Annotated in this window: 97 protein-coding genes, 4 tRNA genes, 6 rRNA genes and 1 other annotated feature (2 of these 108 running past the window's edge); of the genes, 41 read left to right on the forward strand and 66 right to left on the reverse strand. The window is 46.5% G+C overall.

All coding sequences use genetic code 11. The features are described 5' to 3' along the window. The 4 genes from pqqB to QJR74_RS11050 form a co-directional block, all read right to left on the reverse strand. Positions 1-325, reverse strand: partial view of a pyrroloquinoline quinone biosynthesis protein PqqB gene (gene pqqB / locus QJR74_RS11035; protein WP_304371911.1) — the 5' portion only. The gene continues 593 nt to the left of window position 1, outside the view; the window shows 325 of its 918 coding nt (coding positions 1-325); it begins with the start codon at positions 323-325; the stop codon falls past the left edge of the window. 61 nt (positions 326-386) lie between these two features. Beyond that, the gene (gene pqqA, locus QJR74_RS11040; RefSeq protein ID WP_099823985.1) at positions 387-458 is read right to left on the reverse strand and encodes a pyrroloquinoline quinone precursor peptide PqqA; all 72 of its coding nucleotides are present in this window, start codon (positions 456-458) and stop codon (positions 387-389) included. Between the two features lie 107 nt (positions 459-565). Further along, the gene (locus QJR74_RS11045; protein ID WP_304371912.1) at positions 566-1579 is read right to left on the reverse strand and encodes a dipeptidase; all 1014 of its coding nucleotides are present in this window, start codon (positions 1577-1579) and stop codon (positions 566-568) included. A gap of 2 nt (positions 1580-1581) precedes the next feature. Then, positions 1582-2379, reverse strand: coding sequence for an endonuclease/exonuclease/phosphatase family protein (locus QJR74_RS11050; protein WP_250333036.1), 798 nt, complete (start codon positions 2377-2379; stop codon positions 1582-1584). Positions 2380-2722: 343 nt separating this feature from the next. On the opposite strand from QJR74_RS11050, the gene QJR74_RS11055 reads away from it, so the two are divergent. The 3 genes from QJR74_RS11055 to QJR74_RS11065 are packed head-to-tail and all read left to right on the forward strand — an operon-like array spanning position 2723 to position 6522. After that, complete coding sequence (locus QJR74_RS11055) at positions 2723-3442, forward strand: gluconate 2-dehydrogenase subunit 3 family protein (RefSeq protein ID WP_304371913.1); 720 nt, start codon at positions 2723-2725, stop codon at positions 3440-3442. Position 3443: 1 nt separating this feature from the next. After that, a complete protein-coding gene (locus tag QJR74_RS11060) occupies positions 3444-5219 on the forward strand; it encodes a GMC family oxidoreductase (RefSeq protein WP_304371914.1) in 1776 nt (591 codons plus the stop codon). A gap of 16 nt (positions 5220-5235) precedes the next feature. Then, positions 5236-6522 (forward strand): c-type cytochrome, encoded by a 1287-nt coding sequence (locus QJR74_RS11065; protein WP_304371915.1) that lies wholly within the window; start codon positions 5236-5238, stop codon positions 6520-6522. Positions 6523-6631: 109 nt separating this feature from the next. Here the strand turns inward: QJR74_RS11065 and QJR74_RS11070 are convergent. From QJR74_RS11070 to rluD, 8 genes are all read right to left on the reverse strand, one after another. Then, positions 6632-6708 (reverse strand) — tRNA-Asp (locus tag QJR74_RS11070). A gap of 92 nt (positions 6709-6800) precedes the next feature. Beyond that, positions 6801-6916, reverse strand: a 5S ribosomal RNA gene (gene rrf, locus QJR74_RS11075). Positions 6917-7123: 207 nt separating this feature from the next. Beyond that, positions 7124-10031: ribosomal RNA gene (locus tag QJR74_RS11080) — 23S ribosomal RNA — on the reverse strand. 190 nt (positions 10032-10221) lie between these two features. Next, a tRNA-Glu gene (locus QJR74_RS11085) sits at positions 10222-10297 on the reverse strand. 86 nt (positions 10298-10383) lie between these two features. Beyond that, positions 10384-11926: ribosomal RNA gene (locus QJR74_RS11090) — 16S ribosomal RNA — on the reverse strand. The 16S, 23S and 5S rRNA genes sit together here with 2 tRNA genes alongside, the layout of an rRNA operon. A gap of 439 nt (positions 11927-12365) precedes the next feature. Beyond that, the gene (clpB, locus tag QJR74_RS11095) at positions 12366-14939 is read right to left on the reverse strand and encodes an ATP-dependent chaperone ClpB (protein WP_304371916.1); all 2574 of its coding nucleotides are present in this window, start codon (positions 14937-14939) and stop codon (positions 12366-12368) included. Between the two features lie 120 nt (positions 14940-15059). Then, positions 15060-15797: a purine nucleoside phosphorylase YfiH gene (gene yfiH, locus QJR74_RS11100; RefSeq protein WP_304371917.1), complete on the reverse strand. Its 738-nt coding sequence runs from the start codon at positions 15795-15797 to the stop codon at positions 15060-15062. Next, a complete protein-coding gene (rluD, locus tag QJR74_RS11105; protein WP_304371919.1) occupies positions 15794-16774 on the reverse strand; it encodes a 23S rRNA pseudouridine(1911/1915/1917) synthase RluD in 981 nt (326 codons plus the stop codon). The genes yfiH and rluD overlap by 4 nt, the downstream gene beginning before the upstream one ends. Before the next feature lie 128 nt (positions 16775-16902). Between rluD and bamD the strand changes: the two genes are divergently transcribed. Beyond that, the gene (gene bamD / locus QJR74_RS11110; RefSeq protein WP_304371920.1) at positions 16903-17637 is read left to right on the forward strand and encodes an outer membrane protein assembly factor BamD; all 735 of its coding nucleotides are present in this window, start codon (positions 16903-16905) and stop codon (positions 17635-17637) included. 154 nt (positions 17638-17791) lie between these two features. Beyond that, complete coding sequence (locus tag QJR74_RS11115; protein ID WP_304371921.1) at positions 17792-18556, forward strand: AraC family transcriptional regulator; 765 nt, start codon at positions 17792-17794, stop codon at positions 18554-18556. Here QJR74_RS11115 and leuA read toward each other — a convergent pair. Beyond that, positions 18531-20213, reverse strand: a complete 1683-nt coding sequence (gene leuA, locus QJR74_RS11120; protein WP_304371922.1) for a 2-isopropylmalate synthase — start codon at positions 20211-20213, stop codon at positions 18531-18533. The two genes, QJR74_RS11115 and leuA, sit on opposite strands and share 26 nt — an antisense overlap. 287 nt (positions 20214-20500) lie before the next feature. Between leuA and raiA the strand changes: the two genes are divergently transcribed. After that, positions 20501-20830 (forward strand): ribosome-associated translation inhibitor RaiA, encoded by a 330-nt coding sequence (gene raiA, locus QJR74_RS11125; RefSeq protein ID WP_099825452.1) that lies wholly within the window; start codon positions 20501-20503, stop codon positions 20828-20830. 91 nt (positions 20831-20921) lie between these two features. Continuing rightward, positions 20922-21042, forward strand: a sequence feature (Phe leader region). A gap of 28 nt (positions 21043-21070) precedes the next feature. Beyond that, positions 21071-22228 carry a bifunctional chorismate mutase/prephenate dehydratase gene (gene pheA, locus QJR74_RS11130; RefSeq protein WP_304371924.1) on the forward strand — a complete coding sequence of 386 codons (1158 nt, stop codon included), beginning with the start codon at positions 21071-21073 and terminating at the stop codon, positions 22226-22228. 50 nt (positions 22229-22278) lie between these two features. Here pheA and tyrA read toward each other — a convergent pair whose 3' ends face one another. The 7 genes from tyrA to gpt all read right to left on the reverse strand — a co-directional run bounded on the left by tyrA (position 22279) and on the right by gpt (position 28689). Next, positions 22279-23400, reverse strand: a complete 1122-nt coding sequence (gene tyrA, locus QJR74_RS11135; protein WP_304371925.1) for a bifunctional chorismate mutase/prephenate dehydrogenase — start codon at positions 23398-23400, stop codon at positions 22279-22281. A gap of 8 nt (positions 23401-23408) precedes the next feature. Beyond that, complete coding sequence (locus QJR74_RS11140) at positions 23409-24485, reverse strand: 3-deoxy-7-phosphoheptulonate synthase (protein ID WP_304371926.1); 1077 nt, start codon at positions 24483-24485, stop codon at positions 23409-23411. 214 nt (positions 24486-24699) lie between these two features. Beyond that, the gene (locus QJR74_RS11145; protein ID WP_304371927.1) at positions 24700-25104 is read right to left on the reverse strand and encodes an RcnB family protein; all 405 of its coding nucleotides are present in this window, start codon (positions 25102-25104) and stop codon (positions 24700-24702) included. A gap of 138 nt (positions 25105-25242) precedes the next feature. Continuing rightward, a complete protein-coding gene (gene proA, locus QJR74_RS11150) occupies positions 25243-26499 on the reverse strand; it encodes a glutamate-5-semialdehyde dehydrogenase (protein ID WP_304371928.1) in 1257 nt (418 codons plus the stop codon). 6 nt (positions 26500-26505) lie between these two features. Continuing rightward, positions 26506-27609 (reverse strand): glutamate 5-kinase, encoded by a 1104-nt coding sequence (gene proB / locus QJR74_RS11155; protein WP_304371929.1) that lies wholly within the window; start codon positions 27607-27609, stop codon positions 26506-26508. Between the two features lie 117 nt (positions 27610-27726). Further along, positions 27727-28119, reverse strand: a complete 393-nt coding sequence (gene crl, locus QJR74_RS11160) for a sigma factor-binding protein Crl (protein ID WP_304371930.1) — start codon at positions 28117-28119, stop codon at positions 27727-27729. A 111-nt stretch (positions 28120-28230) separates the two neighbouring features. Further along, positions 28231-28689, reverse strand: coding sequence for a xanthine phosphoribosyltransferase (gpt, locus tag QJR74_RS11165; protein ID WP_304371931.1), 459 nt, complete (start codon positions 28687-28689; stop codon positions 28231-28233). Positions 28690-28922: 233 nt separating this feature from the next. Between gpt and pepD the strand changes: the two genes are divergently transcribed. Both pepD and QJR74_RS11175 read left to right on the forward strand, forming a co-directional pair. After that, the gene (gene pepD / locus QJR74_RS11170; RefSeq protein WP_304371932.1) at positions 28923-30380 is read left to right on the forward strand and encodes a beta-Ala-His dipeptidase; all 1458 of its coding nucleotides are present in this window, start codon (positions 28923-28925) and stop codon (positions 30378-30380) included. Positions 30381-30436: 56 nt separating this feature from the next. Next, on the forward strand, positions 30437-31297 hold the full coding sequence (locus QJR74_RS11175; protein WP_304371933.1) for an alpha/beta hydrolase: 861 nt from the start codon (positions 30437-30439) through the stop codon (positions 31295-31297). On the opposite strand, the gene dinB is transcribed toward QJR74_RS11175, so the two are convergent. After that, positions 31288-32343, reverse strand: a complete 1056-nt coding sequence (dinB, locus tag QJR74_RS11180) for a DNA polymerase IV (protein WP_304371934.1) — start codon at positions 32341-32343, stop codon at positions 31288-31290. The two genes, QJR74_RS11175 and dinB, sit on opposite strands and share 10 nt — an antisense overlap. 299 nt (positions 32344-32642) lie before the next feature. Here dinB and dpaA point away from each other — a divergent pair, with 299 nt between their 5' ends. Then, positions 32643-33416, forward strand: a complete 774-nt coding sequence (gene dpaA, locus QJR74_RS11185) for a peptidoglycan meso-diaminopimelic acid protein amidase (protein WP_304371935.1) — start codon at positions 32643-32645, stop codon at positions 33414-33416. Here dpaA and QJR74_RS11190 read toward each other — a convergent pair. Both QJR74_RS11190 and lpcA read right to left on the reverse strand, forming a co-directional pair. After that, positions 33381-34154 carry a class II glutamine amidotransferase gene (locus QJR74_RS11190; protein WP_304371936.1) on the reverse strand — a complete coding sequence of 258 codons (774 nt, stop codon included), beginning with the start codon at positions 34152-34154 and terminating at the stop codon, positions 33381-33383. The two genes, dpaA and QJR74_RS11190, sit on opposite strands and share 36 nt — an antisense overlap. Positions 34155-34275: 121 nt before the next feature. Continuing rightward, positions 34276-34863, reverse strand: a complete 588-nt coding sequence (lpcA, locus tag QJR74_RS11195) for a D-sedoheptulose 7-phosphate isomerase (protein ID WP_304371937.1) — start codon at positions 34861-34863, stop codon at positions 34276-34278. A gap of 230 nt (positions 34864-35093) precedes the next feature. Here lpcA and QJR74_RS11200 point away from each other — a divergent pair, with 230 nt between their 5' ends. Together QJR74_RS11200 and QJR74_RS11205 are read left to right on the forward strand one after the other, a co-directional pair. Then, positions 35094-36254, forward strand: a complete 1161-nt coding sequence (locus QJR74_RS11200) for a pyridoxal phosphate-dependent aminotransferase (RefSeq protein WP_304371938.1) — start codon at positions 35094-35096, stop codon at positions 36252-36254. Next, positions 36242-37027, forward strand: a complete 786-nt coding sequence (locus tag QJR74_RS11205) for an amidohydrolase (protein ID WP_304371939.1) — start codon at positions 36242-36244, stop codon at positions 37025-37027. The genes QJR74_RS11200 and QJR74_RS11205 overlap by 13 nt, the downstream gene beginning before the upstream one ends. On the opposite strand, the gene uraH is transcribed toward QJR74_RS11205, so the two are convergent. The 5 genes from uraH to QJR74_RS11230 all read right to left on the reverse strand — a co-directional run bounded on the left by uraH (position 37007) and on the right by QJR74_RS11230 (position 41350). After that, a complete protein-coding gene (uraH, locus tag QJR74_RS11210; protein WP_304371940.1) occupies positions 37007-37342 on the reverse strand; it encodes a hydroxyisourate hydrolase in 336 nt (111 codons plus the stop codon). The genes QJR74_RS11205 and uraH overlap by 21 nt on opposite strands. Continuing rightward, the gene (uraD, locus tag QJR74_RS11215) at positions 37339-37836 is read right to left on the reverse strand and encodes a 2-oxo-4-hydroxy-4-carboxy-5-ureidoimidazoline decarboxylase (protein WP_304374031.1); all 498 of its coding nucleotides are present in this window, start codon (positions 37834-37836) and stop codon (positions 37339-37341) included. Before uraD ends, uraH begins: the two co-directional genes overlap by 4 nt. Then, positions 37814-39109 carry an allantoate amidohydrolase gene (gene hpxK / locus QJR74_RS11220; protein ID WP_304371941.1) on the reverse strand — a complete coding sequence of 432 codons (1296 nt, stop codon included), beginning with the start codon at positions 39107-39109 and terminating at the stop codon, positions 37814-37816. The genes uraD and hpxK overlap by 23 nt, the downstream gene beginning before the upstream one ends. After that, positions 39102-40346, reverse strand: a complete 1245-nt coding sequence (locus tag QJR74_RS11225) for a pyridoxal-phosphate-dependent aminotransferase family protein (protein ID WP_304371942.1) — start codon at positions 40344-40346, stop codon at positions 39102-39104. The genes hpxK and QJR74_RS11225 overlap by 8 nt, the downstream gene beginning before the upstream one ends. Before the next feature lie 164 nt (positions 40347-40510). Next, positions 40511-41350, reverse strand: a complete 840-nt coding sequence (locus QJR74_RS11230; protein WP_304371943.1) for a MurR/RpiR family transcriptional regulator — start codon at positions 41348-41350, stop codon at positions 40511-40513. A gap of 122 nt (positions 41351-41472) precedes the next feature. Between QJR74_RS11230 and QJR74_RS11235 the strand changes: the two genes are divergently transcribed. Genes QJR74_RS11235 through hpxZ form a run of 4 tightly spaced genes read left to right on the forward strand, consistent with a single transcriptional unit; the run spans position 41473 to position 45029 of the window. After that, a complete protein-coding gene (locus QJR74_RS11235; RefSeq protein WP_304371944.1) occupies positions 41473-43059 on the forward strand; it encodes a gamma-glutamyltransferase family protein in 1587 nt (528 codons plus the stop codon). A gap of 9 nt (positions 43060-43068) precedes the next feature. Further along, on the forward strand, positions 43069-43254 hold the full coding sequence (gene hpxX, locus QJR74_RS11240; protein ID WP_304371945.1) for an oxalurate catabolism protein HpxX: 186 nt from the start codon (positions 43069-43071) through the stop codon (positions 43252-43254). Beyond that, complete coding sequence (locus QJR74_RS11245) at positions 43251-44636, forward strand: AtzE family amidohydrolase (protein ID WP_304371946.1); 1386 nt, start codon at positions 43251-43253, stop codon at positions 44634-44636. The genes hpxX and QJR74_RS11245 overlap by 4 nt, the downstream gene beginning before the upstream one ends. A 9-nt stretch (positions 44637-44645) precedes the next feature. Further along, a complete protein-coding gene (gene hpxZ, locus QJR74_RS11250; protein ID WP_304371947.1) occupies positions 44646-45029 on the forward strand; it encodes an oxalurate catabolism protein HpxZ in 384 nt (127 codons plus the stop codon). Positions 45030-45057: 28 nt separating this feature from the next. On the opposite strand, the gene puuE is transcribed toward hpxZ, so the two are convergent. Beyond that, complete coding sequence (gene puuE, locus QJR74_RS11255; protein WP_304371948.1) at positions 45058-46008, reverse strand: allantoinase PuuE; 951 nt, start codon at positions 46006-46008, stop codon at positions 45058-45060. A 124-nt stretch (positions 46009-46132) separates the two neighbouring features. Here puuE and speG point away from each other — a divergent pair, with 124 nt between their 5' ends. Next, a complete protein-coding gene (gene speG, locus QJR74_RS11260) occupies positions 46133-46687 on the forward strand; it encodes a spermidine N1-acetyltransferase (protein WP_062812332.1) in 555 nt (184 codons plus the stop codon). Between the two features lie 37 nt (positions 46688-46724). Here the strand turns inward: speG and QJR74_RS11265 are convergent, their stop codons facing one another. Beyond that, positions 46725-47060 carry a DUF2002 family protein gene (locus QJR74_RS11265; protein ID WP_048914136.1) on the reverse strand — a complete coding sequence of 112 codons (336 nt, stop codon included), beginning with the start codon at positions 47058-47060 and terminating at the stop codon, positions 46725-46727. A gap of 146 nt (positions 47061-47206) precedes the next feature. On the opposite strand from QJR74_RS11265, the gene QJR74_RS11270 reads away from it, so the two are divergent. The 7 genes from QJR74_RS11270 to emrB all read left to right on the forward strand — a co-directional run bounded on the left by QJR74_RS11270 (position 47207) and on the right by emrB (position 54699). Next, complete coding sequence (locus QJR74_RS11270) at positions 47207-47521, forward strand: DUF883 family protein (protein ID WP_241575287.1); 315 nt, start codon at positions 47207-47209, stop codon at positions 47519-47521. Between the two features lie 334 nt (positions 47522-47855). Next, complete coding sequence (gene proV / locus QJR74_RS11275; RefSeq protein WP_304371949.1) at positions 47856-49049, forward strand: glycine betaine/L-proline ABC transporter ATP-binding protein ProV; 1194 nt, start codon at positions 47856-47858, stop codon at positions 49047-49049. After that, the gene (gene proW, locus QJR74_RS11280; protein ID WP_304371950.1) at positions 49049-50125 is read left to right on the forward strand and encodes a glycine betaine/L-proline ABC transporter permease ProW; all 1077 of its coding nucleotides are present in this window, start codon (positions 49049-49051) and stop codon (positions 50123-50125) included. Before proV ends, proW begins: the two co-directional genes overlap by 1 nt. A gap of 9 nt (positions 50126-50134) precedes the next feature. Further along, positions 50135-51112 carry a glycine betaine/L-proline ABC transporter substrate-binding protein ProX gene (gene proX / locus QJR74_RS11285; protein ID WP_304371951.1) on the forward strand — a complete coding sequence of 326 codons (978 nt, stop codon included), beginning with the start codon at positions 50135-50137 and terminating at the stop codon, positions 51110-51112. 254 nt (positions 51113-51366) lie between these two features. Then, positions 51367-51891 carry a transcriptional repressor MprA gene (gene mprA / locus QJR74_RS11290; protein ID WP_304371952.1) on the forward strand — a complete coding sequence of 175 codons (525 nt, stop codon included), beginning with the start codon at positions 51367-51369 and terminating at the stop codon, positions 51889-51891. An 88-nt stretch (positions 51892-51979) separates the two neighbouring features. Next, the gene (gene emrA / locus QJR74_RS11295) at positions 51980-53149 is read left to right on the forward strand and encodes a multidrug efflux MFS transporter periplasmic adaptor subunit EmrA (RefSeq protein WP_304371953.1); all 1170 of its coding nucleotides are present in this window, start codon (positions 51980-51982) and stop codon (positions 53147-53149) included. Positions 53150-53154: 5 nt separating this feature from the next. Continuing rightward, on the forward strand, positions 53155-54699 hold the full coding sequence (gene emrB / locus QJR74_RS11300; RefSeq protein WP_304371954.1) for a multidrug efflux MFS transporter permease subunit EmrB: 1545 nt from the start codon (positions 53155-53157) through the stop codon (positions 54697-54699). A gap of 26 nt (positions 54700-54725) precedes the next feature. Here the strand turns inward: emrB and QJR74_RS11305 are convergent, their stop codons facing one another. Beyond that, positions 54726-55790 carry a tRNA/rRNA methyltransferase gene (locus tag QJR74_RS11305; protein WP_304371955.1) on the reverse strand — a complete coding sequence of 355 codons (1065 nt, stop codon included), beginning with the start codon at positions 55788-55790 and terminating at the stop codon, positions 54726-54728. A gap of 162 nt (positions 55791-55952) precedes the next feature. Between QJR74_RS11305 and QJR74_RS11310 the strand changes: the two genes are divergently transcribed. The 3 genes from QJR74_RS11310 to pssA all read left to right on the forward strand — a co-directional run bounded on the left by QJR74_RS11310 (position 55953) and on the right by pssA (position 60565). Next, positions 55953-56642, forward strand: coding sequence for a tRNA-uridine aminocarboxypropyltransferase (locus QJR74_RS11310; RefSeq protein ID WP_304371956.1), 690 nt, complete (start codon positions 55953-55955; stop codon positions 56640-56642). 32 nt (positions 56643-56674) lie between these two features. After that, positions 56675-59128 carry a bifunctional acetate--CoA ligase family protein/GNAT family N-acetyltransferase gene (locus QJR74_RS11315; RefSeq protein ID WP_304371957.1) on the forward strand — a complete coding sequence of 818 codons (2454 nt, stop codon included), beginning with the start codon at positions 56675-56677 and terminating at the stop codon, positions 59126-59128. 81 nt (positions 59129-59209) lie between these two features. Continuing rightward, entirely contained in the window at positions 59210-60565 is a 1356-nt protein-coding gene (gene pssA, locus QJR74_RS11320; protein WP_304371958.1) for a CDP-diacylglycerol--serine O-phosphatidyltransferase, read from the forward strand. Between the two features lie 40 nt (positions 60566-60605). On the opposite strand, the gene QJR74_RS11325 is transcribed toward pssA, so the two are convergent. From QJR74_RS11325 to gmhB, 7 genes are all read right to left on the reverse strand, one after another. Further along, positions 60606-61883, reverse strand: a complete 1278-nt coding sequence (locus QJR74_RS11325; protein ID WP_304371959.1) for an MFS family transporter — start codon at positions 61881-61883, stop codon at positions 60606-60608. A gap of 194 nt (positions 61884-62077) precedes the next feature. After that, positions 62078-62193: ribosomal RNA gene (gene rrf, locus QJR74_RS11330) — 5S ribosomal RNA — on the reverse strand. A 246-nt stretch (positions 62194-62439) separates the two neighbouring features. Then, positions 62440-65347: ribosomal RNA gene (locus QJR74_RS11335) — 23S ribosomal RNA — on the reverse strand. A gap of 182 nt (positions 65348-65529) precedes the next feature. After that, positions 65530-65605 (reverse strand) — tRNA-Ala (locus tag QJR74_RS11340). Between the two features lie 114 nt (positions 65606-65719). Continuing rightward, a tRNA-Ile gene (locus QJR74_RS11345) sits at positions 65720-65796 on the reverse strand. 74 nt (positions 65797-65870) lie between these two features. Then, positions 65871-67413: ribosomal RNA gene (locus QJR74_RS11350) — 16S ribosomal RNA — on the reverse strand. Between the two features lie 406 nt (positions 67414-67819). Further along, on the reverse strand, positions 67820-68371 hold the full coding sequence (gene gmhB / locus QJR74_RS11355; protein ID WP_304371960.1) for a D-glycero-beta-D-manno-heptose 1,7-bisphosphate 7-phosphatase: 552 nt from the start codon (positions 68369-68371) through the stop codon (positions 67820-67822). A gap of 321 nt (positions 68372-68692) precedes the next feature. Here gmhB and metN point away from each other — a divergent pair, with 321 nt between their 5' ends. The 6 genes from metN (at position 68693) to proS (ending at position 74239) form a co-directional block, all read left to right on the forward strand. Continuing rightward, positions 68693-69724 carry a methionine ABC transporter ATP-binding protein MetN gene (gene metN / locus QJR74_RS11360; RefSeq protein ID WP_304371961.1) on the forward strand — a complete coding sequence of 344 codons (1032 nt, stop codon included), beginning with the start codon at positions 68693-68695 and terminating at the stop codon, positions 69722-69724. Next, positions 69717-70370 (forward strand): methionine ABC transporter permease MetI, encoded by a 654-nt coding sequence (locus QJR74_RS11365; protein WP_304371962.1) that lies wholly within the window; start codon positions 69717-69719, stop codon positions 70368-70370. Before metN ends, QJR74_RS11365 begins: the two co-directional genes overlap by 8 nt. 32 nt (positions 70371-70402) lie before the next feature. Further along, positions 70403-71221 (forward strand): MetQ/NlpA family lipoprotein, encoded by an 819-nt coding sequence (locus tag QJR74_RS11370; protein WP_304371963.1) that lies wholly within the window; start codon positions 70403-70405, stop codon positions 71219-71221. Between the two features lie 109 nt (positions 71222-71330). Continuing rightward, positions 71331-71735 (forward strand): Rcs stress response system protein RcsF, encoded by a 405-nt coding sequence (rcsF, locus tag QJR74_RS11375; protein ID WP_304371964.1) that lies wholly within the window; start codon positions 71331-71333, stop codon positions 71733-71735. Further along, positions 71732-72442, forward strand: a complete 711-nt coding sequence (gene tsaA, locus QJR74_RS11380; protein WP_304371965.1) for a tRNA (N6-threonylcarbamoyladenosine(37)-N6)-methyltransferase TrmO — start codon at positions 71732-71734, stop codon at positions 72440-72442. Before rcsF ends, tsaA begins: the two co-directional genes overlap by 4 nt. Before the next feature lie 78 nt (positions 72443-72520). Next, positions 72521-74239 carry a proline--tRNA ligase gene (gene proS, locus QJR74_RS11385; RefSeq protein WP_304371966.1) on the forward strand — a complete coding sequence of 573 codons (1719 nt, stop codon included), beginning with the start codon at positions 72521-72523 and terminating at the stop codon, positions 74237-74239. 39 nt (positions 74240-74278) lie between these two features. Here proS and arfB read toward each other — a convergent pair whose 3' ends face one another. After that, positions 74279-74710, reverse strand: coding sequence for an alternative ribosome rescue aminoacyl-tRNA hydrolase ArfB (arfB, locus tag QJR74_RS11390; RefSeq protein ID WP_304371967.1), 432 nt, complete (start codon positions 74708-74710; stop codon positions 74279-74281). After that, positions 74692-75237, reverse strand: coding sequence for a YaeQ family protein (locus QJR74_RS11395; RefSeq protein WP_304371968.1), 546 nt, complete (start codon positions 75235-75237; stop codon positions 74692-74694). The genes arfB and QJR74_RS11395 overlap by 19 nt, the downstream gene beginning before the upstream one ends. Positions 75238-75482: 245 nt before the next feature. Between QJR74_RS11395 and rof the strand changes: the two genes are divergently transcribed. Then, on the forward strand, positions 75483-75743 hold the full coding sequence (gene rof, locus QJR74_RS11400) for a Rho-binding antiterminator (protein WP_048911577.1): 261 nt from the start codon (positions 75483-75485) through the stop codon (positions 75741-75743). On the opposite strand, the gene tilS is transcribed toward rof, so the two are convergent. From tilS to rpsB, 19 genes are all read right to left on the reverse strand, one after another. Next, a complete protein-coding gene (gene tilS, locus QJR74_RS11405) occupies positions 75730-77082 on the reverse strand; it encodes a tRNA lysidine(34) synthetase TilS (protein WP_304371969.1) in 1353 nt (450 codons plus the stop codon). The genes rof and tilS overlap by 14 nt on opposite strands. Then, on the reverse strand, positions 77072-77467 hold the full coding sequence (locus QJR74_RS11410; RefSeq protein WP_304371970.1) for a VOC family protein: 396 nt from the start codon (positions 77465-77467) through the stop codon (positions 77072-77074). Before QJR74_RS11410 ends, tilS begins: the two co-directional genes overlap by 11 nt. Positions 77468-77535: 68 nt before the next feature. Then, the gene (gene accA, locus QJR74_RS11415) at positions 77536-78495 is read right to left on the reverse strand and encodes an acetyl-CoA carboxylase carboxyl transferase subunit alpha (protein ID WP_304371971.1); all 960 of its coding nucleotides are present in this window, start codon (positions 78493-78495) and stop codon (positions 77536-77538) included. 12 nt (positions 78496-78507) lie between these two features. Beyond that, complete coding sequence (gene dnaE, locus QJR74_RS11420; protein ID WP_304371972.1) at positions 78508-81990, reverse strand: DNA polymerase III subunit alpha; 3483 nt, start codon at positions 81988-81990, stop codon at positions 78508-78510. A gap of 32 nt (positions 81991-82022) precedes the next feature. Further along, positions 82023-82622: a ribonuclease HII gene (gene rnhB / locus QJR74_RS11425; RefSeq protein ID WP_304371973.1), complete on the reverse strand. Its 600-nt coding sequence runs from the start codon at positions 82620-82622 to the stop codon at positions 82023-82025. Beyond that, entirely contained in the window at positions 82615-83757 is a 1143-nt protein-coding gene (lpxB, locus tag QJR74_RS11430; protein ID WP_304371974.1) for a lipid-A-disaccharide synthase, read from the reverse strand. Before lpxB ends, rnhB begins: the two co-directional genes overlap by 8 nt. Positions 83758-83766: 9 nt before the next feature. After that, positions 83767-84555: an acyl-ACP--UDP-N-acetylglucosamine O-acyltransferase gene (lpxA, locus tag QJR74_RS11435; protein ID WP_304371975.1), complete on the reverse strand. Its 789-nt coding sequence runs from the start codon at positions 84553-84555 to the stop codon at positions 83767-83769. 2 nt (positions 84556-84557) lie between these two features. After that, positions 84558-85013: a 3-hydroxyacyl-ACP dehydratase FabZ gene (fabZ, locus tag QJR74_RS11440; RefSeq protein ID WP_214212055.1), complete on the reverse strand. Its 456-nt coding sequence runs from the start codon at positions 85011-85013 to the stop codon at positions 84558-84560. 138 nt (positions 85014-85151) lie between these two features. After that, on the reverse strand, positions 85152-86183 hold the full coding sequence (lpxD, locus tag QJR74_RS11445) for a UDP-3-O-(3-hydroxymyristoyl)glucosamine N-acyltransferase (protein ID WP_304371976.1): 1032 nt from the start codon (positions 86181-86183) through the stop codon (positions 85152-85154). Between the two features lie 3 nt (positions 86184-86186). Continuing rightward, complete coding sequence (gene skp / locus QJR74_RS11450; protein WP_214219036.1) at positions 86187-86681, reverse strand: molecular chaperone Skp; 495 nt, start codon at positions 86679-86681, stop codon at positions 86187-86189. Between the two features lie 99 nt (positions 86682-86780). Next, positions 86781-89195, reverse strand: a complete 2415-nt coding sequence (gene bamA, locus QJR74_RS11455; RefSeq protein WP_304371977.1) for an outer membrane protein assembly factor BamA — start codon at positions 89193-89195, stop codon at positions 86781-86783. Positions 89196-89241: 46 nt separating this feature from the next. Then, positions 89242-90591 carry a sigma E protease regulator RseP gene (rseP, locus tag QJR74_RS11460; protein ID WP_304371978.1) on the reverse strand — a complete coding sequence of 450 codons (1350 nt, stop codon included), beginning with the start codon at positions 90589-90591 and terminating at the stop codon, positions 89242-89244. 11 nt (positions 90592-90602) lie between these two features. Continuing rightward, complete coding sequence (gene cdsA, locus QJR74_RS11465; protein ID WP_304371979.1) at positions 90603-91460, reverse strand: phosphatidate cytidylyltransferase; 858 nt, start codon at positions 91458-91460, stop codon at positions 90603-90605. A 15-nt stretch (positions 91461-91475) separates the two neighbouring features. Beyond that, on the reverse strand, positions 91476-92228 hold the full coding sequence (ispU, locus tag QJR74_RS11470) for a (2E,6E)-farnesyl-diphosphate-specific ditrans,polycis-undecaprenyl-diphosphate synthase (RefSeq protein WP_304371980.1): 753 nt from the start codon (positions 92226-92228) through the stop codon (positions 91476-91478). Positions 92229-92390: 162 nt separating this feature from the next. Continuing rightward, positions 92391-93584, reverse strand: a complete 1194-nt coding sequence (gene ispC, locus QJR74_RS11475; RefSeq protein WP_304371981.1) for a 1-deoxy-D-xylulose-5-phosphate reductoisomerase — start codon at positions 93582-93584, stop codon at positions 92391-92393. Between the two features lie 118 nt (positions 93585-93702). Beyond that, positions 93703-94260, reverse strand: a complete 558-nt coding sequence (frr, locus tag QJR74_RS11480; RefSeq protein WP_062811997.1) for a ribosome recycling factor — start codon at positions 94258-94260, stop codon at positions 93703-93705. Between the two features lie 130 nt (positions 94261-94390). Then, on the reverse strand, positions 94391-95116 hold the full coding sequence (gene pyrH / locus QJR74_RS11485) for a UMP kinase (protein ID WP_092672316.1): 726 nt from the start codon (positions 95114-95116) through the stop codon (positions 94391-94393). 151 nt (positions 95117-95267) lie between these two features. Then, positions 95268-96119, reverse strand: coding sequence for a translation elongation factor Ts (gene tsf, locus QJR74_RS11490; RefSeq protein ID WP_214216564.1), 852 nt, complete (start codon positions 96117-96119; stop codon positions 95268-95270). Positions 96120-96304: 185 nt separating this feature from the next. Continuing rightward, positions 96305-97030 (reverse strand): 30S ribosomal protein S2, encoded by a 726-nt coding sequence (gene rpsB / locus QJR74_RS11495; protein WP_062811995.1) that lies wholly within the window; start codon positions 97028-97030, stop codon positions 96305-96307. A gap of 369 nt (positions 97031-97399) precedes the next feature. Between rpsB and map the strand changes: the two genes are divergently transcribed. The 4 genes from map to QJR74_RS11515 all read left to right on the forward strand — a co-directional run bounded on the left by map (position 97400) and on the right by QJR74_RS11515 (position 102288). Next, entirely contained in the window at positions 97400-98188 is a 789-nt protein-coding gene (map, locus tag QJR74_RS11500) for a type I methionyl aminopeptidase (protein WP_304371982.1), read from the forward strand. A gap of 68 nt (positions 98189-98256) precedes the next feature. Continuing rightward, entirely contained in the window at positions 98257-100908 is a 2652-nt protein-coding gene (gene glnD, locus QJR74_RS11505) for a bifunctional uridylyltransferase/uridylyl-removing protein GlnD (protein ID WP_304371983.1), read from the forward strand. 104 nt (positions 100909-101012) lie between these two features. Further along, positions 101013-101840: a 2,3,4,5-tetrahydropyridine-2,6-dicarboxylate N-succinyltransferase gene (gene dapD, locus QJR74_RS11510; protein WP_304374032.1), complete on the forward strand. Its 828-nt coding sequence runs from the start codon at positions 101013-101015 to the stop codon at positions 101838-101840. A 70-nt stretch (positions 101841-101910) separates the two neighbouring features. Continuing rightward, positions 101911-102288 carry a DUF3461 family protein gene (locus QJR74_RS11515; RefSeq protein WP_304371984.1) on the forward strand — a complete coding sequence of 126 codons (378 nt, stop codon included), beginning with the start codon at positions 101911-101913 and terminating at the stop codon, positions 102286-102288. 106 nt (positions 102289-102394) lie between these two features. Here the strand turns inward: QJR74_RS11515 and cspE are convergent, their stop codons facing one another. The 3 genes from cspE to dgt all read right to left on the reverse strand — a co-directional run bounded on the left by cspE (position 102395) and on the right by dgt (position 105921). Continuing rightward, entirely contained in the window at positions 102395-102607 is a 213-nt protein-coding gene (gene cspE / locus QJR74_RS11520; protein ID WP_304371985.1) for a transcription antiterminator/RNA stability regulator CspE, read from the reverse strand. 288 nt (positions 102608-102895) lie between these two features. Further along, positions 102896-104317 (reverse strand): serine endoprotease DegP, encoded by a 1422-nt coding sequence (gene degP / locus QJR74_RS11525; RefSeq protein WP_304371986.1) that lies wholly within the window; start codon positions 104315-104317, stop codon positions 102896-102898. Between the two features lie 131 nt (positions 104318-104448). After that, positions 104449-105921: a dGTPase gene (gene dgt, locus QJR74_RS11530; RefSeq protein WP_304371987.1), complete on the reverse strand. Its 1473-nt coding sequence runs from the start codon at positions 105919-105921 to the stop codon at positions 104449-104451. A gap of 95 nt (positions 105922-106016) precedes the next feature. Here dgt and mtnN point away from each other — a divergent pair, with 95 nt between their 5' ends. Beyond that, entirely contained in the window at positions 106017-106709 is a 693-nt protein-coding gene (gene mtnN / locus QJR74_RS11535; protein WP_304371988.1) for a 5'-methylthioadenosine/S-adenosylhomocysteine nucleosidase, read from the forward strand. Between the two features lie 84 nt (positions 106710-106793). Here the strand turns inward: mtnN and QJR74_RS11540 are convergent, their stop codons facing one another. Beyond that, complete coding sequence (locus tag QJR74_RS11540; RefSeq protein WP_304371989.1) at positions 106794-107885, reverse strand: SDR family oxidoreductase; 1092 nt, start codon at positions 107883-107885, stop codon at positions 106794-106796. A 98-nt stretch (positions 107886-107983) separates the two neighbouring features. Between QJR74_RS11540 and QJR74_RS11545 the strand changes: the two genes are divergently transcribed. Then, complete coding sequence (locus tag QJR74_RS11545) at positions 107984-108889, forward strand: LysR family transcriptional regulator (protein ID WP_304371990.1); 906 nt, start codon at positions 107984-107986, stop codon at positions 108887-108889. 12 nt (positions 108890-108901) lie between these two features. Here QJR74_RS11545 and erpA read toward each other — a convergent pair whose 3' ends face one another. Continuing rightward, positions 108902-109249 carry an iron-sulfur cluster insertion protein ErpA gene (erpA, locus tag QJR74_RS11550; RefSeq protein WP_048911552.1) on the reverse strand — a complete coding sequence of 116 codons (348 nt, stop codon included), beginning with the start codon at positions 109247-109249 and terminating at the stop codon, positions 108902-108904. A 193-nt stretch (positions 109250-109442) separates the two neighbouring features. Here erpA and hemL point away from each other — a divergent pair, with 193 nt between their 5' ends. Continuing rightward, complete coding sequence (hemL, locus tag QJR74_RS11555) at positions 109443-110726, forward strand: glutamate-1-semialdehyde 2,1-aminomutase (protein WP_304371991.1); 1284 nt, start codon at positions 109443-109445, stop codon at positions 110724-110726. Positions 110727-110791: 65 nt separating this feature from the next. On the opposite strand, the gene mrcB is transcribed toward hemL, so the two are convergent. Together mrcB and hrpB are read right to left on the reverse strand one after the other, a co-directional pair. Beyond that, a complete protein-coding gene (mrcB, locus tag QJR74_RS11560; RefSeq protein ID WP_304371992.1) occupies positions 110792-113296 on the reverse strand; it encodes a bifunctional glycosyl transferase/transpeptidase in 2505 nt (834 codons plus the stop codon). A 97-nt stretch (positions 113297-113393) separates the two neighbouring features. Continuing rightward, positions 113394-115343, reverse strand: the 3' portion of a protein-coding gene (gene hrpB, locus QJR74_RS11565) for an ATP-dependent helicase HrpB (RefSeq protein ID WP_304371993.1). It continues 486 nt past the right edge of the window; 1950 of the gene's 2436 nt are visible here — the last part of the coding sequence; the start codon falls outside the window, past its right edge; it ends in the stop codon at positions 113394-113396.

Below are 115343 nucleotides of genomic sequence, written 5' to 3' on the forward strand. Positions count from 1 at the left end.
AAACACGATGCGGACAGCCTTCACGTAAGCTCAAAAGGCCTGTACTGTGGTCAATTTGGCTATCTGTGAGAATGATGTCGCTTATTGTGGTTCCACGCAGATGGCCGTGCTTAACAAATTCCGGGGTATGACGAATTTGCTCGGAGATATCTGGTGAAGCATTGCACAGCACCCAATCTTGGCGATTATCGCTAATAAGTATCGAGGATTGTGTGCGCGGACGCGCAGGAATGGTGCCTTCTCTGACGCCCTGACAATTGGCACAGTTGCAATTCCATTGAGGAAAACCACCACCGGCGGCAGAGCCTAAAACTTTGATAAACATAGAAGTGTCGATTTAAAGAAAGGAAGATGCCCGCGCATCAACGCGGGCATAGATGTGCTATTTAGCGATTAGAGATGTACAGAGTGATTTCCATACCTAAACGCATATCTTCAAATTCTGGTTTTTTCCACATGGTGTTGTCCTCATTATTATCGTCTAGGCAACTATTCGTTGCCATCGGGAAGTAAATGTTGCGCTAATGTTTCGCCAAGGTCAACACTAAACCAAAATTAATCCGCGTTATTGACCCCAGGTGCGTTCGAGTACTCTTAACCAGTTTCGATGCATGATTTTCTCTAGACTCTCAGCGGAAAAACCTCGGCTATAAAGCCGCTCAGTCAGAAAGGGTAGCCCTGTGACGTCACCTAGAGACTTTGGTACCGATACACCGTCGAAGTCTGAGCCTAAAGCAAGATGGTCTTCACCGATAAGCTCTGCCACATAACAAAAATGGTCCGCCAACGTATCGAGCGAAGTCTCTTCAATCCGTGCACCATCAGTGCGAATGAAAGCATTACCGAAATTAATCCCCACTACACCGCCACTCTCTGCAATAGCTAAGAGTTGTTGATTGGTGAGATTTCGAGGCTGTGGACAGAGATGATGCACTGACGAATGTGTCGCAATAAGAGGTTGATGGCTAAGCAGGGAGACCTCCCAAAATGTTCTCTCGTTCATGTGAGAACAATCAATAACCATTTTTTTTGCTAGGAGCTGAGCAATAAGATCTTTTCCAGCTGAAGTAAGTCCAGGTCCACTGTCAGGTGTACCAGGAAAAGCACCCGTTACCCCTTCGCCAAAAGCATTAGGGGTATTCCAAAAAGGCCCTACGCTTCTAACACCCGCTTGATAAAAGGCTTCGAGAGCGGCGTTATCAAGTGCCAATGCATCAGCCCCCTCAATATGTGCCACCGCAGCAAAAACCTGCCGCGTGATTGCGCGATGTATAGCTGCCGAGGTCGTACAAAGTTCCATTTTTCCTTCGGATTGTTGGATCAACGTTTTTAATATAGCGAGCTGTTCCCACATCACCTCGAGAGGGTTTTCTAGCTTTTTAGCGTGATGAGGGTATTTTTCTGCAATGTAATGTCTGGGTGGAATGAAGATCGCAAAGAGCCCCCCAATCAAGCCAGCCTGCTGTATACGAGGAAAATCGAGATGCCCATCGACCTTCTCAAAAAAAGCCGCTGGGTTATTTGGATAATTCAACCATAAGTTAAGTAAGAGGTCATTATGGCCATCGAAACATTGCATAGTTAGCGACTCTCCGTGAAACTGAATTCGGCAAATAACGGGTTATGGTCCGAAGCTTCAGTTTTCAAAACGCGAGCATTCTTGATAGACATCCCCCGATAAAATATAAAATCGAGCGGCCTTCCAAAAGCCGTTCGGCGAAAGTCTTGCGGAAAGCGGACTTCTTTTAAAGACTGATCACGGATAAATGCGTAGAGAACATTCATACGTTGTCTGCTCCAAGAATTGAAGTCTCCCCCCATCATGACAGGCCCTTGGTGAGTTCGCATTTGCTCTCCCACCGCTGCTAGTTGCTTACGGTAAATATCAATTCCAAGACTAAAATTCACCGCATGAATATTGACGACCATTAACATTCGACCATCAGGAAGAGGATATACGGTAATGAGTGCCGATTTAGCCATACGAAGCAGTGGTTCACGCTCATGTAACGGACAGCAAAAAACTGCCGAGGTACCTGATAATGTCATGACGCCCGAGGGATGTTGAGGGAATTGTAAGGCAGGAACCTGTTCCACAGAGATATGGTGTTTAGTTGCATAAGCGATGAGTTCAGGCGTAGTCTGCGCTTCTTGCAATAAAATTAAATGGCTCTCTTTTCCTAGCCCCAACAGGACCGATTGCCAATCCGCTCTCTGCTGTTTAAAAATATTCCAAACTAATACTTTCAAGGTTTTATAAGCGGGCAAACGTGCACCCTCTGGCAAACAATACGTAAGGGGATCACTGTTTTCTGGCGCAAAGATAATCTCGTTAGGTTGACCTGCGACATATCTCACTGCATAGGCTTTTTTACGCACCCTCTCCCCTACCTCTCTACTTATTAACCATCTCCCATACTACGCAGGGCCAATAAAAATACCAAGGACTTGCACACCTCTTCTTCTCATATAGCACTAGGTTCAGAGGGAAATTTAACATAGATCAAACTATTAGCAGAATTAAATAACTAGCATCGCTAACAATTAGGATTAATGAATAATAATATCAATCACTTAGAAAAAGACTCTCAGTAGTAGAAAAATCCAAGCACTTTTTAACCTTGTATTAACAATTATTCCCCTCTAGTTTCTAAGGTTTTACCTTAACTCCATTATCCACCGCACGATGGACCCATTATTTAAAAAAATACGGAGATATTCCATGAGTCACGATCCCTATATTTCGTCTCGGCGGCATTTCTTAAAACGTTCACTCAGTCTCATTCCTTTAGCCGCAGCGAGCGGTAGTTTGCTCACCCATGAGGCACTCGCCGCAGAGAAAAAATCAGAATCGGTTACTGAGCACTATGTTCCTGCTTTTTTCAATAATGATGAATGGCGGACAGTTATCGCCATAACCGATCGATTAATTCCTGAAGATGAACTCGGTCCAGGTGCGGTAAGCGAGGGCGTTCCAATCTTTATCGACAAGCAAATGGAATTACCTTACGGGTATGGACACTTATGGTACATGAAGGGTCCATTTGCTGATGCTGAGCCGGAAATTGGTTATCAATCGTCGTCTGTGCCAAGAGAAACTTGGCGTCGCGGAATTCGCGGCCTTAATCAGTGGTGCCATGAACAGCATAATGCAGAATTTAGCCAACTCCCCTCGGAAACCCAAGACAGTATCCTGCAAAAGCTTGAAGAAGGGACAGTGAATTTCCGTGATATGTCGGGGAAGTTGTTTTTCACTCAGGCACTCGACAATACAAAAGAAGGCTATCTCGCTGACCCATTACACGGTGGTAATCAGACGTTAGCCTCATGGAAATTAATTGGTTACCCAGGAGCCAGAGCTGACTATCCGCAAGTATTAGATCATCCAAACCAGCCTTACCCATTAGGTCCAGTCAGTATTTCCGGGAAGAGGATTATTTAAGATGGCAATTAAAAAACCGGGCGTAGATATCGTTATTGTAGGTTTCGGCTGGACGGGCTCATTAATGGCAAAAGAGCTCGCTGAGAGTGGACTTAATATTGTTGCACTGGAGCGTGGAGAAGCACGTGACACCTACCCTGATTTTGCCTATCCCAAAATTACCGATGAACTCACTTATGGCATTAGATTAAAGCTTTTTCAAAATGCATCAAAAGAAACCGTTACTGTCCGGCATAATTCTTCTCAGACCGCACTACCCTATCGTCGTTTTGGGTCATTCTTACCTGGAGATGGAGTGGGAGGGGCCGGTAGCCACTGGAATGGAATGTTATGGCGGCCACTCGAAGCCGATTTGCGTATGCGCAGTACGGTGGTTGAAAAGTATGGTGCTAACTTCATCCCTAAGGATATGACCGTTCAAGATTATCCCTTTACTTACGCTGAAATGGAGCCTTACTTCGATAAATTTGAAAAGATTTGTGGCACGGCAGGACAGGCAGGTAACGTACGAGGAGAACTTATAGAAGGTGGGAATCCTTTTGAAGCCGTTCGTCAAAACGCTTATCCCACTAAACCTTTGAAAACACAGTATGCCGGCATGCTTTTTAGCGAGGCAGCTAAAAAGTTAGGCTATCATCCTTTCCCGGTACCTGCAGCCAATTGTACTGAACCCTATACTAATCCGTACGGTGTACAAATGGGCGTTTGCAACTATTGTGGATTTTGTGAACGTTTTGGCTGCTATAACTACTCTAAGGCATCGCCACAAGCCTGCGTATTGCCCGCTTTAAAGCCCTTTAATAATATTGAACTAAGAACCCAATGCCACGTTATAAGAGTCAATACTGATTCAACCGGACAACAGGCTACAGGCGTCACTTATATCGATGCAGAGGGCCAGGAAGTGGAACAACCTGCAAATCTAGTTATCCTCAGTGCATTTCAATTACACAATGTCCGCTTATTATTACTCTCGAAAATAGGTAAACCTTATAATCCCCTAACAGGTGAAGGGGTAGTAGGCCGTAATTATGCATACCAAATGAATGGTGGTATTAGTCTATTTTTTAAACCCGACAGTATATTTAATCCATTTGCTGCAACGGGCACCTCGGGTATGTTTATCGATGAGTTCAATGCAGAAAACTTTGATCACTCCACATTAAATTTTATCGGTGGAGCCACCATCTCAGCCACCACTACTGGTGGACGCCCCATTCAGCAAATGGCTATCCCCTCCCACGCGCCGAAATGGGGCTCAGGATGGAAACGGGCTATTCGTGATAATTATTTACACACCATGAATGTAGGATCATCCGGCTCAGTAATGCCTTATAAGCAATGCTATCTAGATCTTGATCCAACCTATACCGATGTACACGGACAACCTCTATTGCGTATGACATTTGACTGGCAACCGAATGAGTTAAAGATGACCCATTTCATCGGTCAAAAATCTGAAGAAATCGTTAAGTTGATCAATCCCGAACACTATGAAATGAATTATATGGGAATGGATGCACATTACGATGTTCGTCCCTATCAATCTACCCATACCACCGGTGGTGCAGTAATGGGAAGCGACCCTAAAACGAGCGTAGTCAATAAGTATCTCCAAAGTTGGGATGTTCCCAATCTATTCGTTCTTGGTGCCTGTTGCTTCCCTCAAAACCTGGCCTATAACCCGACAGGAATTGTTGGTGCGACTGCCTTGTTTGCAGCGAATGCAATACGTACTCGTTACTTAGCGAACCCCGGGCCTTTAGTTCAGGTATAAAAAGGGAGAGACTCTTATGTTGAAATGGAACACACGGTTAACTGCACTTTCCTTACTGGCAATTTCACACTATGGCTTGGCCAATCCAGTTCTCACTAAGGCACAAGAACTCGTTGCGGCGGGAGATTGTGTTGCATGCCACACAGCCCCAGGTGGAAAAAACTTTGCAGGCGGTTTAAAAATGTCGACACCAATAGGGGCGATTTACTCTACCAATATTACTCCAGATAAAGAGTATGGAATTGGTAATTATACTTATGATGATTTTGTCAAAGCCGTACGTGGCGGTATCGCAAAAGATGGTCATCACCTCTACCCCGCGATGCCCTATATATCATTTTCCAAAATCACTGATGCCGATATGAAAGTATTGTATGAGTATTTCATGCACAGCGTCCCGGCCGTATCACAGAAAAATAGAGATAGTGATATCCGGTGGCCACTAAGTATGCGTTGGCCTCTCGCAATCTGGAATCAGTTATTTTATGACGGAAAAATCTATCAAAACGATCCGCATCAAAGCCCTCAATGGAATCGTGGGGCATACCTAGTTCAAGGACTAGCACACTGTGGTACCTGCCATACTCCACGAGGAATAGGGTTTCAAGAGAAGGCTCTTGATCAACAGAACCCAGCCTATTTAACAGGGGGAACACTAGAGGGTTGGCATGCTCCTGATCTGACTAGTAATGTCAAAGACGGTTTAGGACGTTGGTCAACCAGTCAGCTTGTTGAGTTCCTTAAAACCGGAAGAACGGATCAAAGTGCTGCATTTGGCTCGATGACTGATGTGATTGAGCATAGTACTCAATATCTTAGTCAACAAGATTTAGCCGCTATCGCTCTCTACCTTAAATCGTTAAAGCCCGCTAATGACAAAGCGGTTGCCCCTAAAGAAGATGAGTCAACGTCTATCGCATTACTTAAGGGAGACTTATCACAGCGAGGGGCACGAGAATATATGGATAATTGTTCTGCCTGCCACCGAATTGATGGTAAAGGCTATGCAAAAACCTTCCCATCATTAGCGCTTAATTCAGCAGTATTGAGTGACGACCCTTCTTCACTAATAAGTGTTGTACTAAAGGGAAGTAAAATGGCCGTCACTCAAGATGCGATAACAGGTTTGACTATGCCTGATTTTGGCTGGAGATTAACTAACCAACAAGTCGCAGATGTCGTCACGTTTATTCGTCAAAGTTGGGGAAATAATGCTTCTGCAGTTACCGCTGACCAAGTTAAGAAATTGCGTAATAAGGATTCAACGTCAGAACGGAAACAAGAAGATAATAAGTTACATTAATTGAGACACGGGTAAGCCGTTTTTAATTTAGCGGGTTACCCTGATAAAGTAATTTTCGAATAATACAAAAAAGCCATATCATCGCTGATATGGCTTTTTCTTTAAAAAGTGGCGGAACGGACGGGGCTCGAACCCGCGACCCCCTGCGTGACAGGCAGGTATTCTAACCAACTGAACTACCGCTCCACCGATTCTGTCTCAAAGCAGCATTGCTACCTTGCTTGTTTCTCCCGCACCGTGTCAAGGGTGTGGTCATGACCTATTGGTCTTAATTGGATGCCTGGCAGTTCCCTACTCTCGCATGGGGAGACCCCACACTACCATCGGCGCTACGGCGTTTCACTTCTGAGTTCGGCATGGGGTCAGGTGGGACCACCGCGCTAGTGCCGCCAGGCAAATTCTTGGTGCTAAAAACGTGTCTTTTTAACGTACTCGGCGTTAACTTCCCTCGCGCTAGTCAGTCACATACCGGTGTATGCTCCTTCCTATCGCTTGGTCGTCGCCTTGATTACGATAAAAATTCATCGTTTCTACAAATTCGTTTCTTAAAATCTGTCAACGCGCTGATAAATCTCTCATTCCAAAACGCCTCTGGCGTTGTAAGGTTAAGCCTCACGGGTCATTAGTACTGGTTAGCTCAATGCATCGCTGCACTTACACACCCAGCCTATCAACGTCGTAGTCTTCAACGTCCCTTCAGGACTCTCAAGGAGTCAGGGAGAACTCATCTTGGGGCAAGTTTCGTGCTTAGATGCTTTCAGCACTTATCTTTTCCGCACTTAGCTACCGGGCAATGCCATTGGCATGACAACCCGAACACCAGTGGTGCGTTCACTCCGGTCCTCTCGTACTAGGAGCAACCCCCCTCAATTCTCCAACGCCCACGGCAGATAGGGACCGAACTGTCTCACGACGTTCTAAACCCAGCTCGCGTACCACTTTAAACGGCGAACAGCCGTACCCTTGGGACCTACTTCAGCCCCAGGATGTGATGAGCCGACATCGAGGTGCCAAACACCGCCGTCGATATGAACTCTTGGGCGGTATCAGCCTGTTATCCCCGGAGTACCTTTTATCCGTTGAGCGATGGCCCTTCCATTCAGAACCACCGGATCACTAAGACCTGCTTTCGCACCTGCTCGAACTGTCACTCTCGCAGTCAAGCTAGCTTATGCCTTTGCACTAACCTCACGATGTCCGACCGTGATTAGCTAACCTTCGTGCTCCTCCGTTACTCTTTGGGAGGAGACCGCCCCAGTCAAACTACCCACCAGACACTGTCCGCAACCCGGATCACGGGTCTACGTTAGAACATCAAACATTAAAGGGTGGTATTTCAAGGTTGGCTCCATGCAGACTGGCGTCCACACTTCAAAGCCTCCCACCTATCCTACACATCAAGGCTCAATGTTCAGTGTCAAGCTATAGTAAAGGTTCACGGGGTCTTTCCGTCTTGCCGCGGGTACACTGCATCTTCACAGCGATTTCAATTTCACTGAGTCTCGGGTGGAGACAGCCTGGCCATCATTACGCCATTCGTGCAGGTCGGAACTTACCCGACAAGGAATTTCGCTACCTTAGGACCGTTATAGTTACGGCCGCCGTTTACTGGGGCTTCGATCAAGAGCTTCTCCTTACGGATAACCCCATCAATTAACCTTCCAGCACCGGGCAGGCGTCACACCGTATACGTCCACTTTCGTGTTTGCACAGTGCTGTGTTTTTAATAAACAGTTGCAGCCAGCTGGTATCTTCGACTGGCTTCAGCTCCAGGAGCAAGTCCCTTCACCTACGCGCCAGCGTGCCTTCTCCCGAAGTTACGGCACCATTTTGCCTAGTTCCTTCACCCGAGTTCTCTCAAGCGCCTTGGTATTCTCTACCTGATCACCTGTGTCGGTTTGGGGTACGATTCAATGTTACCTAGAGCTTAGAGGCTTTTCCTGGAAGCATGGCATCAATTACTTCAGTTCCGTAGAACCTCGTCATCACGTCTCAGCCTTAAGATAGTCCGGATTTACCAAAACTATCAGCCTACTCGCTTAAACCGGGACAACCGTCGCCCGGATAACCTAGCCTTCTCCGTCCCCCCTTCGCAGTAACACCAAGTACAGGAATATTAACCTGTTTCCCATCGACTACGCTTTTCAGCCTCGCCTTAGGGGTCGACTCACCCTGCCCCGATTAACGTTGGACAGGAACCCTTGATCTTCCGGCGAGCGGGTTTTTCACCCGCTTTATCGTTACTTATGTCAGCATTCGCACTTCTGATACCTCCAGCAAACCTCACAGTTCACCTTCAACGGCTTACAGAACGCTCCCCTACCCAACAACACATAGTGTCGCTGCCGCAGCTTCGGTGCATAGTTTAGCCCCGTTACATCTTCCGCGCAGGCCGACTCGACCAGTGAGCTATTACGCTTTCTTTAAATGATGGCTGCTTCTAAGCCAACATCCTGGCTGTCTGGGCCTTCCCACATCGTTTCCCACTTAACTATGACTTTGGGACCTTAGCTGGCGGTCTGGGTTGTTTCCCTCTTCACGACGGACGTTAGCACCCGCCGTGTGTCTCCCGTGATAACATTCTTCGGTATTCGTAGTTTGCATCGGGTTGGTAAGCCGGGATGGCCCCCTAGCCGAAACAGTGCTCTACCCCCGAAGATGAGTTCACGAGGCGCTACCTAAATAGCTTTCGGGGAGAACCAGCTATCTCCCGGTTTGATTGGCCTTTCACCCCCAGCCACAAGTCATCCGCTAATTTTTCAACATTAGTCGGTTCGGTCCTCCAGTTAGTGTTACCCAACCTTCAACCTGCCCATGGCTAGATCACCGGGTTTCGGGTCTATACCTTGCAACTTAACGCCCAGTTAAGACTCGGTTTCCCTGCGGCTCCCCTATTCGGTTAACCTTGCTACAAAATATAAGTCGCTGACCCATTATACAAAAGGTACGCAGTCACACGCTCAAGGCGTGCTCCCACTGCTTGTACGTACACGGTTTCAGGTTCTATTTCACTCCCCTCGCCGGGGTTCTTTTCGCCTTTCCCTCACGGTACTGGTTCACTATCGGTCAGTCAGGAGTATTTAGCCTTGGAGGATGGTCCCCCCATATTCAGACAGGATACCACGTGTCCCGCCCTACTCTTCGAGCTCACAATCAGTGCATTTTCATGTACGGGGCTATCACCCTGTATCGCCGGACTTTCCAGACCGTTCCATTAACACACTGACTGATGCAGACTCTGGGCTCCTCCCCGTTCGCTCGCCGCTACTAGGGGAATCTCGGTTGATTTCTTTTCCTCGAGGTACTTAGATGTTTCAGTTCCCTCGGTTCGCCTCGTTAACCTATGTATTCAGTTAACGATAGTGTGTCGAAACACACTGGGTTTCCCCATTCGGATATCGTCGGCTATAACGGTTCATATCACCTTACCGACGCTTTTCGCAGATTAGCACGTCCTTCATCGCCTCTGACTGCCAGGGCATCCACCGTGTACGCTTATTCGCTTAACCTCACAACCCACAGACGTCTTAGACGCTGTAGACTGCAAAAGTCTTTGAGAGACTCCGAATAATTTTCATTATTCAGTGTTTTCAATTTATCAGCTTGTTTCCAGATTTTTAAAGAGCAATATCTTAAAGACGACTCGTAAGTCAGCTTTAAGATAATAGTGTCGGCGACTTTCACTCACAGACCAGCAAGTGGCGTCCCCTAGGGGATTCGAACCCCTGTTACCGCCGTGAAAGGGCGGTGTCCTGGGCCTCTAGACGAAGGGGACATAAGTCTGCTTCGCAAGACGCCTTGCTTCTTTACATTTTCATCAGACAATCTGTGTGAGCACTTCGCAGCAATGTATCTTACAGGTAAGGAGGTGATCCAACCGCAGGTTCCCCTACGGTTACCTTGTTACGACTTCACCCCAGTCATGAATCACAAAGTGGTAAACGCCCTCCCGAAGGTTAAGCTATCTACTTCTTTTGCAACCCACTCCCATGGTGTGACGGGCGGTGTGTACAAGGCCCGGGAACGTATTCACCGTAACATTCTGATTTACGATTACTAGCGATTCCGACTTCATGGAGTCGAGTTGCAGACTCCAATCCGGACTACGACGCACTTTATGAGGTCCGCTTGCTCTCGCGAGGTCGCTTCTCTTTGTATGCGCCATTGTAGCACGTGTGTAGCCCTACTCGTAAGGGCCATGATGACTTGACGTCATCCCCACCTTCCTCCGGTTTATCACCGGCAGTCTCCTTTGAGTTCCCACCATTACGTGCTGGCAACAAAGGATAAGGGTTGCGCTCGTTGCGGGACTTAACCCAACATTTCACAACACGAGCTGACGACAGCCATGCAGCACCTGTCTCAGAGTTCCCGAAGGCACTAAAGCATCTCTGCTAAATTCTCTGGATGTCAAGAGTAGGTAAGGTTCTTCGCGTTGCATCGAATTAAACCACATGCTCCACCGCTTGTGCGGGCCCCCGTCAATTCATTTGAGTTTTAACCTTGCGGCCGTACTCCCCAGGCGGTCGACTTAACGCGTTAGCTCCGGAAGCCACTCCTCAAGGGAACAGCCTCCAAGTCGACATCGTTTACGGCGTGGACTACCAGGGTATCTAATCCTGTTTGCTCCCCACGCTTTCGCACCTGAGCGTCAGTCTTTGTCCAGGGGGCCGCCTTCGCCACCGGTATTCCTCCAGATCTCTACGCATTTCACCGCTACACCTGGAATTCTACCCCCCTCTACAAGACTCAAGCTTGCCAGTTTCAAATGCAGTTCCCAGGTTGAGCCCGGGGATTTCACATCTGACTTAACAAACCGCCTGCGTGCGCTTTACGCCCAGTAATTCCGATTAACGCTTGCACCCTCCGTATTACCGCGGCTGCTGGCACGGAGTTAGCCGGTGCTTCTTCTGTCAGTAACGTCAATGCATGAAAGTATTAGTTTCACACCCTTCCTCCTGACTGAAAGTACTTTACAACCCGAAGGCCTTCTTCATACACGCGGCATGGCTGCATCAGGCTTGCGCCCATTGTGCAATATTCCCCACTGCTGCCTCCCGTAGGAGTCTGGACCGTGTCTCAGTTCCAGTGTGGCTGGTCATCCTCTCAGACCAGCTAGGGATCGTCGCCTAGGTAAGCCATTACCCTACCTACTAGCTAATCCCATCTGGGTTCATCCGATGGTGCGAGGCCCGAAAGTCCCCCGCTTTGGTCTTGCGACATTATGCGGTATTAGCTACCGTTTCCAGTAGTTATCCCCCTCCATCAGGCAGATCCCCAGACATTACTCACCCGTCCGCCACTCGTCAGCAAAGTAGCAAGCTACTCTCTGTTACCGTTCGACTTGCATGTGTTAGGCCTGCCGCCAGCGTTCAATCTGAGCCATGATCAAACTCTTCAATTTAAAGTTTGATGCTCAAAGAAATTGTTCTGTTATTCGTAAATGAATTTTCAGTGTCACTCTTCAAGACTTGATACTACAAAGTTTTTTGTGATATCAATCCTGCGAGTGCCCACACAGATTGTCTGATAAATTGTTAAAGAGCATTGCGAATCAACGTTTTAACTCGTTGTCGCGAGGTGGCGTATATTACTCGCTTCACCTCAGGAGTCAATCATTATTTTGATTTTTTCTCCTGGACCGAATCGCTTCAGTCCCTGTCACCGCGCTGCGTATCGTGCTTTGCCGTGTCAGTGGATGCGCATTATAGGGAGTTCCGCTCAGAGCGCAAGGGATTATTTAAACTTTTTTACTGAGTGGTGATTATTAAATCATTCCGTATAAAAACAAAACAAAAAGGCCTAGAAATTCGCATTCCTAGGCCTTTATTAGTCAATATTGATTACTGCTGGGCGGTAATCACCCCGTCTACGACGCCTAATTTAATGGTCGCGCCCGGTAAAAGTTTTCCAGATAGTATCTGTTGAGCTAATGGGTTTTCAATTTCTTGCTGTATTGCACGCTTCAACGGCCGCGCACCATAGATAGGATCGAAGCCAACCTCACCTAACAGGCCTAATGCCTCTTCAGAAATCTCAACCGAATAGCCACGCTCTTCTAACCGTTTATAGAGACGTTGTAACTGGATTTGAGCAATTTGTGCAATATGCTCATGACTCAGTGGATGGAATACAACGACCTCATCTATACGGTTAATGAATTCTGGACGGAAGTGATGTCCTACTACATCCATCACCACACCTTTCATTTGTCCGTAATCAAGCTCGCCAAACTTATCTTGGATTAAATCCGATCCCAAGTTTGAAGTCATAATGATAACCGTATTACGGAAATCGACTGTCCGACCTTGACCATCCGTTAAACGTCCGTCATCTAAAACTTGCAGCAAGATATTGAAGACATCAGGGTGCGCTTTCTCGACTTCATCCAATAAGATGACAGAGTAAGGCCGTCTACGCACTGCTTCGGTCAAGTAGCCCCCTTCCTCATAACCGACATACCCTGGAGGAGCACCCACTAATCTGGACACTGAATGTTTCTCCATAAATTCGGACATGTCGATACGAACCATTGCCTCATCGCTATCGAAAAGAAAATCAGCGAGAGACTTACAGAGCTCCGTTTTACCCACCCCTGTTGGCCCTAAGAATAAAAAGGACCCCACTGGGCGGTTTGGATCAGCCAGACCCGCTCGGCTACGACGTATCGCATTGGCCACAGCATCCACCGCTTCATCTTGTCCGATGACTCGGTCGTGTAGCGTTTCTTCCATCCGTAAAAGTTTCTCTCTCTCGCCCTCCATCATTCGAGCGACAGGGATCCCGGTCCAGCGTGCTAATACGTCTGCAATCTCAACATCGGTGACTCTGTTACGCAACATCTTCATTTGCTGGGTTTCGGACTGTGTCGCTTGAGCCAGTTGTTTCTCCAATTCCGGAATCTTTCCGTATTGGAGTTCTGACATCTGGCCAAGATCCCCATTGCGTCGTGCTTGCTCCATACTAATACGAGCTTGCTCTAACTCAGATTTAATATGTTGCGTGCCAGTAAGGGAGGCTTTTTCAGCTTTCCACTCTTCTTCAAGCTCCGAGTAACTTTGCTCTTTCTGCGCCAGCTCTGTTTCCAGCATCGCGAGCCGTTTGACACTCGCATCATCCGTCTCTTTCTTAAGGGCTTGCTGCTCTAACTTAAGTTGGATAATCCTACGTTCAAGACGATCCAAAGGCTCTGGTTTGGAGTCGATCTGCATACGAATACTCGATGCCGCCTCATCAATAAGGTCGATAGCTTTATCCGGTAACTGACGATCCGCAATATAACGGTGAGACAGCTGCGCGGCGGCAACAATTGCGGGGTCAGTAATTTGCACATGGTGATGCAACTCGTAACGTTCCTTAAGTCCACGTAGAATCGCAATGGTATCTTCGACACTGGGTTCAGCGACCAGCACTTTTTGGAAGCGACGTTCGAGCGCTGCATCTTTCTCTATATATTGACGATACTCATCTAAAGTAGTCGCACCCACGCAGTGCAATTCGCCACGCGCTAAGGCCGGCTTGAGCATATTTCCGGCATCCATCGCCCCGTCGGCTTTACCTGCTCCCACCATGGTATGGATTTCGTCGATAAAAAGAATGACATTGCCGTCTTGTTTCGACAGATCATTAAGTACTGCTTTGAGCCGCTCTTCAAACTCTCCTCGGAACTTAGCCCCAGCCACCAACGCTCCCATATCTAAGGCTAAAACACGGCGACCTTTAAGTCCTTCCGGCACTTCACCATTAATGATACGTTGCGCTAAACCTTCAACAATCGCCGTTTTACCCACCCCAGGTTCACCAATTAATACGGGGTTATTTTTGGTACGACGTTGTAGAACTTGGATAGTACGCCTAATCTCTTCATCTCGGCCAATAACAGGATCGAGTTTGCCTGACTCAGCACGTTCGGTCAGATCAATAGTGTATTTTTTAAGTGCTTGGCGTTGGTCTTCTGCCCCTTGGTCGTTCACACCCTCTCCCCCTCGAAGTTGATCGATAGCGTTAGTCAGTTTTTCACTGGTTAAACCTACTGATTTCAATAAATCGCTGACGCTTCCACGGGTGTCGAACGCCGCGAGTAAAAAAAGCTCGGATGAGATGTAACTATCACCACGTTTTTGCGCCAATTTATCGCAAAGATTCAATACTCTGATTAATTCAGCAGAAGGCTGAACGTCGCCATCACTCCCTTCTACTTTAGCGAGGCGAGATAAGGCCTGAGATAGCTGAGCTTGAAGCTGAGCAACCTCTACCCCACAAGAGACGAGTAACGGACGAATTGAACCTCCCTCTTGTGCCAATAACGCAGAGAAAAGATGAAGGGGTTCGATGAATTGATTATCACTGCCTAGCGCTAATGATTGTGCATCGGCTAGGGCTTGTTGAAATTTATTAGTAAGACGATCTAGACGCATAATTCCTCCACAAAGGTCAACATGCTATTGACTATAAAATGGAGGTAATTATGAAAAATTCAAGAGTAAGCACCGCAAAAAATAGCTGAAATTTTACCCTCCGCGACTCGAATACTCTGCTTACTCAGTGATCCAGATTAGGGAAGCCATACGACCTGTTTGTCCATCACGGCGGTAGGAGAAAAACTGTTCAGGTTCCGAAAAAGTACAACGATGAGAATGATAAATGGCATTTACGCCCGCATGCTGTAAGCGCAATTCCGCAAGCTTAGGTAAATTGGCTAAATATTTATTGCCGTGCGTGATGAAGCATTGTTCGGCTGCATGATGCGTCTGAATAAAAGCTTCTCTTACCTCCGCACCTACTTCAAAAGCATCAGGGCCAATAGCAGGACCTACCCATGTTATAATCTCCTCCGGCGAACAGTCGAAGGTGTCAACGGTATTTTCCAATATACCGTCACATAATCCTCGCCATCCTGCGTGGGCGGCGGCGACTTGAGTACCTTGACGGTTGGTAAACAAAACCGGTAAACAATCAGCCGTCATCACAATACAGACTTTACCCGCTGCTCGGGTAAAGCTGGCATCGGCATCTATCATTTCAGTCGAGGCCACAGCCGCTTCAACCACACGCTGGCTATGGATCTGATTAAGCCAGAAAGGTTCACTGGGTAACTGTGCAATTTCAGTCAACAGCTCACGATTTTTTGTTACTGCCCTTAGCTCATCCCCAACATGACTACCGAGGTTGAGCGCTTGCCACGGGCTACCGCTGACGCCCCCTAAACGGGTGGTTGAAACGGCACGTACCGTTGAAGGCACACTCCAGTTAGGAACAATCAGCGATTTGCTCATAACCAGTCCATTTGATCGCGATATTCTGCAGTATCAATTTTCAGTGCTTCAATTAACTCCACCATATCTTGGGGCAGTGGCGCATGCCATTCCATCTGGATACCCGTTATCGGGTGATAGAGACGGAGCATCGTGGCATGCAAAGCTTGGCGATCAAAGCCGCGTAATGCATTAATAAACGCTTCACTTGATCCTTTAGGCGGACGTGGACGACCGCCGTAAAGGGGATCCCCCACTAACGAGTGACCGATATGGGCCATGTGCACACGGATTTGGTGCGTTCTCCCCGTTTCCAAGCGTAAACGAAGACGGGTATGGGCACGGAAATGTTCCATAATACGGTAGTGCGTGACGGCCGGTTTGCCCATTGGATGAACCGCCATATGCGTACGCTTGGTAGAGTGACGAGAAATCGCCTCATCAACGGTTCCTCCCGCCGTCATAGTCCCAATTGCAACCGCTTCATATTCGCGGGTAATTTCTCGTCGTTGCAGGCAATCCACCAAGTGGGTTTGCGCAGGAACGGTCTTGGCAACCACCATTAATCCTGTGGTATCCTTATCGAGGCGATGTACAATACCCGCTCGTGGAACATCAGCGATAGCCGGATAGTGATAGAGCAGTGCATTCAAAATCGTTTTATCCGGATTACCGGCACCTGGATGCACAACTAAGTCACGCGGTTTATTAATGACGAGAATATCATCATCTTCGTAGACAATGTTGAGGGGAATATTTTGAGGTTCCCAACGCGCTTCTTCTTGGATTTCTGCGCTGATTATAATTTTCTCGCCACCCAATACTTTTTCTTTGGGTTTATCGGCAACTGTCCCATTAATGGTAACTCTGCCCTGTAAAATCCATTCTTTTATACGAGAACGTGAATAATCAGGGAACAATTCAGCCAAAGACTGATCTAAGCGTTGTCCCAATTGTTCAAGGGAGATGGTTGCAGCGAGTTCTACTTGTTGTGCCATATAAGGTTCTTCGTTAACGTTGGGTTTTTCCGGCAAAGCCGTTTAAGATAATGTGCTATCTTAGCTGATAAACAATGGAAGCCACATATAAATGCTTCCAATAAACTTTTGAGGATAATCAATTCGTCATGATGCGTATGAAATATCTTGTGGCGCTCGCCACGCTTAGCTTAGCTCTGGTCGGATGTTCCGGATCTAAAGATGTTGTTCCTGATAATCCTCCTTCGCAGATTTATGCTACAGCTCAGCAAAAACTGCAAGATGGGAACTTCAGAGGCGCCATCAGCCAGTTAGAAGCTCTGGACAACCGTTACCCATTCGGTCCGTATTCGCAACAGGTACAGCTCGATCTGATCTATGCCTATTATAAGAATGACGACATGCCAATGGCTCAAGCGACCATTTCACGCTTCATGCGTTTAAACCCTACCCACCCTAACATCGACTATGTGATGTATATGCAAGGGTTAACGGATATGGCGCTTGATCAATCTGCTCTACAGCACTTCTTTGGTATTGATCGTTCTGATCGTGATCCATCCAATGCCCGTCAAGCCTTCAAAGACTTTTCGCAATTGGTACAAAGCTATCCAAACAGCCAATATGCACCTGACGCACAGAAACGTTTAGTTGCACTTAAGGATCGGTTATCGACCTATCAATTATCTGTCGTGAAATTCTACACTAAACGTGAGGCATATGTCGCGGTTGTTAATCGTGCTAAAGAGATGTTGAGTGATTATCCGGATACTGTCTCGACTCGCCAAGCCCTTCCGTATATGGAGAATGCTTACCGTAAACTCCAACTAAACACTGAAGCTGATAAAGTAGCAAAATTGATCGCGGCAAATAACGCAAAATAGTAGTCTCAATTCTGCTGACGAACCAGTCACCGATATGTGACTGGTTTTTTTTATAAAGTTACTCCTAACGCTTATCTCTCAACCTTCCTACGCCATTGAAAAGCGATCTTCCTCGTAATACTCTTATTCACATCTCTGCTAACGATGAAATCGCATGTCAACGACACTGCCCATTAATTTTGATACACGCCCGTTGATTCCCCTTGCGCATGATTATTCCCATGGCGAGAGTGAACCTTGGCATCAACATAACTGTGCACAATTACTCTATAGTTTAAGCGGTGTGGTCAGCGTTCATACCCCACAAGGGTGCTGGATCATCCCACCCACCAGAGGAGTGTGGTTACCTGCTGGTATTATCCACCGATTGACCATCACAGGAAAAGTTGCCGCTAGGACCCTGTTTATTGATCCTTTCGCTCGGGCTGATTTACCAACAGGGTGTCAAGTGGTTCAAGTCTCGTCTCTCTTAAGGGAGCTCATTATTACAGCGCTTGATCTCCCTGTTCACTACGAACCGAATAGCCGAGCGGAAAGGGTATATGAGCTTATCTTAGACGAAATTCGGGGAATGTCGGTGCTCCCCTTTAGTTTGCCAGAACCCGTCTCCCCAGCACTGAAGAACCTATGTTTACTAGTGCGTAATGATCTTGCAAAACCTTGGACAACCTCAGAGGCAGCGACGCTGATTAATCTTAGTGAGCGCACACTATTAAGACATTTTCGCCATGAAATAGGGTTCTCGTTCAGTGAATGGGTACGGCGGGCAAAATTAATGGAGGCTTTAAAACGTCTTGCATTGGGCCAGTCGGTATTAAGAGTGGCCCTTGATTTAGGTTACGAAAGCCAAAGCGCTTTTAGTACGATGTTTCGCCGACGATTAGGGCTTCCTCCTAGCCATTATTTTCATTCCTCTTAATCAGAGGAAGAGCATTCAGCAACGCCTGCAAAGAGGCTCTAGCAATATCGCTATCGACACTCACCCCCCATTGGCTCTCTTCCCGCGTACTCTTACAAAGGATATATGCGGCAGAGCGACTCTCATTTTTTCGCCCTAAAGTATGCTCGTGATAATCTTCTATTATTAGAGACTCTTTTAAATAAAGATTTATTGCGTGCGCCGCTGCAGACAATATCCCATTCCCCTCCCCCTTTAACGTGAGGACTTTTTCCTCTGTTTTAACCTGAGCTTGGAACTGAATACGATTGGCCCCCAAACTTTCTGTTCGATAATCTAATAACTGATATCGAGCCTGCTCGTGAGGACCGTAAAGTTGACGAAAGAGTTGCCATACTTGTGCTAATGTCATTTCTCGGCCACTTTGGTCAGAAATCATTTGTACATGTCGACTGAACGCTTGCTGTAAGGCTCGAGGAAGTTTTAACCCATGATTCTGTTCTAACATCCATGCCGTGCCACTTTTACCTGATTGGCTATTTACACGAATAACAGCCTCATAATTACACCCAATGTCATTAGGATCGATGAGTAGATAAGGGATTTCCCATAATGTTTTCGGATCATGCTCCCGCGCGTTGAACCCTTTTTTTATCGCATCTTGATGAGATCCCGAAAACGCAGTAAAGGCGAGTTTGCCCGCATAAGGATGCCGTGGATGAACGGGGATTTGGTTGTATTCCTCAACTTGCTCAACGATATTAGTCATATCACTAAAATCAAGCTGTGGCGGAATACCTTGACTGTAAAGATTTAACGCTAAAGTGACTAAACACAGATTTCCTGTCCGCTCTCCATTCCCAAAAAGACAACCTTCTACCCTTTCTGCTCCTGCAAGTAATGCCAATTCAGCGCTCGCCACCCCGCAGCCTTGATCATTATGTGGATGAACACTAATACATACCGATTCTCGATAACAAAAATGGCGGCAAAAATATTCAATTTGATCCGCATAGACATTAGGCGTATTAACCTCAACAGTACTAGGTAAATTGATAATCATTGGTCGTTCGGAAGTAGGTTGCCAAACCTTTGCTACAGCATGGCAGATCTCTAACGCAAAATCTGGTTCAGTAAAGCAGAATGTTTCCGGTGAATATTGATAAGTCCAATGCGTGTCAGGATTTGCCTCACAGCAACGACGAATTAGCTCACTCCCTGCCACCGCCAAAGCAACAATCTCTTCTTTAGTCTGCTGGAAGACTAAGCGTCGAAACAAAGGTGCCGTAGCGTTATAAAGATGAATCGTAGCCCGTTTAGATCCTTTCAATGCATCAAATGTTCGTTCAATAAGATCGGTTCGCGCTTGAGTAATTACCTGAATGGTCACGTCGTCTGGAATACGATTCTCTTCAATTAATCGACGTACAAATTGAAAATCAGTATCGGAGGCGGCAGGAAAAGCGACCTCTATTTCTTTAAATCCGCACGCTAACAGTAATTCCCAAAACTTTATTTTACGTTCGACACTCATAGGCTCAGCTAACGCTTGATTACCGTCTCGTAAGTCCGTCGACAGCCAGCGTGGGGGATGAGTGAGTTGTTTATTTGGCCAAATTCTATCCGCTAAAGCGATAACAGGATAAGGCTTATATTTGGTGGACGGGTCAAGCAGCATGGTAGTTCCTTTCACAGGGTAAAACACTATCCTAGCGATACCACCATCCCGACGACTCATGCATTCGTGACAACCTTATGCTTGAAACGGACAACCCCTACTATGCACCATCGAAAATTATAGGGTGCTAAATGATAAAAATTTTTTTCGCTAACACTCAAATACTTAAAAATAGGCGCCCGGGCTAAAATTTTTCAGATATCAATAATGTGATATAAATCACATTATTGATATGTATAGTCGGTATTCTGAAAGCACGTATGATGGCAATGACGAAGAGAGGTAAAATGATGATCAACATCACCAGTAAGCAAATGGATATTACCCCGGCAATCCGTAGTCATATCGAGGAGCGGTTTGCAAAGCTTGAAAAGTGGCAGACTCAACTGATTAATCCTCACGTGGTCCTCTCTAAAGAGCCTAAAGAGTTCGTTGCCGACGCGACACTCAATACGCCTAACGGCACCCTTGTTGCCACCGCGAAACATGATGATATGTATGTGGCCGTCAACGAGCTTATCTCTAAACTCGAACGTCAACTCAACAAGGTCCAGCACAAAGCAGAAGCGCGACGTGCCAATGGCAGCGTTAAAGATATCATTCCCGCAGAATCCTAATGTCATCGCGCACCCCAAGGGTGCGCGGTTTTAGGTTGACGCGCTTCATCGCAGACGTTACTCTCTAAATTCAACTCTATTGAGAAAATACCATGCACGCTAACTTGTTTTTCTTTTCATTTTTTTTTAGCTCCCCCACCCAGGGAAGCCGCTTCGACTAGAATAAATGAAAAGACGAACAAAAGGCCTCCCTTCCGGGAGGCTTTTTTTTTGAAAAAATAAAAAACAAAAGGACAGACTATGACCCCTTATGCTTCGCTTGACGAATTGCGGCATGATATTAGTGATCTGGATAGCCGTTTACTCACTTTACTCGCTAAACGTCGTGAGCTTGCCGTTGCAGTGGGCAACTATAAGTTACAAACCCAACGTCCAGTACGCGATGTGGTTCGTGAAAAGCAACTTCTGGAAAAACTGATCGAGCAAGGTAAAACGCTCTCTCTCGATAGTCACTATATTACGCGTCTATTTCAGCTGGTTATTGAAGACTCGGTCCTGATCCAACAAGCTTTACTGCAAAAAGCACTCAACGATTCTCAGCAACAAGCCGTTCGTGTCGCGTTCTTAGGACCTAAAGGCTCTTATTCTCACCTTGCCGCACGAAGCTACGCCTCACATCATTTCGATCAAATGATTGAGGTTGGCTGCAGTAAATTCCAAGATATTGTTAATCAAGTAGAAAAGGGATTGGCTGATTATGCTGTGCTCCCCCTTGAGAATACCAGTTCAGGTTCAATTAATGATGTCTACGACTTACTTCAAAACACTGGCCTACATATTGTTGGAGAGATGACCTTACCGATCAATCACTGTTTGTTAGTGTCGGGGGAAACTTCTCTTGCGGCAATCACTACCGTCTATAGCCATCCTCAACCTTTTCAACAATGCAGCCAATACTTAACTCACTATCCACATTGGAAAATTAACTATACTGAAAGTACTGCAGCGGCAATGGAAACCGTGGCGAGCTTGAACGATCCTTCTGTCGCTGCACTCGGTAGTGAAGCCGGTGGCCAACTCTATCAACTTCAAGCAATAGATCGCCAACTCGCTAACCAGTCACAAAACATAACCCGTTTTATAATCCTAGCGCGTAAACCGGTGAAAGTATCAAAACAAGTCCCAGCGAAAACCACTTTATTAATGGCAACCGGACAGCAAGCTGGTGCGTTGGTCGATGCACTATTGGTCCTCAGACAACATGATATTGTGATGACTAAACTTGAGTCCCGCCCTATTAACGGTAATCCTTGGGAAGAAATGTTTTATATCGACGTACAAGCCAATAGCAGTGACCCCTCTATGCAGTCTGCCCTACAGCAGCTTACTGAACTTACTCGCTACTTGAAGGTGCTGGGTTGTTATCCCAGCGAGACAGTTACCGCCGTGACACCATAAAAAAAAGCACCACTGTCTTACAGTGGTGCTTAATATGTGTTGGTTGCGAATTACTTTCGATTGTCGTTCGCTGACCTGAGTAAAGAACGACTTTCAGTCATAAATGTCTTAGCGTAATCGCCAAACCACGTTTGTACCCCAGCAAAGCTCTTGATAAAAGAGGCTTTATCGCCACGTTCGAGCTGCGCCAAAGCCTCGCCAAATCGCGTGTAATAACGCTTAATTAAGGCAATATTATTAGGTGAGGACATTATAATATCAGCATATAACTGTGCATCTTGAGCAAACAGGCGTCCCACCATTGCCAATTCCAAGCGGTAAATTGGTGAAGAAAGTGCCAATAATTGTTTGAGATCGACATTCTCTTCTGACAGATGTAACCCATAGGCAAAAGTTGCAAAGTGTCTGAGTGCCTGAATGAAAGCCATATTTTGGTCATGCTCGTCAGCCGTAGCAGCATGCAACCTTGCCCCCCAGACCTCGATCTGCTGGAGAAACCACTGATAAGCTTCAGGAGAACGGCCATCACACCAGACCACGACTTGTTTCGCCAAGCTACCACTATCAGGTCCGAACATAGGGTGCAAGCCCAATACTGGTCCGTGATGAGCTGCCATCATGGCTTGTAGGGGGGCCTTTTTAACTGAGCACAAGTCAACTAAGATACAATCGTCCGGTAAGGGCGGGAGTTGTTGAATAACTTGCTCAGTTAGGTGAATAGGAACACTAACGATCACCATTCCCGCATCACTGACTAAAGAAGCCGCTTGGCTCCACTCTTCCTTGTCGAGTAGACGGACTTGATAACCTGAGAGCGTTAACATACGCTCGAACAAGCGCCCCATTTTTCCTTTGCCCCCAACAATAACGATAGGTCGCATGGCTGGATTGAGCGTCTTAAACCCTTTATCATTTTCACTGGCATAAGACTCACGCATCACTCTACGCAATACATCTTCGATTAAATCGGCGGGGATTCCAACCGCCTCAGCCTCCGCACGACGTGAAGCCAACATGGAGGCCTCACGCTCTGGCACATAGATCGGCAGTCCGTGCTGGCTTTTCACTTCTCCGACTTCCGCCACTAACTGCATACGTTGTGCAAGTAAAGCTAGCAAAGCCTTGTCTGTTTCATCGATTTTATCGCGTAGTGCATTCAGTTCTGCAACCATTACCCTATCTACCCTTCCACTGTACTTGAGGTGATCATAGCATTCATTGCATTCGCAAGTTTCTTTAATAATTGCTCGGTGGTTTGCCAGTTAATGCAGGCATCTGTCACTGAGACGCCATATTGCATCTCAGCACGAGGTAAGTCGGATGATTGACTCCCTTCAAATAAGTGACTCTCTAACATAATTCCAGTTATAGAGCGGTTTCCAGCTTGTAACTGCTGTAATACGCTTTCCGCCACTACCGTTTGGCGACGATAATCCTTATTCGAGTTTCCGTGGCTACAATCAATCATTAAAGAAGGGCGTAATCCTGCCTTGGTCATTTCAGACTCACACTGAGCAATATCTTCCGGATGATAATTTGGCGTCTTACCTCCTCGTAAAATAACATGGCCGTCCTCATTGCCCTGAGTCTGTAATAGGCATACCTGACCTTGTTGATTGATTCCCACAAAACGGTGTGGCATTGCAGCGGCACGCATAGCATTAATTGCCGTTCCCAAGCTACCATCGGTACCGTTTTTAAATCCAACAGGCATAGACAGACCCGACGCCATTTCACGATGTGTTTGCGATTCAGTCGTCCTTGCACCAATGGCTGACCAGCTAAACAGATCACCGAGGAACTGTGGCGAATTAGGATCTAAAGCCTCTGTTGCCAAAGGTAGACCCATAGACACCAACTCGACCAATAATTGACGCGCGAGTTTTAATCCTTGCTCAATATCAAATGATCCATCCATATGAGGATCATTAATCAATCCCTTCCACCCTACGGTAGTGCGAGGTTTCTCAAAATAAACGCGCATCACCAAATAAAGAGAATCGCTCACTTCTGCGGCTAATTTTTTGTAGCGCGCTGCATACTCTAATGCCGCTTGCGGATCATGGATAGAACATGGTCCGCAGACGACCAATAGACGAGGGTCTCGGCCAGCGATGATATTAGCGATAGTTTGGCGGGAATCTTGGATCTGCTGCTGCTGTTCCGCAGTCAGTGGAAACAGTGCTTTCAATTCTGCCGGGGTCATCATTACTGACTCATCCGTGATATGAACATTATTTAAGGCATCTTTTTGCATGATATTACCTGACTAAAATTAGGGGGTCTTAACGACCAATACCCCTACCATAACATAAAAAGTAAACTTTTCAATCCAACAAACACTCTTGGTGTAAATATATATTTACAAAATGCCGTTACGTAAATTCATATCACCTGAATTTGTAATCTATTCTATACACACGCCGATTTACAGGTAAAAAAAGGCCCAAACTATTTCGGGCCTTATTGAATTAATTGTTGAGGATAAGTGAAGTGATCACCCCAGTGGCAACAGCAATCAGTACGTAATTACCGTTAATGTTCGCCCAACGATGTCCTGGCGGTGGTGAACCTAGTCCATGCCGGTGCCAGTCGTTCACCCAATACCGGTTTTGATAGTATTGATGAGGGAATCGTCCACCTGGTCTAAAGTGATGGCCATCATAGAAGAAATCTCTTCTATCATAACCTGGTCGATGATCAGAGTACCTACCATGATCGCGATGGTCGTCGCGCCAATCGTGATGTTCGTGCCAACGTGGTCCAGAATGACCATGGCGGTCCCAATCATCATGATGGTGATCATGAGCATAGGCCATTACCATCGGGTTTAAGGTTAAGCATACCATCGCTAACACTAGAGGTCTTTTACGCATAACATCTCGCTTGAGCCAAAATATTGGTGAGATTATGCGAAATACGGTACGCTTAGCCATCAAGATTACTCTTGAATCTTATCGAGAGAGTATGTCCAAAGTTATCGAACCCCCCACTTTCTTAACAAAACCTTATCACTATCCCCGTAAAGTATTTTCTCCCCAACAGATCCACTTATAGGTAGTTAATGCTTCTAATCCCATTGGCCCCCGCGCGTGTAATTTCTGGGTACTCACTGCCACTTCAGCCCCCAAGCCAAATTGACCGCCATCGGTAAAACGAGTACTAGCATTCACGTATACCGCAGCCGAGTCGACTTGATTTACGAATTCCTGAGCATTTTGATAACTTTTAGTCAAAATACCGTCTGAATGTTGCGTACCGTACTCACGGATATGTTCAACCGCTGCGTATAAGCCTTCTACCGCTTTGATATTGAGATCCAGAGACAGCCATTCATCTCGGTAAGAGGCTTCGGTGGCTTGCGCATAGCCTTTATTCTCTAGCGCTGAATGGGATGATAATTGTGGGTCGACGTGAAGAGTAATCGACTCCTGTGCCATACGTGCTACAAATTTGGGTAAGAATCGGTCTAGCTGATCATGGTGAATTAATAGTGTTTCTAGAGAGTTACAAGCGCTTGGGCGTTGTTTTTTAGCATTAACGATCACATCAAGCGCTTGCTCAGACTCCATTGTTTCATCGACATAGAGGTGACAAACACCAATACCCCCGGTGATCACAGGAATAGTCGAGTGCTCACGACACAGTTTATGCAAGCTGGCGCCGCCACGCGGAATCAACATATCGACATACTTATCCAACTTCAGTAATTGTGTGACCCATTGGCGGTCAGGGTCATCAATCGCTTGAACGGCATCGATTGGTAGGCCATGCTGGATTAACGCTTTGCGAATAACCTTCACAGTCTGCGAGTTAGTGCGATAGGTCTCTTTTCCACCACGCAGAATTGCTGCATTACCTGTCTTTAAGCATAGTGTTGCCACGTCGATGGTCACATTTGGGCGAGCTTCGTAAATAATCGCCACGACGCCTAATGGAACTCGACGTCGCTCAATTTTCAAACCACTCTCTAATTGTCCACCATCGATCACTTGACCAATAGGGTCAGCCAGCTGACAGACTTTACGCACATCATTGGCGATATCCGCTAATCTTTCGACGGTAAGTGTTAAGCGGTCAATTAGCGCAGCCGAGAGGCCTTGTTGAACAGCATCAGCCACATCCAATTGGTTTGCGGCTAAAATATCCTTAGCGTGAGCATTTAATTGATCAGCAATCGTCATCAATAACTGATTTTTTTCTGCCGCGGTCAATGTGGCGAGTTGGTAAGCAGCAGCCTTAGCACGCTGCCCCATAAATTCTATATTCATCTCGATTTATCCTACAATCATATCATCACGATGTACGGCCACAGCACCATACTCATAGCCTAGTATTTCACTGATAGATTGGCTATGTTTCCCGGCAATCATGCGTAACGCATCGCTGTTATAGCGCGAAACGCCGTGAGCGATATCATTGCCTTGGGGATCGCGAATCGCGATAACTTCACCACGAGAAAAATTACCAGTAATCTCTATAATCCCTTTCGGCAGTAATGAGCTACCCCGTTCGAGTAGTGCGGTTAACGCACCGGCATCAATGACTGCCGAGCCTGCGGGTGGTGCACCAAAAATCCAATGCTTACGACTTTCCAGACGATGTTCTTGCGCATGGAACAAGGTTCCCGCTTTTTCACCTTGCAATAATCTTTGAATCACAATAGGTTGGTCGCCTGGAGCGATAATGACATCAATACCCGCCCGACATGCCACTTCTGCTGCCTGTAATTTGGTCGCCATCCCCCCAGTTCCTAATCCAGAAACACTTCCACCTGCCATCATTTTTAAGGAATCGTCGATCTGATAAACATCCTCGATCAATGTTGCCTCAGGATCATAACGAGGGTCGGCGGTAAAAAGGCCTTGTTGATCGGTCAACAACAACAGCTTATCAGCGTCGGAAAGTATTGCCGCAAGCGCGGACAGGTTGTCATTGTCCCCCACTTTGATTTCTGCCGTAGCCACGGCATCATTCTCGTTAATAACTGGGACGATACGCTGATCTAATAGTGCATGCAGCATATCGCGAGCATTAAGAAAACGCTCTCTATCTTCCATATCCGCGCGGGTAATAAGCATTTGGCCGATATGGATACCATAAATGGCGAATAACTGTTCCCACAACTGGATCAGACGGCACTGACCTACCGCTGCGAGGAGTTGTTTTGACGCAATGGTGGGAGGCAGTTCGGGATAATTCAGATGCTCTCTACCTGCTGCGATAGCACCAGAGGTTACGACCACAATGCGATGACCGTCATTCATGGCTTGTGCACATTGCCGCACAATCTCTACCATTCTTGCACGATTCAGCTGACGCGACCCACCAGTGAGTACACTGGTCCCTAATTTGACCACTAAGGTCTGACTGCCACTCATATTTCCTGCCACCTAAAGATTTAAATAAGTGAACAGTTGTATCAGGACAGCTAGAGCTTGCCAATAGCTATCCTTAGGCTTGAAGCAACTTAATTTAAAAAGGGGCGGCGTAGAGGATTAAATCGACAGTGAAGGTTCGAAGTCACTCGCAGGGATTAGCGGGGCATTCAATTCGTTCATCAATGCCTCTAAGCGTGGAAAGAACTTTTGAAGGCTGGCTTCTGCTTCTTGTCGATCGACTTCGCGTTTGATATCCACGGGAACCCATTGGCCCGCCTTATCATATAAACCAAAGTCAAAACGATAATCGAAGTGGGTTTCTTGAGCTTCCAATACCAACCACCACCCCCAGAACTCTCTCTTCTCTGGTGCCGGTTTAATATTGGTACAAACAGCTAAACAATCAAAAAAGAAGCGGTTCTCTTGACACTGTTCTTCACGCAGGTAGGGACCTAGCTCATTAAATTTTACGATGTAACGGCCTCTGAAGTGGCCTCCGGGTAATACCATCTGACAACACTCCTATTAGCGTTCATTGTTTTCAGTGTTACTTTTAGCAGACTTACTATTAAATGAAAATGATAAAAAAAAAAACAGCACCCTTAGGTGCTGTTTTTTTCATCAACCTTTAACTAACGGTGGAATAAAGGTAATCCCCATATCCCAAGGTTGTTCAATCCAGGTATCTTGTGGAATATCAACGACATAATCATCGACTAATGGGCGACCGGCTGGCTTAGCAAAAATCGTCACAAAACGCGCCTTGTGGTACATTTCACGAACAACTTTCGCAGTACCGCCTGTGTCGACTAAGTCGTCAATAACAATAAATCCTTCACCATCGCCTTCTGCACGTTTTAAAATTTTCATTTCACGTTGATGGTCATGGTCGTAGCTTGAGATGCAAACTGTATCGACGTGGCGAATACCCAGTTCACGTGCTAATAAGGCCGCAGGAACTAATCCACCACGGCTTACCGCGATGATGCCTTTCCACTGTTCAACTGGCAGTAATTTCTCAGCCAACTGACGGGCGTGAATTTGCAACATATCCCAAGTAACTACGTATTTTTGACTCATAATAATCAGGCTCCGACCAACAGAGTTGGTCTGGTGAATGGACAAACGAAAAAAAGTTTGCGCGTGATTATAGGGATAACGTCAGATAAAAACCAGTGCTGCTACGGACTTTGACTTTTTTTCGGTATAAATCGCTGCTTACTCGCGAACAATGATATGCTTTCTCTACTTATAATAACCGCTACATGCCCTATTAAATGGGCTTAATCCTAATCCGTTATAGGAGACGCATTGTGTCTGAACTGTCTCAACTGTCACCGCAACCCTTATGGGACTTCTTTGCCAAAATCTGTTCTATCCCACATCCTTCTTATCATGAAGAAGCATTAGCCTCGTATATTGTTGAGTGGGCTAAAACACAGCAATTTTGGTGTGAGCGGGATACTGCCGGGAATATTCTAATCCGTAAGCCTGCAACCGCGGGGATGGAAAACCGTAAGCCTGTCGCCCTACAAGCTCACCTCGATATGGTGCCACAGAAGAATAATGCGACCGAACATGACTTTGCGCGAGATCCAATTCAACCTTGGGTGGATGGTGAATGGCTGAAGGCTCGCGGAACAACACTTGGCGCTGATAACGGTATTGGTATGGCTTCTGCACTCGCTGTTCTCGCCGATAAAACGGTTGAACACGGTCCTCTTGAAGTCCTGCTGACGATGACCGAGGAAGCGGGGATGGAAGGCGCATTTGGCTTACAACCCAACTGGCTACAGGCCGATATATTGATCAATACCGACTCGGAAGAGGAAGGTGAAGTCTATATGGGCTGTGCAGGGGGAATTGATTTCCTCTCTGAGCTGCCGATAAGCCGCCGCGATACTCCTGCTCACTATCTGACTTTAGAGATTAGCCTCAAAGGGCTACGGGGTGGTCACTCTGGAGCCGATATTCATCTTGGGTTAGGTAACGCCACTAAACTATTGGCTCGTTTCTTTGCCGAATCTCGCCATAAACTCGACCTGCAGTTGATCGATTTTAAAGGCGGTAACTTACGTAATGCTATTCCTCGAGAAGCGAATGCAGTTGTCGCCGTTGCGCCTGAGCAGGAAGCGACTCTTCAACAGACACTGCAAGATTATTTATTGATCTTACAAAACGAAGTCGCGCCAAAAGATAAAAATATCACCTTAAGCGCACAAGCAATCTCACATACTGGTCAGCCATTAGACACCGAAAGCCAAGATCGATTTATTAATTTACTGAATGTGACCCCTAATGGCGTAATCCGTAACTCAGATGTTGCGCCAGGTGTGGTCGAGACATCGTTAAATATCGGTATTGTAACGCTCGAAGAAACCCAAGCAAAAATCTACTGTTTAATTCGCTCGCTTATTGATAGTGGGAAAGAGTATGTCGTCTCAATGTTACATTCTTTGGGCGCATTAGCCGGTGCGAAAACTGAGGCGTCGGGGAGCTATCCTGGCTGGCAGCCTGATGCTAATTCAGCCATCATGGCGCTAACTCGTGAAATTTATTTGGACCTTTTTGGTAAGAAGCCTAACATTCAAGTTATCCACGCTGGTCTTGAGTGCGGTTTATTCCGTGAACCATATCCACATTTAGATATGGTCTCCATTGGCCCAACGATCACTGGCCCGCATTCACCCGATGAACAAGTGCATATTGGAAGCGTTGGGCTTTACTGGCAGCTTCTGACCGCCTTATTAAAAGCAGTCCCTACAAAATAAGTATAGGGCTAGGTGGTCGCTCGCCTAGCCTGTTATTTTTTGAGAGGGTATCTATAGTGACTTACGGTATTCGCAGGTGGGTGACGTTACTCTTTCTGCCCCTTTTCGCCCAAGCCTCTGTTGAGAAAATCATGCTTTGGCCCATGGGTAGTGAGCAAATCCGTCCAGGTCCGAGCGAGGTGGTTTCAACAAAAGGTAAAGTCACTCAAGTCAACGCGCCATTTTTACGTCTCTATTCTCCCAAGCGCTTTAACGGCAAAACCGTACTCATCGCGGCGGGTGGAGGTTACCAGAGAATCGAGCAAACTAAAGAGGCGTTACCTGCCGCCCACTTCCTGACTCAACATGGATTTCGGGCTTATATCCTGACTTACCGATTACCCAACGCACACTGGCCGGCGGGAAAAGATGTCGCAATGGTCGATGTTCAACAAGCGTTGACGCTTATACATAAAGGTAATCCTCATCTCAGCGTACTCGGCTTTTCAGCCGGCGCCCATTTACTTGCTCTAGCCATTAATCGTCCAGCAGCGCATAAAGTCCCCTTATCGGTTGAGGGTGTGGCGTTAATCTACCCAATTATCTCTGTTGAACCTCCCCTCGATCACAGTGCGACGCATCGGGTCCTTGCTGGGCATCATGCGACACGCCAAGAAGAAAAAAAATGGTCGGTACAATATGCTATCCATGATTTTTCTCCCCCTTTATTCGTTGTCGAAAGCGAAGATGACCCTATTGCGCCGCCTCAGAATGGTGTTTTACTTCATCAGGCAGCGGGTCAACATCATGTTCCTATGACATGGATACGCTACACAACGGGAGGCCATGGTTTTGGATTAGGACGAAAAGGCATGCCCGACTCCGCTTGGCCACAACACTACCTTACTTGGCTCAAGCAGCTGCCAGTTCATAATTGAAGCGGTAATTGACGCTCAACTTGCGGGTCAAGCAGATTGACATGTAGGCCAATCAGCCTGACCGAACGCCCCTGACGCCGCTGTTCCCAGAGTTTAAAGGCAAGGTCGATAAAATCCTGCTTCGTCAGTTCAGTCCATATATGTTCAAGTGTCGTTTGTTGAAAATCTGAAAACTTGAATTTAACGCCCTGACGTGCGATCCGTAAATCGGGACGGACGAGACGTAACCGACGTTCGAGTTCTGTGTACAATTTTTCAATGACATCCAAACATTGCCCCCACTGTTCGATATCAGTAGAAAGCGTGGTCTCGACACCAACAGACTTACGCAGTCGATGGCCGTCAACGTCTCGCGTATCGATACCTTGACTTTTTTCCCATAGACTTCTCCCAAATTTACCGAAGGTTTTTAACAAAAAGCTCAGCTCAACCTTCTGAATGTCAGCGCAAGTGTAAAGGCCTAAATCGGCTAATTTTCGTGAAGAGACCTCCCCCACTCCTGGGATCTTAGCTAAGGGAAGCGTCTGTAAAAAAGAGTCGACCTGGTGTGGTGGGATCACATACAGCCCATTAGGTTTATTCACTTCAGAAGCAATCTTGGCTAGAAATTTAATTGGCGCCACACCTGCTGAAGCTGTCAGCCCGGTTTCATCGAAAATGGAGCGGCGGATCTCTTCCGCTATTAATGTTGCGGAGCCTTGGCAAGCAAGGCATTCAGTGACATCAAGGTAAGCTTCATCCAGAGAAAGAGGCTCTACTTTTGAAGTATAACGCTTAAATATTTGCTGTATTTGGGCAGAGGCTTGCTTGTATGCGTCAAATCGGCCAGGAAGTAGGGTCAATTGAGGACATAACTTTAATGCGGTGGCTGTTGGCATAGCACTTTTCACGCCATACAGGCGTGCCGGATAATTAGCGGTACTAATTACTCCCCGCCGTTCTCGACTCCCGCCGATTGCAATAGGAATATCCCGCAGAGCAGGATTATCTCTCATTTCAACCGCTGCATAAAAACAATCCATATCGACATGAATAATTTTACGCATATTTCCCTCTCAGACTTATCACTAGCATACTGTATAAATAACCAGATACCAATGCAAGATATTGCCTCATAAAGGCGATAAGTGGGGAAGCGATAGATCAAAACGACTCGGTGGCAAAAGAAGAATGCGAGCGGTGTTACTTATAAATTCTTAGCTCATTTTTTTTAACAAAAAAAGGCAGATGAAGACTTGATTAAAGCCATAACAGTGATAATGTTGCGCAGATAAACCGTTCTACTGCAATAGTCTGTTATCCGATTGCAGACCGTCCTCATGATTGTCATCAAGGTATACCCAGTATGCGTATTTTCGCACTCATTTTTGCGATATTGTTTTCCTGTAACGCGTTCTCACAAGAAGTCGTTCCACTTTCTAATGCATTACAAGCACCTGTCAGCGATCAACTTAAAACTGAACTGATCGGTTCACCGGTATTTATCCAGATTTTTAAGTCTGAGCGTACGCTTGAACTTTATGCCAAGGTGGGTAACCAGTTCCGCCTACTCAATCGCTTTAATATTTGTAAATTCTCAGGTGGCTTAGGTCCTAAACGGGTTCAAGGTGATTTTAAAAGCCCAGAAGGCTTCTATACCATCGGGGCTTCGCAGCTGCACCCTGATAGTCATTATTACCGCGCCATTAATTTAGGTTTTCCTAATCAATATGACAGGGCCAATGGTTATAACGGCAACTATTTGATGATACACGGAGATTGTGTCTCTATTGGCTGCTATGCCATGACGAATAGTGGTATCGACCAGATCTTTAAGTATGTAACGGCCGCCTTTAACAACGGACAAACACAGATTGAAGTGAATATTTATCCGTTCCGTATGACCGATGATAACATGCGTCGCTATGCTGGCTCACAATACATCGATTTTTGGAAGCAGTTGAAGCCTGGTTATGATTATTTCGAGAAATATAAGCAACCGCCAATGATCGCTGTAATGAATAACCATTATGTCGTCAATGGTCAGAATAGTGGAACGATTACCCCACGAGGTAACCCATTCCAAACCACTACACCCAGTGCTTCAAAGACCTTTTTGGCCTTCACCCAAGCAAAATAGCTTCCATTCGCCTGGCATAATCTTATGCCAGGTTTCATTACCCGTCAGGGGCTGCGTTGCGACGACTGTCACGACATCGTGAGCCGTTGTCTGCTGCATAAAATCAACCTCGACATCTTGATCAATTAATACCGCTTTACCAAATGGCGCACGTCGCGTGATCCAATGAAGATGGGTTGAGCAATAGGCCATCAAATAACGACCATCTGAAAGTAACATATTGAAAACACCTAATGCTCTCAATTCATTAGCCAGTTCAGCTATATAACGAAAGACTGGCGTCCAATTTTTTGGCGTCTGTGGAAAACGTTGTGAAAGTTTATGCAGTAACCAGCAGAAAGCCCGTTCACTGTCCGTTTCCCCCACTGGCCGAAATTGTCCGGTTTCAAGGCGACGGTAACCTTTTAGCTGCCCGTTATGCGCATAAGTCCAATGACGTCCCCAAAGTTCACGGGTAAAAGGGTGAGTGTTCTCTAAAGCGACTTTACCGCGGTTTGCTTGACGAATATGTGCGATAACAGAATGAGATTTGATAGGATACTCTTGCACTAATCGCGCAATGGGAGATTCAAAACTCGGCAACGGGTCCTTAAAGGTTCGGCACCCCTTCCCTTCATAAAAAGTAATCCCCCATCCATCCTTATGCGGTCCAGTTCCTCCGCCGCGTTGGACTAAGCCGGAAAAACTAAAACAGATATCAGTAGGGACATTTGCGCTCATCCCAAGCAGCTCACACATGCAGTTGACCTCAATAACAGCGTATCAGTCACTTAATGCCGATACTGAATAATCAATAACATGCTCTACGTATTGCTGCAACGGGATAACGCGCGCTCATTTTATAACAAAATAGAAATACTTATGCCGAAATACGTTCCATCTCTTTTTCAATCAACATAATTAAGATATGGATAACTTTGATATGAATCTCTTGAATACGGTCAGCATAACCAAAATGTGGAACACGGATTTCAATATCCGCAGTGCCCACCATCTTACCGCCATCCTTACCTGTCAGGGTGATCACTTTCATACCCTTGCTGCGTGCGGCACTGATAGCGCGGATGATATTACTCGAATTACCTGAGGTAGAAATACCAAGGAGAACGTCACCTGACTGCCCTACCGCCTCGATAAAGCGAGAAAAAACGAACTCATAGCCAAAATCGTTACTGACACACGATAAATGACTCACGTCAGAGATCGCAATGGCCGGGTAGCCAGGACGGTCTTCACGATAACGCCCCGTTAGTTCCTCCGCAAAATGCATTGCATCGCAGTGTGAACCACCGTTCCCACAAGATAATACCTTCCCACCCTGTTTAAAGCTTGCCGCCAGCAGCTCTGCAGCCTGCTGAATAGCGTTAAGGTTAGCGTCTTGACTGAGGAACTGCTCAAGCGTTTTAGCTGCCTCATTTAACTCATCACGGATAAGATCACGGTACATATAAATTCCTTGTGGAATACGGAAAAATTCTGGTGCCAAGTGTAGCCCATTAGTGTTTCAGTGCAATATGACCAAGGCGATTAACCTAGGTTTCTTTGCGCTATTGATCCCAAACCGGTAAAAAAAATCGGAATCAAAGAGGTTTTAGACATCCAAACGTCCATATTGCTAAATATTTTGGCCCTGTTATAGTGGACTTCACTAGCTCTTTCTATGACGTTGAGGACTTTATGACTCGTTCAGCACCGGTTCCGGAAAGTAAACTTCCCGCCTTAGGCACCACTATTTTCACTACCATGAGCGCGCTGGCACAGCAGGTTGGTGCAATTAACCTTTCTCAGGGATTTCCTGATTTTAGTGGCCCAGATTACTTACAACAACGTCTAGCGTATCATGTCGCTAATGGCGCAAACCAATATGCGCCAATGTCTGGGGCGCTAGCTCTACGTGAGGCAATCGGTCAAAAAATCGCGCGGTGCTACGGAACTACAGTCGATAAAGAGACCGACATTACCGTGACAGCGGGCGCTACAGAGGCCTTATTTGCCAGTATTACTGCGTTAATCCGACCGGGTGACGAAGTCATCTGCTTCGAGCCTAGTTACGATAGTTACGCTCCTGCCGTACAATTAGCAGGAGGAATAATGAAACATATACCGCTAACGCCTCCCGATTTTGCGCCTGATTGGTCCAGCTTCTCTGCGGCAATTAGCGATAAAACCCGCTTAGTCATCATTAATACCCCGCACAATCCCACCGCGAGTGTTTGGAAAAAGCAGGATTTAGACGCGTTATGGGATGCCATTGCTGAACATCCCATATTTGTGTTAAGCGATGAGGTATATGAACATATTTGCTTCGAGCCGCAGGGGCATTTCAGCCTATTGCAACACCCTTTCTTACGGGAGCGAGGGGTGGTCGTGTCGTCATTTGGAAAAACCTACCATATGACAGGCTGGAAAGTTGGCTATTGTGTTGCCCCGCCTAGCCTGAGTCTCGAAATCCGTAAAATTCACCAATATTTAACGTTTTCAGTTCATACCCCTTCACAGCTCGCGTTAGCAGACATGCTGGAGCATGCACCTGAGCACGATGAGACGCTTCCGGCCTTTTATCAGCAACGCCGAGATTTTTTAATTAATGCCTTGCAAAACAGTCGGTTCACCTTACTACCTTGTCAAGGAACCTATTTTCTACTGCTCGATTATTCGGTCATTTCAGAGATGAACGATGTCGATTTTTGCCTCTATCTCACCAAAGAAGTTGGCGTTGCGGCGATTCCTCTTTCTGTTTTCTGTAAAGAGGCCTTCCCTCATCGCTTAATTAGGCTCTGTTTTGCCAAAGAAGAAGCGACATTACAGGCCGCGGCGGAGAGACTATGTCAGCTTTAATTGTCAGGGTATTACAACAACCTATCATTTGGATGGATGGCGAAGCTAATCTTCAACATTTCTCTCAGCTCATTGAACAATCCGCCCCCTGCGATCTATGGATTTTACCCGAAATGTTCACTACTGGGTTTGCCATGCAAGCTGCCACCCATTCTCTGAGTGAAACGCGAGTGCTTAGCTGGTTACGAGCACTCGCCCATAAGCATGACACCGCAATATGCGGTAGCGCAGCGATTCAGTTGACTGACGGAGCCGTAAATCGATTCTATTTTGTCACACCGCAGGGGCACACCTCTCACTACGATAAACGCCATCTTTTTCGGATGGCCAATGAACACCAGTACTATAAGCCTGGAACTCACCGCCAAATTATCGACTACCGTGGATGGCGTATACTGCCGCAAATTTGCTATGACCTCCGCTTTCCGGCCTTTTCGCGCACCATTAACAACGATTATGACTTAATGATCTATGTAGCCAGTTGGCCTGCCGCTCGTGCAAACCACTGGCAAGCCTTACTCTTAGCGCGGGCTATCGAAAACCAAAGTTGGGTCATTGGCTGTAATCGCGTAGGTGAGGATGAAAATGGGCTGTCGTACCGAGGGGATAGCCAAATCATTACGCCTGAGGGGGAAGTGGTCGCCTCTGCCTTACCTGGGGAGGCGACGGTGCTTTCAGCAACCATCGACCGTCAGCGGGTTATCGCTTATCGCCAAGCGTTTCCCGCTTGGCAGGATGCGGATAATTTTACCTTAACTCCCCCGGTAGGTTGACCAAGAATTCGGGGTGATAAGATAGGGAAGATGGAAGTGTTCGCCGGTCTGTGTAATGACAAAATCAATTTGTGCCGTGAGGTAAAGCGAAGGACGATTACTCTGTGCAAAATAGTCGCCAATTTCAGCGGTTAATCGATAGTGTCCTGGAACGATAGGCTCAGGCGTTAACGTTTTTAGTCGCCCATCGCTATCCGTCCTCCCTTCGGCAATCTGTTGCCATCCCTCGTTAGTGAGTTGGTCTAAGGAGATGGCGACATTACTTGCCGGTTTTCCCAGGGCGGTATCTAAAATATGCGTCGTAATCGTACTCATTGAATAGCCTCCTGCAGGCGTAGCGCCGTAATTTCACGAAGCTGTTCTACACTCGCCTCGATATCTTCTGCGTCACTAAACTGTAAACGTTGCTCGAGGGCTGCCAGAATATCTTGCGGCGAGCGACCTTTAGCGCGAATCAAAAAGACTCGTTGGAAACGTTGTTCATAAAGCAAGTTTCCCAACCGAATTGCCTCTTTACTCTGTTGGTCTGCGTCTTGAACCGCAGCTTGTTCGCTACGCGACGCCTGAGCCTCAGAACTCTCTCCCATAGGCCGTTCGCCAATACGAGGATGCGCCTTTAACGCCAAGATCAAGGCTTCTTTCCCCCACTCAGCGGTTAACTCGGTAGCGACTTTATGTAACGCTTCAATATCCGGGTAAGGTCGATGTGCCACCAGTTCAGTTTGCCACGTTTCTATCGCTACGCAATGAGCGATAGCCTGCTGTGCGCCTTGTGCGTCGCTTTCATTAAACTGCTTGAGAGAGATCATCAGTTTCATATTCTCGTAAGGGAGTGGCCGTTAATTGCACCGCATGGGTAAACGCTTGGATCCCTGCTGCAACATCTTGTACTGTGACAGCTTCGGCCGGATGATGGCTGATCCCTTTTTCACAGCGCACAAAAATCATGGCAACTGGCCACTGTGCGGCAATCGCAATCGCATCATGACCTGCACCACTTGATAATTGTGGCGCACTTCCTTGAACGGCGGTAACCGCTTGCGTACATGCGGCACGTAAGCGCGGATCACAGGTTGTCGCCGCGATATGATAAAACTCTTCAGCATCGAAGGTAATGCCACGTGCGGACGCAATATTCTGCGCTCGTGATAGCAATTGTTCTAAAAGCTGACTTAACGGGGTATCTTCGGGACCTCGAATATCTAAGGTTAATGAGACTTCACCTGGGATCACATTCACGGCCCCTGGTGAACAACTGATTTGCCCGACCGTTGCGACTAATCCGCCTGCCGCTTCAGCTGTCTCTTTTTCAATAGCCATAATCCATTCAGCTGCCGCGGCGAGCGCATCTTGTCGCTGTGACATTGGCACTGTGCCGGCATGTCCAGCAAGTCCAGTAAAGCGACAATTTAAACGATGCGCGCCATTTATCGCCGTCACCACACCGAGCGGTAGGTCTGCCACTTCTAAGCAAGGGCCTTGCTCGATATGGAGCTCTAAATAGGCAGCGATAGACTCTGGATCACGGGCTGCCTGCAATACGCTACGCGGATCGAGCTGTTGCGCGATCATCGCTTCTCGCACGCTGATTGACTTATCGTCCGTTTTATCAAGCCAATCATTCGGCCACTGCCCGGTTAACCCTTTACTACCAAGTAACGTAATCCCAAAACGGGTGCCTTCTTCATCCGCAAAGCCAACAATTTCGATAGCGTTAGCCAGACGGATATGCTGACGATGTAAAGCGCTCACCACTTCAATAGCCGTTAAAACACCCAGCGGACCATCATAACGCCCTGCATTACGGACTGAATCAAGATGTGAACCTAATAAGATAGCGGGAGCGCCTTCTGTTACGGCTTCGTACCGACCACAGATGTTGCCCACTTCATCTTGCCAGACTGACATCCCAGCCTCTTCCATCCATTGCTGAACTTGGCGATTCGCTTGGAAATGTTCATCAGAGAGATAAACGCGTGTCAGCGCTCCCGGCGTTTCACTGATAGCCGCTAACAGGTCACAACGCTGCATCACACGCTCGGCGGCACTATCCGCCAGCGCTTTTGGAATGAGATTAAGCATAGCAATCCACCGCTTGATAATGGTCCCAAGCGGCTTGAAGCGCCGCCCCCTGAATCGTCTTAAAGCCCACATGATTTAATACGGCTTCAAGCGCGGTAAGCGTTTGCATCACGCAGCTTTTCCGTGCGTTATAACCCATTGTACCGATTCGCCATACTTTACCGTGCAGCGGACCGAAAGAGGTGCCGATTTCAATCCCAAAATCATTAAGCATCAGATGACGGACTTCATCCCCCACCACGTCAGAAGGTATATAGACTCCTAACACATTATTCATCTTATGTTGAATGTCGCCGAAGACCTGTAACCCCATCGCTTGCACCCCTTTAAGCATGGCATCACCGTGGAGTTTATGACGCGCGATCCCTGCTTCCAGCCCTTCTTCTAAAATAAGGCGAGCAGCCTCATAAGCCCCAAATAAGGCACTGGTCGCTTCTGTATGGTGGTTCAGACGTTCTGGCCCCCAATAATCGAGCACCATACCGAGATCAAAATAATTCGAGTAGATCATCTCTTCAGCGCCTTGTTGGTGCTGAGCCGTGCGGATCCCTTCCTCGACACACTTGCGCTTACGGATCTCTTCAACGAGACGATCACTTAAGGTGATAGGGGAAGTGCCAGAGGGACCGCATAGACATTTTTGCATTCCCGCGGAAACGGCATCAATTCCCCAAGCGTCGGTCTCCAAGGCGTTACCTGCTAGCGAAGCGGTCGCATCGGTATAGAGTAATACCCCGTGACGACGGCAAATTTCCCCGAGTTGATCCAAGGGCTGCAGCATAGTGGTCGAGGTGTCGCCTTGCACTGTTAGCAGTAGACGAGGTTTTACTTTTTTAATCGCAGTTTCAATCTGTTCGGGACTAAACACTTCTCCCCAAGGGACTTCAATAGTGTGCACCTCAGCACGGCAGCGGCGGGCAATTTCACATAACAAGTGGCCAAAGCGACCAAATACCGGAACCAAGACTCTGTCGCCTGGACGAATGGTTGAAACGAGAATGGCTTCAATTCCGGCTCGTGATGTCCCATCAACCAGTAAAGTCCACTGGTTTTGGGTGGCAAATACGCCCCGATAGAGTGCCATAACCTGATTCATATAATTTGTCATCGCCGGATCATACTGACCGATAAGTTGACTCGACATTGCACGCAATACACGAGGATCGGCATTGATTGGGCCAGGCCCCATCAGTAAACGTGGTGGTGGATTGATTTGAGAAAAAGAAGAGATATCCATGTACGAGTCCTTGATGATTGAAACTAAAAATTCTTATAAGAGAATGCTGCAACAATTGTGCCAGACGGTATTGACGTAAAATGTTAGCTAACGCCCAGCTTTTCGATCGCTAAGGGATGGGCGCTATGCACCAAGATAATGCAGCGCACCCTTATAGTGCCCCATTATCGTTGCTCTAGCTCTTCGAGATGTTGATAGCTTTCGGCAATTTTATGAATACGTTGCCGTCCAGTCTCTAAGGTCGAATGCAGTAAAGAATTTGCCATTAAGGTGACAAAACTCATCGCCGCACTGTAACAATCAAAAGCAGAAACGCTTTCCAATGGTGTCGCAAATTGCCAAGTCGCCAATCCCTGTATATTCAATGCCTGCGGCTCCGAGAGCGTAATCACCGGAACCTGTTGACGTTGTAGCTGTTGGAGTAATTTTTTTATCAGTGCCGGGCGGCGTCTAAAGGCAATCACCACCACCACGTCCTGCGGGCCATAGTCCACCAGCTCTTCAGAAAGCGTCTGCCCAGGGGTCGGAAATAAACTGACTTGTGCTCTGGCTTGGATCAATTGTGCACGCAGATGTAACGCAACGGGATAGGCATTTCGATAACCCACGATTCCGACTTGCCGAGCTTGATTCAGGGCGCGAATCGCCGCTGAGAATTCCTGGGTATCAAGAAGCGTTGTCCAATGGAGCAGGTTCGCCATCTCCTGTTTGTAATGTCTAGCGAGCAAGGTATCGCCATGGACAATATCTCTCGGTTCCGTTAATGGCATGCCGCTTTGTCGTAATAGGCGCAGCTCCTCGTACATATCCTTATATTTTTCGTATCCGAGGCGTTTAAATAAACGACTCACCGTCGCTTTCGATACGCCGCTAACCCGTGCGAGCTCCGCACTGTTATAACTGATCAAATCATCAAAATGATCGACAACAAAATCTGCCACACGCTTCTCTTGTGGGGTCAGGCTCTCATAATGGCTTGCCAATCGCTGATTTAAAGGCGTCATCTTCACTCCTGTAACAAACATTTCACTGTATTAAGCAGGATTTAGACCACTCTGAAATTTTTTTTTCATCTCGGTATAAAATTTGCTTGGTCAATCTCTTTGCCATCTGTGGATAGACAATAATGATTCAAAGCAATTTAGCGCCAAACGGTATGGCGGTCACCCCCCATCACTTGGCAAGCAGCAGTGCGCTAACGATATTACGTCAAGGAGGCAATGCCATTGAGGCGATGGTCGCTGCTGCGGCAACGATTGCCGTCGTCTACCCTCATATGAATGGATTAGGTGGTGATGGATTTTGGTTAATCGTCCCACCCGAAGGGGAGCCTATCGCGATCGATGCGAGTGGTGCTGCGGGGTCATTGGCGACCGTGCAGCGCTATCACCCGCAAACCACCATCCCTTTCCGAGGTCCGCAGGCAGCGTTAACCGTCGCGGGGACAGTGAGTGGCTGGAAACTCGCGCTAGACTACGCCACACAGCACTTTGCTCACACCCTACCACTATCCACATTACTCGCTGACGCGATCCATTATGCTGAAAGCGGTATCCCTGTAACGGCCTCACAGGCACAGGCGACAAAGAGTAAAGCGGGAGAGCTAGCACACCTACCTGGGTTTAGTGACATTTACCTTCCTGAAAACCGCACGCCCATTGCGGGAGAGCGTTTACGTCAGCCTGATTTGGCCTGTAGCCTAAAAGTGCTCGCTGACGAGGGGCTTGATAGCTTCTATCGTGGAACACTCGGCAAGAAAATTGCCGCCGGCATGGCCCGGCTTGGTATGCCGATTACCGAACAAGATCTTCTCGACCATCAGGCACAGTACAAAACCCCGCTCAGCGTTAAACACTCCAGCGGAACACTTTATAATCTTGCGCCGCCTACACAAGGCCTAGTTTCACTGGCGATTCTCGGTATTCTTGATCGCTTTGATCTTGAACAATGCGACGAAATTCAGACTATCCACCGTATTGTCGAAGCCACAAAATTGGCATTTACGCTTCGTGACGAGCACATAACGGATCCCAAAGAGATCACCCTTGATCTACAACAACTGCTTAACACCTCTCATTTGGATACGTTGAGCCAGCAATTGAATACCGAGCAAGCCGCCCCGTGGGGTGAGCCCCTGCTGCCAGGTGATACCGTATGGATGGGGGTAACGGATAAAAATGGGTATTCGGTCTCGTTCATTCAAAGCATTTACCATGAATTTGGCAGTGGCGTAGTCATTCCAGAGACGGGCATTTTATGGCAAAACCGTGGTGCCGCCTTCAGCTTAGAAAGCAGTCATCCCCGCTGCCTCGCGCCAAAAAAGTACCCTTTCCACACCTTAAATCCTGCTGCGGCGAAACTGCATGATGGCCGAACCTTAGTGTATGGCTCGATGGGGGGAGATGGGCAACCCCAAACACAAGCGACACTTTTTACCCGTTATGTTCAACAGCAGCTACCACTGCAAGAGGCCATAAGTGCCCCACGTTGGTTGTTAGGCAGAACATGGGGTAATGCCTCTGATTCATTAAAACTCGAATCACGCTTTAGTGAAGAGACCTATCAAGGACTTAAAGCGTTAGGTCACCGTACAGAAAGACTCGAGGCTTGGAGTGAAGCGACGGGTCATGCTGGGGCAATTGTTCGCCATCCCAATGGGCTGGTGGAAGGTGCTAGCGATCCTCGCAGTAACGGTAGTGCTGCCGGTTATTAAGGAATTACAATGAATAAAACGATTGATTGGCCTAGTTATATTACCCAGATGAGCTTACTGCTCGACATACAACTCGATGAATCACGTCAAAATGAACTGGCTTTGCAACTCGCCCGTATTGCTGACATTGCTGCACCGCTGATGGCTTACCCACTCGATGAGCGTCAAGAAGTGGGAGGCGTCTGGAAACTATGAATCTTGCTTCTTTGACGATTAACGCGCTGCATCAACGTTGGGCCTCAAAACAGCTCAGCGCAGTTGATATCACCGAGCACTTTCTCACGGCGATTCAAGCCGCTAATCCAGCGTTGAATGCCTGGACAGCAATTACCGCCTCAAGGGCAAGGAAACATGCTGAAAAACTGGATAAACAACGAGATGCAGGCGACCTATTTGGGCCGCTAGCGGCTATCCCTTACGCCGTAAAAAATCTGTTCGATGTTAAAGATGAAGTGACCCTTGCTGGGGCTGAGTTATTTAGTCAGCGCCAAGCAGCCTTAGAAGATGCTTGGGCGATCCAACAACTCAATCAGTCGGGCGCTATCCTTACCGGTATGCTTAATATGGACGCTTATGCCTACGGATTTACTACCGAGAATAGTCACTATGGCGCATGCCGTAATCCGCTCGATACGACACGCATTGCGGGAGGTTCATCAGGCGGTTCCGCCGCCGCAGTGGCGGCGGGATTAGCGCATTTCTCATTAGGCACTGACACCAACGGGTCGATTCGTGTCCCCGCTTCCCTGTGTGGCGTGTTTGGCCTTAAGCCAACCTTTGGTCGCCTCTCGCGACGTGGTAGCCATCCGTTTGTCGCCAGCCTCGATCACATTGGCCCCCTCGCGCGTCATGTCGAGGATCTGGCATTGGTCTATGACCACTTACAAGGTCACGATCCCGCCGATCGTTTTCAGTCCACTCACCCAGTAAATCTGGTTTCAACACAGCTCGGACAACAAAAAAAGACGTTAAAAGTCGCAGTATTGGGCGGGTATTTTACACAGTGGGCAGATGATCAAGCCCGTGCCGTTACGGAGAAAGTCGCCCGTGCACTGGGTGCTGACCATGAAGTCGAACTCGTCGATGCTGAGCTGGCACGTTCCGCGGCTTTTTTACTGACCGCGAGCGAGGGAGGGAGCCATTATTTAAATGCATTACGTGAAATGCCAGAGCGCTTCGAAGCCAATTCGCGGGAACGCTTATTAGCAGGATGCATGCTTCCTGCCAGCTGGCCTATGCAAGCACAACGCTTTCGTGAACATTTCACACGTCAGGTATTGGCTCTGTTTGAGAAGTTCGATCTGTTAATTGCTCCCGCGACACCTTGCGCGGCAACAGTGATTGGACAACAATCGATCGAGATCCAAGGAAAATCCTTGCCCACAAAAGCCAGTATGGGAATGCTCGCGCAACCTTTTTCTTTTGTTGGACTCCCGGTATGTACCGCTCCCGTCCGGACGGATAACGGTTTGTCGATTGGTGTTCAGCTTATCGCTGCCCCTTATCAAGAATCGACGACCTTGGAAGCCGCTTGGCGACTCGAGCAAAACAACGTGACGTTACAACACACCTTTTAGGAAACATCGATGGCAGATATAACAATCAACCAACCCCATGTGCTGGCAGAAGTAGAACGTCAATTTAATCGCTACGAAATCGCCCTCACTACTAATGATACTGTTGTATTAGACGAACTATTTTGGCAAAGCCCCCATACAGTAAGGCTGGGAGCCGGTGAGAATCTCTATGGAATAGAAGAAATTCAGGCTTTTCGTGCAAGTCGTCCAGCCGCTAATTTGGACCGTAACCTCAGGAATACTGTTATCACGACCTATGGTGAAGAAATGGCGGTGTGTAGCACGGAATTCACGCGTGATAACACCACCAAAATTGGCCGCCAACAACAGACTTGGATAAAATTCCCCCAAGGATGGCGAATCGTCGCGGCCCACGTCAGTCTAATGAGCTAACAATAAACTCTCATTCATTGATATAAACTCAGGGTGCTGGGTGATGAGTTACCCAGTGCTCTGCAATCTGCTGGCGCGTACAGATCCATACATCTGGAAATTGTTGGATGTGATCAAGGAATCGTTGCAATGCGCGAAACTTACCCGGTCGTCCTAATAACCGACAGTGCATTCCTATCGATAACATTTTCGGCGATGTCTTACCTTCTTCGTAGAGAACGTCAAAACTATCACGTAAATAGGTATAAAACTGCTCAGCGGTGTTAAACCCTTGCGGAGTTGCAAAGCGCATATCGTTACATTCAAGCGTGTAAGGGATCACCAAATGAGAGTGCTGCTGCCCATCTTGCGTAGTCACGGGCATCCAGAAAGGCAGATCATCTCCGTAATAATCGCTGTCATACAGATAATCGCCACGCTCTACTAAGAGCTGGCGTGTATTGGGGCTATCTCTCCCGGTATACCAGCCCACTGGAGGTTTACCGAACAGTTCCGCTAGGACAGCTGTCGCTTTATCCATATGTTCAGCTTCTTGCTCTGGCGACATTGCTTGATAGTGGATCCAGCGCCAGCCATGGCTGACCACATCGTAGTTAGCTTCTCGAATCGCTTGAACTATTTCAGGGTGACGGGCCAGCGCCATCGCCACCCCAAATACGGTTAAGGGCAGCCCCCTGCGTTGAAATTCTTGATGTATCCGCCAAAATCCGGCACGCGAACCGTACTCGTAAAGAGAGTCCATCGACATGTGGCGATCAGGATAACTGGCAGCACCAATAATATCCGACAAGAATTGCTCAGAGCCTGCATCCCCATGTTCAACGTGATTTTCCGCACCTTCTTCATAATTGAGAACAAACTGCACGGCGACACGCGCTTTATTGGGCCACTCAACTTTTGGTGGTTGTCCTGCGTAACCGATCAAATCTCGCGAATACTCTTGTGCAAGAAGATCTTTGATAATCTCACTACCCTTCATCTACACTACTCCATGCATCAAAAAACGATATCGTGAAACAATTGTTGCAAAGCTTGTGCCAACTTCAGCTTGAAGAAACAATCGTTACGATATTCTTTTCGATTCTCTTTTAAAAGGACTCGTCATGACGATTAAACTCCGCCCTTTAGAACGTGAAGATCTTCGCTTTGTTCATCAACTGGATAATAATGCTACCGTTATGCGCTATTGGTTTGAAGAGCCTTATGAGGCCTTTGTCGAACTTTCAGACCTCTACGACAAACATATTCATGATCAGAGCGAACGACGTTTTGTTGTCGAGCATGAAGGTGAAAAGGCAGGATTGGTCGAGCTAGTAGAAATTAACCATATTCATCGACGAGCCGAGTTCCAAATTATTATCGCCCCGGATCATCAGGGCAAAGGATTAGCCAATAAAGCCACGCGTGCCGCAATGGAATACGGGTTTTCTGTGCTGAATCTCTATAAGCTCTATTTAATCGTCGATAAAGAAAACGAAAAAGCGATTCATATTTATTCAAAGTTAGGGTTTGAAACTGAAGGAATTTTGAAACAAGAGTTTTTTATTAATGGCACATACCGTGACACATTAAGAATGTGTATCTTCCAGCCGCAATATCTGGCAAAATTTCACAGCGGTAATGACAATCAGTCGTTATTACCGCCTACAGCTCAATAGCGATATAACTCGATATCGCTCAAATCATGCAGCTTCGTTAGCCAAACATGCTACATAGGTAGCGTTCTAAGGCGATACGCGAACTAAATCCATGAGGGATTCCATAATGCTCTTGATTGTCACTGGCAAGATAGAGCGGGAATTCTTTGTAGTGATCGCACGTTTTTAAATCAGAGGTTGGTTCTGCAAAATTCTGACTGCGCTCTTTCAAAGTAGGATGGATGACTAAAGCCGTTCTTCCTAAGCGAGCCTCACGATTCACATAAACATAGTGGTCGGCACGACGATAGCCGTACGTTTTTGGCGTCACCACGTCGACCTCAAATCCCGCTTTTTCTAATACCTTAGCCACTTCATCCGGTCGTAAATACATATAAAAACTCCTTAATTTTTTATCAGCGAACTTTATCCTAGCCCAACGAGCATGTAGTTCAGATCATTCGGAATTTTCTCTAAGATTATACAATTACCAAAAGCTGTCTATAATTATTAACACGAATTCAAATCTTGGAGAATATGATGGCTAAGAAATTACAACAATATGATTTACCAGAAGATAATGCCGACGTACAAGAATTAGCTGATTCACTAGAGGCCCTACTGAACTCTTATGGTGACGACGCTAAAGAAGGGTTCGATGAGGCACGCAGTAATGCTGAGCGCCTTTTAAAGAAAACGCGAGCGACCTTCAATGAAGGTAAGAAATCACTTAGAGAAAATTTATGTGACTCTGGCTGCCAAGCAACGCAATGGGTACAAGATAACCCGGCCTCAGCCTTAGGCGTTACCGCAGCCGTAGGTTTTGTATTTGGTCTGTTGCTGTCACGTAAATAGTCCATCTACTGACTAAGCTTTCCGCAAGAAGCCAGCGCACAGTCGCTGGTTTTTTTTATTTTTTTTCGCCAAAAATCTCCCTCGCCCCCGTTCATTTACTTAGCATGTTAATTATTAGCCACACATGCTTTGATAAAATTTATTAATTGAAAAGATTTCCCCTAACCGTTTGTCGCGCCTAGGAAAAATCCTACTCCAATGCATATATATGCAAAATAAATTGCATAAAAAGGTTGTTAATGCATTTCAGTATGATAGGTTTAGTTATCTAACCATAAGGGAATAATTGATAACTCAATGATTAAATAAATAATATCAGGAAATTACTGTAAACATGACAATAAAACTCCAAGTCAAAAATTTGCATAAAATTTTTGGGGGCAACCCTGAGCGCGCCTATAAGCTGCTCGAACAAGGTTACGACAAAGAAGGCATACTCGATAAAACCGGCTTATCAGTGGGAGTCAACAATGTTGACCTGACGATCAACGAAGGCGAGATCTTTGTGATTATGGGATTATCGGGTTCCGGTAAATCAACACTGGTCAGGTTGCTCAACCGTTTGATCACCCCTAGCCGTGGTCAAGTGTTGATCGACGGACAAGATATCGCCCAAGTTTCTGATAAAACACTGCGCGAAATTCGTCGTACAAAAATCAGTATGGTCTTCCAATCCTTTGCTCTGATGCCTCATATGACAGTACTTGAGAATACCGCTTTTGGTATGACCTTGGCTGGCGTTGAAAAATCACAGCGACTGAGTAAAGCATTAGAAGCCCTTCGCCAAGTTGGATTAGAAAAATACGCCTCTTCTTGGCCTGACCAGCTATCTGGTGGAATGCGGCAGCGTGTCGGCCTAGCCAGGGCGCTCGCCAACGACCCTGATATTTTGTTGATGGATGAGGCCTTTTCAGCTCTCGACCCGTTAATTCGTACAGAGATGCAGGATGAGCTGGTTAAACTTCAATCCAAACAGCAACGTACGATAGTCTTTATCTCCCACGACTTAGATGAGGCAATGCGTATTGGCGATCGTATTGCCATTATGCAGAACGGCCAAGTTGTTCAGGTCGGAACGCCTGATGAGATTCTTAACCAACCAGCTAATGCCTACGTAGAAACTTTCTTCCGCGGGGTCGATATCAGCCAGGTCTTTAGTGCAAAAGATATTGCAAAACCCGCCACCGGTTCGATTATTCATCGAGTCACAGGCTTAGGGCCCAAATCGGCGCTAAAATTATTGACTGATCAAGACCGGGATTATGGTTATGTACTGAATAAACAGCATTTTGCAGGGATAGTGACCGCTGAAAGCTTGCAGCGCGCAGCCAAGGAAAATCAGCCCCTCGAACAGGCCTATCTTTCTCATCTTTCACCGGTCGACGCATCAACCTCCTTAAGCGATCTCTTTACGCCGGTAGCTGATGCGCCTTGTGCTCTGCCAGTGGTCGATGAGACACAGCAATTCTTGGGAATCATTTCTAAAAGTACGCTATTGAAAGCATTAAATCGCGAGGCCGGTAACTAATGACTACGACCACTAACGATCCCTGGGCAACAAGCTCAGACACCTCTTCCAGCAACGACCCTTGGGGTGGAGCAAGTAATACTCCCACACCATCTTCTTCCTCCCAACAGGGCGATTGGTTGAACAGTGCCCCCGTAGAGCATCATGCGTTTTCAATAAGCGATCCCTTTCATTCAACTCTCATCCCGCTGGATCACTGGGTGACGGTGGGAATAAATGGTCTTGTTGAACACTGTCGTCCACTTTTTCAAGGAATACGAGTACCTGTCGACTATATTCTAAGTAGCTTTCAACAGTTACTCACCCATATTCCAGCACCTGCGGCAATTCTCCTTTTTGCCTGTATTGCATGGCAGTTAACCACGGCACGAATGGGGATAGGTACGTTCGTCGCACTCATTTTCATTGGCTGTATTGGGGTGTGGAACGACGCTATGATTACCTTAGCATTGGTCCTCACCTCGCTATTTTTCTGTGTCCTCATTGGGCTTCCACTCGGTATAGCCTTAGCACGCAGTGATCGTGCCGCAAAAATTGTGCGCCCTCTCTTAGATGCCATGCAGACAACCCCTGCTTTTGTCTATTTAGTGCCCATTGTGATGCTATTTGGTATCGGGAATGTCCCGGGAGTAGTCGTCACTATTATTTTTGCCGTGCCACCAATCATTCGCCTAACTATCCTCGGAATTAAGCAAGTCCCTGAAGATTTAATCGAGGCGAGCCAATCTTTTGGCGCCAGTCCACAACAAATGCTATTCAAAGTGCAACTTCCTATTGCTATGCCCTCTATTATGGCGGGGATCAACCAAACGCTTATGCTGGCACTTTCTATGGTCGTTATCGCATCAATGATCGCGGTAGGCGGGTTAGGACAAATGGTTTTACGGGGTATCGGTCGTCTTGATATGGGACAGGCTTCGATTGGCGGAATCGGTATCGTTATTCTCGCTATTATCCTCGATCGATTAACACAATCCTTCGGCGTCGATAAACGCCATCAGCGCCACCAGCGCTGGTATCAAACAGGCCCTATCGGTCTACTCACCACTCCTTTTCGTCGCACCATTCACCGTTGAGAACTGACTATGCGTAAATTACTTATAACCTCTGCTGCACTGACCCTATTAGCCAGTGTGAGCACTCAAGCTAGCGATCTTCCTGGACGAGGCAAGACGGTTAAACCCATTCAAAGTACAATCACCGAGGAAACCTTCCAAACCTTATTGGTGAGTCGAGCATTAGAAAAATTAGGTTATACCGTATCCGCCCCAGAAGAAGTTGACTACAACGTTGGCTACACTTCGATTGCTAAAGGGGATGCGACCTATATGGCGGTTAATTGGCAGCCACTACAAGAAAATATGTTCGATGCAGCAGGCGGCAATTCGGCCTTTTATCGGAAAGGACATTATGTCAGTGGCGCAGCTCAGGGCTATTTGATTGATAAAAAGACGGCCGATCAGTATCACATCACCAATATCGAACAGTTAAAGGATCCTAACATCGCAAAACTTTTTGATAGCAATGGCGACGGTCGTGCTGATCTGACTGGATGTACGCCTGGCTGGGGATGCGATACCGTAATTGCTTACCAAATGAAAGCTTATCAGCTTGAGCAAACGGTCTCTAATAACCAAGGGAACTATGCGGCAATGATGGCAGATACTATTACTCGCTTTAAACAAGGTAAGCCGATCCTCTATTACACCTGGACACCTTTCTGGGTCAGCGATGTACTCAAACCTGGTAAAGATGTCGTGTGGTTAGAGGTACCTTTCTCCGCCGACCCACAAAAGACCGATACCACATTGCCTAATGGTAAAAATTACGGTTTCCAAGTGAACAATATCAATATCATTGCTAATAAACAGTGGGCTGAAAAAAATCCTGCGGCAGCTAAACTCTTTGCTGAAATGAAGCTCCCGCTAGCGGATATTAATGCAGAGAATGCGGCAATGCGTGCAGGGCAAAGCTCGGAAGCAGATATCAATCGCCATGTTGATGGGTGGATTAAGAGCCACCAGGCCATATTTGATAACTGGGTAGCTAACGCTTTGCGTTAAAACATTAACTCTTCAAGGGCCTTTAGTGGCCCTTTTTATTATGCATCTTTTGCCCAACACCTTCTTTATAACTCGTCCATACTAGCGCGCGTGATAATACGACTAGATAATTAGCGTTATACTAATCATCTAAGTTATTTTATCGCTGGTAATCAGTTTCAATCTATGACAACTTTACCGGTTAAGTAATTATCCTTTGTCTGCGCATTGCGGTAACGGATTGTGAGTACATAGCTGTAAAAATGAGGTGTGACTTGGACAGTTCTTTCGAACCAATTGAAAAGATGTTATCGAATTTGTCGCTTCGCCACGACAATTACCCTGTACGCGTGGTGTTGTTGACACGTTTACATATGCATATTCAAACCAAGCTTCTAGAAAATCGTAATAAAATGCTGAAGGATCGTGGACTTAATGACACTATCTTCCATGCTCTATTAACCCTAGATGCTTGTGAAAACCAGAGTATTCAACCCTCCGAACTCAGCTCTGCATTAGGGTCTTCTCGCACCAATGCAACGCGTGTCGCCGATGAACTACAAAAACGTGGTTGGGTAGAACGCCGTGAAAGCGACAATGATCGCCGCTGCCTGCACCTGCATTTAACGGATGCTGGCTATGAATTTCTCTGCGAGATCCTCCCTCCTCAGTACGATAGTTTCCAAAAAATATGGGGTATCCTCTCTTCAGAAGAGCAAAATCAATTGGAATCTATTTACCGTAAATTACTCGACCACCTCGATACTTTTTCGCACAACTCGCCACCGAGCGCCGAATAAGAATAAAAACTAATTAATAATTTCAATTGATACACTTCACTGAGCTGAAGTGTTTTTTATATGTCGCCTTTATAGCAGGATTTACCTTATGAATTCCGTAGAGACTTCTTCTGCAGCAACGTCTACGCCATCGAGAAATAAACGCAAACCCCTTTTGATGCTGCTACTTATCACCTGCGTGATTGTCGCAATTGCTTATGCCCTATATTGGTTCTTAATTTTAAGTCACCAACAGGATACTGATGATGCCTATGTAGCCGGAAATCAGATACAAATATCGCCACAAGTTTCAGGAAGTGTTAGTAAAGTGTGGTTTGATAACACCGACTTGGTACATAAAGGCGATATCTTAGTTTCATTGGATAAAACCGATGCGAATCAAGCGCTAAATAAAGCTGAAACCGCTTTAGCTAGCAGTGTACGGCAAGTTCGCCAGTTGATGATTAATAATCGTCAATATCAAGCGAATATCGAGCTTAAGCGCACCGCACTTGCCCAGGCAGAAGCCGATTTAGCTCGGCGTGAACCCCTTGCGCAACGTCAATTGATTGGACGAGAAGAGTTACAACATGCGCGCGATACTGCGGCCAGCGCAAAAGCTTCTCTTGACGTTGCGATTCAGCAGCTTAATGCAAATCAGGCCATGATATTAAACACGCCGCTCGCCCAACAGCCTGTCATCCAGCAAAGTGCCGCCGAAGTTAGAGATGCTTGGCTAGCACTTCAACGTACCGATATTCGTAGTCCTATCGATGGCTATGTTTCTCGCCGTAGCGTACAAGTTGGCGCACAGATCACGCCAAGTAGTGCTCTGATGGTAGTGGTGCCTAGTCAAGAATTATGGGTAGATGCCAACTTTAAAGAGACCCAACTTGCTAAGGTGCGAATTGGCCAACCCGCTACGCTGACAGCAGATATCTATGGGGATGCTGTAACCTATCACGGTAAAGTCGTTGGCTTGGATATGGGAACGGGGAGTGCCTTCTCATTACTTCCCGCACAGAATGCCAGTGGGAACTGGATTAAAGTGGTACAACGTTTACCAGTACGCGTCTCCTTAGACCCTAAAGAACTCCAGCAACATCCGTTACGTATTGGACTCTCAACTCAGGTGACAATAGATGTGAGTAATACCTCAGGTCAGGCACTGGCCACGGTAATGCGTAAATCTCCGGCCTATGAAAGTAATGCATTAACCTTACAGTTGCAGCAGGCCGACCACATTATTCAGCGAATTATTACCGCAAATGCAGAGTAACTGTTATGGCTTCTAACGAGAGAAAGCCCTTAGAACATGCACAACTCGTGTTAATGACCATTGCGCTATCGCTGGCAACGTTTATGCAAGTTCTTGACTCAACCATTGCGAATGTCGCAATTCCGACGATAGCGGGTGACTTGGGGGCATCGAATACTCAAGGCACTTGGGTTATCACCTCTTTTGGTGTTGCGAATGCTATTTCAATCCCCTTAACGGGGTGGTTAGCACGCCGATTTGGTGAAGTTAAGTTATTCGTGGCATCAACCGCTGCGTTCGCCATCGCCTCGTGGGCTTGTGGTATGTCAAACTCCCTAACCATGCTGATCGTTTTTCGGGTAATACAAGGCGTGGTAGCAGGCCCATTAATTCCTTTATCCCAAAGCTTACTGCTTAACAATTTTCCGCCGGCAAAACGAAGTATGGCCATGTCGTTATGGGCAATGACCGTAATTGTGGCACCGATTTGCGGCCCTATTTTGGGCGGCTGGATCAGCGATAATTACCATTGGGGATGGATATTTTTCATCAACGTACCGATAGGGATCGTCGTCGTGGTACTCGCCCTGAAAACGTTAGGTAAACGCGAGACACCAACCCGCAAGCAGCCGATCGATATTGTCGGTTTGGTGATGTTGACCTTAGGGATTGGCTGCTTACAGGTGATGTTGGATAGAGGAAAAGAGCTAGATTGGTTTAGTTCTACTGAGATAATCATCCTGACAGTGGTGGCGGTTATCGCTCTGCTTATTTTGATTATTTGGGAACTTACTGACGAACACCCTATTATCGATCTATCATTATTTAAATCGCGAAATTTCTCTATTGGCTGTGGCTCCATTAGCCTGGCTTATATGCTCTATTTCGGGACTATCGTGCTGCTCCCTCAGCTCCTTCAAGAGGTTTTCGGTTATACCGCGACTTGGGCAGGATTAGCTTCTGCTCCGGTCGGGATTCTCCCTGTCATTCTCTCCCCGATCATAGGTCGCTTTGCACCGCGAATCGATATGCGCTATCTGGTGACATTTAGCTTTATCATGTACGCACTGTGCTTCTACTGGCGAGCTTACACCTTTGAGCCAGGGATGACTTTTGCCGACGCAGCCTGGCCACAATTTATCCAAGGTTTTGCGGTAGCCTGTTTCTTTATGCCTTTAACAACCATAACCTTGTCAGGCCTTTCGTCAGATCGCATAGCAGCAGCATCCGGCCTGTCGAATTTTATTCGGACACTAGGGGGATCAATCGGTACCTCTATTACCACTACGCTGTGGACCAATAGAGAAGCGATGCATCATAGCCAACTGACCGAATCTGTTACGGCTTATAATCCCAATGCTCAACAAAGCTATCAACAACTAGAGTCCTTAGGGATGAGCCACCAGCAAGCGTCTAGCTATATTGCTCAGCAAATTACTGACCAAGGATTGATTATTTCTGCCAATGAAATTTTCTGGGCTGCTGGCGGAATATTCATAATACTCTTAATCGTCATTTGGTTTGCCAAACCTCCTTTTCATTCTGGCGGCGGCGGCGGCGGTGCTCACTAAAAAAAAAGCGCCTTGCGGCGCTTTTTTTAGGCTTTCTGTTGACGCCACCACTCACCTAACAAAATACCTGCGGCGACTGACACATTTAGACTTTCGATATTCCCGGTACCACCGATAGAGAGACTGATATCCCCTTGGCGTAATGTATCCTCACGCAACCCTTCCCCTTCTTGCCCTAAAACGAAAACGGTTTTTGCTGGGAATGTCGTAGAGGCTAGAGGTTGCCCTTCGTGACTGGAGGTCGTGACAATGCTATAACCTGCCCGACGAAAGGCATCAAGACCTTGTAAGAAAGAAGGTGCTGTCACAGCACGAACGTGTTCAGCGCCGCCTTCTGCAGTTCTCACTGCCGCACCAGATTCAAGTAAGTTAGCATCATTAACTAAAATCGCCTTTGCCCCGAAGTGAGCACAACTGCGCATGATCGCACCGAGATTATGTGGGTTACCAACGTTCTCTAATGCGACAACGCAGTCTTGTTCTGCTGATTGCGATAACCATGCCGCAACATCTAGTCCGGTTTGTTTCTTAATGATGAAGCATACTCCACCGTGATGCTCTGTTCCCGCAGCCTTCGCCAGCTCGCTATCGTCGACCACGTGATAGGCTTTACGGTTTGCCGCTAACCAGCGCAAAGTTTCACGAAAACGAGGGGTTACGCTCTGCACGAACCACGCCCTAACAATCGCTTCTGGTCGGCTTTGGAATAATGCCTGACAAGCATTTTCGCCGTATACGCGCGTCTCTTCTTGGCGCTGACGACGAAGTTGTTCCGGATCGATATAACTTTTTGCCGTTAAACCTTCTTCTGCGCTCGAAGTTTGCGTGGAGTCTTGCTGTTCTGATGGACGTTTAGAGACCGTACGCCATGGGGAATCATTACGATGAGATGGCGAGTCATTACGACGTGAAGCTGAGTCGTCACGGCGAGGAGAGGAAGATGAACGACGATCGGTCGGTGCCTTACGGTCTGATGAGCGACCACCTTTACCCGTCCGCGGATTACCGCTACTGCGCGAAGACGTTGCCTCTTCACCGCGCACATACATTACTTTCACTTTACTACTTTTACTTTTATTTTCGTCGTTCATCACATTCTCCTGTTACTGAGCGCGCAGGTTACCTGATGTCTGCGCGCTTAGCTATCTTCTTTATCGGTGAATTAACAATCACTCTACCAGAATTAGCGCTCACGCGTAGCATCCCCCGCTCAACTCCATTAAACTGTATTTTTTATCCAGTATCGATCTGTTATGACTCATTGTAATGCCGTATTACAACTTCGTGCACAACGTTTAGCCTCAGCTACACGCCCATTCCTTGCGCGCGGTAACCGTGTAAGCCGTTGTCAACGTTGCCTCTTACCGCAACGTAATTGTCTGTGCTCAACAATTCAACCTCAGGCTGCACGCAGTCGCTTCTGCCTGATGATGTACGATACGGAACCCATGAAGCCCAGTAATACGGGAAGATTGATCGCCGATATATTGCCAGAAACCTTGGCATATCAATGGTCGAGAACGACTTTTAATGATAAAGATTTTCTTGAAAATATTGCGCCTAATTATCAACCCATGGTGGTGTTCCCTGCCAGCTATGCGCAGGCCGACAGAACAGTCTTACATCGTCCCCCGCTGGTAGGTAAGCCCCCCCTTTTTATTATGTTAGACGGTACCTGGAGTGAGGCGAGAAAAATGTTTCGTAAAAGCCCATGGTTAGAAAACTTTCCAGTGATCTCGGTCGATGTTTCAACGCCCAGCCAATATACTTTACGTGAGGCGCACAGTGATGCACACCACTGCACCGCCGAAATCGCTGCTGCGCTGCTTGACCAAGCCGGTGATGCTATCGCTGCTCAGCAATTATCCCGACATTTTTCGTTATTTCGGGAACGCTATTTAGCCGGTAAACCCCATCACCCAATCCATACACGGCAAGAATAACGATTACATCGACCACTGCTAACGGAGAAGCCATGAGCCAACTCGGATTAGAAGCATTATTAAAACCCAAATCCATTGCAGTCATTGGCGCATCACAAAAAGCGGGGCGGGCAGGCCATCTGATGATGAAAAATCTGCTAGCCGGTGGTTTCTCTGGGGCTATCTTACCGGTTAACCCTAACTATTCTGCAGTGTGTGGCGTCATGGCTTATCCAACTATTGCCGCACTTCCAGTGGTACCCGACTTAGCGATTCTCTGTACCCATGCTCGGCATCTCGCACAACTTCTTGACGAGCTAGGAGAAAAAGGCTGCCGAAGCTGTATTATCCTGTCCGCCCCACAAGAACACTTTAAGGCACTGATCGCCCAGGCTTCTCGCTGGAATATGCGATTATTAGGACCTAATAGCTTAGGACTTATCGCTCCCCATCAGGGATTGAATGCCAGTTTTTCTCCTGTACCGGTTGCTCGAGGGAACCTAGCCTTTATCGCGCAATCTACCGCTGTTGCAAATACTATTCTTGATTGGGCACAGCAACGTAAAATCGGCTTCTCATGGTTTATTGCCTTGGGAGATGGTATTGACATCGATAGTGACGACTTACTCGATTTCTTAGCCCGAGATACCAAGACTCACGCTATTTTGATCGCGTTAGAACATTTAAACGATGCACGTCGTTTTGTTTCTGCGGCGCGAAGTGCATCTCGTAATAAACCTATCGTTATGTTCAAAAGTGGCCGAAGCCGTGCAGCACGCCTATTGGTGGGTAGCGAAGAAACCTTTGATGGGACTTGGGATGCTGCTATTCAGCGGGCAGGAATGCTACGTGTTTATGACTCTCATGAATTATTCTCAGCGGTAGAATCCTTGAGTCATATGCGACACTTTACAGGTGAGTCGCTATTTATTGTCAGTAATGGGGTTGCTCCAGCTGCTTTAGCCTTAGATGTGCTCGAAGACCGCCAAGGTACACTACTGCAACTTAGTCCTACGACGATACACCGTTTACGCGAACGATTACCTGATAATATCCCTGTCACAAACCCCCTTGATCTTAAGGATGATGCCACCACACAACTCTATCTTGACGTGACCGCTATATTACTCGATAGCCCAGAGGCCGAGGCCATTATGGTAATCCATGCGCCGAGTGCGGTTTCCCCTGCGAGTGAGTGTGCTGAGCAATTAGCCAAACTTTACACGCAACACCCTCGTGCGAAATATAAAACGTTATTAACTAACTGGTGTGGGGAATATTCTTCACAGGGCGCTCGAACGGTTTTCTCACAAGCGAGAATCCCTACTTGGCGAACCCCCGAAGGGACGGTCACTGCGTTTATGCATCGCGTTGCCTATCATCGTAACCAAAAACAGCTAAGAGAAACGCCCGCTAGGCTAGCGGTTCAACCTACAGGAAGAACTGATGTCCGCAACTATTTACAACAACAGGTTGCGAGTGGTTTATTTTCCTTAGAGAGTGCAGACTTTACCCGCGTTTTAGCTGGCTATGGTTTCTTACCAGCAAAACACGCTATAGCGGGTCCTCAGGAGCAAGACCGACAACGGCTACGCATCGTGGTACAACACGACCCGCTCTTCGGTCCGATCATTTTAGTCGGTGAGCCCAGCGAGATGTGGTACGAAGACAGGCAGGCCGTGACGTCATTACTCCCATTGAATATGGCGTTAGCCCATCATCTTATCGCCCAAGGTATCCACCAACAAAAGATGTTTCGCCGTTGGAAAATTCGACCGGAAGCTATCTACCAACTGAGCCAACTCCTCGTTCAACTCTCAGATTTGATCATCGATTGTCCAGAAATCAGTCACTGCCAACTCGATTTATTCGTCGGTAAACAGACACCATTACTATTAATTGACGGTCGACTTTCTTTACAGACATTCGTAGGGGACAGTGAAGACCGACTGGCTATCAGACCTTACCCGCAAAAATATGAGCAATGGGTAAGTTTAAAAGATGGCCGACAGGCCTTATTTCGACCGATTCTTCCTGAGGATGAACCCCAGCTATTAGCATTTATTGGGCAAGTGACAAAAGAGGATCTCTACTACCGCTATTTCAGTGAGATCAATGAGTTCACCCATGATGATTTGGCGAATATGACCCAGATTGATTATGATCGGGAAATGGCGTTTGTAGCGGTAATCCAAGAAAACGATATCGAGACGATTATCGGTGTAACGCGGGCTATATCTGACAGTGACAATATTGATGCCGAGTTTTCAATTTTAGTGCGTTCCGATCTGAAGCGCTTAGGACTGGGTAGAATGTTATTAGAAAAGATGGTTAGTTACACGCGAGATCATGGTTTACAGCAGCTAAATGGTATTACTATGCCGAACAATACAGGAATGATTGCTCTGGCTAAACAACTGGGTTTCAACTGCAGGAACAGCATTGAAGAGGGTATAGTGACCTTACGTCTAGCCCTAGAATCGTCAGTAGAAAATAGCCATTCTTAGCACTTTTGATGCTATAGTGTCGAGTTAAGATTCCCGAGTCTTATCCTGTTTTTCGATTCCTAATAGAAGAAGCGTAATGCGATGTTGCCAAAAAATAAAATGAATGCTCACCAGCGATACCTTGCAGAACTACCAAAATTGCCGCAATCAATCTCTGATTTTTCATTTTTGTATTCTGCAGCTGAGTTTCATCACACGCTTTTGGAAAAAATAGCTCAAGCCCAATACAGAATCTGTTTGGTCGCCCTCTATCTTGAAAACGATGAGGCAGGTCAGTCGATCATGGCTGCACTCTATCAGGCAAAGCAAAAAAATCCTCAGCTTGACATCAGCATCTGTGTCGATTGGCATAGAGCCCAACGCGGACGCATCGGTGCAGCGCGTGGCGAAACGAATGCAGATTGGTACTGTAAGCTTGCTGAACAGGCCGGTGAACTGGCGATTCCTGTCTATGGTATTCCGGTTAATACCCGTGAAGCATTAGGCGTATTACATCTTAAAGGCTTTATTTTCGATGATACGGTAATTTATAGCGGAGCCAGCATCAATAACGTATATCTTCAACAGCAAGAACGTTACCGATATGACCGCTACCAAATCATGAAAAACCCAGCATTGGCAAATATCATGTTCGATTGGATTAGCATTAATCTCAAGCAATCCGATGCCGTGCACCGATTAGATCTTAAAGATCGCCCGACAAGTCTTGAGATTAAGAACGAAACCAAGATATTCCGTCAAGAATTGAGAACATTTAATTACGAGTTGGAAGATTTAGTTGGCGAACAACAACTAGCTGTCACACCGCTAGCCGGATTAGGAAAGCGTAGTCTTCTTAATCAAACCATTTTCCATCTAATGCCTGCGACAGAAGAGAAGTTAGTTATCTGCACCCCTTATTTTAACTTACCGGCTATTCTGGTTAGACATATCATTCGTTTACTCCGCCAAGGTAAAGAAGTTGAAATTATTGTCGGTGATAAAACAGCAAACGATTTTTACATTCCGCCGGAAGAGCCATTTAAAGTGATTGGCGCACTCCCCTATCTTTACGAAATCAACTTACGCCGCTTTGCAAGTCGACTGCAATACTATATCGATAATGAAAAGCTCACGATCCGATTATGGAAAGACGAATCCAATAGCTACCATTTAAAAGGTATCTGGGTAGACGAAGAATGGATGCTACTCACCGGGAACAATTTAAACCCAAGAGCTTGGCGCTTAGATCTTGAAAATGCAATATTAGTGCATGATCCTCATCATCAACTGACCGAGCAGAAGCGTAAAGAACTCTCTCTTATTCGTGAACACACCACCATTTTACGTCAATTTCATGACTTAGAAAGTATCGCTGATTACCCTAATCGTATCCGTAAATTGATACGTCGTCTGCGTCGGATCAGAATCGATAAACTGATCAGCCGCATACTATAGCCTCCATCTGCCAGCTTTGAGCTGGCAGACCCTTTGAAGTTTACAGTTTCTCTACCGCTTTTTTATTCGGTAAACTCATACTTATTACTAACACGACGATTGCCATTGCCGTGACATACCAAAAGAAACTTGATTCCATTCCTTTTTGCTTCAATCCCAGTGCAACAAACTCAGCAGACCCACCAAATATGGCGTTACCTATAGCATAAGGGAGTCCCACTCCCAATGCGCGTAGCTGCGGCGGGAATAGCTCAGCTTTTAATAATCCACTGACTGCTGTATAGAAACTACAGATGACTAACGCAATAAATATGAGCAGGAAAATCACGACTAAACTCGAAACAGACGTTAAATAAACCATAATAGGTACAGTGAATAGCATTAGCCCTATCGCAAAAATGATCACTGATGCCTTACGCCCTATTTTATCTGATAACGCTCCGGCAATAGGTTGAAGTACCATAAATAGTAATAAAGCTCCAGTCATAAGCAGGCTGCTGACTTTAGCGTCTAAGCCAACACTATTAATCAGGTATTTTTGCATATAGGTCGTAAAGGTATAGAAACTTAATGATCCCCCTGCTGTTATACCAATAACTTTAATAAAAGGACGCCAATGATGACGAAGAAGGTAGGTTAAGCTACCAGCATTTTTATCAGTACGCTGCGTATCATCGCTGGTTTCATGTAACGATTTCCTCAACCATAGTGCCACGATAGACAGCGCTGCACCTATCAAGAAAGGGATACGCCAACCCCAAGCACGCAACGCCTCATTATCGATAAGCTGCTGTAAGATTACGACAGTTAGCACTGCCATCAGTTGCCCACCGATCAATGTGACATATTGAAATGAGGCGTAAAATCCTTTTTTTCCTTCCGTCGCGACTTCACTCATATAAGTCGCACTAGTACCATACTCCCCACCAACAGAGAGACCTTGCAACATTCTTACAATCAATAAAAGGATTGGCGCGAATAAGCCAATTTGGTTATATCCAGGCAAAAAAGCGATGACTAACGACCCAAAACACATGATATACACTGATATCAGCATCGATTTTTTACGGCCAAATCGATCGCCAATAAATCCAAACAGCCATCCACCAATCGGCCGCATTAGAAAACCGGCTGCAAAGACTCCAGCTGTTTGAAGTAACTGTGTTGTCGCATCGCCCTTGGGAAAGAAAATATGTGCAAAATAAATAGAGAAAAAGGAATATACGTAAAAGTCGAACCATTCGACTAAGTTTCCTGATGAGGCGCCCACAATAGCTTTAATTCTCTGGATATCACTCAGTGTGCTTGTTGGTGACATCACCCTTTCTCTGGTCATAGCGGGACCCCTATTTATTAGACTTTTTATTTATGTGACTAATCAGAATAAGAGGTTGAAAAACAAAGTAAAGTATTGTTTTCGATAGATGGGAAATTAATCAATAATTATAGATGCAGAATGATAACAAACGCAAAAAGGCCATCCGTTAGGATGGCCTTTTTGACTTATTGGATGCCTGGCAGTTCCCTACTCTCGCATGGGGAGACCCCACACTACCATCGGCGCTACGGCGTTTCACTTCTGAGTTCGGCATGGGGTCAGGTGGGACCACCGCGCTAGTGCCGCCAGGCAAATTCTTTGTGCTCTGTCCTTCGTCTTTTACGCTAATACTGCGTTTGCTGCGCTTATGACGCTCAGTCACATACCCGTGTATGCTCCTTCACTCATTACGCTGGCCGCCTTGTCTTAGCCTAAAATCCTTTGGACTTTACTTCGCAATTCTTGTTAAGTAACCGAATATATTCGCTTACCTTCTTATTCTTTAATCTGTCAACGCGCTGATAAATCTCTCATTCCAAAACGCCTCTGGCGTTGTAAGGTTAAGCCTCACGGGTCATTAGTACTGGTTAGCTCAATGCATCGCTGCACTTACACACCCAGCCTATCAACGTCGTAGTCTTCAACGTCCCTTCAGGACTCTCAAGGAGTCAGGGAGAACTCATCTTGGGGCAAGTTTCGTGCTTAGATGCTTTCAGCACTTATCTTTTCCGCACTTAGCTACCGGGCAATGCCATTGGCATGACAACCCGAACACCAGTGGTGCGTTCACTCCGGTCCTCTCGTACTAGGAGCAACCCCCCTCAATTCTCCAACGCCCACGGCAGATAGGGACCGAACTGTCTCACGACGTTCTAAACCCAGCTCGCGTACCACTTTAAACGGCGAACAGCCGTACCCTTGGGACCTACTTCAGCCCCAGGATGTGATGAGCCGACATCGAGGTGCCAAACACCGCCGTCGATATGAACTCTTGGGCGGTATCAGCCTGTTATCCCCGGAGTACCTTTTATCCGTTGAGCGATGGCCCTTCCATTCAGAACCACCGGATCACTAAGACCTGCTTTCGCACCTGCTCGAACTGTCACTCTCGCAGTCAAGCTAGCTTATGCCTTTGCACTAACCTCACGATGTCCGACCGTGATTAGCTAACCTTCGTGCTCCTCCGTTACTCTTTGGGAGGAGACCGCCCCAGTCAAACTACCCACCAGACACTGTCCGCAACCCGGATCACGGGTCTACGTTAGAACATCAAACATTAAAGGGTGGTATTTCAAGGTTGGCTCCATGCAGACTGGCGTCCACACTTCAAAGCCTCCCACCTATCCTACACATCAAGGCTCAATGTTCAGTGTCAAGCTATAGTAAAGGTTCACGGGGTCTTTCCGTCTTGCCGCGGGTACACTGCATCTTCACAGCGATTTCAATTTCACTGAGTCTCGGGTGGAGACAGCCTGGCCATCATTACGCCATTCGTGCAGGTCGGAACTTACCCGACAAGGAATTTCGCTACCTTAGGACCGTTATAGTTACGGCCGCCGTTTACTGGGGCTTCGATCAAGAGCTTCTCCTTACGGATAACCCCATCAATTAACCTTCCAGCACCGGGCAGGCGTCACACCGTATACGTCCACTTTCGTGTTTGCACAGTGCTGTGTTTTTAATAAACAGTTGCAGCCAGCTGGTATCTTCGACTGGCTTCAGCTCCAGGAGCAAGTCCCTTCACCTACGCGCCAGCGTGCCTTCTCCCGAAGTTACGGCACCATTTTGCCTAGTTCCTTCACCCGAGTTCTCTCAAGCGCCTTGGTATTCTCTACCTGATCACCTGTGTCGGTTTGGGGTACGATTCAATGTTACCTAGAGCTTAGAGGCTTTTCCTGGAAGCATGGCATCAATTACTTCAGTTCCGTAGAACCTCGTCATCACGTCTCAGCCTTAAGATAGTCCGGATTTACCAAAACTATCAGCCTACTCGCTTAAACCGGGACAACCGTCGCCCGGATAACCTAGCCTTCTCCGTCCCCCCTTCGCAGTAACACCAAGTACAGGAATATTAACCTGTTTCCCATCGACTACGCTTTTCAGCCTCGCCTTAGGGGTCGACTCACCCTGCCCCGATTAACGTTGGACAGGAACCCTTGATCTTCCGGCGAGCGGGTTTTTCACCCGCTTTATCGTTACTTATGTCAGCATTCGCACTTCTGATACCTCCAGCAAACCTCACAGTTCACCTTCAACGGCTTACAGAACGCTCCCCTACCCAACAACACATAGTGTCGCTGCCGCAGCTTCGGTGCATAGTTTAGCCCCGTTACATCTTCCGCGCAGGCCGACTCGACCAGTGAGCTATTACGCTTTCTTTAAATGATGGCTGCTTCTAAGCCAACATCCTGGCTGTCTGGGCCTTCCCACATCGTTTCCCACTTAACTATGACTTTGGGACCTTAGCTGGCGGTCTGGGTTGTTTCCCTCTTCACGACGGACGTTAGCACCCGCCGTGTGTCTCCCGTGATAACATTCTTCGGTATTCGTAGTTTGCATCGGGTTGGTAAGCCGGGATGGCCCCCTAGCCGAAACAGTGCTCTACCCCCGAAGATGAGTTCACGAGGCGCTACCTAAATAGCTTTCGGGGAGAACCAGCTATCTCCCGGTTTGATTGGCCTTTCACCCCCAGCCACAAGTCATCCGCTAATTTTTCAACATTAGTCGGTTCGGTCCTCCAGTTAGTGTTACCCAACCTTCAACCTGCCCATGGCTAGATCACCGGGTTTCGGGTCTATACCTTGCAACTTAACGCCCAGTTAAGACTCGGTTTCCCTGCGGCTCCCCTATTCGGTTAACCTTGCTACAAAATATAAGTCGCTGACCCATTATACAAAAGGTACGCAGTCACACGCTCAAGGCGTGCTCCCACTGCTTGTACGTACACGGTTTCAGGTTCTATTTCACTCCCCTCGCCGGGGTTCTTTTCGCCTTTCCCTCACGGTACTGGTTCACTATCGGTCAGTCAGGAGTATTTAGCCTTGGAGGATGGTCCCCCCATATTCAGACAGGATACCACGTGTCCCGCCCTACTCTTCGAGCTCACAATCAGTGCATTTTCATGTACGGGGCTATCACCCTGTATCGCCGGACTTTCCAGACCGTTCCATTAACACACTGACTGATGCAGACTCTGGGCTCCTCCCCGTTCGCTCGCCGCTACTAGGGGAATCTCGGTTGATTTCTTTTCCTCGAGGTACTTAGATGTTTCAGTTCCCTCGGTTCGCCTCGTTAACCTATGTATTCAGTTAACGATAGTGTGTCGAAACACACTGGGTTTCCCCATTCGGATATCGTCGGCTATAACGGTTCATATCACCTTACCGACGCTTTTCGCAGATTAGCACGTCCTTCATCGCCTCTGACTGCCAGGGCATCCACCGTGTACGCTTATTCGCTTAACCTCACAACCCACAGACGTCTTAGACGCTGTAGACTGCAAAAGTCTTTGAGAGACTCCGAATAATTTTCATTATTCAGTGTTTTCAATTTATCAGCTTGTTTCCAGATTTTTAAAGAGCAATATCTTAAAGACGACTCGTAAGTCAGCTTTAAGATAATTTTATTTTCAGTGAGATACTGAAGATGGTGGAGCTAAGCGGGATCGAACCGCTGACCTCCTGCGTGCAAGGCAGGCGCTCTCCCAGCTGAGCTATAGCCCCATCGATTTTGCAAACATCAGAGTTACCGAAGCAATTCATTCTCAAGCAAGGCGTAACGTTACGAAGCATACATCAGTATGCGAGTGGCGTTACAACACAGCGTGAGGATGAATTTGGTAGGCCTGAGTGGACTTGAACCACCGACCTCACCCTTATCAGGGGTGCGCTCTAACCACCTGAGCTACAAGCCTGCAGATGTTTACTGCTCTCTTTAATTTTCATCAGACAATCTGTGTGAGCACTACGCAGCAATGTATCTTACAGGTAAGGAGGTGATCCAACCGCAGGTTCCCCTACGGTTACCTTGTTACGACTTCACCCCAGTCATGAATCACAAAGTGGTAAACGCCCTCCCGAAGGTTAAGCTATCTACTTCTTTTGCAACCCACTCCCATGGTGTGACGGGCGGTGTGTACAAGGCCCGGGAACGTATTCACCGTAACATTCTGATTTACGATTACTAGCGATTCCGACTTCATGGAGTCGAGTTGCAGACTCCAATCCGGACTACGACGCACTTTATGAGGTCCGCTTGCTCTCGCGAGGTCGCTTCTCTTTGTATGCGCCATTGTAGCACGTGTGTAGCCCTACTCGTAAGGGCCATGATGACTTGACGTCATCCCCACCTTCCTCCGGTTTATCACCGGCAGTCTCCTTTGAGTTCCCACCATTACGTGCTGGCAACAAAGGATAAGGGTTGCGCTCGTTGCGGGACTTAACCCAACATTTCACAACACGAGCTGACGACAGCCATGCAGCACCTGTCTCAGAGTTCCCGAAGGCACTAAAGCATCTCTGCTAAATTCTCTGGATGTCAAGAGTAGGTAAGGTTCTTCGCGTTGCATCGAATTAAACCACATGCTCCACCGCTTGTGCGGGCCCCCGTCAATTCATTTGAGTTTTAACCTTGCGGCCGTACTCCCCAGGCGGTCGACTTAACGCGTTAGCTCCGGAAGCCACTCCTCAAGGGAACAGCCTCCAAGTCGACATCGTTTACGGCGTGGACTACCAGGGTATCTAATCCTGTTTGCTCCCCACGCTTTCGCACCTGAGCGTCAGTCTTTGTCCAGGGGGCCGCCTTCGCCACCGGTATTCCTCCAGATCTCTACGCATTTCACCGCTACACCTGGAATTCTACCCCCCTCTACAAGACTCAAGCTTGCCAGTTTCAAATGCAGTTCCCAGGTTGAGCCCGGGGATTTCACATCTGACTTAACAAACCGCCTGCGTGCGCTTTACGCCCAGTAATTCCGATTAACGCTTGCACCCTCCGTATTACCGCGGCTGCTGGCACGGAGTTAGCCGGTGCTTCTTCTGTCAGTAACGTCAATGCATGAAAGTATTAGTTTCACACCCTTCCTCCTGACTGAAAGTACTTTACAACCCGAAGGCCTTCTTCATACACGCGGCATGGCTGCATCAGGCTTGCGCCCATTGTGCAATATTCCCCACTGCTGCCTCCCGTAGGAGTCTGGACCGTGTCTCAGTTCCAGTGTGGCTGGTCATCCTCTCAGACCAGCTAGGGATCGTCGCCTAGGTAAGCCATTACCCTACCTACTAGCTAATCCCATCTGGGTTCATCCGATGGTGCGAGGCCCGAAAGTCCCCCGCTTTGGTCTTGCGACATTATGCGGTATTAGCTACCGTTTCCAGTAGTTATCCCCCTCCATCAGGCAGATCCCCAGACATTACTCACCCGTCCGCCACTCGTCAGCAAAGTAGCAAGCTACTCTCTGTTACCGTTCGACTTGCATGTGTTAGGCCTGCCGCCAGCGTTCAATCTGAGCCATGATCAAACTCTTCAATTTAAAGTTTGATGCTCAAAGAAATTATTCTGTTATTCGTAAATGAATTTTCAGTGTCACTCTTCAAGACTTGATACTACAAAGTTTTTTTGTGATATCAATCCTGCGAGTGCCCACACAGATTGTCTGATAAATTGTTAAAGAGCATTGCGAATCAACGTTTTAACTCGTTGTCGCGAGGTGGCGTATATTACTCGCTTCACCTCAGGAGTCAATCATTATTTTGATTTTTTCTCCTGGACCGAATCGCTCAGTCCCTGTCACCGCGCTGCGTGTCGTGCTTTGCCGTGTCAGTGGATGCGCATTATAGGGAGTTCCGAAAAAGGCGCAATACCCTTTGAGCATTTTTTTTAAAAAAAACGCTCAAGCGTTCAAAGTTCAAGCATTATGTAGATAAAGCCGGCGTTTACTACCGTTTAGTGAGATACTTGGGCAAGTCAGTGAGACTATTTAGCACTACGTCGGCAGCAGATTCGCTCTCTGGGGTGACATCCTTACCTGTTCTTACTAAGATTTTATGAGCAACACCTGCTGCAGAGGCTGCCAACATATCTTCCAGTTTATCCCCCACCATATAAGACGCGCTCATATCGATATCAAGCTGAGCTTTCGCATCCATAAACATTCCTGCCTTAGGCTTACGACACTCACAATCTTGTCGATATTCTTCAATGGTTGCCTGTGGATGGTGAGGGCAATAATAGATCCCATCCAAATCAACGCCTCTATCCGCAAGTGACCAATCCATCCATTCTGTTAAATGCATAAATTGGTCTTCCGTAAATAGCCCTCTTGCGATTCCTGACTGGTTAGTAATGAGAACGAGTAGGTAACCCATTTTCTTTAATTCAACCAACGCGTCAATAACACCCTCAATAAATTGAAAGTCATCACTCAAGTGTACATAACCATGGTCAAGATTAATCGTGCCATCACGGTCTAAAAAAATTGCGGGTTTCATAACAAAAAATTACTCCATTACAGTCAAGGAATCATTATCGCACGAACGCTATCTAATGATCACTGTCTTTGCTCCGTCACCACTCTTCAAATCAGGCCAAGTCTATTTAGCGTATCCTGCATTTAAGCAAGTCTCATCAATACGGTATCACTTCATTACCTCATCTCTATATAGAAGAGGATTAGATATTAGTGGTCCTTTTCTTTATAAGATAAAAGGCCGGATTGATTTAGCCGTCTAGATAGCTTAACATCCAGCTAATTACCAATTGATTTTGGTCCCATACTTCAGCGGCATAATGACACTAAGTAAAATACTATAATGATAAAACTCGAAAATATAACTAAGCGATTTCAACAGGGAAATCTGACTATACAGGCCTTGAAAGATGTCACGCTTCATGTCCCACAAGGGCAAATTTATGGTGTGATTGGAGCATCTGGAGCAGGGAAAAGTACCTTGATTCGTTGCGTCAACCTTCTTGAACGGCCGACCTCTGGTAAAGTGATTGTGGACGATCGTGATCTCACCACACTAAATGCCCACGAGTTGACCTTGGCTCGACGTGAAATTGGAATGATTTTCCAACATTTTAATTTACTCAATTCGCGTACCGTTTTCGGTAACGTTGCTTTACCTCTTGAGCTGGAAAACCATTCCAAAGCTGATATTAAGAAGCGCGTCACTGAACTGCTCGAATTAGTTGGACTCGCGGATAAGCACGATGCTCGTCCAGCGAATCTTTCGGGGGGTCAAAAACAACGTGTCGCGATAGCTCGAGCACTAGCTTGTGATCCTAAAGTGCTGCTCTGTGATGAAGCCACCAGCGCCCTTGATCCGGCAACGACCCGCTCTATCTTAGAATTACTCAAAGATATCAATCGCCGTTTAGGGATCACTATCCTACTCATCACTCACGAAATGGACGTCGTTAAACGCATCTGCGATCAAGTCGCCGTCATCAGTAAGGGCGAGTTGATTGAGAATGATAAAGTGAGCGAGGTGTTTTCGCACCCTAAAACCCCTTTAGCACAGCAATTTATTCAATCGACCCTTCATCTCGATATTCCTGAAGACTATCAGCAGCGTCTTGCACGTTCAGCTGAGGCGGGCAAAGTTCCGCTGATTAGACTCGAGTTCACTGGGCAATCCGTTGATGCACCGCTACTGTCTGATGTCTCACGTCGCTTCAATGTCGACTGTAATATTATTAGCGCGCAGATGGATTACGCCGGTGGCGTGAAATTCGGCATTATGCTTACCGAAATCGCGGGCGAACAACAGCAGTGTCAACAAGCCATCGAGTGGCTACAACAAAAACAAGTGAAAACAGAGGTATTAGGCTATGTCTGAGGCAATAATTTGGCTGCTAGCGGGCGGTATTTGGGAAACCTTAGTCATGACCTTTGTCTCTGGCTTTTTTGGATTCGTTATTGGCCTACCAGTGGGGGTGCTGCTCTATATTACTCGTCCCGGACAGATAAAAGAGAGCCAACTGCTTTATCGCATCATCTCTGCGGTGGTGAATATTTTTAGATCAGTACCATTTATCATCTTGCTTGTCTGGATGATCCCGTTCACCCGCGCGCTGGTAGGAACCTCAATAGGACTCGAGGCAGCAATAGTACCCTTAACCATTGGCGCAGCACCTTTTATTGCGCGTATGGTCGAAAATGCTCTTCTTGAACTTCCTTCTGGCCTCATTGAGGCTTCTCGTTCAATGGGCGCGACACCCCTACAAATTATCCGTAAGGTTCTTTTACCTGAAGCGTTACCGGGTCTTATTAATGCTGCAACTATCACGTTGATTACTTTAGTGGGCTATTCTGCGATGGGTGGTGCGGTTGGTGCTGGCGGTTTAGGTCAAATTGGTATCCAATATGGCTATATTGGCTATAACGCGACCATCATGAATACGGTTTTGGTATTGCTGGTTATTTTGGTGTATCTCATCCAACTTATCGGCGATCGTGTTGTTAGGCTCGTCACTCATAAATAGTAATTTGTCTCGATAATAATTAAGGAAATCCCATGACTTTTACACTAAAAAAATTGGCCACTCTCAGCGCGGTTGTTGCAACATTAGCTTTAGTTGGTTGTGACCAGAAAGCGCAACAAGATCCTAACCATATCAAAGTCGGTGTCGTTGCCGGTGCTGAACAGCAAGTAGCAGAAGTTGCTCAGAAGGTTGCTAAAGATCAATATCACCTCGATGTTGAACTTGTCCCATTCACTGACTATGTGCTACCCAACGAAGCGTTGAGTAAAGGTGATATTGATGCCAATGCTTTCCAGCATAAACCTTATCTGGATCAGCAAATTAAAGATCGCGGATATAAACTTACCGCGGTGGCGAAAACCTTTGTTTATCCTATCGCAGGTTATTCGAAAAAAATTAAGTCTTTAGATCAACTGCAAGACGGAGCTCAAATTGCCGTACCGAATGACCCAACGAATTTAGGGCGTTCATTGCTGTTATTACAAAAGGTCGGATTAATTAAATTGAAAGATGATGTTGGGCTACTGCCAACCTCTTTAGATATTACAGAGAATCCTAAAAATCTTAAGATTGTTGAATTAGAAGCGCCACAACTTCCACGCTCGCTAGACGATAATAAAATTGCCATCGCCGTGATTAATACAACCTTTGCAAGCCAGATCGGCCTAACTCCTGTGAAGGATGGCTTATTTACTGAGGATAAAAACTCTCCTTATACAAATCTTATCGTGACTCGCGAAGATAATAAGGATGCCGATAACGTTAAGAAATTTATCAAAGCTTATCAATCAGATCAGGTTGAACAAGCCGCAGATAAAATTTTTAACGGTGGTGCCATTAAAGGTTGGTAAATACTGTTAATATAGTAAGTAAAGGCGACGCGAGTCGCCTTTCTTTTTTCAATAGGCGTCGATACCTGTATGCTAACCCTCTAATGAAAAGTTGAGTGAGGAAGATTCAATGCGTTTTAGCTTATTACCACTCTGTATGGTAGTTGTCGGACTTGTCGGTTGTACAACTCAATACAAACCCGTTGAGCCTTTCCCCGAAAAGTCCCAGACGCTACATCAAGAAAAAGGCCGTAAAACTGTACACAGAGTGACGCCGGTACAACTTTATACGAATCCTGCTGACCTTATTAATAAGCCATTTCGTGATTTAGGTGAAGTCTCCGGTGAAGACTGCCAAGCAAATGCTCAAAGCTCGCCGCCAAATCTCAATACCGCACGTAAGCGTATGCAGGTTAAAGCCTCATCGTTAAAGGCCAATGCAGTCCTTGTTCACCAATGTGAAGTCATTTCGACTAACTCTGGGTGTTACCGTGAAGCAGTTTGCCAAGGTTCAGCACTAAAAGTCTCACAATGAATGCATTTTCTTTAGCGCAAATTGGAACGATTCACTCACCTTGGAAGGAGAAATTTGCGGTTCCCCGTCAACCAGGGTTAGTCACGGCAATGGGGGCTGAGCTGGAGCTTATCGCTCCTTATAATCACCATGATATGGTTCGTGGTATCGAAAATTTCAGCCATCTATGGCTGCTTTTTATCTTTCATCAAACTCAGCAACAAGGGTGGAAGCCACTTGTTCGTCCCCCTCGACTTGGCGGCAACGACAAGATTGGTGTCTTGGCGAGCCGTTCCACGTTTAGACCAAATCCCATTGGTATGTCTCTCGTCGAGTTCAAAGGCATTCGCCATGACAAAAAGCGCCTTATCCTTGAGTTAGGGAGTGTTGATCTGGTGGATGGTACGCCAATTGTCGATATTAAACCCTATTTACCTTTTGCCGAATCTTTACCTGATGCTCGTGCAGGCTATGCACAATCGCCCCCAGAAGCCAGTATGCAGGTTTATTTTTCGGATGCGGCAGAGCAGCATTTATTGTGTTATCAACACAGTCATCCAGACTTGGCTGAATTTATCCAACAAGTCCTAGCTCAAGATCCTCGTCCAGCGTACCGCCGCCACCAAGATGACGCTCATTTTTATGCTGCCAGTTTAAGTGATTTTACTGTACGCTGGCGGGTAACACCGATGGGAACAGAAGTGATTGCAATTGAGCCCATGAAATAGGCTTTTTACGCCATTCACTCACTGATAAACTATATACTACTCACTAAAACAGCTTTCCGTTCAACTGGAACCTTATTAATGCGCACTACTCAATATCTACTTTCAACGCTCAAAGAGACACCTTCTGATGCTGAAGTTATCAGTCATCAGTTAATGCTTCGTGCAGGGATGATCCGTAAACTTGCTTCAGGCTTATATACTTGGTTACCGACCGGTGTTCGCGTTTTACGTAAAGTCGAAAAAATCGTCCGTGAGGAAATGGAAAACGCGGGTGCCATAGAAGTGACAATGCCTGTTGTACAACCTGCCGACTTATGGGAAGAAAGTGGACGTTGGGAACAATATGGTCCAGAGCTTTTGCGTATAAAAGATCGCCATGAGCGCCCTTTTGTACTCGGCCCAACGCACGAAGAAGTGATTACCGATCTTATTCGTAACGAACTGAGCTCATACAAACAACTACCGTTAAACTTATTCCAAATTCAGACTAAGTTTCGCGATGAGGTCCGCCCACGTTTTGGCGTGATGCGTTCACGCGAATTTATCATGAAAGATGCCTATTCTTTCCATAGCAATCAAGATTCCCTGCAAGAAACCTACGACATCATGTACCGTGCTTACAGCCAGATATTCAGTCGTATGGGGTTAGATTTTCGTGCAGTGCAAGCTGATACTGGCTCGATCGGGGGAAGCGCGTCTCACGAATTCCAAGTCCTCGCAGAGAGTGGCGAAGATGATATCATCTTCTCTGACCAATCAGATTATGCAGCCAATATTGAATTAGCAGAAGCTGTGGCGCCGACCATCGAACGTGCTGCCCCTTCTCAAGCTTTGATGCAACAAGACACACCACATGCTAAGACTATTGCTGATTTGGTTTCGCAATTCTCTCTTTCAATCGATAAAACGGTTAAAACGCTTATCGTCAAAGCAGCAGAAGAGAGTGAACATACTTTAGTGGCGCTGTTGATTCGTGGTGATCATGAATTAAATGAAGTAAAAGCCGAGAAGTTAGAGGTTGTTGCCTCCCCTCTCTGTTTTGCAACAGAGCAAGAAATTCGTGACGCTATCGGAGCAGGACCTGGCTCACTCGGCCCTATTGGATTAGCGATGCCAATCATTGCTGACCACAGCGTGAAAGCAATGAGCGATTTCGCTGTAGGGGCAAATCTAGACGGTAAACACTGGTTTGGTGTTAACTGGCTACGAGATCTGCCAGAAGCACGCTACGCCGATATCCGCAATGTGGTAACTGGCGATAAGAGCCCTGACGGTAAAGGTACCTTGCTCATTAAGCGCGGTATTGAAGTGGGTCATATCTTCCAACTTGGAACTAAGTACTCTGAAGCATTGAAAGCGACCGTTCAAGGTGAAGAGGGTCGTAACCAAACCCTATTAATGGGGTGTTACGGAATCGGTGTGACACGTGTTGTCGCAGCAGCTATTGAACAAAATCACGATGACAGAGGGATTATTTGGCCAGAAGCTATTGCTCCTTTCCACGTTGCAATTTTACCAATGAATATGCATAAGTCTTTCCGCGTACAAGAACTCGCCGAAAAACTCTATGAGCAACTGCGTAGTGCAGGACTAGATGTGATTTTAGACGACCGTAAAGAGCGTCCAGGCGTCATGTTCGCTGATATGGAGCTCATTGGTGTGCCGCACTCTATTGTTATCGGCGATCGCAATTTAGATAACAATGAAATCGAGTACAAAAATCGCCGTACTGGTGAAAAAGAGATGTTATCGCCAGAAGCCATTGTTGAACGTTTACTGTCTCAAATCAAACGCTAATCATCTATCGATGGCCCTTATAATGAGGGCCATTATTCATCAATCTAGGTTCACTTTACCCCGTAAGTTTTTCTTAGTCGAAGCACGATTTTTTCCATCCAGACGTCGCAGTTTAGAAGCCTTTGTTGGCTTAGTCGCCTTACGCGTTTTTGATACCACTAATAATTGTGCCAGTACTAACCTTAGCCGCTCTATCGCCAAGGCCCGATTTTTCTCTTGAGAGCGCGCGTTCTGTGATTTAATCACCATCACTCCATCCTCAGTCAATAGATGGTGACGCTTACTCATAATCAGGTTTTTCGCATTGTCCGTGAGACTTGAGTTTTTCACATCAAAGCGAAGATGAATGGCGGATGAAACCTTATTCACATTTTGGCCACCCGCTCCTTGCGCACGTATTGCAGACGTTTCGATTTCTGTACTCGCAATCTGTTCCTGCGCGTTGATAATAATTACACTGCTTTCTGCCATAGTTCTAACTCTATTTCTGCGCTATTACTTCCATCTGAAAGCCAGATTACGCCTTCTTGTAAGGTGACTTGTAACGACATATTGCGTTGTGCGAACGCTGCAAGCTGCATTAATTGCTCGTCGCTAGCATGCCAAATGGTCAAATTTTTTAAATGTGAGAGCTTATCCGAGTTCTGCTGCTTCCACACCGCAGCAGCACGGGATTGGTAAGTAAACAACACCACCTTTGACGATTGACTAACGGCTTTTTTTAGACGTTTTTCATCAGGTAAGCCGAGCTCAATCCATATCTCTGGACGACCATGATCGTAGTGTTGCCAAATTTCAGGCTCTTCACCCGAAGAGAGCCCGCGTGTAAATTCCAATCGATCTGAGGCGTAAAGGCACCAAGCAAATAACCTTAACATCATCCGTTCATCGTTTTCTGAGGGATGACGTGCCAAGGTTAGGGTATGGCTTGCATAGTAGTGTCGATCAAGATCTGAAATATCGACATTAGCCTTAAATATAGTGGCTTTTAACGCCATAAGTTCTCCAATTTTGCCCTATTGTGATTTAGCAGGATGTGTGGGCTGACTTGCATTACGCCTTACAAACGCCTAGGCTAACCTAAAGATAAAAAGTGACAACATAGGGTAACTCTTCGTATTATCTCAGCACAGTCTGGCATATTACGTTGCCATAAGCTTAAAGTTCAGTGACGCATTACAACAATGTACTGCGTTTGTGTAAGGCCCGCGGGAATCCGCCATTTACTTACAGGTGAGCAATTATGTCAATCAATGATACCTATCAGCCCATTAATTGTGATGACTATGACAATCTGGAACTCGCCTGCCAACATCATTTGTTACTTCAACTCACCCTACGTAGCGGTGAGTCGTTGAAGGCAGAAGCAGCCGATTTGTTCTTGAGAAAAAAAGTTGAGTATCTTTCGTATAAGTATCATGGTGAGCAACATGAAGTTCGGTTAGATGCTATTGAAAGCTTTAGTCACCCAGAAATTGGGACTATCACCATTACTCAAAACTAGTCTCTTCCCCAGAGCTAAAATGTATCCATGGTTTTAGCTCTGGATCTATCCCCTCCCATACTACCCTGTACCCTTCACCTGTCGTTGACACGCCAGTTTGTGTAATAAAAACTCCCGGTGCACAGACCAACTCCTCGTTAAAATAGATAAGTGGGATGTTTTCTCTTAGCCAAACGGGAACACCCTTCTCTTGCCATATTTTTTTAAGATTTCTTCCACCCTGACGATCAATAAGGTGCAAATAAGCTGATTGGCCAAAACGAACCGTAATGACTTCCTCTTCAGTGGGGGCTCGCAAGCCTACGCATTGGTGTTTAGCCGCCATCAAGCTTAAGGTCCCGAGACTATTTGGGAGCGTCAATGAGCTTGAGACTTCTGACCATGGCACCGTGGTGCCGCGTAAAATGGGAAAGGTTCGACCAAGATAGAGACGCTGCTGGTAACGCCGTAGCGTTTTTTCGCCCATCTGTAATTGTGGTGTCGCGTCTTCACGGCTTAACGCTATTTCTTTCCAAAGACGAGCTAGGGCTTCACGCGAGGGTGCCGGCGAACCGTTTTCGCTCAACCACCTCCGCAAGAGAGCATTTCGCTTCTGCTCTGTGCCGTCTGCTAAATAACCTATTTCGATTGAGCCGTCGTCTGCTACGCATCGTTGCAAATCTGTAGCTAGCAGCTCATCGAGTAAACTTTCTTGCTCAGCACACAATTCCGCGCTGCGGGTAACACTGCGAGAGAATTGTGGCCAACGCTGTATTAGCTGCGGCAAGATACGTAAGCGCAGAAAATTTCGATCATAATGATCATCTTGATTACTTTCATCGTCGATCCAGCACAACTGATTGGATATTGCATAGCATTCAAGCTCTTGGCGAGATACGTTTAACAGCGGACGAAGGTGCCAATTATTCCCGATTCTACGTACCGATGGCATTGCTGAGAGGCCTGTAGGCCCACTGCCGCGTTTTAGCGCGAGGAGAAAAGTTTCACACTGATCATCTTGATGATGAGCAGTCACCAACGCTTCATCTGGTTCAAGTATTTCCTTAAAAATACCATAGCGCAAACTTCGTGCTTCAGCCTCAATACCCCCTCTCACTCCGACCAGCTGCACTTTACGGCTAGAAAAAGGAATCGCTAACTCGGCACATACACGCTGGCAGTGCTCCAACCACTGATCTGCATGATCGCTCAATCCATGATGAATATGGATAGCGCGTAAGGAGAGCGATTGAGTAATTTGTAATTGCGAAAGCTGATGTAGTAAAACGGTGGAATCAAGTCCCCCACTAAAACCGATCAAAAGCTTTTTATGACCACGAAGCGTTAAATTACTTACCATCTTGATAAAATTCCAGCGGTAAGCCATCAGGATCACTGAAGAAGGTGAAAGCCTTATCCGTGAGTGGATCAATTCGGATCGGTTCACACGCAATGTGATGCGAGGCTAAATACTGCCTCGCCAGCTCGAGGTCTTCAACAGCGAAGGCAAGATGGCGTAACCCGCACGCTTCAGGATAACTTACGCGTGGTGGGGCATCAGGAAATGAGAAGAGTTCAATGACGTACTGCCCGCCTAATGCGAGATCTGCTTTCCAAGATTGACGCTCAGCACGATAGGTTTCGTTAAGTAGCGCTAGACCTAGTATGTCACAGTAGAAATGTCGACTCTTTGGATAATTAGAGGCGATAATCGCGATATGGTGGATACCTTTAAGATTCAGCATAGCCGCTCTACCCTGATAAAAAGTGATAAAAAAAGGCCGCCAAAGCGACCTTATTTATTAGCTAATACTTACGCGTAACCGTAGCTCATCAGACGCTCATAACGGCGATCTAATAGTTCTTCGGTAGAAAGTTCATCAAGCTCAGCTAAATCCGATAATAATTGCTCTTTAAGGGCTGCAGCCATCTCTTTCGGATGACGGTGTGCTCCCCCTAATGGCTCAGGGATCACTGAATCAATAAGCTCGAGTTCGGCAAGACGATCGGCTGTAATACCCATTGCTTCGGCGGCAAGTGGAGCTTTATCTGCGCTTTTCCACAGAATCGACGCACATCCCTCTGGCGAAATCACCGAGTAAGTGCTGTATTGCAGCATATTAACTTTATCGCCCACACCGATAGCTAATGCACCACCCGAGCCGCCCTCACCGATAACAGTACAAATAACCGGCACAGTTAAACCCGCCATTTCACGTAAATTACGAGCAATCGCTTCTGCCTGACCACGTTCTTCAGCCCCGACACCTGGGTATGCCCCTGGAGTATCGATGAAAGTGATGATAGGCATTTTAAAGCGCTCGGCCATTTCCATCAGACGCAGTGCTTTACGATAACCTTCTGGTGCAGGCATACCGAAATTACGGCGAATTTTTTCTTTCGTCTCGCGACCTTTTTGATGACCAATAATCATCACTGGACGCCCGTCTAAACGCGCGATACCACCGACAATGGCTTTATCGTCTGCATAAGCCCGATCACCCGCTAACTCATCGAAATCATCAAACGCATTACGCACATAATCCAGAGTATAGGGACGCATTGGATGACGCGCGAGTTGTGCAATTTGCCAAGCACCTAAATCTGCGAAGATTTTTTTAGTCAGCTCGACACTTTTGCCACGCAAGCGTTGAATTTCATCATCAAGATTAATGTCATGCTTTTCATCTTGAGGGCCAAGGGATTTCAGTGAATCAATTTTCGCTTCAAGTTCAGCGATAGGCTGTTCAAAATCCAGGTAATTAAGACTCATAATGTTCCTGTTTTAATCAAACTCCAGTTCAACCTGCTCCGTTCCGATGACGAGACGCAGATCGTTTAATAAACGATCACTTGGCGTTACCCGCCAAGTTGCCCCAAATCGCAATTTAGCCCGAGCATCGTCTCTTTGATAATAGAGATTCACCGGGATGGTGCCTGAACGGTGAGGTTCAAGAACCTGTCGAAGACGGTTTAAAAGCTGGTCATCAATTTGCCTGTCCATTAGTGAGAGAGCAAGCCCGCGAGCATACTTTTCACGAGCTTCATCAATATCCATCACTTCTCTTGCAATCATTTTAAGACCACCAGAGAAATCATCGAAACTGACCTGTCCACTAACAATCAGAATTTTATCTTTTTCCAGTAACTGCTGATATTTGTCTAGCGCGTCAGTATATAACATTACTTCTAAACGACCAGAACGATCATCCAGCGTACAAATACCAATTCGGTTGCCACGTTTAGTGACCATCACTCTCGCAGCGAGGACTAACCCTGCGGCGACGGTTATTTTGCCACGTTCAGTGGGATGCATATCTTTTAAACGCATCCCGCCAACATAACGTTCGATTTCCTTCAAATACTGGTTAATAGGATGACCAGTAAGGTATAACCCTAATGTCTCCCGTTCACCGTCTAACTGTACCTGTTCTGGCCATCGATTTATACTGGCATATGACTGTTCAATCTGTTCAGGCTCTTCTGCGAGTACCCCAAACATATCACCCTGCCCTGTAGCTTCTGCCTTTGAATGCTGATCGGCGGCCTTCAGTGCGTCATTTAATGCACTCATTAATGCCGCGCGATGAGGTCCTAAACGGTCGAAGGCACCGGACATTATCAGTTTTTCCATCACACGGCGATTAATTTTTTTAATATCCGTGCGTGCGCAGAGGTCAAATAGCTCCTTAAAATAACCGCCTTGATTCCTCGCTTCAAGTATTGCTTCAATTGGACCTTCACCAACGCCTTTTATTGCACCAATCCCGTAAACAATTTCACCGTCATCATTGACGTGGAATGGATAAAGCCCAGCATTAATATCGGGTGGTAGGACCTTTAAGCCCATTCGCCAACATTCGTCGACCAACCCAACCACTTTTTCTGTATTATCCATATCTGCGGTCATCACAGCAGCCATAAATTCGGCTGGGTAGTGAGCCTTTAACCACAAAGTTTGGTAGGAGACCAAAGCATAAGCCGCTGAGTGGGATTTATTAAAACCATAACCGGCAAATTTTTCCACGAGATCGAAGATCTTCATCGATAATTCGCCATCGACACCCATTCGCTCTGCGCCTTCTTTAAAGACTGAGCGCTGCTTAGCCATCTCTTCCGGTTTCTTTTTACCCATCGCTCGGCGCAACATGTCTGCACCGCCCAGTGTGTAACCAGAGAGTACTTGTGCTATTTGCATGACCTGTTCTTGGTACAGGATGATGCCATAGGTTGGCTCAAGCACTGGCTGCAAAGTTTCGTGCTGCCACTGAATATCCGGGTAAGAAATTGCCTCACGGCCATGTTTACGGTCAATAAAGTTATCAACCATTCCTGACTGTAGTGGGCCAGGGCGGAATAATGCGACCAGTGCGATCATATCTTCAAAGCAGTCGGGTTTTAATCGCTTAATAAGATCTTTCATTCCACGCGATTCAAGCTGGAACACAGCGGTAGTTTCCGCACGCTGCAGCATGTCGAAGCTTTTTTTATCGTCGAGCGGAATCGCATCGATATTAATCGGGGGCTCGCCTTGTTTCTCACGCCGGGCATTAATCATCTGTAATGCCCAGTTGATAATCGTTAATGTCCGTAAGCCCAAGAAGTCAAATTTAACGAGACCTGCATACTCTACGTCATTTTTATCAAACTGAGTGACTGGATGTTGGCCAAGTTCATCACAGTATAGTGGAGCGAAATCGGTAATCTTGGTAGGCGCGATGACCACGCCTCCTGCATGTTTACCCGCATTACGGGTTACCCCTTCGAGCTTACGAGCCATATCGATAAGGGCTTTAACTTCTTCATCCGCCTCGTAGATTTCAGGCAATTGAGGCTCGGCAATGAAAGCTTTCTCTAGCGTCATCCCAGGATCGGGGGGGATGAGTTTTGAAATCCGATCAACGAAGCCATAGGGATGCCCAAGAACTCGGCCAACGTCGCGAATAACCGCCTTCGCTGCCATGGTTCCGAAGGTGATAATTTGTGAAACCGCTTCTCGCCCGTACATTTCTGCCACGTGATCAATGACTAAATCACGTTTCTCCATACAAAAATCGACATCAAAGTCTGGCATCGATACACGTTCTGGATTAAGGAACCGTTCGAACAGTAGATCAAATTCTAAGGGATCGAGGTCAGTGATTTTTAAAGCGTAAGCCACCAATGACCCGGCACCTGATCCCCTGCCAGGACCAACCGGCACGCCGTTGTCTTTAGACCACTGGATAAACTCCATCACGATAAGGAAGTAACCAGGGAAGCCCATCTGATTGATAACCGTCAATTCTACCTCTAAGCGCTCATCATAGGCTGGACGCTTAGCAGCACGAATCTCATCGTCAGGAAAGAGGAATAATAGTCTCTCTTCTAAACCCTGTTTGGAACTGGCGACCAAAAAGTCTTCCGTGGTCATCTCCCCCGTAGGAAATTGAGGAAGGAAATATTCGCCAAGACGGATGGTAACGTTGCAACGGCGAGCAATCTCGACGCTATTAGCTAAAGCCTCAGGGATATCCGCGAAGAGTTCACACATCTCTTCTTCAGTACGGAGATATTGTTGTTCGGTATAAAGTTTAGGACGTTTGGGGTCGTCTAGCGTGTAGCCATCATGAATGGCAACTCGAATTTCATGCGCATCAAAATCTTGATGGCTGAGGAAGCACACATCATTACTGGCCACGACCGGAACTTGATGATCAACCGCTAACTGTAGCGCTTTGTGTAAATAGTTCTCTTCTTCATTGCGACCCGTTCGGGTAAGTTCCAAATAGTAATTATTTGGGAAGTATTCTTGGTAGAAAGCAAGGCACTGTTCCGCTAAGACAGTATTACCTCTTAATAAGCTATAACCCACATCGCCTTTAAAGCCTCCCGATAACAGGATAAGGCCCGAAGCATGTTCAATTAACCATTGTTGGTCGACAGTCGGCCCTTGATGGCCATATCCTCGTTGGTAAGCTTTGGAAATAAGTAGTGTTAGGTTCTGATACCCATCATTGTTAGCCGCGAGCACGGTTAGTTGCATCGGCTCATCCCCTAACAGGGGATTAATCACTTTGAGGTCAGCACCAATAATAGGTTTAACACCCGCCCCCATCGCCGAACCATAAAACTTAACCAAGCCACACAAATTCATGTGGTCCGTAATACCCAAAGCAGGCATACCTAAACTCGCTGCTTTTTTTATTAAAGCACCGGTTTTAGCAATACCATCAATCATGGAGTAATCGCTGTGGACATGAAGATGAATAAAACGTGGGTTAGCCATATTGCTCGCTTTTCGGGTGTTGAGTTGTCTGATTAGCTGGACTGGATAGCCAAAATAGTTCTGACCGGCGCGAAACTGCGACGATGTTCTGGAATTGGACCAAAACGTGTTAATTGTTCCAGATGCTTAGCAGTAGGATAGCCTTTATGTTGGGCAAATCCATACTCTGGATATTGCTCATCGAGTAACGCCATTTCTTGGTCTCGAGTGACTTTCGCTAGAATAGAAGCCGCGCTGATTTCTGCCACTAAACTATCCCCCTTCACCACTGCTTGAGCAGGCATTGGTAAAACTGGACAACGGTTACCATCAATCAATACAAAATCAGGCGTCAGTGATAGCCCCGCAATCGCTCGCTGCATCGCCAGCATCGTCGCATGAAGAATATTAAGCTGGTCTATTTCATGCGGTTCTGCACGGCCGATTGACCAAGATAACGCTTTTTCTTTAATTTCGCTGCATAGTATCAGCCGCTTCTTTTCACTTATTTTTTTCGAGTCCGCTAATCCTAAAATAGGGTTATTCGGATCTAAAATGACGGCTGCTGTGACAACATCCCCCACTAAGGGGCCGCGTCCCACCTCATCAACACCGGCGATATAGTGTGCGTTAGGATAGATAAAATCAGGCATTGATAAGTCCTAGTACTGCTTCTGCAGCTTGATTATCTGCATCCCAGCGTATTTGCTGATGCAATGTTAGGAAAGTATTTAATAATTCCTGTCGCTCAGGACTCTCGTGCAGTAACGGCTCAAGGGCTGATGCTAAGTTCTGAGGAGTACACTCTTCCTGAAGCAACTCCTTCACTAATTCCTTACCGGCGAGAAGATTGGGTAAAGATACCCACTGCGTTTTAACTAAACGCTTGGCTAGCCAAAAAGTAAAAGGCTTCATTCTATAGCCAACCACCATCGGGCATTTGGCCAGCATACATTCTAATGCAGCGGTCCCAGAAGCCAATATCGCGGCATCGCTCGCGATCATCACTTCACGGGCTTTCCCCTCTACCAAGTGCAATGATAAGGTTGGTGCAATTTCCTGCTTGATGGCAAGGAACTGTTCCGCGCGGCGTGCATTGGCAGCAGGAACAACGATTTCAAGATCAGGATAACGCTCTTTCAGCAGGACCGCAGCCCGTAAAAAATCAGCGCTCAGCATTTCCACTTCACTCGAGCGACTACCCGGTAGCAGCGCTAAGCAACGCGCTTGAGGGGGAATATCTAAAGTCTGTCTTGCCGCGAGTTTATCAGGGTGAAGAGCGATATCGTCCGCCATTTTATGGCCGATGAATTGACAAGGGACATCAAAGCGGTCGTAAAACGCTTTCTCAAAGGGGAGAAAGGCTAGTACTAAGTTAGTATTACGGCCTATCTTAAAGACTCTTTTTTGACGCCATGCCCAAACCGAGGGGCTGACATAGTGGATAGTTGGAATTCCCGCTCGCTTTAATTTGCCTTCTAACGGGATATTAAAATCAGGGGCATCGATTCCAACGAAAACATCAGGCTTAAGCGCTGTCAACCGCTGAGTTAACTCACGGCGGATCTGTAATAATCTTTTTAAACGGCCTAATACTTCGACGATCCCCATTACTGCCAATTCTTCCATCTCATACCATGCTTCGCAGCCTTCTGCTTGCATTAGCGGGCCAGCGATACCTACGAATCGGATATTTGGATTTTTTTGTTTAAGTGAACGGATTAATCCGGCACCTAAAATATCGCCGGAGGTTTCTCCGGCGATAAGGGCAACAGTCAAAGGACGCATGAAAACCTTTTATCGTATTAGACCGCGAGTCGAGCGTGCGAAGAAATCATAGAAGGGTTGGACTTCGCTATGCTCTTGAGCCAGAGCAGCGATTTCTGGCTTAACCTCTTCAAGAGGACGACCACTGCGATACAGTAGTTTGTAAGCATTACGAATTGCATGTAATGCTTCCTTACTGAAGCCGCGGCGTTTGAGCCCTTCGATGTTCACACCATAAGGTGAAGCATGGTTACCTTGTGCAATCACATAAGGTGGAACATCTTGTACCACTCCCGAACAGCCACCAACCATCACGTGAGCACCAATGGTGCACCACTGATGTACTGCGGTCATTCCGCCAATAATTGCGTGATCATCTACTGTCACATGTCCAGCGAGTGTTGCATTATTAGCGAAGATACAGTGGTTACCAATCAGCCCATCATGTCCAATATGAGTATTCCCCATTAGGAGATTGTGATTACCAAGTCGAGTAACCCCACCTCCCTGCACACTGCCACGGTGAATAGAACAACCTTCACGGATACTATTATGATCACCAATGACCACCTTAGTATCCTCTCCCGCATATTTTAGGTCTTGGTTGACTTCACCAATAGACGTAAATTGAAAGATGAGGTTATCTTGCCCTATCTGCGTGAAACCATTTACCACCACATGAGACTTTAGTACCGTTCTGGCACCAATTTCTACGTTCGGTCCAATGATAGAAAAAGGACCAATAGTCACTTCAGGGCCAATTTTAGCACCTTCTTCGACAATGGCTGTGGGATGAATGCGAGCTGACTGATCAATCACTTTTACGCCTCCCGGCTACGGGCACACATCATGGTCGCTTCACAGACGACTTTACCGTCAACGGTTGCAACCCCTTTGAAGCGAGTAAGTCCACGGCGAGTCTTCTCAAAGGTGACTTCCATCACCATCTGGTCGCCTGGAACAACTGGCTTTTTAAAGCGCGCGCTATCAATACCAGCAAAATAGTACAGTTCACCAGGTTCTAGCCCACCAACGCTTTTGAACGCAAGAATTCCGGTGGCTTGAGCCATCGCTTCAAGAATCAACACACCCGGAAAAATTGGTTTACCCGGGAAGTGACCTTGGAAGAACGGTTCATTTACACTGACATTTTTAACCGCACGCAAATAAGTATGTGGTTCAAAATCTAAAACGCGATCAACGAGTAAAAATGGATAGCGGTGTGGAAGTAAATCAAAGATCTCTTCAATCGCCAGAGTACGTGTTTCAGTAGTCAAGATACTCTTCCTGCTCTAAAATGTTAGCAAAAACACGACGCGGTACAAAAATTAACCGGTCGCAAAGGGTAAATAGGCCGCGCACATTTCATTGTTTATATAATTATGCAACGATGACGTGAGGATGGCCTTAGGCTCTTAGTTGTCGCTTTTCGAAGTAGCTTGACGTTCGAGCGTTTTCAAACGTTTACTAATCTCATTTATATTCATGACTAGTGCAGCAGTCTTACGCCACTGCTTATTGGATTGTAACGGAATTCCAGAAGAATAGATGCCTGGCTCAGTAATTGGCCGCATTACCATTCCCATTCCAGTTACTGTCACTTTATCACAAATTTCCATATGACCGTTGATGACACTGGCACCGCCAATCATGCAGTAGCGTCCAATTTTCAAGCTACCCGCCATGATGACTCCACCTGCCACGGCAGTATTGTCGCCAATAATGACATTATGTGCAATCTGACATTGGTTATCGATGATCACACCGTTACCGATTTGCGTATTATCTAACGCGCCGCGGTCGATCGTCGTGCAAGCACCAATCTCAACCCGGTCACCTATCACAACAGTACCAAGCTGAGGGATTTTTATCCAATTGCCTCGGTCATTTGCATAGCCGAAACCATCCGCACCAATTACCGTTCCTGACTGGATTAAGCAATCGCTACCGATAATAATTTCATGATAAATCGTTACATTCGCCCAAAGCCGCGTATTTGCACCAATTGTCGTCTTTTTTCCAACAAAACAGCCAGGGCCAATCACTACATTGTCCCCTAATATTACACCGGACTCTATGACAGCATTAGCACCTATAGAGACGTTATTACCGAGCGACACATCGTTGGCGATGACTGCTGAGGGGGCAATATTTTCTGCAGGCTGAGGAGTGGTATCTAAAATTTGCGCTAATCTTGCATAAGTGAGATAGGGATTTTTCACCACTAATGCTGCGCTACGACAGAATTCTAAATCAGCTTCCGTCAGCACCACAGCTGCAGCGTTACACTGAGAGAGTTGCTCGCGGTAGCGACTATTTGCAAGAAATGTGATCTGTTCGGCACCTGCTGATTGCATCGACGCAATGCCGGAGATGGCGATATCGCCATCTCCATGCACCGTTGCATCTAATTGGCGGGCTAATTCAGCCAGACTAATAGATGCCATCGGTTATTTTACCTGTTTCAATACATCAGCAGTGATGTCTTTTGAATTTGCTGCATAAGCAACTGAGTTAGTATCTAGCACTACGTCATAACCTTCATCGTCAGCAACTTTCTTAACTGCAGTTTGGATGCTAGATAGGATCTTATTACGCTCTTCCATTTGACGACGACGATTGTCTTGTTCGAAAGCTTGCGCTTTATTCTCAAAGCTTTGACGCTTAGCCATGATATCTTTTTCTAAGCTAGAACGCTCACTTGCTTTCATGGTTGAACCATTACGTTGCAGGTTCTGCATTTGAGCTTGGATAGCACGCTCTTGTGCTTGAAGATCAGTCGCACGACCTTTGAACTCATTTTCCAATTGCTTCGCAACGGTTGCACGTTGGGGTAACTGTTGGAAAATATTGGAGACGTTCACTACTGCAATTTTATCAGCAGCTTGTGCAGCTGATGCAGCTAATGCCAATCCAAGACCCGCGGCACATAACAACTTTTTCACTATATACTCCTTTCCATTACCTTGAGTGCGTAAAACACCATTTTATGCAAAATGACAGGGAGAATTCCCTGCCATCGCAATTGATTTACCGATAATATATTACCACGTTTTACCGATATTAAACTGGAACTGTTCCGATTTGTCGCCTTCGTATTTCTTAATCGGTAGTGCATAAGAGAACACTAGTGGCCCAAGCGGAGACATCCATTGCAGAGCGACACCCGACGAAACGCGAATATTGCCTGGCTTGCTGTAGTCAGGAATGCCCAGCGCACGCATTTGTGCGGTATCATCCCAGTTCGTATCCCAAACTGTTCCTGCATCAACAAATACAGAGGTTCTTAACGAGTTAGAGTATTTCTCGCTCACAAATGGCGTTGGCGTGATTAATTCTAAGCTCGCTACTGCCATCGCGTTACCGCCGACCGCATCATTCGACTTACAAATTGCGCTAGTTGAATTCTCACAATTTGAAGACGACCCGTAGTTGTAGTAGGCAGCTTTAGGACCGATTGTATTCGATTGGAAACCACGAACAGTACTTGAACCCCCTGCATAGAAGTTCTCGTAGAACGGCATCTCTTTACCACCCAGTCCGTCGCCATAGCCTAAGCGACCACGGCCGAGTAAGACCCAAGTACGATCCTTATCAAGCGGGACATATTGTTGGCTATCTAAGGTGACTTTGTAGAACTTATTGTCCGAACCAGGGATAGTGACCTTACCGTTCAAGTTAGTCTGGTTACCCGACGTTGGGAAGAACCCGCGGTCTAGGGTGTTGTAGGTCCAGCCCAAGTTGAGGGTGAAATCGTCCGTAGAGTAGTCACTATCATCATTGGTCGTTGGGAAGTTTTTGCCCACAGACTTGAAGTAACGCCACATTGCAACTTGTGGTTGCATATCAGACAGATCGTTATGCACATAACCCAAGCCAACACGTAAAGAGTTGTCTTCATTAATCGGGAAGCCGAGGGTGCCATCTAAACCATAACTTCTATTGGTATAGTCGGACAGGTCCGCATCATCCGCTTTGAAGTCGTTATAGAATAAGCGCCCCCCTAAACTTACACCGTCAACGGTAAAGTATGGGTCGGTCATGGAGAGTTCAGCGTAGGTTTGGTAGTCATTTTTCGTACCACTAATGCCTACGGTATTACCTGTTCCCATCCAGTTATCTTGTGTCACACCAACTTGGAAGCTGACGCCACTTTCCGTACCGTAACCGACACCAATATTGAAGGTACCCGTATTACGCTCTTTAACTTTATAAACAACATCAACTTGGTCAGCGGTACCTGGGACACGTTGAGTATCAACATCAACGGTTTCAAAGTAACCTGTACGGTTTAAACGTTCTTTACCTTGGTCGACAAGTCCACTTCCTAACCAAGACCCTTCCATTTGACGCATCTCGCGGCGTAAGACGGAATCTTTAGAAGTGGTATTGCCTTCAAAGCGGATTTTACGGACGTAGAAACGATTACCGGAATCAACACTGATGTGTAGTTTCACCGTCTTATCTGCATCGTTAATCTCAGGTTGAGTCATCACACGAGGATAAGCGTAACCATAGTTTCCTAGCAGTTTTTTGATGTTATCTTCAATCTGCGTAACTTTAGCACCGTTATAAAGCTCGCCTGGCTCAATCTTAGCCAGCTTTTCGATTTCCGCTGAATGACCCGCCATGTTTCCATTAACATCAACGCCAGCAATTTTATATTGGCTGCCTTCGTTAATGTTAACAGTAATATAAATACCCTTCTTGTCAGGGGTTAAACTGACTTGGGTCGAGTCGATATTAAAGCGTGCATAACCACGGTCTAAGTAGAAACTACGTAGAGTTTCTAAGTCACCAGCAAGTTTTTGTTTCTGATATTTCTGATCAGCAACGAGGTTCCACCACGGCACATCATCACGTAATTGAAAACGCGAGATAAGCTCGTCAGAACTGAAGGCCTTGTTTCCGACAATGTTGATCTGCTGAATCTTAGCAGACACACCTTCAGAGAAGACGAATTTCAGATCAACACGATTACGCGGTAGTGGCGTAACGATAGCTTTAACACTAGCGGTATACTTACCGACACTATAGTAGAAATCCTCGAGTCCCTTCTCAATCGAAGAGATAGTCGTACGGTCAAGCGCTTCGCCAACGCGTACTCCAGAAGCTTCTAGATTTTGTTTAAGTTGATCCTCTTTGACAGCCTTATTACCTGAGAAGGTAATACTGGCGATGGTTGGGCGTTCTTTAACTTGAACAATCAGGTTATTACCATCACGTAAAACCTGAACGTCTTCAAAGTTACCCGTTGCAAAGAGGGAACGAATACTGTTTTTAATGTCATCGTCGTTGACTGTATCACCAACACGTACCGGCATACTGAGCAGGGCCGCGCCGACAGCGACTCGCTGCAGGCCTTCGAAATGAATGTCTCTCACCACGAAATCGTCTGCACCGTACACGGTGGCGCTGCTGAACAGCAGCGACGCTATGAGCAATTTTTTCATCGCCATCGTTTTTTTGCGTGTTCCTAACTAATCCTCACAAGTAGATTAACGTCTACAAGCGAGAGAAATCATTGAAAAGTGCCAGGCCCATTAACAGTATTAGTAGTACTGAACCAATACGATAACTGAACGCCTGAACTCGCTCTGACACTGCTCCACCTTTGATTTTCTCAATCAACAGAAAGAGTAAGTGCCCTCCATCTAACACAGGTAAGGGAACTAAGTTGATAATCCCTAAATTCACACTAATTAATGCTAAAAACATTAAATAGTAAATCATGCCATATCCCGCTGAGGCCCCTGCACCTTGTGCAATCGAAATTGGACCACTAAGGCTATTCAGCTTGATATCGCCTAACACTAACTTACCAAGCATTGTTACAGTAAGCTTTATCAGTTGCCAGGATTTAGTCGTGGCCTCTGCCAAGGCAGAAAATGGACCGTAACGGTGCTCCGTTTTATAAGCATCCGGAAGCGGTTCAACACGAGGTATTACCCCTGCAAAGCCCTCTTTACTTGAACCCGGCTTAGCCTCTGGCGTTAAGTTCAACGCCACTAAGCTTCCCCCACGTTCGACTTCCACTTTTAACAACCTTTGTGGATTATCTTTAATCAGCTTGGCAAAAAAGGCCCAATCGTTCACCTGCTGACCGTTGACTTTAGCGATCCTGTCGCCGGCTTGCAAACCTGCTTTGTCGGCTGGAGAACTTTTTTGCACTTGGGCAAGCACTTGTTCAATTTTTGGTTGAACCGGAATCAAGCCTAAGGCGGTCAATGGATCCTGCTTTTCAGGGTCAAATTTCCATTCTCGCAAATCGAGATGTTTTTCGACCTGCCCCTGTTGACCACGCAGAGTCACCATTAGTTCAGCTGAAGTATCACCAATTTTTGATATCAGAGCTAAACGGGCAGCATCCCAATCAGGCGTTTCGATACCGTCGATCGATTTTAGTTCCTCACCAGCAGACAAATGCGATTGCTCAGCGATCGAACCATTCATCACCTGTCCAATGATGGGTTTAACTGCTGGCACGCCATGCATAAAGACTAACCAATAAGCCACGATTGCAAATAGAAAATTTGCTACCGGTCCCGCGGCAATAATGGCACTGCGTTGACCCACGGTCTTAAAATCGAAAGCTTCATGACGGCGATCTTCTGGTACCGCTTCAACACGACTATCCAACATCTTAACGTAACCGCCGAGAGGAATAATCGCGATAACAAACTCTGTCCCCCGCTTGTCCTTACGTCGCCAAATGGCGGGACCAAAACCTATTGAAAAGCGCTCAACCCAAACTCCACAACGTCGCGCTACCCAAAAATGCCCAAATTCATGAACAGTGATAAGAATCGCTATAGCGACAATAAACGCTGCAAGACTCCAGAAAAAACTTCCCAAAGGTTAACTCCTCATTTCACCTGAAATATGAGTAATAACACACAAGTAAACACGGGAACCGCAGCAGTTAGACTATCGATTCTATCGAGAATGCCGCCATGTCCAGGGATCAGGTTGCCACTGTCTTTGATCCCCGACGCACGTTTAAACATACTCTCGGTCAGGTCACCCAATACAGAAGCTAACGTGGCAATGACTGCACTACAAATTAGGCTTGTCGGCGCAACATTGAGGGGCGCAAAATACGCAAATATCCACGCAATCACTGCTGAGGTCGCTAATCCACCTAAACAGCCTTCAAGGGTCTTGCCTGGTGATACTTTCGGTGCAAGTTTATGCCGGCCAAATAGCTTTCCAAAAAGGTAGGCTCCCGAATCAGCGCCCCACACTAACAGAAGCACAAATAATAGCCACCACGCACCTGCGTAGCGGTCAAAATCATAATGATATTGGCGTAAGACTAGCATGCCCCAAAAAAAAGGGACTAGTGTTAATGCACCGAAAATTAAGGGTAAAAGTCTTGAGCGTTCCCATAATATCTTCGATTTTGGGTAGGCAAGTACCATCAGTAATGCGACGCACCACCAGCTAAGAGAGATCCACAATGAGAGAGCGACATAAGGTTGATGTATATCCCGTTGATAAGGTGGGAGCATAAATACCATACCGGCGAGTAACAATCCGAACACCAACGCTAAAAGAATTCGTTGTAAGGGTGTCTTAAGCCCTGCGAACTGTCCCCATTCCCATGCAGCGAGCATAGTAATGGCCAATACGACAAGAACAAAGCCGTCGGCGGGGAGGAAAAAGAGTGCCGCAATAACTAGTGGTATAAGAATTATTGCAGTTAAGAGTCGAGACTTTAACAAAAAAACCCCCGGATATTAAGATTCATTGGACACAACACCGCCAAATCGGCGTTCCCGCTGGGAGAAGGCATCCAACGCACCTTGAAATTCTTGTTCATCAAAATCGGGCCAAAGCACCGGGCTAAAATAGAACTCGGCATACGCCACTTGCCATATCAAGAAATTACTTATTCGATACTCACCACCTGTTCTTATCACCAAATCCACGGCAGGTAAGTCCGAGAGGCAAAGCTGCGAGTTCAAGCTATCTTCCGTAATATCTTCTGGTTGTAATTCTCCCTTCTTCACTTGTTCAGCGAGCTGTTTGACGCCATGGACTACGTCCCAACGTCCACCGTAATTTGCGGCGATATTTAAGGTTAAGCCGCTATTATCTGCCGTAAGGGTTTCCGCTTTAGCAATGCGATCTTGAATTTTTTTGTTGAAACCAGACGTATCACCAATCACGCGTAAGCGAACATTATTTTTATGTAAGGATTTTACTTCGCTCTCTAAAGCCCAGATAAAAAGCTCCATTAGCGCGGTGACTTCTTGAGCCGGGCGGCTCCAATTCTCACTACTAAAAGCATAAAGAGTAAGCGCTTTAAGGTGATGTTTAGCTGCAAAACGTACCGTTTTTCTTACAGCTTTAGCGCCAGCTTTATGGCCTGACATCCTGAGTTTACCGCGATTTTTCGCCCAACGCCCGTTCCCATCCATAATAATAGCAACGTGTTGTGGTAAAACTTGAGGTAGCCATTCTGCTTCATTTCGGCCTTTTGACAACATATCGGGCTTTACTCTCTATTAAAAACGCTTCGATTTATTCGCAACTTTTTTCCGGTAGCCTATTCCATTTTATTAAGAGTACGCGTGAAATCAGAAAAAGACGGCGAGCGACTATACCATTTTACTTATAGAGCGACAAATCTGTTGCCCTACAGCAAAGGCCTAGAAGTGTCTTTCTATTTGTTGACGCGCTAAGGCGCGACTCTCTTCATCTATTTGTAAAACATCTTCGATGCTCTTCGGCTCGCTAAAGCTAATTTGACCTAAAAGACCTGAATTTAGTGCCGCAATATCAGTAAATAAAATCCGCCCCTCCAAAAACGCGGCGACCGTAATTTCATTGACTGCATTCAACGCAGTAGTAAAGGACTGACCTTTATCACACGCCTCAATAGCCAGAGCTAGACAAGGGTAGCGTTGGTAATCCGGTTGATTGAAAGTCAAAGATTGTAGCTGCGTAAAATCTAAGGACTTACCACCGGTACGGACGCGGTTTGGCCAAGCCATCGTATGGGCTATCGGCGTTTTCATATCCGGTGTCCCTAACTGAGCAATAACGCTGCCATCACGATAACGTACCATTGAGTGAATCACTGATTGCGGATGAATAATAACTTCCATTTGTGTGCGATGGGCATTAAACAACCACCTCGCTTCAATGTACTCCAGCCCTTTATTCATCATGGTTGCTGAATCTACAGAGATCTTTCTACCCATAGACCAATTTGGATGCGCACAGGCTTGATCCGGTGTCTTATGACATAATTCTTCTACTGGTGTTTGCCTAAAAGGCCCACCGGACCCAGTTAGGACAATTGAGTCCACACCATTTTCGTCTAAGTCACCATACCCAAGTTGCTGCTGTAAAGTCTCAGGCAAACTCTGAAAAATAGCATTATGCTCACTATCTACCGGTAATAAGCGGGCATTATAATCACCGACGGCATCCATGAATAATTTGCCACAGGTCACTAAGGACTCTTTATTCGCCAAAAGAACGCGTTTACTTGCTTTAATCGCAGAAAGTGTGGGCAAGAGCCCAGATGCACCGACGATTGATGACATCACCTGATCAATTTCGGGCAAAGCCGCCAATTCTGATGCTGCCTGTATACCTGATGAAACGTCGATCGTTAATTTTAATGCTGCAAGACGTTCCCGCAGTTCACTCGCTGATTTATCATCTGCCATCGCGACGTAATCTGGTCGAAATTCTGCACATTGCTCAGCCATTAAAGCAGAATTTTTTCCACCGACTAAGGCACTTACTTTATATAGCTCAGGGTTTTCTCTCACTACATCCAGAGTATTAGTGCCTATCGAGCCGGTAGAACCCAGTATCGTTAATCGTTGCATTGACTTTCCATTCTCTTAGTGAAATGAGAAAACATCATTACCAAATAACCTAAACAAAACGCCGTAAGAAAACTCAATCAATGAGCCTTCGTTACGGCGTTATAAAGCAAAATGACGCTTAGAAATCGAGAAGTTCTTTCTCTTTATCCGCAAGTGCAGCATCAACTTTTTTGATACTTACGTCGGTAAGTTTTTGAACATCATCTTGAGAACGACGATCATCATCTTCGCTGATTTCTTTATCTTTTAGTAATGCCTTCACTTTATCATTGGCGTCACGGCGTACGTTTCGTACTGAGACACGGCCTTGTTCAGCTTCAGCACGAACAATTTTGATTAAGTCTTTACGACGCTCTTCTGTCAGCGCAGGAAGTGGTACACGAATATCAGCGCCTGCAGAACTTGGATTTAAACCTAGATCCGAAGCCATAATCGCTTTTTCGACAGCCGGCCCCATAGAGCGATCAAAAACGTTGATCTTCAACGTTCGTGAATCTTCAACGGTAACGCTAGCCAATTGACGCAGTGGCGTAGGAGTACCGTAGTATTCGACGACAATACCATCAAGCAGTGACGGGGACGCACGTCCGGTACGAATTTTGCTGATTGCTGTTTTAAACGCTTCGACACACTTGTCCATACGGACTTCAGCATCTTTTTTGATATCGTTAATCACTTTAAAACCCTTGGATTGTTGATGCACTCCGATCACTGTCGGAGTTATTCACTTTACCTGTCACTCTGGCCGACAGCCCCGAACGAACTTATCTCTACCAGAATATACCTTATTTTCTAAGACACAGGAATTATTGCGAGATTAATGTGCCTTCGTTTTCGCCCATCACAACTCGACGTAACGCACCTGGCTTGTTCATGTTGAAAACACGAATCGGTAAATTATGATCACGTGCAAGCGTAAAAGCAGCAAGGTCCATCACTTTCAATTCACGCTCTAAAACGTCTTGATAACTAATTTTATCGTGAAGGACTGCATCAGGGAATTGAACGGGATCAGCAGAAAAGACACCGTCAACTTTCGTTGCTTTTAAGACGACGTCTGCTTCAATTTCGATGCCGCGCAGACAAGCTGCCGAGTCGGTAGTAAAGAATGGGTTTCCAGTACCTGCTGAGAAAATAACCACTTTATTTTGGCGCAGCAAGCTTATCGCTTCTGCCCAACTGTAGTTATCACAAACACCGTTCAAAGGAATGGCTGACATCAAGCGTGCATTAACGTAGGCACGATGAAGCGCATCACGCATTGCTAAACCATTCATTACTGTAGCAAGCATTCCCATATGGTCACCGACAACACGGTTCATTCCCGCTTTCGCTAAACCGGCCCCACGGAATAAATTGCCGCCACCAATAACGACACCGACCTGGATACCAAGTTCGACTAACTCTTTAACTTCCTGAGCCATGCGGTCTAAGATACTCGCATCAATTCCAAACCCTTCAGTCCCCTGAAGCGCTTCGCCACTCAGTTTTAGAAGAATACGTTGATATACAGGTTTTGCGTTCGTCGCCATAATTATTTATTCCCGGAAATTGGCTGAATAATAGGAGTGGTTTTCGGGTTAATCATCCCATATTTTTCGTGGAAAAAAACAGAATGAGAAAAAATCAGATAGTGTTACCTTTGACAAAAAAGAACCGCCTAACTGGCGGTTCTTTTAAGCATTAAGACTGCTTAGACATTGCTGCAACTTCAGCAGCGAAGTCAGTCTCAACCTTCTCAATACCTTCACCCACTTCAAAGCGGATAAAGCCTGTTACGTCAGCGCCTTTCTCTTTCAGCAGTTGACCAACAGTTTTGCTTGGGTCCATAACGAAGCTTTGTCCAGTCAGTGAAACTTCACCGGTGAACTTCTCCATACGGCCTTTAACCATTTTTTCTGCGATTTCTTTAGGCTTGCCAGATTGCATCGCGATGTCGAGTTGTACTTGGTACTCTTTCTCAACAACTTCAGCAGACACATCTTCAGGCTTAACGAATTCTGGCTTGCTTGCAGCGATGTGCATAGCGATTTGCTTAACCAGTTCTTCATCAGCACCGGTTGCTGCAACCACAACACCGATACGAGCACCGTGCAGGTAGCTACCTAAAACGTCGCCTTCTAATACTGCAACGCGACGAATGTTGATGTTTTCGCCAATTTTAGCGACCAGTGCAACACGTTCTTCTTCGAATTGCGCTTTTAACACTTCAACATCAGTCACTTTATCAGCGGCTGCTGCATCTAATACTTTGTCAGCGAACGCTTGGAATCCAGCATCTTTAGCAACGAAGTCAGTTTGGCAGTTAACTTCTAAGATTACAGCGTAGTCGCCAGCAATCTTAGTTTTAATCACGCCGTCTGCTGCAACGTTACCCGCTTTTTTAGCCGCTTTGATCGCACCAGATTTACGCATGTTTTCGATTGCAAGCTCGATGTCGCCACTCGCTTCAGTCAGCGCTTTTTTACAATCCATCATGCCTGCGCCAGTACGCTCACGCAGTTCTTTTACCAGAGCAGCGGTAATTTCAGCCATTCTATTTTCCTCGGTTAACTGTGACCTGTTTACTTCCATTATTGGACCTAAACAGCATCATTTTCGTAGGAGTGAATATGCATCAAACGTCTAGGAAGACGTCCAATACATTGAATATACGAAGGGGCCATTGCTGGCCCCTGACAGATTACATCTGATGCCAGTACTCTTTCGAGTAAAGATTATCAGGCGTTTTCTAAAGATGCAGCTTCTGCTTGTGCAGCCAGATCTTGTGAACGCGCTTCACGAACGGTAGTCGCTACTGCGGTCAGGTACAGGGTGACTGCACGGATCGCATCGTCGTTACCAGGGATGATGTAATCAACACCATCTGGATCAGAGTTGGTATCAACGATAGCAAATACTGGGATACCTAAGTTGTTTGCTTCTTTGATTGCGATGTGTTCGTGATCAGCATCGATAACGAATAATGCATCAGGCAGGCCGCCCATATCTTTAATACCGCCTAAGCTGTTTTCCAGTTTAGCCAGTTCACGACCACGCATTAACGCTTCTTTCTTAGTTAACTTCTCGAAAGTACCGTCTTGTGATTGTGCTTCAAGATCTTTTAGGCGTTTGATTGACTGACGAACAGTTTTCCAGTTAGTCAGCATACCACCTAACCAGCGATGGTTAACGAAGTACTGGTCACAGCTTAGTGCTGCTTCTTTAACAGCTTCGCTTGCTGCGCGCTTAGTACCAACCATTAAGATTTTCCCTTTACGAGAAGAAATCTTGTGCAACTCAGCCAGAGCGTCGTTGAACATTGGTACAGTTTGCTCAAGGTTGATGATATGAACTTTGTTACGTGCACCGAAAATGAAAGGTTTCATTTTTGGATTCCAGTAACGAGTTTGGTGACCGAAGTGAACACCAGCCTTCAGCATGTCGCGCATTGAAACAGTTGCCATTATAACCTCTAAAATTTTAATTGGGGTTGAGCCTCCATGTACCCCATACCACCGACCTTTGCAGGCACCCCGGAGTATGTGTCGGTACATGTGTGTTTTGGTTTGACCTTCACAGTAACTGCGAAAATCACCTTTCACATAATGAGTGTAAGCGATGCCCTATCTTTCAAGATGAGAGATAAAGAATCATCGGCGCGCTTTATACCATAAAATAGACCTTGGTGCTATATTTTGTTCACTTTTTACAGGCTTGAAGAGAGCATCGCTGCGGGGATATTGGCAGCACGGGTGCAGCCTGTGTTAATCTATGTCGCAATTATTAGGTAATCGCCAGCGCAGCGTCCTCTGGCTACTAGGGAAATGAAATTTATGGCTATCTCAATTAAAACACCTGAAGAAATCGAAAAAATGCGCGTAGCAGGCCGTCTCGCCGCTGAAGTGCTGGAAATGATTGGTGCATACGTTAAACCCGGTATTTCCACTGGTGAACTGGACCGAATCTGCGCGACGTATATTACCGAACAACAGCAAGCTGTCTCAGCATGCTTGGGTTACCACGGTTTCCCAAAATCGGTTTGTATCTCAATCAATGAGGTCGTTTGCCATGGTATTCCTAGCGATGAGCGCTTGTTGAAAGAAGGCGATATCGTCAATATCGACGTTACCGTCATCAAAGATGAATACCACGGTGATACTTCAATGATGTTTATCGTGGGTAAACCCACTATTTTAGGTGAGCGCCTCTGCAAGATCACTCAAGAGAGTTTATATCTGGCCTTACGCTTAGTGAAACCGGGTATTCGCTTACGTACTCTGGGTAAAGAAATCCAGAAGTTTGTTGAAGCTCAGAACTTTTCCGTGGTGCGCGAATATTGTGGTCACGGGATTGGTAAAGGTTTCCATGAAGAACCACAAGTATTGCATTACGATGCCGATGATCAAGGTGTCGTGCTACAAGCAGGGATGACTTTCACTATCGAACCGATGGTTAATGCTGGTGACTATCGTATTCGCAGCATGAAAGACGGTTGGACCGTAAAAACTAAAGATCGAAGCTTGTCTGCACAATACGAGCATACTATTGTGGTCACAGATACTGGCTGTGAGATTCTAACGCTTCGTAAAGATGAAACCATACCTGCGGTATTAGTCAACTAAGTAAGATCTTACTGAATTAATCATAAAGCCGGCAAAGAGTCGGCTTTTTTTATGATGAGAATAAGTGAATGAGCGTGCCTGTTCCTCAAGCTTTGACTGCATTAATCCAGGTTCCGGAAAGTTGGCATGATGACCAATTACAACGTGAGAGTATAAAAACCGCTCTTGACTGCTTTCAGCAACTCTCAGCTGAAGCTTTTGATCAAGGTGTGGCCGTTGACGAGCTTATCGTTGCACGAAGTGATTTTATCGATCATCTTTTACAACGGCTCTGGAAATTTTATCAATTAAGCGGCGCAACAGAACTCGCCTTAGTGGCTGTCGGAGGCTACGGTCGTCAAGAATTACTTCCGCTTTCAGATATCGATTTATTAATCATTAGCCGTCAGCCCCTTACCGCTTATCAAGCACAGCAGGTAAGCGAACTTATCACCCTACTTTGGGATGTAAAACTAGAAGTCGGGCAAAGCGTTCGTACTCTGGATGAGTGCTTAACCGAGGGGCTGGCAGATTTAACCATTGCGACCAATTTAATCGAATCAAGAATGTTAATCGGCGATGTATCGCTATTTCTTGAACTGCAAAAAAATATTTTTAGCGAAGAATTCTGGCCCTCAGTGCACTTTTTTTCAGCAAAAATTAAAGAGCAAACCGACCGCCACCTTCGTTATCACGGCACGAGTTATAATCTAGAGCCCGATATCAAAAGTAGCCCGGGAGGTTTACGCGATATTCACATGTTGCAATGGGTTGCCCACCGTCACTTCGGTGCAACCTCCCTAGATAATATGGTGCAATTCGGATTTTTGACTGCTGAAGAACGGGACGAACTCAAAAAGTGCCAGTCTTTTCTGTGGCGATTACGTTTTGCTTTGCATCAAACGTTAACGCGTTACGACAACAGACTGTTATTCGACCGGCAGCTCTCTGTTGCAACACGTCTTAATTATCTCGGCGAAGGCAATACCCCCGTCGAAAAGATGATGAAAGATTATTATCGTGTGACGCGCCGTATTCGCGAACTCAACACGATGTTATTACAACTCTTTGATGAAGCGATACTTACCCTACCGACCACAGAACGTCCCTGCCCTATCGATGACCTATTTCGATTAAGGGGAGATCTGATTGAACTACGGGATAGTCAAAGCTTTACCCACTCCCCCGAAACGATCTTAAAAATGTTCCTGGTGATGGTTCGCCATCCAGAGATTACGGGCATCTATTCAGCAACTCTGCGTCAACTGCGCCTAGCCCTGCAGCAAATGAAAGCACCGCTGTGCGATATTGCCGCCGCCAGACCTTTATTTCTCGAAATTTTAGCAAGCAGCGGCGCAGTGAGCCGAGCATTAATGCCGATGCACCACCATGGCGTTCTAGCCGCTTATTTACCGCAATGGGAGTCGATAGTCGGTCAGATGCAATTCGATCTGTTCCATGCTTACACCGTCGACGAACACACCATGCGGGTGCTACAAAAGCTCGAAAGCTTTGGCAGAGAAGATGTCCGACCTCAACACCCGCTATGCGTAGAAATTTGGCAACGTTCACCTAATCACCTAATTTTAATTATTGCCGCTATTTTTCACGATATTGCAAAAGGCCGCGGAGGCGATCACAGTTTGCTTGGTGCAGAAGATGTTTACGCTTTTGCCAAGCTACATCAACTCAACTCTCGCGACAGTGAACTGATTGCTTGGCTGGTCGAACATCATCTTTTGATGTCAGTGACTGCGCAACGTCGAGATATTCAAGATCCAGAAGTCATTCGCCAGTTCGCTGAAGTAATGGTGAATGAGCGCCAACTAAAGTTCTTAACCTGCCTCACTGTAGCTGATATTTGTGCGACCAATGAGAGCTTGTGGAACAGTTGGAAACAGAGCTTATTACGTGAGCTCTTCTTTGCTACCGAGAAACAGCTGCGTCGTGGTAAAGATAAGCGCCCGGATCTGCGCTCGCGTGTCAGACATAATCGACAGCAAGCTTTAGCACTATTGCGCATGAACGACGTTGATGAAAATCGCCTATTCCATTTATGGAATCGCTGTCGAGCTGATTATTTCTTACGCCACACTCCAACACAGTTAGCTTGGCATGCGCGGCACTTGCTCAAACATACGCTATCTGAGCCCTTAGTGTTAATCAGCCCCCAATCAGCCCGAGGCGGGACAGAAATATTTATTTGGAGTCCAGACCGCGCCTATTTATTCGCCACCGTTGCTGGAGAATTAGATCGCCGCAATTTAAGCGTTCACGATGCCCAAATTTTTACTAACCGTGATGGCATGGCGATGGATACGTTTATTGTCCTTGAACCGGAGGGCACTCCGTTAGCGCCAGACCGTCATGCCTCAATTATCCAAGGTCTGACACAATCCTTACAGCAAGAGAAATGGGTGATACCGAAAACGAGAAGGTCCTCGTCACGATTACGTCACTTTACCGTTGAAACGCGAGTTCACTATTTGCCGGGACATACCGACCGTCGAACATATTTGGAGCTTGTTGCCTTAGATCAACCCGGATTACTCGCACAGATTGGTGCGATCTTTGCTGAGCTTGATATCTCCCTTCATGGAGCGCGTATTAGTACAATTGGTGAGCGCGTTGAAGATTTATTTATTCTTGCAGACAATGAACGCCGTGGATTGAGTAAAAAAATGCGCGAGCAATTGCGTCAAAGGTTGACAGAGACCCTCAATCCAACCGATAAAATGTAGTTCAAGGAAGATCGTAATGGGTAAAACATTAAGCTTTACCCTCACACAGGTAGTTAAGTTTTATTTACTGCTTACTTAGACAATGAGAATTTTGGGAAATTATGATGCAACAGTTAGAAAAAATTATTGAAGCTGCCTTTGAACGCCGTGCAGAAATCACGCCTAACAACGTTGATAGCGAAACGCGCGATGCTGTGAATCAAATTATTCAGTTGATCGATAAGGGTGAAGTACGTGTCGCTGAGAAAATTGACGGCGAGTGGGTAACACATCAATGGCTGAAAAAGGCAGTTCTTCTTTCATTTCGCATCAATGATAACCAAGTGATGGACGGCGCTGAAACCCGCTATTTCGATAAAGTTCCGTTAAAATTTGCAGATTACGATGACGCTCGTTTCCGTAAAGAAGGCTTACGTGTCGTTCCACCTGCTGCCGTGCGTCAAGGGGCGTATATAGCTCGCAACACAGTGTTAATGCCTTCTTATGTCAATATCGGTGCTTATGTCGATGAAGGGACAATGGTTGATACTTGGGTAACTGTGGGTTCTTGTGCACAAATCGGTAAGAATGTTCACCTTTCAGGTGGCGTTGGTATTGGCGGAGTATTAGAGCCGCTGCAAGCAAATCCAACTATTATCGAAGATAACTGCTTTATCGGTGCACGTTCTGAAATCGTTGAAGGTGTTATCGTCGAAGAAGGTTCTGTTATTTCCATGGGCGTTTATATTAGCCAAAGCACACGTATTTATGATCGTGAAACCGGTGAAGTCTTCTTCGGCCGTGTTCCAGCAGGCTCAGTAGTCGTTTCAGGAAGTATGCCAGCAAAAGATGGTAGTCACAGTCTTTACTGTGCCGTTATCGTGAAAAAAGTCGATGCTAAAACACGCGCCAAAGTCGGTGTGAACGAATTACTTCGTAGCATTGATGATTAATTGATCCACTCGCTTCTTGTCTACGATGTGATTGGTTTTGGACAAAGGTGAACTCAAGAGGTTAACAACTATGTTTGATAATTTAAAAAGCTTAGGGATCACCCATCCTGAAGAAATTGATCGCTATAATCTTCGTCAAGAAGCGCATCACGATATTTTAAAAATCTACTTTAGAAAGGATAAAGGTGAATTTTTCGCGAAAAGCGTTAAGTTTAAATATCCTCGTCAAGGTGAGTCGGCTGATCATTTATCTGTAAATGACACTCAAAAAATTAATCCAAATCTCTCTTATGTGATTGAGGAACTGGATCAGTTATGCCAACAAAATCCGTTAGAAGTCGATTTGAAGAATAAAATTCTTGAAGATCTCCGTCACTTAGAGGCGGTAGTCTCAAACAAGATCGCTGAGATCGAAGCTGATCTTGACCGGCTTACTCGCTTTAAATAATCGTAGATAAAAAAATCCCGCTCAATGCGGGATTTTTTTATGTGATAATTAACTGCTCTGGTCTACACCTTCATCGCTATCGTAACTATCACAACATCTCAACTATTTAGAGAGCAACAACGTTTGCAGCAGAAGGTCCTTTCGCGCCATTCTCGATGGAGAATTCGACTTTTTGGCCTTCGTCTAACGTTTTAAAATCGTTGCTTTGGATTGCAGAGAAATGAACAAACACGTCTTTGCTTCCGTCTACAGGAGAGATAAAACCAAAACCTTTACCTGCGTCAAACCACTTTACTAAACCAGTCATCTTAATAGACATCGTTAAATCCTTACTTATCGATCCGCTCAGTATGGCGAATCTGATCTGCTATACAGTAAATAGCTTATGGTCACTTTAAAAGGAGGCTCATGAGAAAGGATATCGATGGATAACGCTTGAAATGAAGACTGCTTTACTAAATTTGCTTGCATAAGGTCTGTACTACAAACCGATTCCTCTATGATAGACATACTTTTTTTATTTGCACAACTATTCTATCAACTTTTTCATATGCAACCAAAACATAGCCCACCGTGGGTAAGTGGGCTATGGCTTTACAACCCGTTTTTATTGAGCGAGCAGATATAACGCGTCGTTACCACGCTTGATATTTAACGCCAATACCGCAGGTTTTGTATCAAGCACCTTACGTAGCTCACCAAGGTTAGCAATAGCTTGCTGATTGACGCCTAAGATTACATCACCTTTACGTAAACCAATGCGTGCGGCAGTCGAACCGACTTTAACAGCGTCGACATGAACGCCTTTTTGTCCACTGCTGACCGAATTACTCAATTCTGCCCCTTCAATTCCGGCATAAATCGTTGCTGATGAGACATTATCTTGGCGGCTCTGTTGTAGCTCAAGGGTCACGTTGATCGGTTTACCCTCGCGAATGATACCGAGCGATAATTTGGTTCCGACAGGTAGTGAACCGACTTCCGCACGTAAGGCTGCGAAGCTATTCAACGGCTTACCGTTCATCGAGACAATCACATCACCTGGTTTCAACCCTGCTTTTTCAGCGGAGGAGTTAGGTAACACTTGGCTGATAAATCCGCCACGTTGAGCATTCACATGAATGGCTTTTGCCAATTCAGAATTTAGCTCTGTCCCCATGATCCCCAATTCACCACGCTTAACCTGGCCATACTCAATCATCTGAGCCGTCAGGTTTTTTACCATATTGCTTGGGATAGCAAAGCCAATACCAATATTACCGCCGTCGGGTGCGAGGATTGCCGTATTGATACCAATCAGCTCACCATTAAGGTTAACCAATGCTCCACCTGAGTTTCCTCTGTTTATAGCCGCATCGGTTTGAATAAAGTTCTCATAATTGTCGACATTTAAACCACTACGACCGAGTGCCGAAACGATCCCGGAGGTGACAGTTTCACCCAATCCATAGGGGTTACCAATCGCGACGGTATAATCGCCAACTTGTAAATTATCGGAGTCTGCCAACTTAATAGTAGTCAAATTGGTCGCATCTTTAAGTTGTATTAAGGCAATATCGGAACGAGGATCTTTACCTATCACTTTGGCATCAAAGCGACGTCCATCGCTCAATTGAACGGTAATTTTCGAAGCGTTATCGACCACATGGTTGTTGGTAACCACATAGCCTTTTTGCGCATTAATGACCACCCCTGAACCTAAAGCACGAAACTTCTCTTGCTGGCCACCCTGCCTTTGATTCGGCGTTTGGCAAAGCGGTGAATTCATGAAAGGTGAACCTTGCTGGCAAAAAGGAGTCATGTCGCCGAAAAACTGCTGAAATTGCTGGTTAGCTTGATTTTTTACGGTAGTCGAGCCTTCAACACTGATGCTCACCACGGAAGGCATAATTTTTTGAAGCATCGGCGCGAGACTAGGCAGTTGTTGGCTATCGGCCGATGCAGTTTGTGCCGCACTGACACTGACTGATCCCAACGCTAAACTCAAACTGAGTGCAACCATACTGAGTGATAAAATATTTTTTTTCATAGTCGGATTCTCTTATTTTTACTTTCCTGCATCATTGCTGTGATGATTCTCATAAGAATGAATGTATACCAATTAGTTCCTTCTTAACTCCCTGTAAAAACGTAAAAATATATTTGAACGCTTGACACTTTCTAGACGAAATCGACGGCCATCAAACGGCGATATTCTTCCCAAGCATAAAGATCTGTCATGCCACTGACATAATCTTGAATCAGACGATATCGGTAATAGCGCTCCCACAGCATCAAGGTTGAATGGGGAAGGTGTTGGCACTGCTGTAAATGGTGGCAATACGCTTTGCAATGTTTATCCGATAAGCGGTGAAAAAGTCGGGTTTCAATCGGATAGCCGGGCAATTCATCTTCAGTTATCAACCGATGAAAGTTATCATAAGAGAGCATCATCATCGGCTGATAGATATCCAACAGCCCTCTAATCACCCGGTACCCTTGTAACTCCAATTGTTCCACTTCCGAATGCCGAAAAACGTATTTACGCGCCACTTTCTTAAATACTGCCAATAATCGTCCAGCATCGCCCTCGTCTTCCAATAGGGCATGATTGAAGCTTCCTGTGAAGATAGCAGGTAAATGTTCGATAAAACGCTGAACGGCATGTTTGACTAGCTCGCGCTGTACATGCACACGAAGGGACATAAAAAATTGGTCACCTTTACTTCGCCGTTTCTTCGTTTTCGCCTCTGACCAGGCCTCCTCTACTGTGCGAGAAAATAAGTCATTAGGCTGTATAGCACCCCATTCTGTGGCTAAATACCCATAAAGTGCATCGACATTGAAAATAGCTTTCTCCACGGCATCATCCAAATCGGCGATACAATAAGAAATATCGTCAGCGGCTTCCATAATGTAAGTCAAAGGAAAGCGATGAAACTCAGCGAGTTGGGTTTCTTGCCTAAGCTTATGAATATAAGGTTCTTCCGACAGGTAAAAACCCGGCTTTTTCATCAATGTTGAATAAGCCTCAGGCTTTTCACCTTGCCACCAAGCCGGGGCAGTGTACTTCATAATACAGGCCACTTGGGCATAGCTAAGATTAAGCTGTAAAATAGTGTGTACTAAGCGAATACCTTGTGCATTACCCTCAAAATGGCTGAGATCGGTACGGATTTTGGCAATTAACGAGCTAAGATGGGGTTCCTCGTTATCAAAACCCGGAATCCCCACCGCTAAATGTTCTTGAAACCAATCTTTCAGAGCCGCTTCACCGAAGTGTCCAAAAGGCGGGTTACCCACATCGTGCAATAAGCAAGCCATTTCAACTAAACTTTCAAAACTACGGGCGAAATTCTCGAGGCCAAGCTGCTCGAGTCCAGATTGCCGCTGTAATTTTGATAAAATTTCACGAGCGATATAGCGCCCTGCCTGCTGAACTTCAAGTGAGTGCGTCAACCTCGAGCGAACAGAGGCGTTACGTTCTAAGGGAAAAACTTGGGTTTTTTGTTGTAAACGACGTAGTGCCGCTGAGTGGATAATCCGTCCGCGATCGCTTTCAAATACTCGGCTGATCTGTTCTTCTGTCTCTGGAGTACGGCCGTTATTAAAAGGTCTTTTAACGCTAATCTTATCTTTAAAATTAATCCTCACCCTCTTCTCCCCTTAGACAACATTAATTCCTTCTAACACCGTGATAGACTATGCTATCTCACATAATTGAATCCACCGTTTTAGTAGGGTATACCATGAAAATAGGCATTATCGGGGCGATGGAGCAAGAAGTTACACTGCTCCGCGAAAAAATCGAACAGCGTCAAACGATTAGTCTGGCCGGATGTGAGATCTATACGGGAACACTCCATGGCGTCGACATTGCGTTATTGAAATCAGGGATTGGTAAAACCTCCGCCGCATTAGGGACGACATTGTTACTTCAACTCTGCAAACCTGATGTGATCATCAATACTGGCTCAGCAGGCGGCTTAGAGAGTAGCCTTAAAATTGGTGATATCGTGGTATCTAGTGAAGTACGCTATCACGATGCAGACGTCACCGCTTTCGGTTACGAGCCAGGTCAAATGGCTGGCTGTCCCGCGGCTTTTACAGCAGATGAAAATCTTATCTCGACAGTTAAGTCGTGCGCGGCTGACTTAGCGCTACATACTGTCACAGGACTTGTCGTCAGTGGTGATGCGTTCGTTAATGGGGCTGAAACCTTGTCGCGTATTCGCACGACTTTCCCGCAAGCCATCGCGGTTGAAATGGAAGCAACGGCGATAGGCCATGTCTGCCACCAATTTACGACACCTTTCGTGGTTGTCCGCTCTATTTCCGATGTGGCCGATCAAGCCTCTCATTTAAGTTTTGATGAATTTCTCACGATTGCGGCACAACAGTCATCGTTATTGGTTGAATCCATCGTTAAGAAACTCGGTTGATACCAATAAAAATCCCGCTCACTGCGGGATTTTTTCTACTAAAAAACTTTACGCTAATTCACAAATTAGCCGTAGAAACTCACATTAGTACGACGTTATTTTAAAGTTAGGAATAACCTTTTTATCAATCAACTGATCGAATAGTTGATAGAAACTCTGCTCAGTCGACTGATAATCCATAAATCCTGCCGAGCGGCTCTTCGTCATATCGGTAAAAGCTTCGAAAGGTCGACCAAGATCTGCATCGGTATGCCACCATGAAGCCAGCTTATTGACGTCTTTCGTTTCCAACTGATACTTCTCCGCGAGTTCCGTCCACAGCTGTTGCGCGTCGGCCTGTTGCATTTTTTCGTCTAATGGTGTTGTACTGCCCGGATAGTCTCCACATTCCACACCAAAATAGCCCGCAAGTCGTGGCCATAACCATTCCCATCTGAAATGCTCGCCATTAACAATATTAAAGGCTTCATTTTGCGCTTCTACTGCGTCAGTAGACCAGACCAATTGGCGAGCCAAGATCCTCGCATCAGTGACGTCAGAGACTCCCTTCCACTGTTCAGGAGAGCCAGGGAAAACAAAGGGCCACCCCTGTTCGCGGCAAAGTGCAGCATAGACAGCAAGTGTTTGCCCCATATTCATGGCATTACCTTGCGCGGCACCAATCACAGTATGCGGACGATGTACACTCCAGCGATAACCATAACGTTCAGCGCCAGCAAAAATCTCATCCTCCTGTGCATAGTAAAAATTATCGACAGGTTGGCGTGGTTGTTCTTCTCTAAAAGGCGTGATGACGGTATCCGCTGCGCCATAAGCCTCGAATGGCCCCAGATAATGTTTAAGTCCTGTGACGAGGGCAACATGGCTTTTAGATAAGCGATCACCTAACGCATCGATGACATGGCGAACAATGGCACCATTGACACGAATATTTTCTTTTTCATTCGCTTGACGAGACCATACAGTAAAAAATACCGCATCGGGACGCTGTTCACCGAGCACAGTAGCCACCTGCTCCGCGGACGTTAGATCGGCAGTGAGCCCTTTTACCCCCTCAGGTAATGGTGACTGCCCACGAGAAAGGCCAGTCACCTCCCAACCTTGTTGAAGTAGTTCTAAAGCGAGAGCGCTACCAGTAATGCCACTGCAGCCAATAATAAGTGCTTTTTTTTGCATAAAACCTCCAAAAGTGAGTTTATCCTACTAGCTTAGTTGAGAGTTAAATGCTTATCTGAGGTAAAATTTCACATTACTTTTGAATGGAATTCACAAATATGCACGATCAGCGCTTTAAAAACATTCATCAGTTTATTGCTTGTGTCCAGACGGGAAGTTTTACTGAAGCTGGGAGACGGCTCCATCTCTCACCCTCTGCCATCAGTAAGTCAATTCAAGCATTAGAACAACGTTTAGATTGCCGACTCTTCGATAGAACAACTCGAACATTACAATTGACCGATGCAGGCAGCACATATTATGAAACCTGCTTACTGATCCTCCGCCAACTCACCGAGACCGAAACCGCTTTACAACTAAGCCAAGATTTACCGACAGGAAAAGTTACGCTTGCCCTCCCAGAAACTTTTGGAAAAGTGGTAGTACTACCATTACTTTGTTCCCTGATGCAGCGCTATCCTGAATTACGTCTAACGTTACATTTCTCGGATACATTACTTGACCTTGAACAAGAAAAAATCGATATCGCCGTGCGAATAGGTGGGGGGATCCCTTTAGAGACACAAGAGGGATTTCAGCATTTTGGCTATGAGAAAATGGTGTTTTGTGCAAGCCCTGGCTTTATTGCAGAATACGGAATGCCGGCGACGCTAAGCGAACTCTGCGCGCAACATATCGTCGGCTATCAAGCGCAAAACGGACAAATGAAACCGTGGATTATTCCCACAAGTAGCCATCCACAAGCGTGGCATCCTTCTCATTACCGATTGGTGGTTAACCACACTGAAGCACACCTGATGGCGGTCTGCAATGGGATAGGCGTTGCACAATTACCTTACTGGTTAATTAAGGACAAGTTAGAACAAGGGGAGATTGTGTTAATTCTGCCAGAGGTAAAACTGGATGGGCTACCACTAACCTTACGTTACAAAGCGGTGCAGCAATCGTCCCCGAAAATTCAGGTCGTGCTTAATACGCTGCACACATTAAGCCTGATAAATTAACGGGGAAAAAGCTTAAACGCTAAAGGATGAACCGCATCCGCAGGTAGTTTTAGCATTAGGGTTGGTTACGATAAAGCGAGCACCTTCAAGTCCTTCGGTGTAATCGACAGAACCGCCGACAAGATATTGAAGGCTCATTGGGTCGACCACAAGGGCCACACCTTGCTTCTCAATGGTCATATCGCCATCGTTAACTTTATCGTCAAAGGTAAAGCCGTATTGGAAACCACTGCAGCCCCCACCGGTAATATAAACCCGCAATTTTAATTCTGGGTTCTCTTCGTCAGCAACTAAGGTTTTAACCTTATTCGCCGCTGCATCGGTAAATTGTAACGGCACGTTGGCCACGTCATCGCTCATTATTCTGCTCCAAAAAGAGAGGGTCAACTTACAACCTTATCCCTCTATTATCAGTCAGCATAGCTTCGCAATCAAGCCTACAACTAAACCAACCGTGCCGTGAGAAGCTTCATCATTTATCCTGCCATTAACAGCATGGGGCATTTTCCATTACACTGTAGGGTATTCTTTCTCTGTAATGCAGGAATTTGTCATGAATAAGTCTGAAGCACTGTTTCAAGAAGCTCAATCCGTCATCCCGGGCGGTGTAAACTCACCGGTTCGCGCTTTTTCAGGGGTTGGCGGGTCACCTCTGTTTATTGAACGCGCAGAGGGAGCCTATATCTATGATGTCGATGGTAAAGCCTATATCGACTATATCGGCTCATGGGGCCCAATGGTGCTCGGCCACAATAACGCAGAAATCCGTAATGCAGTGATTGAAGCGGCTGAACGGGGATTAAGTTTTGGCGCCCCTACCGAAATGGAAGTCAAAATGGCGGAACTGGTTTGCGAACTAGTCCCTTCAATGGATATGGTGCGCATGGTGAACTCTGGGACAGAGGCTACTATGAGTGCTATCCGTTTAGCCCGTGGGTTTACTCAACGTGATAAACTTATCAAATTCGAGGGATGCTACCACGGCCATGCCGACCATTTACTCGTGAAAGCCGGTTCTGGGGCCCTGACGCTTGGACAGCCTAATTCTCCAGGTGTCCCTGCAGATGTGGTACGTCATACCCTGACCTGTACTTATAACGATCTTGATTCTGTTCGCCAAGCCTTCGAGCAATATCCGGAAGACATTGCCTGTGTGATTGTGGAACCCGTCGCAGGCAATATGAACTGTATCCCTCCCCAACCTGGATTCTTACAAGGCCTACGTGATTTATGTGATGAGTTCGGTGCGCTATTCATTATTGACGAAGTGATGACCGGTTTTCGAGTGGCATTGGGTGGTGCCCAAGCGTACTACAATGTCACGCCAGATCTTACCTGCCTTGGAAAAATTATCGGCGGTGGTATGCCAGTCGGTGCTTTCGGGGGCCGTAAGGAGGTGATGGAAGCACTTGCACCATTAGGGCCGGTTTATCAAGCGGGTACGCTTTCAGGTAACCCTATCGCCATGGCTGCGGGCTATGCATGTTTAACTCAGCTCTCTCAACCGGGTGTTCATAGCACACTGACTTCTTTGACGGAACGTCTTTGCGCTGGACTCAAGCGCGTCGCTGAGCAATATGCAATTCCTTTAGTGACCAATCAAGTGGGGGCGATGTTCGGTTTATTCTTTACCGAAGATAAAGAGGTCAGCTGTTATGCGGATGTAACCCGTTGCGATACTGAGCGCTTTAAGCAATTTTTCCATCTGATGTTAGAAGAAGGCGTCTACTTCGCCCCTTCAGCCTTTGAAGCGGGCTTCATGTCATTGGCGCACAGTGAAGAGGATATCGATCGCACTATCGAAGCCGCTCGCCGCAGCTTTGCGAAATTAGCTTAACCTGCTATTGAGATAAAAAAAGCGCTGCCATGGCAGCGCTTTTTTTTTACGTTAGCTCACTTAACTTAGTGGCCAAACATATCTTTTATCCAACCCGCAACGCCATTACTTTGGCTGCCTTGTTGTTCTTGCTGTTGTTGCTGCTGTAACTGTTGTTGCTGCTGCTCGACCTGCTGCTGTTGCTGTTGACACAGTGCAGTCGGATCAGCCGTCCAAACAGGTAAACTACGCCAAGTACTGCTGCCGGTATTACAGACAAAGTTCCCCGCAGAATCGACAGGCATCATCGATACGTCATCGGGGGGTGTCAGCTGTAAAGGCGTTGGCGGTTGGCTGGCAAGATAACGACGATAAATTTGCATCGCACCACTCGCGCCATAAAGGTGCGTAGATTGGTTATTATCGCGACCAATCCACGTGATCGCGACTTCCTTACCATCGATCCCCGCAAACCAGCTATCGACCAAGTTATTGGTCGTACCCGTTTTACCGGCTAGATGCATGGTATTGTACTGGCTTCCTAATGCATGCGCGGTACCGTGATCCACCACTTGCTGCATGGAGTAAAGTGTCAGATAAGCAGCTTCTGGCGGCTCTACCTGCTGTGCTTGTGGATAGCTCTGATACAGCACTTTATTATCTTCGGAAATCACGGAGCGTACCGCAGACAAGGTCGCCCGGTTGCCGCCGCTAGCAATGGTTTGGAAAGCTTGTGCAACCTCGACTGGCGTCAAGTTCAGCGCTCCAAGTAACATTGCTGGCACTGGAGATAACTGGTCTTGGCTCACACCAAGCTTCGTCCAAGTATCCACCACGTTTTTCAGCCCTAATGACATGCCCAGATTAACCGTCGGAACGTTCATCGAATGCGTTAATGCATCAACAAGCATGACCTTACCGCTAAACTGATGATCATCATTTTCTGGGCGCCACACTTGACCGTTGGGTTGTTTTAACGCTAGCGGTTGGTCGGCAATCCAGCTATTCAAACGATACTGCTGTGGCTGACTTAACGCGGTAAGATACGTCGCTGGCTTGGCTAAAGAACCAATAGAGCGACGTGCCTGCATCGCACGGTTATAGCCAGCAAACTGAGGATTAGCGCCACCAACCATTGCGCGAACTTCACCACTGAAACGGTCTACCACCACCATTGCCGTTTCGAGATCGGCAAGGCGACGTTGTTTACGAAGGACAGGGATCCCTTCTTCGACCGCTTTTTCTGCCGCATCTTGCGAAATAGGATCGAGCGTCGTAAAGATTTTCACACCCGAAAGATCTTGCATTTTATCGCCCAGCTTTTGCTGTAGTTCGTTACGAACCATTTGCATAAACGCAGGCTGTGGGGTGATCACTCCGCCCTTAGGTTGAACCCCTAATGGCCGTGCAGAGAGCATGTCATAAAGCTCTTGGTTGATAACTTTTTGCTGTTGCAGTAAACGCAGCACTAAGTTACGGCGTTCTAACGCTAATTTCGGGTTGCGCCAAGGGTTGTACAGCGAGGCCCCTTTTACCATACCGACTAATAGCGCTTGCTGATCGAGACTAAGTTCATCAACCGGACGCCCGAAGTAGTATAAGCTGGCAAGTGGGAAGCCACGAATCTGGTCATTACCCGCTTGGCCTAAATACACCTCATTGAGGTAGAGTTCCAAGATCCGATCTTTGCTATAGCGCGCATCAACGATTACCGCCATATAAGCTTCGCGCACTTTACGCCATAATGAACGCTGATTAGTTAAGAATAAGTTCTTAACCAATTGCTGAGTCAGGGTACTTCCCCCTTGCACAGCACGTCCTGCAGTGAGGTTCGCGACGAAAGCTCGTCCAATAGAGTAGAGGCTAATCCCATCATGCTCATAGAAATGACGGTCTTCTGTCGCGACTAAGGTATCGACGAGGAGATCAGGAAATCCAGTACGAGGAACAAATAGACGTTGTTCACCATTAGGGGATTGCATCATGGTAATGAGGCGCGGGTCGAGACGGAAATAACCAAAATCACGACCAGTATCGAGGTTTTTAATCTCGCTAAGCTCACCATCTTCAAAATTCAGCTGAGTATGAATCTGACCTTCTTTACCATCTGGGAAGTCGAAAGGTCGGCGCAGTAACTCAATACTGTTGCCTTTAACAGAGAACTCACCCGGACGAGTAATTTTCGTTACTTGACGATATTGTGTCCCTTCAAGCAAGGCGACCATATCTTTACGATCAAACGGCATGCCGGGTTCAAGGCTGACCATACGCCCATAAACCGTGGCGGGAAGGTCCCACACTCGTCCATCAATCCGATGACGGATTTCTGAATCCAGATAGACACCCCATGCCGCCACAATAACAGCAATGACTAAGATGATTTTCAGTAGTAGACCTAGCCAACTTCTTTTATGGCTTTTTCGCGGGGTTTTTCCGCGCTTTTTAGTTGCAGGCAATGACGTATTCTCCTCATCATCATAGCTATCCGAATCGTCTTGATATTTCTTATTGCGTGGTGAAGCCGGGGGGCTTTTTCCCTTTGGCGTGTTTTTTCCTTTACGCCCAATGGGTTCGCGATCATTCCCAGACATGAATTCTCTCTCCAGGCTTTGCCTCAATCGGCGACATACTTTATCTTTATTTTAGGTCCAAAAACACAGAACCTTCTGAAAGATTCGTTACTAAATTTCACGTGGACGATTTTCTCGTTTTCGTCGTCGGTAGGGTATTGGCCGGATCGTCAGGCCACAGATGTTTAGGATAGCGCCCTTTCATCTCTTTTTGTACTTCACGCCAACTCCCTTGCCAAAAGCCAGCTAAGTCTTGCGTGATTTGAATTGGACGCTGTGCGGGTGATAATAGCTCTATTACTACATTAACCCGCCCGCGTGCCACGGTGAGCGGACGTTGCTGGCCATACATCTCTTGTACTTTTATCGATAGCAAAGGCGCGCGTGGAGAAAGATAATCAATTGCGACTTTTCTTCTCGTTGGCACCTCAATATGGGTGGGGACCTCTGTCTCCAGATACTGCCACTGTTCCCAGGATAACTGCGATTTTAATGCCTGATAGAGATTAATGCGTGAAAAATTCCCCAGTGAAGGTAAGCAAGTCAGTTCTGGACCTAACCATCTCTCAAGATTATTCATAAGATCGATATCCGTTACTGATGGCCAGTCGAGTTCAGGTAGCCACTGTTGCGCATAACCGAGCCTCTGTTTCAATTCGAGTGCGGCGTTATCCCAAGGTAATACCGCTAAACCCTTATCTTTTACCCAAGCTAAGTAAGCCGCAATTAGCTGGTCTGGATTGGGTTTGTCTCCTGGCCGCGAGCTGATGATAATCTCGCCAATGACCTCGTGCTGCCAGACCTTAAATTGCGCCTGGCTTTCCTCCCACTCTAGCGCATGCCGATGGCTTATTAACTGCGGCGCCTCACGTCGAATATCGTCGAGCGATAGGGGGAAGGCTAACTGAATATGAGCTTCATACCGATCAGACGGTAATTGTAATTGCACCGCGATCAGCCAACTATAGCGGCTTAGAGGATGCTCTAACGTTAACGTCGCGCCGCGACCGTCTGCCAGTTGATAGCGATGGGTCGTTCCACGTCGGTGAGCAATACGGTCGGCAAACGCCGACAATAATGGCGCGAGGGCATCATCGAGAGGACTGAGCGAAAATCTTTCCCCCAGCATCCGGCAGACTTGCCTCGCTCGGGTCGTCCACACTGCACTTGGCTTGGTGAGGCTATCGCGTAAATCCCCCGCACCACGTCGTTCCGGTTGCTCAATGATGGCCGTCAGTAATGCGGCAGTCGATAGGCTATCGCTGCCCTCACTGGCGATTAACATTGCAGCGAGGCGAGGTGTCACACCGAGCTCAGCCATTTTTCTTCCTTTCGCCGTTAACGATCCAGTCGCATCAATGGCGCCGAATTGGCGAAGTTGTGACGTAGCGTAGGCCAGTGCAGGTCGAGGAGGCTCGTCTAGCCACTGTAACGCCGATACCTGTTGGCAGCCCCAAGCGAATACATTTAATAGCAGCCCGGTTAGGTCACTGCGTAGAATCTCAGGGGTCGCTTGTTCGGCTAAACGTTCCGCTTGCTCGGTCGCAATCAAATGCCAACATTTTCCTGGCATTAAACGACCCGCACGTCCTGCTCGTTGGGTCATCGACGACTGGCTGACAAATTGTGTGTTAAGTCGCGGAGTGCCTGCCCGTAAATCAAATTGCGAAACACGCTCTAATACTGAGTCGATAATTAAGCTTATGCCTTCAATCGTTAAACTTGTTTCTGCAATATTAGTGGCGAAAACAACTTTTCGTTGCCCTGGGGCAGATGGACTGATTGCGAGTTGTTGTTGCTCAATGGATAACGCGCCGTACAAAGGTCTCAATTCTACCTCTGGCGAACATCGCGTTGCGACCTCGCTCATCACTTGATGGATTTCACGCTCACCAGGTAAGAAAACCAGCATATCGCCTTGTTCTTGTCCCAAGACTTCCACGATTTTATGCGCGAGATTCGCGGAAAACAGCCCCTGCGATGGAAGACTGTGATAGAAACGTTCGACTGGATAATGTCTACCTTCTGAGGTAATAACGGGTGCTTCCGGTAATACCTCCCCTAACCG

Source organism: Tatumella ptyseos, from assembly GCF_030552895.1.
In the GTDB taxonomy this organism is placed as follows: Bacteria; Pseudomonadota; Gammaproteobacteria; order Enterobacterales; family Enterobacteriaceae; genus Rosenbergiella; species Rosenbergiella ptyseos_A.

Bases quoted from the DNA above. Each gene is read 5' to 3' on its own strand.
- QJR74_RS11045 (WP_304371912.1), bottom strand. From the start codon at position 1,579: ATGCAATGTTTCGATGGCCATAATGACCTCTTACTTAACTTATGGTTG.
- QJR74_RS11055 (WP_304371913.1), top strand. From the start codon at position 2,723: ATGAGTCACGATCCCTATATTTCGTCTCGGCGGCATTTCTTAAAACGT.
- QJR74_RS11060 (WP_304371914.1), top strand. From the start codon at position 3,444: ATGGCAATTAAAAAACCGGGCGTAGATATCGTTATTGTAGGTTTCGGC.
- QJR74_RS11065 (WP_304371915.1), top strand. From the start codon at position 5,236: ATGTTGAAATGGAACACACGGTTAACTGCACTTTCCTTACTGGCAATT.
- clpB (WP_304371916.1), bottom strand. From the start codon at position 14,939: ATGCGTCTAGATCGTCTTACTAATAAATTTCAACAAGCCCTAGCCGAT.
- yfiH (WP_304371917.1), bottom strand. From the start codon at position 15,797: ATGAGCAAATCGCTGATTGTTCCTAACTGGAGTGTGCCTTCAACGGTA.
- rluD (WP_304371919.1), bottom strand. From the start codon at position 16,774: ATGGCACAACAAGTAGAACTCGCTGCAACCATCTCCCTTGAACAATTG.
- bamD (WP_304371920.1), top strand. From the start codon at position 16,903: ATGATGCGTATGAAATATCTTGTGGCGCTCGCCACGCTTAGCTTAGCT.
- QJR74_RS11115 (WP_304371921.1), top strand. From the start codon at position 17,792: ATGTCAACGACACTGCCCATTAATTTTGATACACGCCCGTTGATTCCC.
- leuA (WP_304371922.1), bottom strand. From the start codon at position 20,213: ATGCTGCTTGACCCGTCCACCAAATATAAGCCTTATCCTGTTATCGCT.
- raiA (WP_099825452.1), top strand. From the start codon at position 20,501: ATGATGATCAACATCACCAGTAAGCAAATGGATATTACCCCGGCAATC.
- pheA (WP_304371924.1), top strand. From the start codon at position 21,071: ATGACCCCTTATGCTTCGCTTGACGAATTGCGGCATGATATTAGTGAT.
- tyrA (WP_304371925.1), bottom strand. From the start codon at position 23,400: ATGGTTGCAGAACTGAATGCACTACGCGATAAAATCGATGAAACAGAC.
- QJR74_RS11140 (WP_304371926.1), bottom strand. From the start codon at position 24,485: ATGCAAAAAGATGCCTTAAATAATGTTCATATCACGGATGAGTCAGTA.
- QJR74_RS11145 (WP_304371927.1), bottom strand. From the start codon at position 25,104: ATGCGTAAAAGACCTCTAGTGTTAGCGATGGTATGCTTAACCTTAAAC.
- proA (WP_304371928.1), bottom strand. From the start codon at position 26,499: ATGAATATAGAATTTATGGGGCAGCGTGCTAAGGCTGCTGCTTACCAA.
- proB (WP_304371929.1), bottom strand. From the start codon at position 27,609: ATGAGTGGCAGTCAGACCTTAGTGGTCAAATTAGGGACCAGTGTACTC.
- crl (WP_304371930.1), bottom strand. From the start codon at position 28,119: ATGGTATTACCCGGAGGCCACTTCAGAGGCCGTTACATCGTAAAATTT.
- gpt (WP_304371931.1), bottom strand. From the start codon at position 28,689: ATGAGTCAAAAATACGTAGTTACTTGGGATATGTTGCAAATTCACGCC.
- dinB (WP_304371934.1), bottom strand. From the start codon at position 32,343: ATGCGTAAAATTATTCATGTCGATATGGATTGTTTTTATGCAGCGGTT.
- dpaA (WP_304371935.1), top strand. From the start codon at position 32,643: ATGCGTATTTTCGCACTCATTTTTGCGATATTGTTTTCCTGTAACGCG.
- QJR74_RS11190 (WP_304371936.1), bottom strand. From the start codon at position 34,154: ATGTGTGAGCTGCTTGGGATGAGCGCAAATGTCCCTACTGATATCTGT.
- lpcA (WP_304371937.1), bottom strand. From the start codon at position 34,863: ATGTACCGTGATCTTATCCGTGATGAGTTAAATGAGGCAGCTAAAACG.
- QJR74_RS11200 (WP_304371938.1), top strand. From the start codon at position 35,094: ATGACTCGTTCAGCACCGGTTCCGGAAAGTAAACTTCCCGCCTTAGGC.
- QJR74_RS11205 (WP_304371939.1), top strand. From the start codon at position 36,242: ATGTCAGCTTTAATTGTCAGGGTATTACAACAACCTATCATTTGGATG.
- uraH (WP_304371940.1), bottom strand. From the start codon at position 37,342: ATGAGTACGATTACGACGCATATTTTAGATACCGCCCTGGGAAAACCG.
- uraD (WP_304374031.1), bottom strand. From the start codon at position 37,836: ATGATCTCTCTCAAGCAGTTTAATGAAAGCGACGCACAAGGCGCACAG.
- hpxK (WP_304371941.1), bottom strand. From the start codon at position 39,109: ATGCTTAATCTCATTCCAAAAGCGCTGGCGGATAGTGCCGCCGAGCGT.
- QJR74_RS11225 (WP_304371942.1), bottom strand. From the start codon at position 40,346: ATGGATATCTCTTCTTTTTCTCAAATCAATCCACCACCACGTTTACTG.
- QJR74_RS11230 (WP_304371943.1), bottom strand. From the start codon at position 41,350: ATGACGCCTTTAAATCAGCGATTGGCAAGCCATTATGAGAGCCTGACC.
- QJR74_RS11235 (WP_304371944.1), top strand. From the start codon at position 41,473: ATGATTCAAAGCAATTTAGCGCCAAACGGTATGGCGGTCACCCCCCAT.
- hpxX (WP_304371945.1), top strand. From the start codon at position 43,069: ATGAATAAAACGATTGATTGGCCTAGTTATATTACCCAGATGAGCTTA.
- QJR74_RS11245 (WP_304371946.1), top strand. From the start codon at position 43,251: ATGAATCTTGCTTCTTTGACGATTAACGCGCTGCATCAACGTTGGGCC.
- hpxZ (WP_304371947.1), top strand. From the start codon at position 44,646: ATGGCAGATATAACAATCAACCAACCCCATGTGCTGGCAGAAGTAGAA.
- puuE (WP_304371948.1), bottom strand. From the start codon at position 46,008: ATGAAGGGTAGTGAGATTATCAAAGATCTTCTTGCACAAGAGTATTCG.
- speG (WP_062812332.1), top strand. From the start codon at position 46,133: ATGACGATTAAACTCCGCCCTTTAGAACGTGAAGATCTTCGCTTTGTT.
- QJR74_RS11265 (WP_048914136.1), bottom strand. From the start codon at position 47,060: ATGTATTTACGACCGGATGAAGTGGCTAAGGTATTAGAAAAAGCGGGA.
- QJR74_RS11270 (WP_241575287.1), top strand. From the start codon at position 47,207: ATGGCTAAGAAATTACAACAATATGATTTACCAGAAGATAATGCCGAC.
- proV (WP_304371949.1), top strand. From the start codon at position 47,856: ATGACAATAAAACTCCAAGTCAAAAATTTGCATAAAATTTTTGGGGGC.
- proW (WP_304371950.1), top strand. From the start codon at position 49,049: ATGACTACGACCACTAACGATCCCTGGGCAACAAGCTCAGACACCTCT.
- proX (WP_304371951.1), top strand. From the start codon at position 50,135: ATGCGTAAATTACTTATAACCTCTGCTGCACTGACCCTATTAGCCAGT.
- emrA (WP_304371953.1), top strand. From the start codon at position 51,980: ATGAATTCCGTAGAGACTTCTTCTGCAGCAACGTCTACGCCATCGAGA.
- emrB (WP_304371954.1), top strand. From the start codon at position 53,155: ATGGCTTCTAACGAGAGAAAGCCCTTAGAACATGCACAACTCGTGTTA.
- QJR74_RS11305 (WP_304371955.1), bottom strand. From the start codon at position 55,790: ATGAACGACGAAAATAAAAGTAAAAGTAGTAAAGTGAAAGTAATGTAT.
- QJR74_RS11310 (WP_304371956.1), top strand. From the start codon at position 55,953: ATGACTCATTGTAATGCCGTATTACAACTTCGTGCACAACGTTTAGCC.
- QJR74_RS11315 (WP_304371957.1), top strand. From the start codon at position 56,675: ATGAGCCAACTCGGATTAGAAGCATTATTAAAACCCAAATCCATTGCA.
- pssA (WP_304371958.1), top strand. From the start codon at position 59,210: ATGTTGCCAAAAAATAAAATGAATGCTCACCAGCGATACCTTGCAGAA.
- QJR74_RS11325 (WP_304371959.1), bottom strand. From the start codon at position 61,883: ATGTCACCAACAAGCACACTGAGTGATATCCAGAGAATTAAAGCTATT.
- gmhB (WP_304371960.1), bottom strand. From the start codon at position 68,371: ATGAAACCCGCAATTTTTTTAGACCGTGATGGCACGATTAATCTTGAC.
- metN (WP_304371961.1), top strand. From the start codon at position 68,693: ATGATAAAACTCGAAAATATAACTAAGCGATTTCAACAGGGAAATCTG.
- QJR74_RS11365 (WP_304371962.1), top strand. From the start codon at position 69,717: ATGTCTGAGGCAATAATTTGGCTGCTAGCGGGCGGTATTTGGGAAACC.
- QJR74_RS11370 (WP_304371963.1), top strand. From the start codon at position 70,403: ATGACTTTTACACTAAAAAAATTGGCCACTCTCAGCGCGGTTGTTGCA.
- rcsF (WP_304371964.1), top strand. From the start codon at position 71,331: ATGCGTTTTAGCTTATTACCACTCTGTATGGTAGTTGTCGGACTTGTC.
- tsaA (WP_304371965.1), top strand. From the start codon at position 71,732: ATGAATGCATTTTCTTTAGCGCAAATTGGAACGATTCACTCACCTTGG.
- proS (WP_304371966.1), top strand. From the start codon at position 72,521: ATGCGCACTACTCAATATCTACTTTCAACGCTCAAAGAGACACCTTCT.
- arfB (WP_304371967.1), bottom strand. From the start codon at position 74,710: ATGGCAGAAAGCAGTGTAATTATTATCAACGCGCAGGAACAGATTGCG.
- QJR74_RS11395 (WP_304371968.1), bottom strand. From the start codon at position 75,237: ATGGCGTTAAAAGCCACTATATTTAAGGCTAATGTCGATATTTCAGAT.
- rof (WP_048911577.1), top strand. From the start codon at position 75,483: ATGTCAATCAATGATACCTATCAGCCCATTAATTGTGATGACTATGAC.
- tilS (WP_304371969.1), bottom strand. From the start codon at position 77,082: ATGGTAAGTAATTTAACGCTTCGTGGTCATAAAAAGCTTTTGATCGGT.
- QJR74_RS11410 (WP_304371970.1), bottom strand. From the start codon at position 77,467: ATGCTGAATCTTAAAGGTATCCACCATATCGCGATTATCGCCTCTAAT.
- accA (WP_304371971.1), bottom strand. From the start codon at position 78,495: ATGAGTCTTAATTACCTGGATTTTGAACAGCCTATCGCTGAACTTGAA.
- dnaE (WP_304371972.1), bottom strand. From the start codon at position 81,990: ATGGCTAACCCACGTTTTATTCATCTTCATGTCCACAGCGATTACTCC.
- rnhB (WP_304371973.1), bottom strand. From the start codon at position 82,622: ATGCCTGATTTTATCTATCCTAACGCACACTATATCGCCGGTGTTGAT.
- lpxB (WP_304371974.1), bottom strand. From the start codon at position 83,757: ATGCGTCCTTTGACTGTTGCCCTTATCGCCGGAGAAACCTCCGGCGAT.
- lpxD (WP_304371976.1), bottom strand. From the start codon at position 86,183: ATGGCATCTATTAGTCTGGCTGAATTAGCCCGCCAATTAGATGCAACG.
- bamA (WP_304371977.1), bottom strand. From the start codon at position 89,195: ATGGCGATGAAAAAATTGCTCATAGCGTCGCTGCTGTTCAGCAGCGCC.
- ispU (WP_304371980.1), bottom strand. From the start codon at position 92,228: ATGTTGTCAAAAGGCCGAAATGAAGCAGAATGGCTACCTCAAGTTTTA.
- ispC (WP_304371981.1), bottom strand. From the start codon at position 93,584: ATGCAACGATTAACGATACTGGGTTCTACCGGCTCGATAGGCACTAAT.
- pyrH (WP_092672316.1), bottom strand. From the start codon at position 95,116: ATGGCGACGAACGCAAAACCTGTATATCAACGTATTCTTCTAAAACTG.
- tsf (WP_214216564.1), bottom strand. From the start codon at position 96,119: ATGGCTGAAATTACCGCTGCTCTGGTAAAAGAACTGCGTGAGCGTACT.
- rpsB (WP_062811995.1), bottom strand. From the start codon at position 97,030: ATGGCAACTGTTTCAATGCGCGACATGCTGAAGGCTGGTGTTCACTTC.
- map (WP_304371982.1), top strand. From the start codon at position 97,400: ATGGCTATCTCAATTAAAACACCTGAAGAAATCGAAAAAATGCGCGTA.
- glnD (WP_304371983.1), top strand. From the start codon at position 98,257: ATGAGCGTGCCTGTTCCTCAAGCTTTGACTGCATTAATCCAGGTTCCG.
- dapD (WP_304374032.1), top strand. From the start codon at position 101,013: ATGCAACAGTTAGAAAAAATTATTGAAGCTGCCTTTGAACGCCGTGCA.
- QJR74_RS11515 (WP_304371984.1), top strand. From the start codon at position 101,911: ATGTTTGATAATTTAAAAAGCTTAGGGATCACCCATCCTGAAGAAATT.
- cspE (WP_304371985.1), bottom strand. From the start codon at position 102,607: ATGTCTATTAAGATGACTGGTTTAGTAAAGTGGTTTGACGCAGGTAAA.
- degP (WP_304371986.1), bottom strand. From the start codon at position 104,317: ATGAAAAAAAATATTTTATCACTCAGTATGGTTGCACTCAGTTTGAGT.
- mtnN (WP_304371988.1), top strand. From the start codon at position 106,017: ATGAAAATAGGCATTATCGGGGCGATGGAGCAAGAAGTTACACTGCTC.
- QJR74_RS11540 (WP_304371989.1), bottom strand. From the start codon at position 107,885: ATGCAAAAAAAAGCACTTATTATTGGCTGCAGTGGCATTACTGGTAGC.
- QJR74_RS11545 (WP_304371990.1), top strand. From the start codon at position 107,984: ATGCACGATCAGCGCTTTAAAAACATTCATCAGTTTATTGCTTGTGTC.
- erpA (WP_048911552.1), bottom strand. From the start codon at position 109,249: ATGAGCGATGACGTGGCCAACGTGCCGTTACAATTTACCGATGCAGCG.
- hemL (WP_304371991.1), top strand. From the start codon at position 109,443: ATGAATAAGTCTGAAGCACTGTTTCAAGAAGCTCAATCCGTCATCCCG.
- mrcB (WP_304371992.1), bottom strand. From the start codon at position 113,296: ATGTCTGGGAATGATCGCGAACCCATTGGGCGTAAAGGAAAAAACACG.